Raw genomic sequence first — 97,321 nt, forward strand, 5'->3', positions numbered from 1 at the left:
ATTTCGTACAGGGACGGGGCGGCGGGGCGGGGCGGGGCGGCGGGGCCGGGCGGCGAGGCGGGGCGGGCGGGGGCGGGGTACCGAGCGCGGGCGCGGGGGGCGCGGCGGCTCAGCGCGCGCGGCGGCGGCTGACGAGGAGGTAGCCCGCGATGGCCGCGGCGGTCGCGACCGCGAGGCCGGCGTAGAACAGCACGAGGTGCATCCCGTAGTCGAGCGGGAGGATTGTGGGGTTCGCCGACCCGATCGACTTCTTGAGGATCTCCGGCACGACGATCGCCGTGACTATCGCGCCGATCACGAGCGCGCCCTGCAGGATGGCGACCACGGCCAGCGGGATGCGGCGGCCCGCGCGGCGCATGACGATGCTCACCCCGAACACGACCATCGCCGCGATGCCGTCGTGCAGGATGAGCGCGCCGAGGAACCACACCGCGATGCCGAGGTAGCGCGCGGGGCTCACATCCATGAGGAGCACCACCCCGCCCACGAGCAGCAGAGCGATACCGGCGGCGACCAGCCCGACCTGCCAGCGCTGCACGACCGTGAGCGGCGTGCGCGGAGGGGCGGGGTGCAGCGGGGCGTTGCTCACGAGAGCACCTCCAGAGAGCTGAGCCACTTGGTCTGCAAGACTCCGGGGCGGGCGGGGGCGATGATGCGGGCGGGATACCCGTGGTCGATGTCGAGCGTCTCGCCGTTGAGCTCGAGCGCGACAAGGGTGAGGTCGTCGCGCACGAAGTTGGGCTCCATCGTGGTGACGGCGTAGCTGCTGTTCTGCTCGAGGCTCGTGATCCGCACGGCCGCAGAGCCCGGTGCCTTGACGGTGTCGACGAGCTCGCTCAGCCGCGGGCCCCTCCAGGTCGCGTACTGGCTCCAGCCCTCGACGCACGCGATCGGCAGCTCGACCTCGTGCTGCGGCATCGCGCGCAGCTGGTCGTAGGTGAACGTGCTCGTCGCGGAGCCGTTGACGACCGTGAGCCGCCAGTCGGGCGACGTGGCGGACTCGACAACCTTCGCCTTCTCGGCCGTGCGGTTGACGGGCAGCCCCTGCGGGCCGGTGTCGTTCTTGCGCGGGGCGAAGAGGTTCGTCGCGTCGAGCACGCGGAACGACTGCCCGGCCGTGAACGTCACGAGCGCGGCGGCGGCGATGCCCACGGTGACGAAGAAGCCGCGGCGGCTGGTCTCGGGCGCGCGGTGGTCGGGGGTCTTGTCGATCCACTCGAAGATGCGGCCCGTGACCCCGGCGGCCTGGGGCTTGCCCGTGAGGCGGCGCAGTTCGTCGGGCACCTCGAACGCGGCATCCGGATCGCCCTTGTCGACGTCGTAGTTCGTGGGGCTCTTGCGCCAGTACTTCGTGATGGTCGACAGCTTCACGCCGATGTGGATGGCGAGCGACCCGATGACCACGAACGACAGGGCGTAGTGGGTCTGGCGGAACGGGAAGGGGAACAGCGCGTACCACTGGTACGTGTTGAGGAGGCCGATCGTGATCTGCACGAGGGACGCGGCGACGAACAGGGCGATGGATGCCCGCTCGAGGAAGTGCGGGAAGGAGCGCACGGGCGGCGACTGGAAGAGCTCCGGGAACACCGCGTACAGCTTGGCGAAGATCAGCGGGAAGCACAGGATGCCCGCCGTGATGTGCACGCCCTGCGAGACCTGGTACAGCCAGACCGGCCGGGTGAGGAACTGCATGCCGGGCAGCGGATCCTGGATGAAGTGGCTGTAGAGCCCGGTCGCGAAGCACAGCAGGAACGCCGTCGCGAGTAGCCGGCCGATGACGACGGCGGTGCGCGGGTTGCGCGAGGGCGCCGCGAGCGAGTGGCGCATCTGATGGAGGAGGCGCTGGATCTGCCATTGGAACAGCACTGTGCCGACCTCCCTCGGTCTTTGCGAACTCTATCTGTACGGAGTGTTCGGAACCGCCGCCCGATCCGACAGGATGAGCACATGCGCACAGTGCTCACCGCGATCACCCTGGCGGCCATGGTGGCGCTCACCGCGATCTCGGTCGCCGCCCTGCCCTACTACGACGACAAGTCGGGGCAGCTCCTCCCCCTGCCCATCATCACCATCGGGCTGTGGGCACTCTTCGGCCTCGCGTTCGTGCTCCTGAGGCGCGTGCCGGCCCGAGCGGCTGTCGTGCTCGTGCTCGCCGGCTCGGTGGCGATCGGCGGCGCCGCGATGGCGGGGCCGCCCAACACCAGCACGGACTCCGCCCGCTACGCGTGGGACGGCATCGTGCAGTCGGCGGGCATCTCGCCCTACGACTACGCCCCCGCCGACCCCGAGCTGCGGGAGCTGCGCCCCGAGTGGCTCTTCCCCACCCCCGTGGTCGACGCCGACGGCAAGTGCACCGGCTCGCGCATCATGACCTTCAAGGAGCCCGGCACCGACACCGTGATCTGCTCGGCGATCAACCGCGCGAAGGTCACGACGATCTACCCGCCCGCCAGCGAGATCCTCTTCGCCGGGGTGCGGCTCGTCGTGGGGCCGGGGCCTGCGTACTGGCCGATGCAGCTCGTGGGCCTCCTGCTCTCGCTCGCGACCACGGGCATCCTGCTGCGGGCTCTCATCACCCGCGGTCGCGACCCGCGCTGGGCGGCACTGTGGGGCTGGTGCCCGCTCATCGCCACCGAGGCCGTCACCAACTCGCACGTCGACGTGCTCGGAGCCCTGCTCGTGCTGGTGGCCACCCTGCTCGCGTCATCACGGCGGCCGTGGCTCGCGGGCATCGCGCTCGGCGCCGCCATCTCGGCCAAGCTGATCCCCGCGCTCGGCGCCGTCGCGATCATCAAGCGCCACCCCGTGAAGGTCATCGGCGCGGCGGTCGCCACCTTCGTGCTGCTGTACGTGCCGTACGTGATCGCGAGCGGCATCGGCGTGGTCGGCTACCTGCCCGGGTACCTGAGCGAGGAGGGCTACTCGAGCGGCACGCGCTTCATCCTCGTCTCCGCGGTCGTGCCCGGCATCGCCGCGACGATCATCTCGCTGGTCTTCCTGGCCGTGCTGGCGGTGGTCGTGTGGGCGAAATCGAATCCGGATGACCCGTGGCTGGCGCAGCTCGTGATGATCGGCGGCGCCCTGCTCATCGTCACCCCGCGGTACCCCTGGTACGCCCTGCTGCTCGTGCCGATGATCGCGATGACGGGACGGTGGGAGTGGCTCGCGGTGCCGCTCGCCCTCACGGAGCGGCTGCTGTTCCCGCCCGTGGAGTGGGCGCGGCTGACCGTCGGCATCGCGATCGTCGTCATCGTGGCCGTCTCGCTGCGCCGCGCCGGGCCGGGAGCGGGGTCGCGCGTGGCGCTCGCGCTGAGGCATCCGGTGAGATTTATAACGGAACGGTAACGAACCAATCGCTTGTGGGGATGGGGCCGAACACCCATCACGACCAAGGGCACGACCCAGCAGTCACCATCCAAACAAGGGATAGATAGCCATGCGCACCATTTCGAAGATCACCATCGGGCTCGTTTCGGCGAGCCTCCTGGTCGGCGGCCTCGCTGGCTGCACGACCGCTTCCACGCCGGAGCAGAGCACCGCTCCTTCCGCCGCTGCCGACCCGAAGCCGATCGCCTCGATCCCGGCTCTCGAGGGCATCGACACGCAGGTCACGCTCGACCAGGGCTTCGTTGACGCCCTCACGAGCCTCGGCCTCACCCCCGGAGTCACCGGAACCGCGACGCTCGTTGACGGCGCGCTGCACTTCCCGATCACGGGCGGCAACGTCGACTACTACGACCCGGCCGAGAAGTACCGCCCGTACGTCCAGGGCGAGATCGACCACGACGGCTCCGGCATCACGCTGACCGGTGGCGACACCGTCGTCGGCCTGAGCGACTTCAAGATCGACCCCGGAACCTCGCGCCTGACCGGTACCGTCACGGCCAACGGTGAGCTCGTCGCCAACGACGTCTTCATCTTCAACCTCGACGGCTCCACCCTCAAGCCGCTGCAGACGGACGCCGATGGCAACGCCGTGCTCGAGGGCACCCGCGTTCTCATCAGCTCGGATGCTGCTGCTCTGCTGAACAAGACCTTCAACACCGACGCCGTGACGGACACCCTCCTCGTCGGCATCGCGAAGATCACGGCCCACGCCAAGTAACACCGGCCAACGCCACTAGGGAGGCCCGCCGCGTCACAAGCGCTGCGGGCCTTCCTGCGTCTCGCCCCACCTTCTCTCCAGACAGGAGCGCACCGTGACCACGACCGCTGCACCCCGCCTGTCAGCCCCGGCCCCGTCGTCGCCTCTGCGCCACCGGGCCGTCGCCCCTCTCGCGGTCGGCCTGCTCGGCTTCACCATCTCGGTCATCGGCATCGGCATCCCGTCGATCTGGTATGACGAGGCCGCCACGATCATCTCGACCACGCGCTCGTGGCCGCAGCTCTGGGCGGAGCTCGGCAACGTCGACGCCGTCCACGGCCTGTACTACGCCCTCCTGCACATCGTCTTCGACGTGGTGGGCTACTCGCCCCTTGCGCTCCGGATGCCCAGCGCCATCGCCGTGGGCGCGGCCGCCGCTCTCGTGGTCGTCCTCGGCCGCCAGCTGTCGCGCTCGTGGCTCGGAGTCGTCGCCGGCATTGTGTTCGTGCTCCTCCCCCGCATTACCTGGGCCGGCACCGAGGGCCGCTCCTACGCGATCACCGCCCTGCTCGCCGTCGCGCTGACCGTCGTCTTCGTGAAGGCGCAGTCCGGCCACCGCCGCCGCTGGTGGATCGGGTACGCCGCCCTCGCGGCGCTCTCCGGCGCCGTGTTCATCTACCTCGCCCTCGTCGTGCTCGCCCACGGCGCGACGATCGTCTGGCGGCTCGCCCGCCGCGACCGCATGGGCGTGTACTTCGCCCGGCGCTGGGCCCTGGCCGCGGGCGCGGCCGCCCTGCTCGCCGCACCCCTCGCGCTCGAGATCGTCAGCCAGAGCGGGCAGGTCTCGTGGATCCACGAGATCAGCAGCGGGACGGTGCGCCAGGTGTTCCGGTCGCAGTGGTTCTACAGCAGCTACCCGTTCGCCATCGCCGCGTGGGCGCTCATCGCGCTCGGCGTCGTCGACCGCCTGCGCCGCCGCGACCGGGTCGTGCTCGCCACGATCATCCCGGCGCTGCTCCTGCCCACGGCAGCCCTGATCCTCGTCAGCGTGGTCTACACCCCGCTGTACCAGCCGCGGTACCTCACCATGTGCGCGCCGTTCGTCGCCCTGGCGGTCGGCACGGGCATCGTCGCGCTGCGGCGCTCGTGGGCCGTGGCATCCGTGCTGGGTCTCATCGCGGTTCTCGCCGTACCGCAGATCGTGTCGCAGCGACTGCCGGAGTCGAAGGAGAACGCGTCGTGGTCACAGGTGGCCGATGTGATCGCCGAGGACCGCGCGCAGGAGCCGGCCGGAACGGTGACGGCGTTCATCTACGGCAACGTGCAGCGGCATCCCATAGCCACGTCGCGGGTGATCGCGTACTCCTACCCGGACGCCTTCGCGGACAGCATCGACGTCACCCTCGGGACGCCCGCCTTCGAGACGGCGCAGCTGTGGGAGACGCGCATCCCGCTCGCCGACGCCACCGGCCGGCTGTTCAACGCCGACGTCGCCTACCTGGTGACGAGCAACGCGCGCGACCTTCGCCCGGGGACGATCGCCACCCTCGCGCCCCTCGGCTGGCGGGTTGTCGAGACGTGGGACTTCACGACCGTCCACGTGCTGAAGTTCGAGCGGGAGGGCTGACGTGTTCGGCCCGACTACTCCAGATTTCCGGACCGGTAGAGCCGCGCGCAGGCGGTGAACTCGTCGGCCGTGAGCGCGAGCCGGTCTGCGCGGGTCGTGAGCTCGGTAGCGCGGTCGGGGTTGATGGGCTCTTCGTCGTCGGCGAGGCTGGTGCATCCCGCCGACAGGATTCGACTGAAGGATGCCGCTCTCTCGAGTGCGATCGCGAAGTCGCCGCGGAACAGTCCGCGCAGGATCTGGTCGGCGAGGTCGGTGATCTCGTCGGGCCCGGTCGGCATCGGCGCCCCCGCGACGAGGGCGTCGATGGTGGGCAGCACGTCGAGGCCGCGCTGGAAGAGCAGGCTCGTGCCGGCGGGGTCCTGGCGGATGAGCACCCGGATCAGGTAGATGCGCCACAGCGCGCCCGGCAGGCTGCGCGGGCTGGAGCGGGCCCACAGCTCGGCGAGCGCGTCGATGCCGTTGGCGTCCGTGTAGGCGACCAGGCGCTCAATGACTGCGGGATCCTCGGTCTCCCGTGCCCGGTCGACCAGCGCGTGCGCGGTGTCGTGGGCGACCCGGAGGATCTGCGCTGGGTCCTCACCACCCTCGTACTCGTCGAACTTGTCCCCGGAGTACTGGGTGGGCTTGTGGAAGTCGTCGGCCATCGGGTCAACGCTACTCTCGTCACGCGGGCGCCCTGCCGCCGGTACGCTGGTACCCCGTAGGGCCTGTAGCTCAGTTGGCAGAGCATCGGACTTTTAATCCAAGGTGCGCTTCTTGGCGGCGAATCTAGCCGCAGTGCCACCGCCGGGGCCATCGGTCGTGACGTCGCCGGCTTGCCCCTGCCCGGTGAGTAGCCAGACCCGGTCGACGTGCGTCTCGTTGGCGATCTGCGTGGCCACGTTCACCAGGTCGCGAGGCAGGCGGCCTCGCGTCTCCCACTCGCGCCAGTTGGCCACGGGGAAGCCGCAGAGCGTCGACGCCTCCTTCATGTTCCAGCCCATCTGCCAGCGGATCAACGCGAGGCGCGCGCCGAAGTCGTTGTGGTTCGGGATCCAGTGCTGAGGCGCACCGGTTGCATCGAGGCTCATGTCGCCAATAGTGGCACGATTCACGATATGCGTGCAACTCCCGCTATCTGACGATATCCGCGATTTCGTGGTGAGTCGTGCTTGCGGTGATATCCGCGCTATGTGATGATTCGTGCATGTCCCCGACAGTCACCATATTGACGACTCGCCAGCTGGCCGACCTCGCCGGCGTCGATCCGTCCACCGTCCGCACCTGGGTGCACGACGGAAAGCTGGCTCCCGCCGTGACCACTCCCGGCGGCCACTTCCGATTCAACCGCGCCAGCGACGACGTCGTCGCCATGCTCGGACCCGAGCTGGTAGAGGCGAAGGCATCATGAGCGGCCGCCACGCGACCGGCCCGTGGATCCGCGTGACTACCGCGGCCGCGCTCGAGCAGATCCACGGCAGCCTCCTCGACTGGGTAGATGGCATCCGCGAGTACCTCACCCCCGAACCTCCTGCAGCCGCGCCGGCGACCGCTATCGCCGGCCCTTTTCCCCGGGTTGCAGGACCGACCGACGCGCCTCATCGGCGGGGCGTCGTCGACCGGGCGGCCGCGGGCCTGAACCCCGCGGCCGCACCCATCGACCGCATCCTCCTCGACAAGGCGCTCGCCGACTTCCGAGCCGAGGTCCTGCAGGGCCTCGTCAGCCACGCACCACACACCGCTCGCAGCCACATCAACGCAGGGAGCTAGTCCATGAGCCTCGACACCATCTGCGCGCTCGCCGCGGCCGCTATCGGCCTCGTCACGTCCGCGCTCGCCGCCCGCTACGCGCTCACGACCCGCCGGTGACGACGACCATGGAGCGCCCGGTGATCGTGCCGTTCCGCTGGCCCGCCGGCCGGAAGCTCGACATCCGCACGTGCATCGTCGACGACCAGTTGCTCTTCGCCGCCCTCGACATCTGCAAGGCACTCGACGCCCACGTCGAAGAGCGTCACATGCAGCTGCGTGAGAAGCTCCTCGGCGAGGTCGACCGCGAGTTCCCCGCCCCCACCGTCACCACGCCCCTCGTGAAGGACGCCAGCGGCGAGCTGCTCGACTTCTTCACCGTCGACGTCGTCCGCGGCCTCGCCGACGAGCGCCCTTTCTACGCCGATGACAACGGCTTCCTCGACTGGTTCGAGGACCTCGTCGAGCAGCTCTCCGGCGATCGCCTCCGCCAGTTCGTCGCCGGCGCCGTTCACCCCGAGCCCGGCCTCAAGGCTGAGGAGACGTACTCCGTCGCCCGAGCCGCCCGCATCCTTTCCAACGACCCGCTCCTCAGCTTCGGCCAGCAGTCCCTCTTCGCCGCGCTCGAGCAGCTCGGCTGGATCACCAGGCAGCACGAGCGCTGGGTCGCCGTCGACGAGCGACTCGCCATGGGCCACCTCGCCCGCCTCGAGACGAAGGTCGGCCCCCTGCAGGAACGCTACGTGCAGGTCCGAGTCACACCCGACGGCCTCGAAGTACTCCGCGCCAAGCTCCGCGAGCTCGTGCCCACCCTGGTCGAACTGTGAAGCGCCTCATCCGCGCCGTGCTCGCCGCCGGCGTCCTCGCGCTCACCTGGTACACCCTCGGCCAGATCGAGGCCATGACTGCAGCAGCGCCCCTCCTCGCCGGGATCTCAGCGCTGCTGCTCCTCGTGCTGCTCCGCGCAGCCACCATCGCCGCTCGACGTCACGACCGGAGCATCCGCTGATGCCCATCATCGACGTCACAGTAGAGCCCTCAGACGAGCCCACACGAGTTCTCGCGTGGGTCTGCACGATCTGCGGCGCCAGCTCCGTGCACGTCGACACGACAGGATCCGCGCTCGTCACCCTCGAGGCGTTCGAGGCCCTCGGCTGGCTGGCAATGCCCGCCTCCTGGCGCCGCCTCCCGTCCGGCGACGAGGTCGTCTGCAACCGCTGCAAGGTGCTGCCGGACGTCGCCCACCAGCTGCTCGCGGAAGGCAAGGCCCACCCGCTGTGATCCACGACCGAATCCGCCCGGGCCGTCCACGACGTCGACCAGGGCTCCCTCCCACATGGTGCGCCGCGATCCTCGTCATCCTCATCACCGTGCTCGCAGCCGCTGCATGGTGGCTCAGCACCCTGCCGGCACAGGGGGGGGTCCGGTGACCGACAGCATCCGGATCCACACGGACATCCCGCTCGCGTTCTACGTGATCCTCCACCGCGCCGCGGACAAGCACGACACGACCGTCAACGCACTGGTCGCCGAGATCGTCCGCCGCTCGCTGCAGAAGCACGCCCCCAAGACCCGCAAGGTCCGCGCTCCCGCCCCGAGGAAGGAGATGCCGGCACTGGTGCCCGGATGCGTCCGTAAGACGCCAGGCGGCCACTCACGGCTCCTCCCTGCTGGCGAGGCACTCATCCGCGAGCGGCACGCGCTCAAGCACTCCGACAAAGAACTCGCATCAGCGCTCGGCGTAGGGCAGCCCACCGCCTCGAAGTGGCGCAACGCCCTCGGCCTGCCCACGAACTACACAGCTCCCGTCAAGACGAAGGCCCTCGCAGAATGACCGACAGCACCGAGGACCTGCAGGGCTTCGCGACGATCCCGCGCTGGCTGCAGCGCGATCGCTCCGTCACGTGGCAGATGAAGGCCGTCTACACGACCCTGTCCTCCTACTCCGACATGTACGGCCGCAGCTTCCCCTCGCACGCGACGATCGCGGCCGACATCCCCTGCAGCGTCAGCACCGTGAAGACCGCGCTCGAGGGGCTCAAGGCCCTCGGCGTCGTGACCTGGTCGCGACGCCGAGGCGAGCACGGTGGGCAGACCTCGAACGTATACCAGATCAGCACCAGCATGCCTGTGGATAACCGCCCCGCACCCCCTAGCCAGGTGATGGCTAGGGGTGTTGATAACCCCGCACCCCTAGCCACACGGTGGCTACCCCCTAGCCAGGTGGTGGCTACGAACGAGAGCCAGATTAACGAAGACTCCAAGTCGTCTACTGAAAGCACCTCTAGAGCCGCTGTGGATAAGTCCACGGCGGCGACTGACAGATCAATCTCCGCCCCATCACCCGCACGGATGCCCTCGCACTCACAGGAGGTCGACTGGCTGCGTGTTCTCGAGCAGGTCTCGCCGATCTACTCGACGTTCAGCCGCGACGTGCTCGCAGCTCTCGGCCGCGAGATCCTCGCCCGGGCCGCGACCGTCGTCCTGAGCCCGACGAGCTACGTCACGCACGCCCTCAGCAACCACGACCAGTTCGAGTGGCAAGTGCGCGCCTTCGACCTCGACCTCGACCTGACGCAGCCCGAGAGGAACAGGTTTTGAACGCCCTGATCCCGACTTCGATCTCGCTCGACGAGTACAACGCCACACAGGCCGCGACGATGCTCGAGAAGCCCTTCCAGGCGGCCGTGCTCAGCGCCGCAGCCCGCTGGGGATGGCTGGCCTACCACACGTTCGACTCGCGCCGCAGCGAGCCTGGCTACCCCGACCTGCACCTCGTGCACCCCAAGCGCGGGATCTCGCTCTTCCGCGAGCTCAAGACCATGCGCGGCCGGCTCAGCCCCGACCAGGGCAAGTGGATCGACGCGCTCGCCGCCGCCGGTTGCGACGTCGCCGTATGGCGCCCGCTCGAGTGGTTCGACGGCACGATCGACCGGCAGCTGTTCGTCGACGACGGGAGCCCGTGGTGAGCACACTGCAGTCGGACCTCGTGCTCGAGGACTTCCTCGCCGGTCTCCGCTCCGAGGTCGTGCTCTTCGAGTACCAGCGCGAAGTGCTCGAGCACGAGTTCGGATCCCGCTGGCTCGTAGAGCTGCTCGAGCACGCCGAGCCCGCCGACACCACGGATGCCCCGATCGAGCCCGCCGGCATCACCCTCGACCGCGCCCTCGCGATCGCGGGCCGGACGCTCGCCAGCAAGCTCGCCGCCGGCGATGACGTCACGGGTTGGGAGGGGACGTGACCGACGACGACCGCGCGTGGGGGTCCGACCACGACGACAAGCTCCTCGAGCGCATGGAGCGCATCGCCGCCCAGGACGCGGCCGCGCAGCTCATCGGCGGCATCCGAGGCGACCAGCAGCGCCGGCACGGATGGACCCGCCCCGCCGACGACGTCGTGCTCGCCTTCGAGGAAAAGCGGCCCGGGCACACCGGCGACAAGGAGAACGCCATCCGCCTCGCCTTCGGCCTCCCCGCCGCCCGCTACTACCAGATCGTCAACGCCGCCATCGACAAACCCGAAGCCCTCGAGCACCACCCGATGCTCGTGAACCGCCTCCGCGAAAACCGGGAGGCACGCGTCAAAGCACGTGCATCACGCACGTTCCGACGCACCCGATAACACCGACAGAAAGGCACGACCATGGCCGAAACAGCCACGGCGACCGAGCAGCTCCTCAGGGTCGACCCCGGGACGCTCATCATCGCCGACAACATCCGCAAGGACGTCAAGCTCGATCCCGCGTTCGTCTCCTCGATCAAGCAGCACGGAGTCCTCGAGCCCATCCTCGTCGAGCCCGCCGAGAACGGAGCCTGGTCCGTCATCGACGGCCAGCTGCGAACTCTCGCCGCCATCGACACCGGTCGCGCCGACGTCCCCGTCGTCACCCGCCCCCAGAGGGAGGCAGCGGCACGGCTCATCGAGCAGCTCGTCGTCAACGACCACCGCTCAGGAGTCACCGACGCCGACCGCACCGCGGCGCACCAAGCGCTCTTCGACCTCGGCGTTCCCGCGTCGACCATCGCAAAGAAGACCAACACCCCGATCAAGCGAGTGCAGCAGGCGCTCGTCGTGGCCGGATCCAAGGTCGCCAGCGAGGTCATGGGGGCAGGCAACGTCACCCTCGACCAGGCAGCAGCGCTTGCCGACTTCGAGGACGACCCCGAGGTCGCCGCGACCCTCGTCTCAGCTGCCCTGCAACAGCCGCACCAGTTCGACCACGTCCTCGCCCGAGCCACAGCGACTCGCAACTCGAACCGACAGAGGGCCGGCCTGCTCGAGGAACTCGACAAGGCCGGCTACCTCATCACCGAAGAGATCGACCCGTACGTCTGCAACGCGACGATCAGCTCCATCGCGTACCTGTTCACCGACGAGGAACTCACCACGCACCTCGCAGACGACCACAGCACCTGGCTCACCCCCTTCGACGGCCTCAAGGTCGTCGTTCAGTCCGCGTACGAATGGGACGGCACCAGCCGCGTCGAGGTCTGGAAGCCCTACTTCGTCGTCGACGGCTGGAAGGAGCTCGGCTACCACGTGCAGGCCTGGCGGCTCCGCGAGGAGAAGCCGGCAGGCGGTGGATTGACGGACGCCGAGAAGGAAGAGCGCCGCCTCACACGGACGAACAACAAGCTCTGGGTCCCTGCGACCACGGTGCGTATCGCCTTCATCAAGGAGCTCCTGCAGCGCAAGACACCGCCCGCGGGGTGGGAGCTCTTCGTCGCCGACTTCGTCGGCCGCACCAACTCCTCTGACGAGCACAGCCTCGCCCTCGCCTTCCTCGGCCACGAGGGACGCGGATACGGCGCCGAGTGGGTCAAGAAGAACCCGACGAAGGCCGTCCACTACCTGATCGCCATGGCGCTCGCCGATGCCGAGGGTGACTACGAGTTCGGGAAGACCGGATGGCGCCGTGAGAAGGCGCCCGCGCACTTGGCCCAGCTCGCGAAGTGGGGTTACACGCTGTCCGAGCTCGAGGAGAGCGTCGCGAAGAAGGCAAGCAAGTGATCGTGCTGCGGACGGCGCCTATCCAGTCGCGTGCTGCGCGCCGCATCGAGGCGATCGCCAACGCGGCGAAGATCGCGATCGCGGCATCCGGCACCGACCACTTCACGACAAGCCAGGTCGCGGAGATCTCCGGGTCCTCGGTCGGCGTCGTGTACCGATACTTCCCCGACAAGCTCGCTCTGCTCGAGTACGTCTACCCGGAGCACATCGCCGACGCTGCGCGATTCCTCGAGCTGCCCGACCGCTCGGTCGTGCTCACGGCGTCCGGCCGCGTTGGACAGGTCGTCGACGCTGACCTCTTCGTCGACGGCCAGTGGGAGGACGCCTACCTCACGCTCGAGCAGGACGGCCCGCTGCGCGTGCTGCACCGACCGGGCGTCGAGCGCGCGCCCATCGTCCACCGTCAGCTGCGCCGCGCATGACCAGCTACTGCCCCGCGTGCGGCGGAGAGGGAACGCTCCGTGCGGTCACCCAGCCGGTGGGAGTACTCGTGCGCTGCTCGAGGGCCGATTGCCCCGACCCCGAGTCTGTGATGAAGATCCTCGCCGACCCCGAGGTCGGCCACGTTGCCGTCTTCGCCGACGGCTACCTCACGGTGAAGCACCCGCTCACGGAGCGGATCGACGACGCGATCCTCTCGTGCTCAATCCACGACGACATCGAGCACCTGGGCGACCGCGGTCTTGAGGGCACCTTCCGGGTGCGCCGAGAGGACGACCTCACCCTCGCCCTGGAGCCCGTCGAATGAGCACGCTCGAGCGCATGGCGGAGATCTCCGACCTCATCCTGCAGTCGCGCTTCCAGCACGTCACGGAGCGCGACCTGCAGGCGGGGATCTCCGCCGCGCTCGAGCCGCACGTGCTCGAGCTGTTCCCCGAGCACCGCCTCAGCACCCGCGATCGCGTCGACTTCATGGTCACCTACGGCGACATGCTCTCGACGCCCGATCGCATCGCCATCGAGGTGAAGGTCAAGGGCTCGCTGCGCGACGTCGTGCGACAGCTGACCAGGTACTCCGAGCACGACGACGTCGACGGGATCCTGCTCGTCACCACCCTCTCCAAGCACCACCACATCCCCCACGAGCTCAACGGGATCCCCGTGCGCCTCGTCTCCCTGATCGGAGCCGGCCTGTGACCACCCGCACCTACGGCACCTACCGCTTCGAGCCGCCCGGCATGCTGAGCCTGCCCGGCGAGAAGAACGGCCGCTGGCTGCTCGAGCTCGAGCCGGCCGTCCGCATGCGCTTCCGCCGCACGTTCGGCAAGGTGCAGATCACCCGCTCGCTCGAGGTGTCCGTCACCAACACGGACGAGGTCTGCCACGACCTCACCTGGTTCATGGAGCGCTACCCGCTCGTCGCCGTCGGGAAGAGCTCAGCCGAAGTACTCGCCGCCGGCACCGCGGCGCACATCGAGCTCGAGCGGAAGATCGGCGCCATCATCGCCGGCCGGATCGAGCGCGGCGAGGAGCCCCAGCACACGCCCGAGAAGGACGCGCGCGAGTACCAGCAGCAGACCGTCGCGCTGCTGCGCGCCTCCAACGGGCTGCTCTGCACCGACGAGCTCGGCCTCGGCAAGACGTTCACCGGCCTGCTGAACCTCATCAACGCCGACGCGCTGCCGGCGCTGATCGTCCCGCCCACGCACCTGCCCGAGCGGTGGGAGGAGGAGCTGCAGGCGTTCCCATGGCTCACCCACCACGTAGCCGCGTCGACGAAGCCCACCGCGTCCGTAGCCGCGGGCGAGCTGCCCGACGTGCTCATCGTCCCCTACTCGAAGCTGGACGGCTGGGCCGGCTACCTCAAGGGCCTCGTCGCCTCCGTCGTCTTCGACGAGGCGCAGGAGCTGCGCAACGGCGTCAACACCGACAAGGGCAAGGCGGCCGCGCTCGTCTCCGAGAACGCCACCTACGTTCTCGGCCTCACCGCCACCCCGATTTACAACTACGGCGCCGAGATCTGGAACATCATGGACATCCTCGCGCCCGGCAAGCTCGGCACCCGCGAGGAATTCGGCCGCGAATGGGGCACCGGCCGCGGCGACACCGTCGCGGATCCCGCCGCCCTCGGCTCCTACCTGCGCGAGCAGGGCCTCATGATCGGCCACACCCGCGAGGAAGTCGGCCGCGAGCTGCCCAAGACGATCAAGGTCAGCCACCTCGTCGACTCCGAGTACTCCGAGCTCGCACTCGTCGAGGACGACCTCAAGCGCCTCGCCGAGATCATCGTCTCGAGCAGCTCGAGCAACCAGGAGAAGTTCCAGGCATCCGGCGAGCTCGACTGGAAGGTGCGCCGAGCCACCGGCGTCGACAAGGCCCCATTCGTCGCCGACTTCGTGAAGCTCCTCCTGCAGTCCGAGGACAAGGTCATCCTCTTCGGCTGGCACCGCGACGTCTACGACATCTGGCTCGACAAGCTCAAGGCCTACCAGCCCGTGATGTACACCGGCACCGAGAGCCCGAAGAAGAAAGCCGAAGCCCGCACCCGGTTCCTCAGCCCCCTCAACAACCCCGACGGCGAGCCCTACGAGAACGCCGCCCGCGTGCTCATCATGTCCCTCCGCTCCGGCGCCGGCGTCGACGGCCTGCAGAAGGTCGCCCGCACCGCCGTCTTCGGTGAACTCGACTGGTCACCCCAGGTCCACGAGCAAGGCATCGGCCGCCTACGCCGCGACGACGCCCTCAACAACGAGCCGCCCGTCGCCTACTTCCTCCACTCCGCCGAAGGCTCCGACCCCAAGATGCTCGAGGTCCTCGGCCTCAAGCGCCAGCAGTCCGAACCGATGATCTCCCGCGACGGCCAACTGCTGCAGAACGCCACAGCAGAACCCGCCCGCGCTCGCCGCCTCGCCGAGTCAATCCTCGGCATCACAGAGCCGACCGAATCGATCGACCCCGACGCGGAGATCGTCGGGATGCCCGACCCCGCCGAGGACTGGCACTACCCGCCCACAGAAGAGAGCAACCCCGAATGAGCGACTACCCCGTCTGGATCCAGCCGAGCACCGAGACCTACTGCGTCGCGCCTGGCTGTTCGTTCGCTCGAGCGCCCTACGTGTCGGCCGGCAACGTGGGCGCCGGCAACGCGCCGACTGCTCGCTTCGCCGTTCCGGGCACGGACCTGTGCAACTGGCATCACGCCCAGTTCCCGAAGGTGCTCGCCGACCTCGTCAACATGTATCCCGACCTCGTCGCCGTCACCTACTCGAAGACGTCCTCGCGGGACGAGAACGGCCGCGTGGGCGGAGGCGGCGGCACGCCTGCGGACGTCGGGACGTCTTGGAACCCGCACGGGGCGGTCGTCCTCGCCGAGCTCAAGGACTGGACGGGCTACCTCGTGCGCATGCTCATCCGCGAGTTCCCCTCGCGGGTGGGCATCACCGAGGACGACGACGTGCGCGCGCAGCTGCGGACGATCGCGTCCTGGTACGCGGGATGGTGGTCCCGCTACCCCGGCGTCGGCCCGTTCGTTCTCGCGGACGCGCTGCAGCACCGCACCGTCGGGCTGCGCGCGATGCACACAGAGCCCGTCAAGCGCGTCACCCTCAAGAACGGCGTGTGCCGGCACCTCATCGAGGAGGACGACCTCGGCCCCATCCTGTGCGGCGCCCCGCTCTACGCGATCATCCGCCCCAAGGACGACAAGCCGTCCGAGATCCTCTGCTCGACCAACCCCCGCCACCCCCAGCTGTCGCGGGACGCATGGATCGACGCGATGCCCCGATGAACGAGGACGTCCAGCAGCTGCTCGACAGCGACCCCGCCGGCCTGTGGGTCGACGTCGACGTCGTCATGGAGGCGCTGGGCGTCGCACGTCGACGCGTCTACCAGCTGCGCAAATCCGAGGGCTGGCGCACGAACGGCACACAGATCAACTTCCAAGACGTCGCCCGCACATGGCGCCAACGAAAGGACCAGGCATGACCCTCATCCCCGAACCCCGCGAGGTGCGCAGCCTCCGCACTGCGGGCAGCACCCGCATCGGCGGATCCGTGCTCGAGCGGCGGCAGCGCGAGAGCGCCGAGTACGCCTTCGACCGCGGCGGCCCGTTCGACTGGGAGGCCGAGATCCCCACCGAGCAGCCCGACCGCGCGGCCGCCTGGACGTCCGTCACCAAGATGGCCGAGATCGTGAACCTCCACGTCGCCATCCCGCTCGCGATCTACGCCGACAACCTCCTGCTCGGCATGCTCGCCGGCGATCGTCGCAAAGCGGCCCGCCGGATGCGGAAAGACGCCCGCCGGCGGATCCGCGCGCACCGCCGCACGCAGCTGCTCGCCGCCCAGCCCTCCTACCGAGGCCACCGATGAGCAAGACCGCGCGCCGCTCGAGCGCAGAACGCATCGCAGCCAAAGAAGCCCGCGCCTACGTCGAACAGTCACGCCGTCGCGCCCAGACCGTCGTACAACAGGCCGTCGTCGACCGATTCAACCAAGCCCAAGCCGCCGCGCTCGCCGAGGAGGCCCGCCGCGAGGCCCGCGCCGCCCGCCGCGACCGGCACGCCGGGATCGCCGTCGTCGTCGCGATCGCCCTCGTCTGCTTCGTCACCCCGTCCGTATTCGCGATCGCCGCACTCATCCAGCTCGTCGTCAACCTCAACCCCTGAAAGGCACACCCCCATGCCCCAGCCCGCACCCCGCCCCCTCAAGCCCAGCACCGCGTTCGGCCCGTGGGGAGCCCACATAAACGCGCTCGAGCACGGCTACGAGATCGTCCTCGTCCGCACCAACACCGACCGCCCGAACAACCGCGAACGTGTCGTCGATCCGTACCCGTGCTTCACCGAGTGGGGCGCTCTCCGTCGCGCCCGCCGTCTCACCCGATCACGCAACCGTGCCCAGGCCCGCATCAACGCGAAGCAGGAGCGCCTCGATCGCCTGCAGGCCGGAATCCACCTCTCGCAGGGCCTCGCCGAGGTTCTGCTCGACCCATACATCAACGACGCGGTCACCCGCGCCACCAAGCCCGACCACCTCAACCGACAGGACTGACCGTGCCCGACCTGAACATGCCCGACGACGCGCTCATCGAGGAGCTGCAAGCGACCCTCGGCCGCGAGCTCATGGAGAAGCTCGACACCGCCCTCGCCACAGTGAACGCCGGCGCCCGCGAGCAGACCCGCGAGGACGCGCTCGCGGAGCTTCGCTCGCTGCACCTGGTCTACATCAAGGACTGGGTCGTCAACTCGATCGCCATCGCCTACCTGAACCCGAAGGACCCCGCATGAACCGCCGCACCCGCATGACCCCGCGCACCCTCAAGAACACGATCCTGTCCCTGCTGCTCGCCGGCGTCGGCATCGCCGCCTTCCGGCTCAGCTTCGACGCCCAGGTCACCCTCGCCATCGCCGCCGGCGTCGACCCCGCCCTCGCCGGCCTCTACCCCCTCATCGTCGACGCCGCCATCTTCACCGGCGTGCTCATCCGCCTGTGGCACCCCGAGCTCTCCAAGAAGCTCACCGGCTACCTGTGGTCGGCGATCGCCTTCTGGACGATCACCTCCGTGCTCGGCAACGCCTTCCACGTCCTCGCGCTCCCGCCCGGACGTGTGCAGCTGCCGCCGCTCATCGCGATCGGCGTCAACACCCTGCCGGCCCTCACTCTCTTCCTCATCATCCACTTGGCCACCACCACCGCGTTCCGAGCGCCGGCACCCACCCCTGCAGTGATACCCGTGCCGCGGCCGCAGGGACGCCGTACCCGCCGCCCAGCTGACAGCGTCGCCATCACCGACTGGTCCGGCGACGTCGTGCACGAGATCCCCGCATCCGACATCCCGCCCATCACCGACAAGGAACTCCTCGCGCTCGCCGACGAGGACCTCTCCATGTCGCAGATCGCCGAGCGAGTCGGGCGCTCGAAGTCCTGGGTGGGCGCGAACGTCAAGCGCCTTCGTGACGAGCGCGACGCTGACCGGGCAGCCGAGCAGGCCAGCGCATGAGCACCCCAGCCGAGCACTACCTCATCCGCGGAAACGCCCTACACCCCGTCGACCTCGAGCACGAGGCCTCCATCACCCGCAACTACGCAGGCCGCGGCCGCTGGGTCATCTGCACGTGCCGTACCTGCTCGACGTGCGGGCAGCTCATCCAGGTACGCGAGGACGGCACCCTGCAGAACCACGGCTCGGGCGTAGGCCTCCGCGACATCTGCAAGGGCTCCTACACGCCAGCACCAGCCGACGCCCTCGAGCTCATCATCCACGACGTCGAGCATGACATCGGCACCCAAGTTGAGCGGTGGCTGCAGAGCACCGCCGATCTGCTCCACCTCACCCCGGAGCAGCTCGCGGAGAGGTACGAGCTCCTCTGGGAGCCGTACCTGCTCGACGTCACTGAGAACCGCGTCACCGCTCGCGTCCGCCTCGAGCTCAAGGGCCAATCCGCAGCCGACCTCCCAGCCAGCCTCGCGCCCATCTTCCTCGAACCAACCACCCCCAGAAAGGCGAGACTCCGATGACCGAAGGCCAGTACTTCACCGCCACCAACCGCATCGTCGGCCCCGAACAGCAAGCCCTGGCGCTCGCCGAGTCGCTGAACGACCTGCAGCTGCACATAGCGTTCCTGCCCGACGACAAGATCTCGGGCAGCCGCCTCTACACGCGGCGCATGATGGCGTCGATCGACGTCGACTACCCGGTGCTCGTGCTGCCCGAGAGCGCACGCGCGCAGTGGGAGTCCGATCCGAATACGCCCGCGCACATCAAGCCGCACGACGGGCCTCTGCCCGCAACGGAGCGAGTGACGACATTCGGCATCGTCACACCGGGCCAGCGCCCCTGCTGCGCCGGCAACGTCGGCGGCCCTCCCCATGACGCGTCGACACCCGGCCATCCGAACCACTGCAGCTGCGATCGGTGCTTCTAATGGACCCAATCGACGTCGTGTCGATCGTCGTGCTACTACTTGGCGCAGCCGTCGCGATACGCATCCTCGTCACCGTGGAGCTCGAGGAGGCTCGTCGACGCCGACGCCGCCCAGCAGCATTGCCCAGCATCGAAGCCCAATACGCGCAGACACGCGAACGCCTCGCCGCGGATCCCGAGTACATTCGCCTCTCCGTGGCCGCCCAGCACGAGAAGGAGACCACGCCGGATACCTACCTCGCACGCAACCGGTTCTGGTTGTACGTCGAGATCAACACTCCCTGGACCAGCCGATGAGCCCGTACACGCCGCCGAAGTGGTGCACCTCCAGGCACCCGTTCCTCGACAACGTGACCTGTGAGCGCCGCAACAACCACGGGGAGTCGCACCGCGCCGAGATCGGCCCGCCCCTGCCCGTCATCACGAAGGGCCCCGACGGCAACGACATCACGGTCGTCCGAGCACAGGTCGTCAGCTGGTGAGCGTTCTATGCGGTGCTGGCGACTGCACGAAGCCGGCTGTCGTCGCCCTTCGCTTCCACGCCATGCCCGGGCACGTGCACAACTGCGCCGAGGATGAGGCCATCAATCGCGAGTACTCCGACGTCAGCGCGTCGGCCGCGATCGTCGACGGGGCATGCCCATGGCCGTGCACCGCGGCGCCGATCTACACCGCCACCCCGAGGGCGCTCTCATGACCGTACCGATCGGCGGGATCGCCGCCCTCTACTTCGACACGCTCCGAGTACTCGAGGAGAACATGATCGTGCGCAGCGCCGCCACCGGACGCTGTTACCGCATCACGTCCGTGCGCAGGCAGGAGAAGGGCAAGCACGCGGGCCGCTGGCACGTGCAGGGCCTCGTCCTCGGTGTACTCACCGACGAGCAGCTAGAAGGCGAGGACGTCTACACGTTCGGCTGGTACCCACGATGAGCCCGCGCGCCGAGGACCTCGCCCAGCTCGACAAGCTCACGGCGCTCGCCGGAGAGCTGATCGAGCACATGGAGCAGCTCCTCGAGGCAGCCATGACCAGGTACCGCCGATGAGCGAGGGGCCCATCAAGCGCGAACGCCTCGCCACCACCGTGCCCAAGCTCGGCAAGATCCCCAAGCCAGGCGCCCTCGTCATCCCCGACGACTTCCCCGCCGGCTTCCCACGATGGACCGTCCTCCACGTCCCACCAGCCGCCGGCATGTCCGACGTCCTCACCCTCATCACCGTCGACAAAGCCGCACCAGTCCAGAAGATCCGTCGACGCATCTACCAAGTACGCCTAGTGACGTAGGCACCACCCACCACCGCCTCAGCGCCGCCACACAGACCGCACAGGCCACAGACGACGAAGAACGGCGCTCGCCGAGTCCGACACGCCGACACGCCGACACGCTCAAACGGTCAATACACGGAAACGCCCGAGGTTGATTGCACACTTCGTTACTAGAGTTCGGTGTCTTGCACCCGGATCACAATGGGCCTCGCTTCGGCGGGGCCTTTGTCGTTCCACCGGTCGACCTGAACGCGTGTCGCGGTCCTACCTGTCGGGGGATCCCGTTGGCGAGCTCAGCCTGCACGAAGCGAGCATCATGAAACGCCCCGGTCGCCGGTATTCGGGTTACCTGCGACCGGGGCATCCCTCACCCGAAGGGTGCCAGCCATGCGCAGCATCGTGCGTCTGATGAGCCCCACCCACCGCCGCATCGTCGAGCTCAACGTCATGTCGGGCATCGACGGCCGTACAGACGAGCAGCTGCGCAAGGCGTTCAACTGGTGCGACTACCTCGGCCCTGGCATCGCCGACGAGGCCGGCTGGTTCATCCCAGAGAGCGACCCCACTGTGGCCGTCGAGCCGATCCGCTCGAGGGCGATCGAGTGAGCGCCACCAGCACAGGCATTCATAGCGCGAGATACCAGCGCGATCGCGCAGCCAAGCGCATCGAGTGGAAGCGCAAGAAGCGCGTCTGCAACGAGTGCGGGCAGGAGATCGACTACGACCTCCCGAAGACGCACCCCATGCACTTCCAGCTAGACCACCTCAAGTCCCGCAAGACACACCCCGAGCTCGAGTTCGATCCGCTCAACTGGGCCCCTACGCATGCACGCTGCAACAAGGCGAAGCACACAGGGCAGCAGGACGCAGGCATCGGCGAAACGAGCGAGGAGTGGTAACCCAAGGAGGATCCCATGACCGACGACACGAAGCCTGACGAGACGCCCGCCGCCGAGCCCGCAGTTGCCACCGAGCCTGAGCCCAAGCGCGCTCCCGCCAAGAAGGCGCCAGCTGCTCGGAAGGCGAAGGCCCAGACCGCCACCGTTACCAAGCCGAGCGGGCCTCGCGGAAAGTGCGCAGGCTGTGGCGACGACGTCGTGCTCGACGAGACGACTACCGTCGGCTCACGCACCCCGATCGTGCACCACGGCTGCGAGGCCATGACCGCGATCATCCGCAGATTCGCCCTGGACGTGCTCGTCGACCCGAGCACCCCGCTGCCTGCAGCCACGAAGTAGACCGCTCTCGCGCGGCCCGGAGGGGCCGGAGGGTAGGGGTGTCGCAATCTCTACGCCACGCGTGTAGCTCCACTTTCCGGGCAGTGATCTCTCTCTCCCCAAGGGCCTCGCGTGCGCGCGCGAGAGGCCGCGTCACGTTTTAGGCAGGTCCCCACATGCCTCAACCCAAGAAGGCGCCGCTCACATCGGCCGAACGAGCCCGGAAATACAGGGAACGCAAGGCCGAGGAGCGCGAGCAGGAGCGCATCGCGATCGCCGCTGCCGAGCAGCTCGCGCGTGACGCTCGTGACGCCGACCAGAAGCCGAAGTCCAAGCCGATCCCGACGCAGCTCGAGGCGACCGACGCGGCCCTCGGCGCGATGAAGTGGCTCAAGGACTCCGACGGCGCGCTCGTCAACCAGGCCCGCCGCGTCTCGAAGCAGATCGACGACCTCCTCGAGGCGGATCCGACCGCGACTGGCAAGGCCACCTCGCTCGGGCAGCTGCTCACCCGCTGCCTCCACGAGCTCGGCGGCACCCCGACAGTGCGACTGCAGCACGAGCTCCGTTCCCTGCGCGTCGCCGCGGGACTCGACAACGACGGTGGACCCGATGACAGCAGCAGCGAAGGCGGCACCAAGAAAGCCGCGGCCGGCGCAGGCGCGACAGTCACGCCCATCAAGCGGCCCCCGAAGCGGAAGCGCTCAGCGGCAGGTTAGGTACGGCTCCGAAACTCCTCGGATCTACACGAAGCCGCTGCGCCGCCTTACCCGCAGCACCACGCTCGGCTTCGAGGTAATCGAGTTCGCGATCTGGCTGCGCGCGCGCCTGCTGCAGATCGCCGAGCTCACCGAAGCGATCGACCCGAACCTCGCCGAGGCGTACCGCAACCTGGTGCCGGCGCTGCACCCGTGGCAGAAGTGGTTCCTCATCCACGCGCTCGAGCTGCTGCCCGGGCCCGGCAAGATCTTCCGGTTCAGGATCATCCTGCTGCTCGTTGCCCGGCAGAACGGCAAGACGACCATCATGGTCGTCCTCATCCTCTGGCGGCTGTTCCAGGACGGCGCCCCGAAGATCATCGGCGCGTCGACGAAGATCGAGCAGGCCGAGGAGACCTGGGACCACGTGCGGCTCATCGCCGAGCTCATCCCCGAGCTCTCCGACGAGATCTCGCACGTCGGGAAGGTCAACGGCTCCAAGTACATCCAGCTCGATTCCCTCGAGGAGTACTTCCCCCAGGCCACGAACGGCAACGCCGGCCGCGGCTGGGCCGCCGAGTTCGTCCTCGTCGACGAGCTCCGCGCCCACAAGACGTGGGCGACCTGGTCCGCGATCTCGAAGACGACCACCTCGAAGGAGCGCGGCCAGGTCTTCGGTGCATCGAACGCCGGGGACGCGTCCGCGGTCGTCCTGCGCCAGCTCCGCCAGTCGGCGATCGACGCCATCAACGGGAAGCTCGCCGAGGGCCTGGACGAGGACGAGTTCGACGTCGAGCTGCTCGAGCTGCTCGAGTCGTCCGCAGTAGGGCTGTTCGAGTGGTCCGCCCGCGAGGGCCGCGGCATCCGCGACCGCGATGGCTGGTACGAGGCCAACCCCTCGCTCGGCCACAGCATCACCGAGGCCGCGATCGCCGTCTCCCTCAGCGACCCCGAGTGGGAGTTCCGCACAGAGGTTCTCTGCCAGTTTGTCGACACCACCGAAGGCGGCCCGTTCGCCGAGGGCAGCTGGGAAGCCACCCGCGTTGCGAAGGTCGAACGGGACACGTCGCGTCCCGCCGGCTACTGCGTCGACGTCTCCTACGACCGCAAGATGGCCTACATCCTGGTCGGCTTCTACGACACCGACGGACGGCTGCGCGCCGAGGTCGCGGCACGTCGAGCCGGCACCGACTGGATCATCCCGTGGCTGCAGAGCCCCAAGCGGAAGATCCCGCCCAAGCTCGTCACGCTGCAGTCGGTCGGCTCCCCCGTCTCGAGCCTCATCCCCGAGTTCGAGGAGGCCGGCATCGAGCTGATCCCTTGGCAGGGCACGGACGTCCCCCGCGCCTCGGGAATCATGTACGACGAGATCGAGCGCGGCACGACCACCCACGGCAACCAGCCGCACCTCGACGTGGCCGCCGGCACGGCAGTGCCCAAGCCCTCGTCCGACGGCTGGATGATCGACCGCAAGAACTCCCCCCAGGACGCTGCCCCGCTCGTCGCCTTCGCAGGCGTCCTGTGGCTCATGCGCGTCCACGGGAACACCAGCCGCGAATCCGTCTACGAGACGCGCGGCCTGCTGAGCATCTAACCCGGAGGTCCCCGTGCTTCGTCCTGACCGTCTCGTCCGCAACGCCATCCGCACCCGCTACCTCGTCTCGACCACCTCGGACGAGGCATTCCAGGGCGTCCTTGTCGACGCGGACGAGCACACGCTCGTCCTCGCGGACGTCCAGCAGATGGGCATCGGCTCCGAGCCTGTGGCAGTCGCCGGGCAGCTGTGGATCCCGCGCGCGACCGTGAAGTACCTGCAGACGACGAACGCCTAGGAGGCGGCATGCTTCTCTCCGCCACCGGGACGCTCGTCCCCACCATGAGCGGGCTCTCCGACCGAGCCCCGATCCTCGGGAACGGCAGCTACTACTCGACGTCGACCCTCTCCCTCTCGGGCCAGTGGGCGGCGTACAGCGCCATCTACCGCCGGCAGCTGTGGGTCAACACCCTGGTGAGCAAGCTCGCCATGGCGCACTCCCGCACGCCGTTCGGCTTCCGAGTGCCGGATGGCAAGGGCGGGTTCACTCAGGAGACCGGCGATCTCGCCGCGCTCATGCGCAACCCCAACAAGCGGATGTCCGGCAACAAGTTCTGGATCTGGTTCTCGTCGACCTACGACGTGTACGGCGAGGTCGGCGCGCTCAAGCTCCGCGACCTGCGCGGCAAGGTTCGCGAGCTCTGGCCGCTGCACCCCGAGAACATTCGCATCGAGACGGACGAGAACGGCGACCTCTGGTACGTCAAGACCAACGGCGTCGTCGGCCCCAACGGCTTCCCCCGCTTCCACGAGAGCGACGTCATCTGGCAGGCGTCCTACAACCCCGAGACGACCACCCGCGGCGTCTCGAAGCTTGAGCCGCTGCGCATGACCCTGCTCAACGAGGACGCGTCCCGTCGCGCGACCGCGTCCTTCTGGCAGCGCGGAGCGCGACCGAGCCTCATGCTCGCGACCGAGAAGTCCCTCAGCGAGGGCGCGATCAAGCGCATCAAGCAGCAGGTCGACGCGAACAACTCCGGCGCCGACAACGCCGGCAGCTCGCTCATCCTCGAGGAGGGCCTCAAGCCCGAGCTCACGCAGCTCAACCTCGAGGAGATGCAGTACATCGAGTCGCGGAAGCTCAACCGCGAGGAGGCGTGCGCCGCCTATGACGTGCCGCCGCCCGTCGTGCACATCCTCGACCGCGCGACGTTCTCGAACATCACTGAGCAGCTGCGCTCCCTGTACCGCGACACCATGGCCCCCCGCAACGTCATGTTCGAGTCGACCATCGACCAGCAGCTCGTCGTCGACTTCTACCCGATCGACTCCGGTGTGCAGAGCCGGTTCGACATGGACGAGGTCCTTCGCGGCGATTTCGAGAAGCGCGCCGAGTCCGTCGGCACCCTGATCGAAAAGGGCGTCATGAAGCCCAAGGAGGCACGCCCGCTGTTCGGCCTCGACGACGCCGGCGAGGTGGCCAACCAGCTGTTCGCCAACGCGGCGCTCGTCCCGCTGGGATCGAGTGCCCGGACGGCCCAGCCGGTCGCGACCGACGGCACGCTCATCCCGCAGCCCCTCGAGCTCACCGCCGGACCTGCGCCCAAGACGCTGACCGTGCGCACGCTCATGGGGCGCCTCAGTCAGGCGAAGGCCGCCGGCAAGAAGGCCACCCGCGCGCAGCTCGTGCTCGAGCACGAGAAGGCGCTCGGGGAGTTCTTTGCCAAGCAGAAGGCGGACGTGCTCGGCCGCGTGAGCAAGGCCGCCGGCATCTTCACCCCTGCCGACTGGGACGACGAGCTCGCCGGCATCCTGGATGCCCTCTCGACCGCCACGACGGCGGCCATCGGCTCAGCGACCGCCAGCGAGCTCGGCGCGAAGTTCGACCCGAAGCCGATCGCCGAGTGGCTCGCGACGGATGCCCGCACCTCCGCGGAGAACCTCAACGCCTCCACCGCCGACCTCATCAAGAAGCGCCAGGCGCGCGTGATGGAGGACGACGACCTCGAGCTTGACGACGCGATCGCCGACCTCTTCGACGTCGCGATCGCCAGCCGCGCCGAGGAGATCTCCCAGACCCGAGTCGGGATGCTCGCAGGCTTCGCCGCGCTCGTCGCGGCCGGGCAGGCCGGTGCGTCGACGAAGACCTGGCTGGTCACATCCGGCAATCCCAGGGCCTCGCACGCTGCCGTCGACGGCGAGACAGTCGCGCTCAACGAGACGTTCAGCAACGGCATGAACGGGCCCGGCGACTTCACCGGCGGCGCCGACGAAGTCGCGGGGTGCACCTGCGAACTGCAGTTCGAATTCAAGGAGTAGACCATGACCGTCATCCGCAAGGACGCCGCGCTTCTCAACACGGGCGCCGACGACGACTTCCCGGGAACGTTCCGGGTGATCCTCTCCGCGCCCACCCTCGACCGCGACGGCGACACGCTCCTGGCCGACGAGTGGAAGCTGCCCCTCCCGGAGCACATCACCTTCGACGTCGACCACGAGATGTCGGTGCGCGGCACCGTCGGATCCGGCCGGCCGTATCTCAACGACGACGGCCAGGTGCCCGAAGCACCGGTAGGCGCCCTGATCGTCGACGGCGAGTACTCGTCGCTGCCGCTCGCGCAGGACACGCGCACTCTCGTCGCGGAGAAGCACATCCGCACGACCTCTGTCGCGTTCATGACTACGCCGGTGCCCGCGAAGAGCAGGGGCGCGAAGATGGTGCGCGAGCTGCTCAACGGAGCGTTCGTCGCGGTCCCATCGAACCGCGAGGCTCTCGTCCTCGAGTCCAAGGCTGCAGCTGCCCGCGCGAAGGCGGGCGCACGCAACAGCTCGAGCGACGCGCAGCGGATCCAGACGATTCACGATCTCGCGCTCGAGCTCGGTGCCAGCGCGGAGACGAAGGATGACGCCGGCGACGAGACGAAGGCCGCGAAGTACGCGGACCTCAAGGCGATCGCCGGGAGCTACGAGGAGCTGCAGGAGCGACTCCGCGAGGCTCTGCGCGAGAAGTACACGGGCTGGCTGTGGCTGCGCGCCACCTTCCCCGCCGCCGGCGACACTCCCGGCGCGGTCATCTTCGACATCGAGGATCCCGACACCTACGACTCCACCACCTGGCGTGAGTCGTACACAGACGACGGCAGCACGATCACCCTCGGTGGCGATCGCGAGGCCGTGGAAGTGGAGGTCACCGAGACGGTGACTGCCACGCAGGACGACGCGACCAAGGCCGCAGACGCCGGCGCCGCCGAACCGCCCACCGCCGGAGCTCCCGCTCCCGCGGCCGGCAAGACGGCCGCTCCCGCCGAAGAGGACGAAGCGGAGATCCACATCAGGGCAGCCAAGTACCGGCTGCTCATCACCGCAAATTCAACCACCCCGGAAGGGAGCACCACATGAGCACCAAGCTCAAAGAGGCCCAGGATCAGGTAGTTACCCTGTCCGTCAAGGCCCTCGCCGTCGCCGAGAACCACGGCGGCGTCTACAAGTCCGCGGCCGAGCAGAAGGCCGCACTCGAGCCGCTCGAGGCGGACATCAAGAAGTGGACCGACGAGGTCGAGAACCTCGAGTACGTCGAGAACGCCCGTAAGGCGTTCGCCCAGAACGGGCAGCCGATCGACTCCGCCGGTGACAGCCCGAAGGGCGACATCCGAGGCAAGTCCCTCGGTGAGCAGTTCGTCCAGTCCGAGCAGTACCAGGAGCTCGGCAAGCGCGGATTCAAGGGCCAGTGGTCCTCGGGCGACGTCGAGCTCAAGGCTACCTTCGCCGAGGGCACCGAGGTCGCGCCGGGCGGCGGCTTCGCACCCGCGAACTTCGCGCCCACGCTCGTCCCCGGCGTCGTCGACCAGCGGTTCCGCCCGCTGACGATCGCGGACCTGTTCCCCTCGGGCACGACCGAGTCCCCGCTCATCCGCTACCTCGTCGAGACCCTCGCGGTCAACGGCGCGGCCGCGATCGGCGAGGGCGAGCTCAAGCCCGAGTCGCAGCTCGAGCTCACCCCCGAGGACGAGACGCTCCACAAGATCGTCACCTTCCTCGCCACGACCGACGAGATGCTCGAGGACTGGGCCCAGACCCAGAGCTACATCAACGCCCGCCTCGCACTGTTCGTCAAGCTCGAGGAGGAGGTGCAGCTGCTGCGCGGCGACGGCACCGGCTCGAACCTGGTCGGCATCCTCAACCGCGAGGGCCTGGCCGACGAGATCATCCGTGGCACCGGCCCCTCCGCGGCGGACGACACCGCCATGGACGCGATCTACCGCCAGATCACCCGGATCCGCATCGAGCAGTTCATCGAGCCCGACGCGACCGTGATCGACCCGCTCGGCTGGGAGGGCATCATGCTCTCGAAGAACGAGATGGGCCAGTACTACGCAGGCGGCCCGTTCGTCTCCGAGGCCGACCGCACCCTGTGGGGCAAGCGCGTCTCCGTCTCGTCGGCGATGGACGACTTCGAGGCCCTCGTCGGCGCGTTCGCACAGGGCGGGCAGATCTTCCGCAAGGGAGGCCTGACCGTCACGGCCAGCAACTCGCACGCGGACTTCTTCCAGCGGAACAAGACCGCCATCCGCGCGGAGGAGCGACTCGCCCTCGCCCTCTACCGTCCCGGGGCCTTCGGTCTCGTCAGCAACCTGGACTAGGAGGTAGCCAGCATGCAGAACTACGGCAACGAGGTCGAGATCCTCAAGGACGGCACGGTGCTCACCACAAGCGCCAACGGCTCGAAGATCCTCGACACGGTCAACAAGAGCACGCTCCGCGCGCTGCTCGTCGCCACGGCGGCATCCGGCACCACCCCGTCGCTCACCGTGACGGTCCAGACGAGCGCCGACAAGGGTGTCACCGACACCTGGCGCGACGTCGCGGCGTTCACCGCGGTCACCGCCGCCGGCTCGCAGCGCAAGTCGTTCGTCGGCCTCGACCGTTGGACGCGCATCAAGTGGGCCATCACCGGCACCACGCCGAGCGTCACGCTCGGCATCTCGGGCGAGCTCGTCTAGCTCACACCCACCCAGCGAGGGGCCCGCGGCAACGCGGGCCCCTCGTCTCGTCGTCATCCCCAGTGAAGGAGCCAGACCCCATGAGCGACAGTCTCCCCATCGGTCAGCGCCGCGGCCGCACCCGCCTCGCAGGCCGGAACAAGCGCAGCACCAACCGCAAGCCCTACAACAAGTTCGCCAACCCCGCCGTCGACGGCGAGGTCGACCCCATCGTCGCCGAGCACGAGGCGGCCGCGGCCGCGATGCTCGAGCAGCTCGCGCAGCTGCCCATCCACGCCGGCGACGTCGTCAAGCTGACCGCCGAGGCGCTGGACTCCCCCGACAACGCCGACATCACCGACGACGAGCGCGCCGCGCTCGCCTCGTGGCGCGGCACCGTCAGCGGAGTGCGCGTTGACGACGACATGCTCGTCGCCGACTTCGAGGGCGAAGACCCGACCGGCCCTCTCGACCTGTTCGTCGTGGTCGACCAGGTCGAGCTCGACGCGGCGAAGGACCAGGCAGAGGCCACCGCCAAGGCCGAGAAGGAGCAGGCGGCCGCAGCAGCGAAGGCGAAGAAGGCCACCGCGCCGAAGACCGCGAAGGCAACGCCGGCGGCCGCGGAGACCAAGGTCGTCGCCGCTCCCAAGAAGGCGCCCCAGGAGCCGAAGACCACGGCCGAGACGAAGTAGGTAGCGACGATGCCCGACCCGATCCTTGCCCCAGTGAAAGACCTCGGCGTCCTCGTCGGCGAGACGATCGCCGACGACGACGCCAAGGCGCTGCTGCTGCTGAGGACGGCGTCGGGCATCGTCCGCGCCCACTGCCGCCAGAAGCTGCACATGGTCGTCAACGACGTCATCCGCAGGACGCCCATCGCCGGACACACCGTCTTCCTTCCCGAGTTCCCCATCGTCTCGGTGACCTCGCTGCAGCGCAGGACGCTCCCGACCTGGACGACTATCCCGGTCGCGCGCTACGGCGACGTCGACGAGGAGACTGGCCGCCTGCAGCTCGCGCACGGCGGCTACGACCGCGGGCCCTGGCAGATCACCTACACCCACGGCTTCGACCACACGCCCGCCGAAGACGGCAGCCTGCCCCACATCCCGGACGACATCCAGGGCGCCGTCCTCGGCCTCGCGTCCCGCGCGTGGGAGACGCCCATCGGCGTCGACAACGAGCGGATCGGCCAGCGGTCGATCAAGTACCTCATGCTCGACAGCGGATTCGACCCGCTCGAGGAAGCAGCGCTGGCCCAGTACCGCCACGTCTCGGTGGCATGATGCGCCGCCTCGGCAGGGACACCGTCCAGCTGGTCATGCCCGGCGACAAGACGGTGCACGGCAGCACGAAGGACGACTGGACGACGGCCGCCGAGCCGGTCGTCGTCGACGGCTGCTACGTGGAGCTCAGCGTCACAGCGGAGGACCTCGTCCACCGAGACGCCACCAAGGCCGCGGGCACGGTGTTCGCTCCCGCCGGCACCGCCGTGCACCACCGCATGAAGGTCGTGTACCAGGGCAACGACTACGCCATCGACGGCCTCGCCCTCGAGATGCACTCGTACACCGGCCGGCTCGACTACGTGCCGATCCCGATCAACGTCTGGGAGGGATGATGGCCAGCATCCGCGTCAAGATCAACAGCAAGGCCGCGGCCGCCCTGCTCAAGTCCCCGGAGATCCAAGCCGAGCTCCTGCGCCGCGCGCAGCTCATCGCCGACGCCGCAGGCGGCGCACCCGACTTCGAGGCCACCAGCACGGTCGGCAAGAACCGCGCCCGTGCCTCTGTCATCACCAGCTCGATCGACGGCCAGCTCGCGGAGGCCCGCGATCGCACGCTCACCCGAGCACTGGACGCCGGCCGTGGCTGAGCTCATCGTCTTCGACGACGTCGAGCAGCTGCTCGTCGACTTCCTCCCCACGACGATCAATGCACTCGAGGACTGGGACGGCGTCGACGCCGGCACCGCCCGCCCCAACCCCGACACCGGCAAGTTCATCCGGGTGCTCGTCGTCGGCGGTACCGACGATGGCCTGATCCGCGACGAGCCCACCGTCGTGCTCGAGTACTTCGACCCCGACGAGGACGTCGCCGCCCGCCTGGCCGCGGCCGGGGGCGCCGTGCTGCAGCGCGCCGCCCGCCTCGGGTGGCTCGGCGACACCCCGTTCACGCGCCTGCAGACGATCTCCCGGCCGCAGAACCTGCCGGACCCGCTCACCAGCGACGTCCGCTACACGGCCACCTACGGCCTGAAACTTCGCGGACGTACCGCGTAGATCCCCACCTCGACGCCGACCCGCCCGGGCCGGCGTTTTCGCTATGCCCGGAAAGGGGCCCCCTGCAATGACGAACACCGCTGCCAAGGTAATCAACGGCAAGCCCGTCGCCACGGGCGGTGTGCTGCGAGCTCCTCTCGGCACCGCCCTCCCCATCACGGCTGTCGCCACTCCCAACGTCGCGTTCATCGCCCTCGGCTACGTCGGCGAGGACGGCGTCGCCAAGTCCGAGAGCCGCGACACGACCGACATCAAGGAGTGGGGCGGCCTCACGGTCAAGAAGTCCCAGACGGGCTTCGAGGCCACGTTCAAGTTCGCCTTCCTCGAGTACCTCAACGCCGACGCAGCCAAGACCGTGTACGGCGAGGACGCGGTCGTGGTCACCGACGCGACCGTCTCCCACGGCGAGCAGATGGCCGTCACCGTCAAGGGCCAGGAGGCGCCGCACGGCGCCTGGCTCTTCGACATGGCCGACGGCCTGGCGCACGTGCGCATCGCGATCGGCGACGGCCAGATCACCGAGGTAGCCGACACCACCTACAACACGAGCGAGGGCGCCGTGCGCGACGTCACCCTCACCGTCTACCCCGACGAGGACGGCGTCCTCTACTACGAGTACACCGACGACGGCCTCGTCGCCGCCGAGTAGCTCTCCCAGACGACGAGTCGGGCGGTGGGGATCCCGCCCGGCTCGTCCCCGCTATTTCCGATCCCCACACCCAGAAGGAGATCCCCATGTTCGAAGTACCCCCGGCCAAGAGATCCATAAAGCAGAACCTCTTCGAGTTCAAGCTGCCCGGCGATCCGACGACCTACACGCTGCCCAAGCTGCAGTTCATCAAGCCCGCGCTCGTCGAGCGCCTCGATGGCGGCAAGAAGACCGACATCGTCCGCGCACTCCTGGACGAGTACCTCCCCGGCAAGCCCGCGGTGGAAGGCCAGCCGGCGATTGAGGCCGTGCCCGCGTCCGCCGGCGTCAAGGCCGTACGCGCTCGAGCGGAGGTCCCCGCCCAGCCCGCCGTGCCCAGCGTGTACGACCGCATCGAGGACGCCGAGCAGCTCGTCGCCCTGTACGAGGCGTGGGCCGCGGCGTCGGGAATGAAGCTGGGGGAATCCTCGGCCTCCACCGGCTCCTAGCGGAGCACGGAGAGGCCATCCGACGCGACCTGTTCGTCGTCGGACGATCGCTCGACGACCTCGGCACCAAGCGCCTCACCTGGCTCGACCTGCGTGCGTTCACCTCGCACGCAGGTCGAGACACCGCTCTGCATCGCGCCATCAACGGCGAACTGGCCGACTGGCCGCTCGAGGTGCAGCTGCAGGCCCGGATGGTCGACCTGCTCGCCGCCGGCAACTGGCAGCGCGGCCGCGGCAAGGGGCCCAAGCCCAAGCCCGTACCGCGCCCGCTGCAGAAGAAGCGCATCGGCACCACGGTCATGAGCCTCGACGACATGGACAAGTTCCTCGGCTACTCGCCGCGCAAGACAACCAAGTGAGACAGGCGGTGGCGCATGGATTCAGTCGAGCTCGCCGTCGCCTATCTCCACCTCGTCCCGTCGCTGCAGGGCTCCGAGCAGGAGATCGCCACGCAGCTCGGCGGAGTTGGAGACGCGGCCGGCAAGAAAGCCGGCATCGGATTCGGCGCCGCCTTCACCGCGGCCCTCGGCGCGGCCGCGATCGCCGGCGCGGTCGTCGCAGGATTCGCCGGCCTCTACGCCGCCGGCAGCGTCTTCGACGACGTCTCCGACACCATCAGGATCCGCAGCGGCGAGACAGGCGAGAACCTCAAGGCCCTCGAGGCCGTCGCCAAGGACGTCGCCACCTCCGTGCCGACATCCTTCTCGGCCGCCGGCGACACCGTCGCAGCCCTCAACCAGCGCCTCGACCTCAGCGCCGAGACGCTCACCACCGTCGCCTCGCAGTACATCGAGGCCGGCAGGCTCCTCGGCCAGGACGTCGACATCAACTCGTCGACGGCCGCGTTCTCCGCCTTCCACATCGAAGGCGACGCCGTCATCGGCGCCATGGACACCCTCTTCCGGGTATCCCAGGCCAGCGGTGTCGGCATCAACGAGCTCACCGCGGCCGCGCAGCAGAACGCGCCCGCCATGCAGAACCTCGGGTTCAGCTACGACGAGACCGTCTCGCTCATCGGCACGCTCGACAAAGCCGGCATCAACTCCACCCAGACCCTCGCCGCCATGGGCAAGGGCCTCGTCAGCCTCGCCAAGGACGGCGAGGAGCCACAGGCAGCATTCCGCCGCGTCACTGACGAGATCAAAGCCCTCATCGACTCCGGCGACACCGCCGGCGCGATCGACCTCGCCTCCGGCGTCTTCGGCACCAAGGCCGCCAACCAGTTCGTCGGCGCCGTGCAGTCCGGCACCCTCGCCCTCGACGACCTCGTCGGCGGCCTCAACGTCAGCTCCGACACCATCCTCGGCGTCGCAGCTGAGACCGCCGACTTCGGCGAGTCCTGGACGATCGTCAAGAACAACGCGCTCGCCGCGATCGAGCCGCTCGCCACCGGCGTGTTCAACCTGCTCGGCGGGGCCATGAGCCACGTCGCAGAGCTCTCGCAGGAGCTCGGGCCGAAGATCGCCGACGGCTTCTCCGCCGCCGGCTCCGTGCTCGGACCCATCTTCGAGCGCCTCGGACCCATCTTCGAGCAGCTCGTGCCGCAGCTGCTCGACCTCTGGCAGGCGTTCTCGCCTCTGTCTCTGATCCTGCAGGTCCTCACGCCGATCCTGCCGATGCTCGCGGACGTATTCGGGCAGCTCGCCGCCACCCTCGGCGGCGCGCTCGGAACCGCCCTGCAGTCGGTCATGGGGGCGCTCGCGCCTGTCGTTCAGGCGCTCACCGGATCGCTCTCGCAAATCCTCATCACGCTCCTGCCGATCATCGCCAACATCGCGGTGATGCTCGCCGGCGTTCTCGGGGACGCGCTCGTCCAGCTGGCGCCCGTCGTTGGCCAGCTCGCGGCCTCGCTCGGCGGAGTACTCGGCAACGTCCTCACCGCACTGTCGCCCCTGCTCGTGCTCATCGCGGGCCTCATCGGCTCCGTGCTGCAGGCGGTCCTCCCGCTCATCGCCCCGGTCCTCGACCTGGTCATGGCGTTCATCCCCCTGCTCGCCCCGATCATCGAGCTCGTCGGCAAACTGCTGACCCCGCTCATCGAGCTGCTCACAGCGATCCTCACGCCGATCCTGGCGCTGATCTCCCCCCTGATCGACCTGCTCGCCGGCGCACTCGGGTTCGTGATCGAGATCCTCGCGAAGCTCATCGGCTGGGTCGTCGAGGGCATCACCTGGTTCGTCAACCTGGTCACCGGTTCCGAGGACGCCAGCGACCAGCTCAACGCCGTGTGGGGCGCCCTGGGTGACTTCTTCGGCGACGTGTGGAACAACATCGTCGGGTTCTTCTCCGACGGCATCGACAACGTCATGGACTTCGTCGGCGACCTGCAGGGCAACATCCTCAAGGCCCTCAAGGGCGCAGGTAGCTGGCTGCTCGACGTCGGCAAGAACATCGTGCAGGGCCTCATCGACGGCGTCAGCGGGATGGCCAAGCGAGCGGTCGAGACGATCACCAACCTCGGCACCTCGATGCTCGACGGAATCAAGAGCCTCCTCGGCATCCACTCTCCCTCGAGGGTGTACGCCGACGAAGTCGGCGAGCCCATCGGCGACGGCATCGACGTCGGCCTCGCGAGGACGCAGGGCGCCATCCAGGCGCGACTCAACGCCCTCGTGGAGATCCCCGACATGAGCCGCCTCGCGCCCGTTGTCACCGGTGGCGCGATGCTCCGCCCGCCGGCCGACCTCAACCTCGAGGCCGACGGCGACGTCGACGAGCGGCCGCTCCGCGGTCGGTCCACCCAGCCGATGGAGCTGTCCGAGGAGACGATCGAGCGCCTCGCGCTTGCGATCGCCCGAGCGCTGCGTCGACTGACGCAGCAAGGAGGTGTGGTGACGAATGGCTGACGCCACATCCGGCACCTACGGCATCCTCCGGCTCACTGCGACGATCGTCGGAACCAACGCCGCCGCGCGCTGGACCGACGTCGCATGGACGCTTCGACTCGTCGAGAACAACAGCACCAACGAGCAGTTCAACGGTGACGGAGTCAGCTTCTCGGTCGTCTTCTACCCGGTGGAGACGATCGCCTCCGGCACGTTCACCTTCGACTGGCGTCCCGGGGGCAACCAGTCCACGCTCATCGCGTCGGGCACCTACCGAGTCGCGCACGGCTCTGCAGGCTCACCGCCTCCCGGCGCCAAGATCGTCGCCACCATCGGCGATACCGGATCTAACGGCGCCGGGCGCGGTGCCACCGTGCAGCAGGCCGTCACGCTGCAGACGCTGACCGTCGCACCGTCGGCGCCGACCTCCGTCGTCGGCACCCGCGTCAGCGACACCTCGGTGAGCCTCGCCTGGGCCCAGCCGTCGACGCCGACCAACGGACAGCCGACCACGGACACGATCCGTCGCTCGATCAACGGGGGCGCCTTCGCCGACGTCGTCACGATCGCGGCGGCCACCGCCGCGGCGATCGCCGGAGCCCCGAACCAGAAGACCGTCTACCAGATCACGGCCACCAACACCGCCGGATCCGCGACCTCCGCGACCTCGAGCGCGGTCTACACGACGCCGGCGGCGCCGACAGACGTCGCGGCGACGAAGGTCGGCGCGGACATCTCCATCGCGTGGACTCCCAACGTCGCGTTCACCGAGCACGAGCACGTCATCGAGCACGGGGTCGACGTCGCCGGCGTCGTCACGTGGGACGGCTCGCCGCTCGCGACCGTGGCATCCGGCACCTCGAGCTACACGGACAGCGCGCCGAACCCCGCGCAGCGGCACGTCTACCGCGTGCGCGCCCGCAACACGGACGTCGGCGCGCTCTCGAGCGCGACCGTGCAGTCCAACGTCGTGCAGCTGCTCACCGCGCCAGCGAAGCCGACCGTGCCCGCTCCCCCTGCGTTCGCGGACAAAGCCGCGGCGTTCCACTTCGCGTGGGTGCACAACTCGATCGACTCGAGCGCGCAGACGAAGCGCCAGGCGAGGTACTCGACCGACGGCGGCACCACGTGGACCACGGGCGCCAAGACAGCGTCGACCGACCAGTTCCTCGACTACGCCGCGAGCACCTGGGCGGCCAACACTGCGGTCACCTTCCAGGTGCGCACGAAGGGCGCCTACGACTCGGGATCCGACGGCGACGCGTCGTACTCGCCATGGTCGGACTCCGTCACAGTCACGTTCAAGACGAAGCCCGTTGCCACGATCACCTCGCCGGCGAACTCGAGCACGGTCACCACCGCGGCGCTCAACGTGGTGCTGGGGTTCTCGCAGGCCGAGGCCGCAAGCTTCGTCAGCGCAACGATCGGGCTCTACCAGGGCGCGACGCTGCTCGAGGAGCTCACGTCGACGACGCTCGCCGGCACCGCGTTCGCCACGCGCCTCGCGGACGGCAGCTCCTACACGGTGAAGGCCACCGTGAAAGACTCCAACGGCCTCACCTCTAGCCAGGTCTCGTCGACCTTCACTGTCGACTACACCGAGCCCGTGGCCGCCGTCGTCGCCGTCCAGTACCTGCGGGACTCCGGCATCGCGCAGCTGACGCTCACGATCCCCGGCGCCGGCGGCGGACTCGTCGCAGCCACCACGGTGTCGGTCGACCGCGTCATCGACGGCGTCACCGAGAGCATCGTGAGCGGCTACCCGAAGGCTCCCAGCCTGACGATCCTCGACACCACGCCGACGATCCACGGCACGAACCTCTACCGGGTGACCACCCGCTCGGCGGACGGGGCGACCACCGTCGTGGAGGCCACGCTCGTCACTAGCGAGGCGTTCTGGGCGTTCCTCTCGAGCGGCAACGGCTTCGACGAGATCGTCAAGTTCGGCGGCAACCTCGCGCTCGAGTCCACTCCGAGCTCCGACAAGGCGCAGCTGAAAGCCGCGGGGAGAACCCTCCCCATCGGCCTCTACGGCACCGGCACCGGGCTGCAGGTATCGGGCAAGGCCAGCATCGTCACCGGAGAGGGATCCACCGCCGAGGAGGTGGAGGCCTTCCTCATCACCGCGAAGAAGACCTGCTACCGGGATCCCACCGGCCGGCGCGTGTTCGGCCAGGTAGCCGGCTCCCTGTCACGGAGCAACGCCGCGCTCGCCACCGTGAGCTACACCATCACCGAAACATCCTGAGGAGCGGCGGGACATGTCGATCACCATTCCGGCCGGCATCGTCCCGCTGCGCTCACTCACCACCAACGAGATCCTCTACGGCGATCGCGTCACGTCGTACCGCTGGGAGGTGCTCACCCACTCGGCCGGCCTCGACACCCTCGCGGGATACCTCGACGGAGTCATCGAGCCATCCGCGGCGCTCGACTGGTCGCTCTACAGTGCTGTGAAGGGATCCGGCTCCCTCAAGGTGGCCGACCTCGAGGAGGCACAGCCCGGCTTCCTCCGGATCGGGCAGGTAGCGCTCGCCGGGGCGCGGCTGAGGCCCGTGCTCGTCGTCGACGGACTGACGGAGATCCCGCTCGGCGTCTACCTCTTCACCGCAGCCCCCGAGAAGTGGTCCAGCTCGGGGCGCGTCTACGGGCTCGAGCTGCTCGACAAGTGCACTGTTCTCGACCAGGACGAGATCGACACCACCTACACCGTCGCCGCCGGCACAGTGATCCTCCAAGCGGTCGCCACGGTGATCGCCTCGGCGGGCGAGACGCTCACCGTCGACGCTACGCAGACCGGCACCCTTGGCGCGTCGATGGTCTGGCCGACAGGCACAACGAAGCTGCAGATCGTCAACGACCTCCTGTCCGCGCTGAACTACAACGCGCTGCGCGTCGACGGCATCGGCAACTTCCGCACAACCCCCTACGTGGTCCCCGCGGCGCGCAGCATCAAGTACGAGATGCTCGCCGGCATCGATCGCGAGCTCGTCGACGGCGATCTCTCGATCTACGCCGACGAGTGGGACCGCGATCGCGACCTGTTCGCCGTGCCCAACAAGGTCATAGCGCTGCAGTCCGGCAACGGAGACGTCGCCCCGCTCACCGGAGTCGCCACCAACACGGACCCGACCTCGCCCTTCTCCTACTCGAGCAGAGGCAACCGCTGGATCACCCGGACGATCACAGTCGAGGTGCCCGCCGGCACCACGGGCGAGATCACCGCGTTCCTCACTGCCAAGGCCAGAGCGTCCCTCATCGCCTCCTCGAGCGTGCAAGCAGCTGTCGAGCTCAAGCACCTCCCGCTGCCCCTCCAGGTCGGCGACGTGCTCCGCTTCGCCAACGCGCCCGCCGGCATCGACAAGAAGCACGTCCTCACCCACATCGCGTTAGACGCCCACCCCCTCGGGCTCATGAAGTCCACGCTGCAGGAGGTGATCGACCTGTGAGCGACAGCACCGCCACCTGGGCCACCGTCACGCAGGTCAGCCCGCTGCGCGTACAACTCGACGGCGACACCGCGCCGCTTCTCGTCACGCCGGCATCCCTGGTCGACACCGCGGCGCTCGCGGTCTCAGACCGGGTGCGCGTCGAGCTCTCCGACAACCGCCTCATCGTGCACGGCCGCTACGGCGGCGGCCCGCTGCTCGCGAGCAGCGCCGTCACGATCACGGGTACGTCGACGACGACGGTTGTGACGCCGGCCGGGCTGAAGGCGGCGCTCAACGACGCGTCGAACGGGTATCGGCTGCGCCAGCTGCTCATCTTCACGGCGGGCGGCACCTTCTCCAAAGCCACCTACCCCTGGCTGCGCGCAGCTCGAGTGCGCGCCCAGGGCGCCGGCGGAGGCGGTGGCGGAGCAGCTGCGACGTCGACGAACTACAGCGTCGGATCCGGCGGAGGTGCGGGCGGCTACGCCGAGGCGCTCATCACGGACATTGCGGGCCTGGCCTCCAGCGTGACGGTCACGGTCGGCGCCGGCGGCTCGTCGACCTCGGGCGGATCCGGCGGAACGGGCGGGGCCTCGTCGTTCGGGGCGCTCGTCGCGGCAAACGGCGGAGGCGGCGGTCAGGCCAAGCCCGCGAACGTGTTCGCGCCCTACGTCTCCGCCGGCGTCGGCGGCACGGCCACGGCCGGCGACCTGCTCATCACCGGGCAGGGCGGCACGATCGGGGCCGGCTACAGCGACCTCGGCTCCGGTGGCGCCGGCGGCGCCGCACAGCTGGGCGGCGGCGCGCGCGGTGTCGGCGCCGGCTCGGGCGGGCTCGCCGGTGAGGCTGGCGGCGTCTACGGCGGCGGCGGCGGCGGCGCGTACAACTCGACGAGCCAGAGCGCTCGAGCCGGTGGAGCTGGAGGAGCGGGCATCGTGATCATGGAGCTCTTCGCGTGAGGTACGCAGTCGTCGAGAACGGCCAGGTGGTCAACGTCGTCCTGTGGGACGGAGAAGCCGAGTACTCCGAGCCCGGGGACCTGGTCTCGTGCCCTGACGAGGTCTCGGTCGGCTGGACGCTCGTCGACGACGAGTGGGTCATGCCGCCCGAGCCCGAGCCGGTCGAGTTCCCGTCGCAGGACTCTCTGCGCCTCGCCGCCATGCAGAGCCTGATGGAAGGCCGGCCCCTCACCGCCGAACAAGCTGCAGCCGTCGTCGGCTTCTAGCAACGCCCTATCGACAGGAGTCCCACAATATGAGTTTCGATCTGAGAACTCGCACCACCAAGCAGGGCTACGGCGTCCCGAACAGCCGATACGCGAAGGGATACCACCGAGGCCTCGACAAGGGTGCCGACGGCGGCGAAGTCGCGCAGTGGCTCTCGTCCGGCGTCGTCACGCAGATCACCCGCAACGACTCGATCGGCACCTGGGTGGAGACGACGAACGAACTCGGCGTCGGCGGGAAGTACATCGGCTACGGCCACACCCGGGCGCCGATCGGCCTCAAGGTCGGCGATCGCGTACTGGCCGGGGCGGACGGCCCCACAGTCAACGGCTGGGGCGACGACCACGGGAGCGACTGGGACGGCCCCCACGTCCACGTCTGGACAGGCAACGTCTCCGGCGACATGGGGCAGGCGTGGGGGAACGACCTCGACCCCGCCCCTATCTTCTCCGCAACACCAACCAGAAAGGCTAGTGAACCGATGTTCATGTTCAGCATCCCCAACCCCGACGCCGCGGCGAAAAAGACCTACCCCGTCGTCTACGTCCTCATCACCGATGAGGGACGCGAAACGAAGTTCACGACGAGCGATGCCTCGTTCGCGACGGACATCGCCGTGCAGGTCGCCGGTGGCCGGATCCGCTCCACCGATCGCGCGTTCGTCGACGCGATCAAGAACGGCCTGATCGCCAGCGCCCCGAAGCAGCAGCTCGGGGAGGTCACGGTCAAGCCGGACACCGACCTCCTCGCCGCGGTGAAGGCTCTTCTCGCTCCTCTGACCTCGCTCGCCACCAAGATCGACGCACTCCCCGCGGAGATCGACCGATACTCCGACGGCAAGAAGCAGAGCTAGCGCGCCCGCCCCCTTCTCGATCCCCAGGAGGGGGCAACATGACCGACTGGCTCGCGATCGCGGCGATCGCGATCTCCGCCCTGACCGCTCTCGTCGGCGCCCTCGGCTACGTGCAGTCGAAGCGGACCCAAGACCGCAAGGGCGCCGACGTCACCCGGGGCCAGCTGTTCCTCCTCGAGGACTACGTCGTCGTGCTGCGCAAGCAGCTCATCGACGCCAACGTGCAGCCCGAGCCGTTCCCCGACGGCATCTTCCCGAAGGAGTAAGCCATGACCGACCCCACGCCCGCGCAGCTGCTCGAGCACCCCAAGCGATCCATCCGGTCGACGCTGTTCCTGGCGCTCGCCGTCGTCTCAGTCCTCGTCGGTTTCGCGGTCGCAGCGATCGCGATCGCCTCGCAGGGCCAGGCGCTCGCCGGCGCGATCGCCGTGCAGTCGCAGCAGGCCACGACGATCGACAACCTCGCGGCCGCGCTCGACGAGAGCCGCGACCAGCTGCAGGACAACGGGCTGGATCCCGTCGTGCCGCCCTCGAGCGTGTTCGTCGAGGGACCGGCCGGCCCGCAGGGCCCGGGCCCGACGTCCGACCAGGTCGAAGCGGCCGTGGCGGCCTACTGCGCCGCCCACAGCGACTGTGTGGGTGAGATGGGCCCGGTGTCCACCGTGCCCGGCCCGAGCGGTCCTGCGGGCGCTGACGGCTCCGACGGTGCAAACGGCGCGGACGGCGCAGCGGGCGCCAACGGGCAGCCGCCGACGTCGTGGACGTTCACCTGGCTCGCCACCACCTACACGTGCACCCGCACGGACCCGTTCGACGCATCCGCGCCGACGTACAGCTGTACCACCCAGTAAGGAGCATCCGCCATGTCCAACCCCGACCTTCCCACCACCACCCCCAACGTCGTCGTCGCGAACCCGGTCGTTCGCCGCGTCGCCAACGTCGTGATCGGCACGCTCGCGATCATCGTGCCCGCCGCGGTGGTCGTCGACGTCGCCTCGCCCGCCTTCGACATCTCGGCCATCACCACGCCGGCCCTTGCGGGCCTGCTCTTCGTCGCCGGCGTGTTCGGGCTGTCGGTGACGACGCCCAACATCCCGCGGTGATCGGCCCAGACGACGAGGTCGTCGACGGCTACCCGGTGCCGGTCGACCCGATGGACGACCTGCAGTGTGACAGCTGTCAGTAGCACCACAGCGTGAAGGGCCCCGCGGCCGCGCACACAGCGCGGCCGCGGGGCCCTTTTCTGCGTTCCCGGCTACTTCGCCGCGGCGTCGTACTCGTCGCCCAGGGCGGCGGAGTACTTCGACACGTCGCGGCCGGCGGCGGTCGCCTTCTTGATCGCCTCGCTGAGCGCGATGACCGTGGTGCCGCCGACCTTCTGCGCGGTCAGCAGCTCGTGCCGGTCGATCATCGCGCCGACCGTCGGCCGCGAGATCCCCATGAGCTCGGCGAACTCGCCGCTGCTGATGAGCTCGGGGATCGGCACGAAGCCCTCGCGGGCGTCGAACTCGGCTTCGGTGAGCACCTCGAGGTTGAGGGCCCGGGCGCCGGCGGCCGCCTCTACGACGGGCAGGACGACGTCGACGGCCTGCTCGAGGCTCTCGGCCGGGAAGGCGATCGTGACGCTGAGCCACCCGCGCGGGGACGTGCTGACCGACGGGTGGAACGCGGCGAGCCGTTCGGCGACGTCGACGGCGAGCTGCTCGGGGAAGTCGCGCAGCTCGAGGTCGGCGGTGGCGTGATACATCGTGGTCATCGTGTGCTCCTGTTCAGCGCTTGTCGCGCAGCTGCTCGAGGGCGAAGATCAGCTCGGTGATCGCCCGGTCTCGGTCGTGGGATCCGATGACGTCGACGCGGAGCCATCGGGGCTGCTCGGCGAACGCGGTGTTCTCGATCTTTATGCTGCGCCCGCCGTCGACGTCGGGCTCGACGGTGATGCGATCGCCGTTGGTGATGCTGATGATGTCGTCCAATGGAGTTCCTTTCGCGGCGTTGGGCGGATGCTGGCGGGCGTCGCCCTGGGTGTGGGATTATGGATGCGACCCGGGGAGCCGGAGGCACTACCTTTGCCTCCGGCTCCCCTTCGTCTAGCCGCCCTTCGGAGGGGGCCAGATGAACCCGAACCGCTGACGCATCTGCACGATCATGTGTCGCACAGCGATGTCATCGTTCTGGTCCCAGAGCACCGCTGCCAGCACGCCGTCGTAGACGAGCACGTAGCCCTTGCTGTGGATCTTCACCTTGAAGCCCTGCTCGAGCAATGCGATGCGGACTCTGTCGAAGTCGCTTCCCATATTCTTACCTCCTTCCTTGTGATTGTAAAGTAAGTCTATCAGTAGACCTTACAATTGTAAAGACGAGGAGCGCAGAAAACTAGCCAAAATCGATCTTCGGCGGCAGCGCCGGCAGCTGCTCCACTGCGGAGGCCCACACCCACGCCCTGTGCTGCTGTCCCTTCGGCGTCGTCCACCGAACCGCGCACGCCTTCGGGGTCCAGGCGACCATCTCGCCCTCGATCTTCACGGGACCGTCCGGGTAGCGCACCCACGCGCGCACGCGCAACGGGACCGGCGTTCTGGTCAGTGGCTCCCGCTTGAGCTCGAGCTCCTCATTGCTGAGGCTGAACGGCGCGGCGCCCGCATCCTGGATGCGCTCGCCGATGTGCAAGTCCATGCGCGCGTCGATCTGCGCCGCATATCGCTTGTTGCTGCCCACCGCCGACCTGCTCCTCTCGAGAGAAGCATCCGGCCATGCTGTAAGTTGGGCCGCCCCGAACGCTCAGGTTCGTGAGCTCGTCGGGGTCGGCTTGAGATGGATTCTAGGCGACGAAGGTGAGGCGCTCTACATCCGGGCGAGGATCTCGCCCTTCTTGGCGTCGTACTCCTCCTGGGTGAGCACGCCGTCATCCAGGAGGCCTTTGAGCTTCTGCAGCTGGTCGACGTGGTCGACGGGCGCCGCCGCGGGCTCTGCCGGCGCTGCAGCAGCGGCGGGAGCGCCCGAGCCGCCGTCCCAGACCATCAGGCGCTGGATGAGGTCCTTGGCCGTCTCGGCCTCCTTGTGGTTCGCGCGGAAGGCGATGCGGCCGCCGGCGGTGTTGACGAACATCTCGGTGTTGAACCCGATGCCCTTCTTCGCCGTCACCGAGGTGATCTGCTTGATCGGGATCATCTCCGTGTTCTTCCCACGCAGGCCCGTGCCGATCACCGAGAGGCCCATCGTCATGACGCCGAGAGCGACCTTTCCACCCGAGACGGCCTTGCGCTCCCACTCGAGGCGATCGGGCCAGATTTCTACTCGAGCGTTCTTCCCGTCGATGTGCGAGACGAAGGCGTACAGGGGCTTGTCGGCGTCAGTCATGGCCCGATGGTAGCGCTCGCCGGGGCGCAACGCGAGGAGTTCTCGACGTGGGCCCGCCGGGGCTCGAACCCGGGACCCGCTGATTAAAAGTCAGATGCTCTGCCAACTGAGCTACAGGCCCTACGCGGCAATTCTGCCAGACTCCTCGAGCTCGCGCCGCTCCCTCTGTTTGCGGCCCGATTGCTTCGGCACCGCGATCGCCGGCAGCACGTCGTTGGCCGAGCGCATCTCCTCGAGCGTGACGTCGGCGTACAGCTGCGTAGTTGCCAGCGAGGCATGCCCGAGGAACTCCTGGACCGCCCGGATCGGAGCGCCGCGGCGCAGCATCTCCGTGGCTGCGAAGTGGCGCAGGGAGTGGGCCGTGATCCGCCTGTCGGTGATGCCGGCCGCCCGGATCGCCTTCGAGATCCGGTCGGACGCCGACGCCATCAGGATGTGCCCGCCGCCCTCCGGGAACTGCTTGTTGGGATACGGAGACGGGAACCACCAGCCCGTGCGCGGGTAGCGCGCCGTGATCTCTAGCAGCTCCTCGTGAATGGTGCCCATCCAGTCCAGGTTGCCCTTGCGCATCGACCGGATCGTCATGCCGACCAGGTCGACGTCCTCACCGCGGATCTTCACGACCTCGCCCACGCGCAGCCCTGTGAACGCCGCGATCACGATGATGTCCCTGGTGCGACGGTAGATCCCCGTCTCGAGCACGTCCTCGATCTGATCCACGCGCAGCGGCCGCGCTTTGCGTCGGGGCACCTTCACCTTCGGCAGCTTCTTCGCCGGATTATCCTTGCGCCGCTTCGTCGATTTCATCCACTTGAAAAAACCCTGCATATATGAGCGCTCGGACTGCAACGTCCCGGCTGCGAGGGGTTCGCCAGTGCGTGGGTGTCGCCTAGCTAGAGTGCGCTCGAGGTCGTCCAGCGTCACTTCGTCGGGTCCGCGTCGGGAAACTCGAGCAACGGTGAGCAAGCACTCAGAACGATTTTCGATCGTCTTTTCGGAGAGCCGAGCGGCGCGTTGGTGAGTCGCGTAGTCCGAGAGCACTTGCTCCCAGTCCATGCCTGATAGTAAGTAGACAGGCACGTCTGCCGCTCCCCCGCGTAAGTGGACTTTTGCTCGCCAGCGCTAGCCGGATAGCGTCTCGGTAGGCTTGCCTGCGCGAGGTCAGGCGCTCAGCGGCTGCCGCGTGAAGAGGTCGACAACGCTCGAAACGTCGGACCCATAATCCGCGGGTCGTGGGTTCGAGCCCCACCGGGCCCACCACCTTTTTAGCTGGTCAGATCAGCTTTTCTTGTTCATCGAGATCACCGTTTCCGACTTGATTTCGCTCCGTGCCCACATTTTGCCCACAACTTCTGGAGCGCCCACGGCGCTGAGGGCCTCTCCGACGGCATCCAGGTCATCATCGAAGAGGTCGGCGTAGACGTCGAGCGTCATGGCTGCCGAGGCGTGGCCAAGCATCTTCTGGACGGCCTTCACGTTGGCGCCCGCCGAGATCGCCAGGCTCGCCGCAGTGTGACGAAGGTCGTGCGGCACGAGCCGAACGAGGTCGGGGTGCAGCTCGAGCATCTTCGCCATCGCCGGCTCGAACCGTCGGGCTCGGAAGTTCTTGTTCCGGATCGGGCCGCCCTCGGGCGCGGTGAAGACGAAATCGCTCTTCGCCTTGCCCTCGCACCGAGCGGCGAGCAGCTCACTCAGGAAGCTCGGGAACGGGACGCTCCGGCGGCTGTGATTCTTTGGTGTTCCGTAAACGAGCTCACTGCCGACCTCAGTGACCGCTTGGTCGACATTCACCCTCCGACGGAGCATGTCGAGATCCATCACGCGCAGAGCAGCCATCTCGCCCCAGCGGAGGCCCGTGTAGGAGAGGAACAGGATGACGTCGCCGTCAGGACCGCAGAGCTCGGCGAACTGATGCACCTGCGGGTGCGTGAGGTAGCCATGCTTTCGCTGCACGACTCGGGGCAACTTCACGCCGTCTGCGGGGTTGCGGGTCATGCGGCCGTCGCGCACCGCGTACTTCAGCATGATGCTCAGCACGCGGTGGTAGCTGCGCGTCGTCGACGGCGCGGCTCGCGTGGAGACCTCGGCCAGCCACTTCTGGATGCCCGCGTGGCTTAGGCCGGCGAGTGGGGTGGTGCCCCACTTCGGCACGATGGCCGAGCGCACTATCGACTCGTAGCCGTTGCGCGTGGATGGCTTGAGCTGCACCTGAGTAGCGAGCCACTGCTCGGCCCACTCCCCCACTGTGATTCGCGACTGGCTGGCAGAAACGAACTCACCGCGCGACTTCGCAACGTCGACGTTGGCGAGGAAGAGCTCGGCCTCCCGCTTGGTCTTGAACCCCCGCTTGTCGGTCTGCGAGTTGTCCGGCAGGCGATAGCGGACCCGGTACCGGCGACCGGTTGATGTGTCGTATGGGGTCACGCTACCCAAGGAACTACCTGACCTCGCTCATGAGCCCATTCAACCCCACTCGCCGGACTTTCATGAAAGAGCCACACATCCGTGGCGAGGCGCCCTCACCTTCTAAACTCAGGTGTCCGGATACCTGGCCGCAGCTCAACGAAGGAGGCTCCGCGTGCGCTTCCTGGTTGATGCCAATGTCTTCATCGCCATCGAGCCGTTGGACGGTCGCCGCGAGCAGGGCCACGCAATCGCCGCGAGGTTTTACGAGCTCGTTCATTTTCAAGGCCATCAACTATTCGTTCATCCCGCCGTCCAAGACGATCTCGCCGAAACAGGCGACGAGGCCCGAAGGGCGCACAACGAAGCAGCACTCAAGAAATATCCGGTTTTAGCCGAGGCGCCGATCGTTAAGGGTCTTGAGAACCTAGCCGGATCGAGCCTCCCAGGCTCAAATGATCACCGCGACTTGAGACTTATGGCGGCGGTCGAGCGTTCTAGCGTCGAGTACCTTGTGACCGAAGATGTCGGGCTAAAACGTCGCGCAACTCGAGCGGGCCTGGGCCAATCGGTGCTGGGTCTCGCCGAAGCCGTCAGCATGTTGGAGGCCCTAGTACAAACGGTCCCCGACCCGTTCCCCTACGTGGACCAACTTCCCTCGTATTCCATCGACGAGAGTCAGGAGATTTTCTCCTCCATTCGCGACGACTACCCTGAATTCGACCAATGGATGGCGGAAAAGGTACGCCCGGATGCCGACGGGCGACTGTGCTGGGTGGTCCTCGACCCGCTCGGCTCCTACAGGGCAGTTGCGCTGGTGAAGAGGCGCGAGGAACCTCCTCCCCTCCACCTCACCGGGAGGGTGGCAAAGCTCGCGACTTACAAGGTCGACACGGCGTCGAGCGGGCTGAAACTCGGCGAATTACTCCTCAAGGCGGTATTCGCTTGGTGCGTGGCAGACGGCGTAGACCATCTCTTCGTCGAGGTTCATGGACATTTGGACGTACTCGCGGGTTTTCTGGCTGATTTTGGCTTCTACCAAGCAGGGACCACCCAACGAGGAGAGATCGTCCTAGTCAAGGACTTCGCACCAGACCCGAAGATCGTCGACAAGATGAGCGACCTAGAGTTTCATACTCTCTACGGCCCTCCCGCTCTCAGGCCGACCCAGGACGTCTTCGTGGTTCCGGTCATTCCTCGGTGGTTCGATGAGCTCTTCCCAGAGAGCATCGGAGCAGAATTCACGATCCAACCCACGCTGATGGGGCTGGAGGCCGAACCACGCCCGGTCGGTAGCGCGATCCGAAAGGCATACTTATCGAACACGAAGTCAAACCTTCTTTCCGAAGGAGACCTCGTCGTGTTCTATCGTTCACGCCCGGAGGTCGGCGGTGCCGGTTATCTTTATGCGGCTGGAATCGTAGAGTCCACCCTCCGATCGACTAGCGCGCAAGAGGTCTCGGCGTACGTGGGTTCGCGCACTGTGTACACCTTGCGCGATATCGAAGAGATGGCGGCGAAAGGTCTATTGGCAGTCATGTTCCGGCAGGACAGGCTGATCGCGCCGGTCATTTCCCTCGAAGAATTGATTGGCCAGCAAGTCTTGAATGGGCCACCTCAATCGATAACTAAGGTTGCGTCAACGGAGGGAAAGCAATGGCTAGTCAACAGACTTCTCGAGTAGCGCTCATGGCGATTCATCCCAACTTCGCGAACGCAATCGTCGACGGAATCAAGAAGGTTGAATTCCGCAAGCGGGCCCTAGCCAAAGACGTCACGACCGTACTCATCTATGCGACGAGCCCCGTGCAAAAGGTCATAGGCGAATTCGGAATCGAGCGAACGGTAGTAGATCACCCAGAGAGTCTCTGGGACTCCTTCGGTGATGTCGGCGAGATCGACGAGACCGATTTCCACCGCTACTACGGTGATCGGGACACCGGTGTCGCGTTTGTAATCTCTTGGGTAAAGAAATACCAAAGCCCTCACGGACTTCGGGAGCTCGATCCATCACCTGCGATCCCCCAAAGTTTTTCTTATCTGACAGTTGCCTAAATCGAACCCGGTGTTAGGTGGGCGCGATGGCCAGTGAGCCCGAGCCGTACAACCTATGGGAGGTCGCCGCCCGCAACGCAGCCGCCATGACCGCATCAGGTCAGGAGCCTCGTCGTCACCATCTCATTCCGCGCTTCTATCTCGAGAGATGGGCCGTAGACGACCGGGTACGCGTGACCGATCTTCTACGCGGTCGCAACTCGTTCGAACTCTCCCCGAGTCGAGCTGCGACGGAGACCGACTTCTATCGCGATGAGGAAGGAGCCTTTGGGGGCTCGCCGGTCTATTGGGAGGCTTGGCATTCTGAAGTTGAAGGCCAAGCGGCGGCGGTACTGAAGCACATCGATGAGCACGGTGTCGCGACTATGGACGAAGTGGCGCAGGAGTGGCTGTGTCTCTTCGTCGCCTCCTTGATGACCCGCAGCCGATTTGCGAGACTCCGCCGCCGGGCAATGTTTGCGGAGGAAATGCATCGCGTTCTCGACACGGTCGGTCCCGCCCGCCTAGCCAAGGAGCTATTCGATGCCGATCGTCCGTTCGCTAGCAAGGACCTCGAAAGGCTGGTGGAAGATGTCGCGACCTTCCGTCGAGATCCTTCACGCTTGCCGCTGTCGCGCGGAGAAGATCTAGAGACCTCGGCCAAGATGGCCACTCACGTGGCTGGGATTCTCACCACAAGAACGATCGCCCTGTACCGCACAACGAGATCCATCATCACCAGCGATGAGCCAGTCGTCGAGCTACACGAAGACATGGGTCGACCGCGGTTGATGGCCGGAGTCTGGGGCACTCCAATTCTCGCCTTCCCCATAGGCCCCTTCGCGGTTTTGGCCTTCTACCGACGTGATCTCGATCCTCCTCTCGAACCTGGGTCGACACTAAACACGGCTGAGACCCTCGACCTGAATTGTTCGATCCTCGCCAATGCTCATAGTTTCGCGATCTCGTCTCCAGGGGATTCGATAGCGGAGAAGTTGTTTCTGCCCGAGGCCCCGCCGTCCGTAAAGTCCGAGGTATTCAGCTCGAACGAACACGGCGAAACGTTGTACCGCTTCTGGACGCCGAGGCGTTGGGAAGGTCAACCGGGCGCTCCGTCCCGCGTAGTGGACCGATGGTGGCACGGCGCCGTGCCCGATGCGCCGACTCCCACGAAAGAGGAGCAAGCGCTGATGGAGGAGTGGAGTCGAGGTTAGGCGGAATGACCTACCGCGAACCGGCGAAGGTCAGTGGCCTACTGAAACCGGCCCTTCGACGACCGGAGCACCGGGCGTGTCCGGGAGCGTCGGCCCGGATTTCTCGGCAATTGCGGAATCGCGCGGGGCCTCAAGCTCCGCTGCGGGGTCCTTCAGCGCATCATCCTGATAGAGAAGCCGTTCGCTCGTGCCGAAGCTGCGGATGATTTCCCGGAATTCATCGAAGCGCGGCACGTTCGGATTTGCCAGATCGGTGAGCTCGAAGTCTCTCGAGATCGATTGAGCCTTGGCGTACAAGTCTCCAGCGAAATCGACACCAGCAATTGCGCTTTCGATCTCGCGGACGAGCTTCGAGGCATCGTGCTTCTTCATCCCGTGCGGGTAGTTTCGGCCGAAGTTCTTTACGGCTCGCTTTAGGCGATCGTCGTTCCTGCTGCGCTCTTCCTCTTCAAACGCGTCTTCCAGTTTGCGAGCGAGCAAACCGAGGAGGGATCCGAAGCGCTCGCGCAAGGCATCGGCGCCCTCAACATCTTCATCGAGCCCTAGGAGCGACACAACCTCACGAGCCAAACCTGCCTTCTCGATGTGCTCGCCTGGAAAGCTCGACGTGTAGCAGCCATCAAGCGCGTTCCAAACCTTCCCGCCGTTATCAGTGACGGCGGCTTCTAGGCTTTCAAGGGTGAAAGCCGACGTGTCAACCTCGGTGAGGTCCGTGAACCGAGCCAAGAAATTCAGTGCCCCGCGTCGGGCTAGAACAAGCGGAATTAGATCTTCGATCTCCTCCACGACAATCCCAGTGTCGAACGTGAGTCCCGATGCCAGCGCCCAGTTGTCAAGACGCACAATGTACTCGTCTTTCAGCACTCGCCGTTTTCGGGCTTCACCCCGTTTGAGAACCTTCTCGGCATCCTTGCCGGCCTTGTCGCCATCCAGCAAGGCGACGCAAGGAGGCTTCACTGAGTCGCGCCCCCTGGCGAGGTAGACCATATAAGGAATTCCGTCCGCGCCTCCAGAGGCGACTACGGTCACGTCATTAAGGTTGAGGACGCCGGCGGTCGTCCTCTCCCTCTTGGCGATGTGAGCTGACACGCCCGCGATCAAGACCTGATCGGCGAGTCCTTCTACAAAAAGATTCTGGCCACCAATGAACGCGGTTTCGGCAACATGGGCACCAAGGGAAGATCTCAGCGGCTCATAGCGATTGTTTGCGGCATCCCTAACGACGCGCGTTCCTTCGTCTTCTGACCCCTTGTCCAAGACTCGAATGCGCTGCGGTGCGTTCTTGTCGATCAGAAAGGGTGAGTGCGTGACATACACCACCTGACTCATAGGGCCGCCGTCCTCCGGAAGCGCGTAGTCGTGCAACACTCGCAGGAGATCCTGCTGGCCGACGCTCGAGAGAAAGGCATCAGGCTCGTCAAGCAGCAAAATGTCCGGCTTCTCATTCTTGAGGCGATGTGCCGTGAGTTGCACAAAATAGCTCAGGAAGAAACGGAGCCCCTGGCTGCGCTCACCAAATGAATATTTGGATGCCGTGCGATCCCGGATGGTGAACGCCAACTCGTGCTCTCGCGCCTCGACAAGGAGGTCGAAGTCGCGGTCTTGAGTCCACCACCGCTGAATGTTGAGGTTCTCCTTGATCGCGGAATTGATGCCTCCGACGATCGCTTCCACCTGACCCTCTCGACCAGATCGAATGGCCTCTCTAAGCTCCGTGAAGGTTTGCTCATCAATCCCGGCCGCATCAACCAGCAGCTGTCGAGCGAGCTCGAACTCCGCTTTGCGTTTGACCTCAGCTTGCACGGTCGCGGGGTCTTTGCCTGCTGTAAGGGACGGATTCACGGCCTTTCCTACGACATCGTCGGTGGCATTCTTTAGACCAAACAGAGTCTCGAATAGGCCGATTCTGTGGCTCCGATCTTGGAGGAGGACTCTTGGCTCTCCGGCCAACTCGGCGATGGAGACGCTGTCTGGAATTGCCAGATTTGTCTTTAGTTCATAGAACGTGGGTAGTGCAGACTCCAGTTTTACAAGCTCTGCTTCGGACAGCGGGATCGCTGCGTCGTCGACCACGAGGAACGGTTCTCCTAGTCCTGGACGGTAGAGCGTGAATTCCCTCACGCCGTCGAGCTGCGGCACTCCGGGAGGGCTAGCTTCTTCCTTCTCGAGCGTGAATGTTCCCCCGAATTCCGGAAGTCGAATCTCCCCTGCCTTCACGGAGTAGCGCTCGCTGTATCTGCAGAAATCCGCTCGCTCAATCGGGCTGCCGGTTAGCGATGCTTTGATCGCTAACAGAAGCTGACTCTTGCCAGCCTCGTTTGCTCCGACGATCGCTGTGATTTCCGGATCGAGGGGAACACGAACAAACGGAAACCATGGATCCGACTCTTCCCAAGCAGCCGGCTCGCTTGCATCTCGTGCCTTGAGTTCGTAGTCGAAGTTGAATGAGCGGAAGAAGCGGACATCGATTCGGGTAAGTCGCATTCCAAGTCCTTCGGGCGAGTTCCTGAGCGCATCTCAGGCACCCAGTTTGGCACCCCCGGCTGACACCCGCGCATGAACTGTGGGCCAGGTCACGCAGAAGAAGGGATACTCAAGGTGACGGACGACAGCCAGCTGCCCCGCTGGTCAAAACTCTCGACCGCTCGCACTCGCCCGCGTTGCTCCCTGAAAATCAGGTGGTCAGCATCTCTGGAAATCGCATTCACCATCCCGGGTCCACAGAAGTACGCAATCCACAGGCGTTCGTCTTTTTCTAGCCGACGAGAGTGGTCAGCATGAATCGACCGGTATCGTCCACGTGCCTTTAGGGACAGTTCGACCTCTACCAATTCCGTCGTATCCCCCCAGGATGCGACTCCATCGGTAGTGTGTCCTCCGCTCAGCGCGTGGTCGCGAGCCCATCCGAATCCTGCCGCGATATACCGACTAGAGACGGTGGCAACGGCCAACTCGTGCCGCATCGTCTGGCGGAAGAGGCGCGGCGCCGCACGCCCGGAAGATTGGTAGGTCGGCCACACGATCTGCCGATCGCGATACACAGGCCGCACCCGCCCCAGATACCCGAGCTCCGCCATCCGCGCGATCCAGTGGTTCGCGCGGCGCACGCTCACCGGGTCGTCGTGGTCGTCCTGGTACGCCGACAGCGCCCACCGGATCGCGTCGACGTCGGCCAGTCTGACCACGTTCATCCAGTCGAGCATTGCTTCATCCCGACTCGTCAGCTGCAGCATCCGTCGCCTCTTTCGCTCTTGATCTCTTGTTCTTCTCTTTTCTGTTCTTCCCTGTCCCACCGCCACTCCTTCACTTCCCAACCTCCCGTGGACAACTTGTTGGGTGCGGGAGGTTGGGAAGCCGGCCCTGCCGGGGACTGGCGGTGGGACAGGGAAGAACAGGGCATTGCCCGTCCCGCGGTACATCCCGATGCGGGACGTACTGCGGGATGCCCCGAGTGAGCCCCTGTGAGGAGCGCACGACTCATGATCGTGAGGCCGAGCATCCCGTCGACCAGACGAATCTTTGTGACTCCGGGACTTCCGAAGTCCGTCGATTCGCGACTCCGGGTTCCCGGCACTCTCGAAGTCCGAACCTCCGCCTTCGCGCGCCTCGCGCGTACTGCTTCTGTTCTGTTCATTCCTGTTCTCTCCTGTTAAAGGGGCAAGCCTGCGACCCCTTGAAAGGCAACAAAGTGGCCCCCTGAGATGGTCGGTGGGCGACCTTCTGCGGGGTCACCAGCCGTCCCCCTGGGCCATCCGATTCGGGAAGGGAATCGGCTCCCGGATGACCGAACTCGACGTACCCGGACGACTCGATTCGAGCAGGAGCTCGTACTCTGCAGGGACTCCGTTGCGTCCGATTCGGACTCGACGGATGAGGCCGGCGTCGACCAGCTCGCGCACGCAACGCTTCACCGCGGTGCGCGCGGCGTCCGAGTCATTGCGCGGTGCGAGGTAGCCGAGAGCGATCGCGGAGGACGCTCGGCCGGCGTAGTAGCGGCGGGGCTCAGCGTCGCCGCGCTTCTCGTCCCAGCACTCGGCCGCCATGTGGAACAGCAGCCGCGCGGCCGGGTTGCCGACGTCGTGGCGGGCCGCCTCGAGCACGGCGCTCTTGACGGCATAGATGCCCACGAAGTCAGGCAGTCGCTCGCGCGGATGCCTCGATCCAGGCGATCACTTCTGACCGCTTGTAGAGCACTGTGCGCGGGGTGGGCTTGTAAAACCTCGGGCCGATGCCGCGGTACCGCATCTGTGAGAGTGCAGCCACCGAGAGTCCGGTGATCTCTTTGACCTCTTCGGCGTGAATGAAATCCTGATCCATAGTTCGCTCCGTCCGTTTCGACAACCCCTGTTGAAACTGGTTGTTGAAATGACGGTAGACATTCTCCGTCGAATTCACAACACGAATCGCGGTAGCCTGTCGTAATGACGGTTCAGAGCGCTGAAGTATCGATTGGAGCACGCATCCGGGCGACCCGGAGAGCCCGCGGGATTCGAACCACCCGCGAGCTCGCGGAGCTCATTACGGGCGCCTCCGTAACCGAGTCGATCATCGAGAACATCGAATCGGGCCGGAAGATCAACCTCGATGTCAGCCAGTTGCTCAACATCGCCATGGCGCTCGAGGTACCCCCGAGCTATCTACTCGCGCCCATCGGTGATCCGAACAGCAGGCTAGATCTCCCGGGCCTGAGTGACGCATTCAGGGGCCTCACCGCAATCCAGTTCGATGCATGGCTTGCCGGGCTGAACACGCCTACATACCCGCGGGGTTCAGCCGCGGCGCGAGCAACTCGGTTGGAGCTGGAGGCGCTCCGCGAACTGACAGAGCTCACGCTCGAGGTCCAGAGACTCGCGGTGTCAATCAAGCTCGAGCGCGACAATCCGAGTGACGTACCGTTTCGGTCGCGGGAGACGTTCGAGGAGCGACTTGCGCTAGCTGAGACTCAACTCGGGCGACTCCACGACTACCTAGTGTCAGCAGGGTGGGATCTGGAGGAGTCGCCAAAGACTGTCATCGGCCTCAAAGATCTCTTCTCACGACCGAGCGTGTTCGACGACAAGGCGGAGAGCAGTTAGCGGTAGCGGATGCTGGGTGTCATTCGAACCCACGCTCGCCCGGACCTGCTGATGGTGAGCTGAGCAGTTCGAGCAGTGCGGGGAGCGTGCGAAGAACATAGGGCGATTCGGAGAAGCGAGAATCAGCGTTCCCTTCCAGGATCCAGGCTTCGAATGATCGCTCGAAGGTGTCCAGGATCACGCGAGTGGCCAGAGCGGCGCTGTGGTTGAACGCTCGACCTAGAGCCTCGATGAGGCTCTCGACGATCGGCAGTAGCGCCTGCAGGAAGCGGCGCTCTGAAGTGAGCAACAGCGGTCCGCTGACCTTTGCAGCGAGCGCCCGCGCCCTCCTATCAGCTCGGAGGGTGACACCCCCTCGATCGATTGGCCATGCCTCTGCGAGGGCTCTCGCGGCACCGACAGATGTGAGCGACTCGCTCTGCGCCCGGAAACGGTCGACTCCCGCCTGAAGACGCGAGGCACATTCCTCAACCAGAGCCGCGTGCACCGCTTCGAAGAGGTCGTCATTGGTAGGGAAGATCTGTCGGACCGCGTACGGATGGATACCGGCGGCTTCCGAGATGTCGTTGACTATCCGGTCATCCAGCTCACCGCCACCCGAGAGGGCGATTCGAGCTGCGGCAACTATCCGCCGTTCTACAGCTCCTCGGTGAAGCGTCGGTCTACCCTGGTGCGAGCCAGTTGTGGCCCCGTCGTGAGCCGCCGACATCACGACCCGCGGCGGAACTGCTCTGCTTCTCGCAGCACGGCGCGCAGTTGCCGCGGCTCGTGCACGAACCGGCCGAGAAACACCCCGTCGGTATCATCACCCAAGTTAGTCAGGGTTCCCGGTCCGGCAGCTCCTCCGTAGATGACGCCGCTTGTGTCAGCCACACCCAGAGTCGCGAGCTGGTCGCGGAGACCACGCTGCACTTCGCGCACATGGTCGAATGGTGCGGCAGCAGGAGCACCGATTGCCCAGACGGGCTCATACGCCACGATGACACGCTTACCTTCCGACGAAGCGCCGAGAGTGCCAACCAGTTGCGCTGCGACCTCGATCGCCGCAGACGCTGCGTTGGTGCGCTCAGCTTCTCCAACGCACACGACCGGGGTGAGTCCGTGCCTGAACGCCGCATTCGCCTTCTGCGCGACGCTGATGTCCGTCTCGTTGTGATTCGCGCGGCGTTCGGCGTGACCGAGGATCACGAAGCGCACGCCCACCTCGTGCAATTCCGCGCCGCTGCTTTCCCCGGTGTATGGACCCGCGGCGTGGGAGGACATGTCTTGAGCTGCGAGGGCCACGCGACTACCGGCGAGTTCGCGCCCGGTGTCGGAGATCGCGACGATCGATGGGGCGACGAAAACTTCGGTCAGCCCGGAGGCGACTGTCTCGAACTCGGAGAGGATGTGACCGATCTCCCCCGCCCAAGCGAGGGTTCTCGCATGGCCGAAGTACGTCTTGAGGTTGATGCCGACGATCATGGCAAAGCGCTCAACACGATGCTGTCTGCTCGTACCGCACGATGGACGCAACCTTCTCCGCGCTGGCGCTTGCAGGGTCGAAACGATAGCCCAGCCACTCGCGCACCAGCCGACGCGCGAGCTCGATGCCGATGACCCGCTGTCCCAAGCACAGCACTTGGGCATCATTGCTGAGAACGGAGCGCTCAACCGAGAAGCTGTCATGGGCGGTGACTGCTCTGATACCCGAGACCTTGTTCGCTGAGATCGCGACACCCAAGCCAGTTCCGCACACGAGGAGGGCTCGATCCGCGTCACCACGAGCGACCATCTGCGCCGCGGCCACGGCGACGGCCGGGTACATCGTGGTGCCGTCCTGCTCGACACCGACGTCGACGACCGAGTCCACCAATGGGTGCAACGAGAGCTCCCCCTTGAGAATCTCCTTGTAATCGAACCCGGCCTCATCGGAGCCGACGACTATTCTCCATCCGGTCATGACGACGTCTCCCTCGCTCGCAGCTCCTTGCGCAGGATCTTCCCGGCTGTGGATTTCGGTATCGCGTCGACGAACTCGACTGCGCGGATCTTCTTGTAGGGAGCCACCCGCTCCGTGACATAGGACATCACGCCGTCCTCATCTAGCTGCGCGTCGGCCAACCTGACGACGAAGGCTTTCGGTATCTCCTCGCCATCGCTATCTGCGACTCCTATCACGGCTGCGTCCGCGATCGCGGGGTTGGCGAGAAGGACCGCCTCGAGCTCGGCCGGCGCGATCTGGTAGCCCTTGTACTTGATGAGTTCCTTCACGCGATCGATGACTGTGAACCATCCGTCCCGATGCATCACGGCAACGTCGCCGGTGTGCAGGAATCCGTCGGCATCGATCGTCTCCGCAGTCGCGTCAGGACGACCCAGATAGCCCAGCATCACGTTGGGGCCCCTGACCCATAACTCGCCGGGAGGTGTCAGACCGTCGGGGCCGAACTCGCCGACTGGGCGGCCCGTCTCCACGTCGACCAGCATGCATTCGATGTTCGGAAGGGGAACGCCAATGGACGCCGCCGGGATGTCGTGGCGTTCCGCGGGCACGGCGTGCGAGATCGGACTAAGTTCGCTCATTCCGTAGCCCTGCAGGATCCGAGAGTTCAGTCGTCGAGCCGCCAGCGACGCGGTCGCACCATCCAGGGGTGCAGCCCCGGAGAAGATGGTGCGCACGCTCGAGACGTCGACGTCGTCAACCATCGGATGCTTCGCAAGCGCGACGACGATCGGCGGCGCAACGAACAGGAATGTGCACCCGTGGCGCTCGATCAGGCTCAGGAAGTCGGCGAGGTCCAAACGCGGCATTGTGACGATCGATGACCGCACCGACAAAGCGAGGTTCAGGAGAACCGTCATCCCATAAATGTGGAAGAACGGCAGTACCGCGAGCACGCGATCGTCGGCCGCGAGATCGATGACGCGCCGGGCCTGCTCCACGTTGGCAACGAGGTTGTGGTGCGAGAGCATCACTCCCTTCGGCAGGCCTGTCGTTCCGGAGGAGTACGGAAGCACCGCGACATCGTGGCGGGGGCTCACTGTTACGCGAGGCGCGGGCCGCCTCTCGGCGAGGAGGTCGTTCATCGTGGTCAATCCCGCCTCCTGCTCGCCAAGGACGATGATGCGACTGCCGTCGATCGCGAGTGTCGTGGTCGCGGCGTCGGCGACGGAGAGGAGCGTCGCGGCGGATATGACCCAGGATGCACCTGCGTCGGTCAGCTGCTTCTCGAGGTCGGCGGAGGTGGCGAGCACGGGCACCGTGGTCACCGTTGCACCAGCGAGAAGGACAGCATGGAACGCGACGACGAAGTCCGCTGAGTTGGGGCTGTGCAGAGCGACCACGGTTCCGCGACCGACGTCTCGCGCAGCCAGCGCTCCCGCCACAGAGTCGATCCGCGATCGCAGCTCGCGGTAGGTCAGCGTGACGTCGGCCGTCGGATCGATGAGTGCGACCCGGTCAAGGTCGGAGTCTTCTAAGCGCGAGAACAGATAGTCGTAGACCGACTCATTAGGAATGTCGATTCGGTCGTAGGGGCTGGTGAACACGGTGGCGTCCTTTCTCACGTCAGGGTTCCGGCGAAAGCGGCGGCCGCGTAGGCGAACGACGTTGCGCCCGGGTCGGCGGACCCGACACCGCGATCGCCATGCACTCGCGCGCGCCCGGTCAGCGCGGAGAGAGCGGCAGTTGCCTGGGCGGCGGAGGTCGCGGCCTGTGCTGCAGCGTCCACGGCGGCGTCCAACACCCCAGAGCTGTGCGCCACGAGTGTCTCGGCGAAGGGGACAAGAGAATCGACCATCGTCTTGTCGCCGGGGTTGGCGCCGCCCACTTCACGCACCGCGTCGGAGGCTCGTGTGAACGCCGAAGCCAGAGCTTCGGTCGTGACCCTCCCATCGGGAAGGGAATCCGCCAAAGTCATTAGGATGACTCCCCACAAAGCGCCCGATGTGCCGCCAGCGGCATCCGCCCAAGCACGACCGGCGAGATCGAGCGCTTCCTTCGCGGAACGCCCCTCGGTCGCGGCATCAGCCGCGGCTTTCGATCCGCGACGCATGCCGATGCCGTGGTCCCCGTCTCCGGCGATTGAATCGAGGTCCCCGAGTTCATCCCCGTGCAGATCCATGGTGTGCGCGACCTCGGTGAGGGCCACCCGTACAGCAGCGAGTGTTGTGAGCCCGCCGGGCGTCGTCGCTGGAGCGAATCGGTTGCGGTTCGTCCGCCGAGCTGATCGGGATGGGTGCGCTTGTTCGACCGGGAGACGCGCAACCTCGACTCCGCGCGAGAAGCCCACCGATGACGCGGGCGCGCTCCACAGACCCTCGAGCTCGTCGTCCAACCACGCGAGTGATAGCGAGACCCCGGCCATCTCGAAGCTGGTCATGAACTCCCCGACCGCTGGGGACACCAGATGAGCACCCGCGAGCTCAAGTGTCTCGGCGACGTCGTTGAAGAAGACCAACAACTCCTCCTGCTTCACGGAACCGAGACCGTTCACGATGACCGCCAACCGCGCACCGGCTAGCGTCGCAGTGTCCGCGACGAGGTGTTCGATGAGTTGCTGTGCGAGTTCTCGCGCGGGAGGCGCCGGCATCTCCGAGAGTCCAGGTTCGCCGTGGATTCCCATACCGATGGCGATGCGCCCGGTCGGGATCGTGAACAGCGGGTCAGCCGCGCCAGGCAAGGTCGCACCCGAGTACGCAACTCCGACGCTCACTACTCGCTCGTTCGCGCGGGCCGCAAGGCGTTCCACAGCATCCACACCATCACCTCGTGCTGCTGCCGCCGCGGCAATTTTGATGACGAACAGCCCGCCGGCGATCCCGCGTCGGCGGTGGGCTTCGGTAAGTGGCGCGCTAGCCACGTCGTCCGTGACGACGACCGTGCGGCAGTCCACGCCATCCGCCCGGAGTCGCTGTTGCGCGATTCCGAAATTGAGAGCGTCCCCTGCGTAATTGCCATAGACAAGGAGGGTTCCGCGCTCGGCTCCGACCTCATCGACGACAGCCTCCACCTGCGCAGCGGAGGGGGAGGCGAACACATCGCCCATCACCGCGGCATCGGCGAGGCCGGGACCGACCAAGCCCGCGAAAGCGGGAAAGTGGCCGGACCCTCCACCGATCACGATGGCTACCTTCGTGGGATCGAGGTGCAGTGTGGCGACACCGCCCTCCACCGCGCGAAGTCGATCTTCGTAGGCTCTGACCAGTCCCGCCGCGGCCTGCTCGCGGAAGCGATCCCTCCCGTTGAGGAGGTAGCTCATCCGAGCGAGCCCTCGAAGCCAGGCAGCAGCACGGTCGACGTCTCCAACCCCGGCCTGATCTGTAGCTTGCGACCCGAACCCGCACGGAACATCTCTAGCGCGCTTTCGTAGTCGTTCAGGGAGAACGCGTGGCTGATCATGGGAACGGGATTGATCACCCCAGCCTCGAACATCTCCACGGCTCGCCCGAAGGTATTGAGCACCGCCATCGTGCCCACGATCGAGATCTCGTCGCGGTACACGCGGAAGGGAGAGTATCCGGCGCGAGCCTCGACGGGCGCGACACCGAAATGCTGAAAGTACCCGCCAGCCTTCACCCGGTTCAGGCCGTCCTCGATGGCCCGGACGTTACCGGTCGCGTCAATGACGACATCCCACTTGTCGCGCGAGGCTTCGTCAGCGGAGCCGAGTGCGTTCTCGATCCCGAGGTCGCGCGCGGCCTGGAGACGGCTCGGGTTCGTGTCGACAATCGTCACACTTGCCGCACCCGCGCGCGGAGCGAGCTGTGCCATGAGGAGGCCCATCGTTCCGGATCCGTAGATGAGGTAGTGCTCTCCCATGCGTCGGGGGAGAAGGTCATACCCGCGGATCGCGCACGCCAGGGGTTCGATGAGGGCCGCCTGAAAGAGGTCGGTCGATTCGCGCAGTTTGTAGACGTTGGCAACTGGCGCTGTGAGAAAAGTCGCAGACGCACCGTCGCTGGCGACAACGCCAAGGCCGTTCCAATTTCGGCAGAGGTTGGAGCGGCCGTTTCGGCAGTACTCGCATTCGCCGCACGTGGTGCTGGGGTTCACCGCGACCGGGTCGCCCACGGAGAGATCTCGCACCTCCGAGCCGAAGGCGACGACGCGTCCGCTTGCCTCGTGCCCCGGTACCAAGGGGTACACGGTTCCTTCGAACTCACCGTCGAAGACGTGTGTGTCGGTGCCGCAGATTCCAACGGCAGCGACTTCGACGACTACTTCTTTGGGGCCGGGAGTGGGGTCGGGTCGCTCGACAAGGTGGAGCGAGTGAGGTGCGTCGAAGAGGACAGCGCGCATGGGGATTCTCCTTAGAACCGATTAGGCGTGGTTGCGGGTGGTGGCGGCGATACTGGAGCGGATCAGACGAGAGAGTTCGAGCGCTCTCACATCGGCACCGCCTGGCGAACTCATGGGGGCCGGGATGTAGCCGAACGCGAGCTCGAGCTGAGGGTCAGCGAACGCCAGGGCGCCTCCGGCACCGTCATGGCCGAACGCGCGGGGGCCGCTGAACGGCATTCGCCCGGTCGGTTTCATGAATCCCAGCGCGAAGGCCATCTCGTCCATCACCACTGTGTCGTGACCCGCCACTTGGGTGCGGGAAATGCGGTCGACTGTAGAACGGGTGACGAACGGCTCACCGACGTGCCCCAGAGATGCTGCGTACAGTCGGGCGAGCCCTCGAGCCGATCCGACGCCGCCCACCGCCGCAACACCCGCACGGCGAATGTCCGGATGATTCGGGCTGAAGCTCGAGTCCACGAGGCTGACGGGCCGGCCGGCACGTCCGAGAGCGGCATCGAGAAGTCCGTCGGCCGGCAGCGCTGGGAGGGGGTCCGGGATGGGCTGGGGCAAGACAGCGCGGTATCGGGCCTCTACTGCCGCCGACGTCCCGAGGTAGGCGTCGATGTCTCGTGGTCGCCGAATTTCCGCGTCGTAGAGCTCTTGCAGGCTGCAGCCAGCGGCGCGGCGCACGAGCTCCTCCATGAGAATCCCGATAGTCAGGGCGTGGTACCCGAACAGTGCTCCGGGCTCCCAGAAGGGCGCTTGGCGAGCGAGCAGCTCCGCACCGAGCCGCGAGTCGAGGACGTGCTCGGTCTCGATCCCACCGTCGATCGCCGGGAGTCCTGCCTGATGGGAGAGGACCTGCCGAACCGTCGTGCCCACCTTGCCGTTCTGCGCGAACTCCGGCCAGTACCGCGACACCACGGCATCCGGATCGAGCACCTGGCGGTCGACGAGCAGCGCGATGGCCAGCGCCGCGATTCCCTTGGACACGGAGAAGAACCCGGTGACGCTGTCGGCTGCGAGATGGTCTCCGCCCCACAGGTCGATGACAACGTCGCCGCCCACATACGCCGTCACTTGAGCGCTGTACCCGGGATCCTCGGCGAGTTGCTGCGAGAAGCGCTCCGCGACTCGTTCGAATCCGGGCGCCGCCACCCAGCCGTGGTTCGCGTTCATGCCGGAACCCTCATGGTCAGGATGGGGAGCGTGAGCGTGACACTCGCCGCATCAACCGTCATGACAGTCGGTGCGGCTGTCGGTGCGGGGTGCCACGGCTGACCCGTGCCCGCGACCTGCACCCGCGGGCGATGCCCAGCGCGGAAGGCGTGCGCCGCCGTGCTGAGCACCATTGTCACGCGGTGCCATTCGTCGCCTGAACCGGTTCCGGCCGGAATGCGGAAGTAGCCGTCGGCGATATTGCGTGATGCTCCGCGGGGATCGACGTCGGTCAACCGGACGAAGAGGTCTTGATCGTGGTCTGCTGGCCGCACGGCGAGATCGACCCGCGCGCGTCCCGCCACGAGCGAGTCCGCCTGTAGTGGATCGGCGTCGAAGAGGGCAACACCGGGATGCGCTTCGCGAGCCCGTTGCGGTGACGAACCAGCGAAAGAGGGATCCAGCCCACGCCCTCCGGCCGCAGCGGGGGGCGTCGCCGGGTCTACCGGGATGTCACACTCCCCGGCTCTGAGATCTGGGAAGCTCGGAGTCAGGGCCCATTCCCGCTCGAGCGTGGCGGGGGGCCAGGACGGAAACTCCCTCCACTGCTCGTCTCCGGTGAAGAGGACTCTGGTGTTCTGCGCCGAGGCGCCGTCGAGCAGAGCGAGAGTCTCGCGCACGAACAGCGGCGGCAGGTCACGGTGGGCGTGCGACCACGGCCCGAACACTAACCGCGGCTGAACGCCCGCGGCTAGCTGGGCCTCGTAATCGGTGAACTGGGCATTGGAGAAGAGGTCGAAGGCCCCTGCCACCTGCAGTACCCGCGGGGTCGAGGCCAGAAGGGCGGTGAGGTCCCACTGCTCCCACGACGGATCCGACGGCGACCCAGCCTGCGCCCACTCCTGAAACTGAGGTTGCGGTGAACCGAAGACGGTCGCGTCCGCCTGGTCGACAGCACCGGCGATCGCCGATCTCACTCGCGCTCCGCGCCGCAACAGAGTGGAGAGGACTCGCAGCCGTGACCACTCCTGAATGCGGAGGCCGTCGAGCCAGGTGAGAGCCGTCTCAAGCCCGAAAACGCCGTCCGGATGAATCACTCGCTTGAAATCGGCCGTGGTGACCGCGAGGGCCACCGTGTCAATTATGAACGTCTCGCTCGCGAGCAGGGCCAGTGCAGTGAAGCCCGTGTAGCTCGACCCGACCAGGGAGATGCTGCGCTCGCCCCATCCCTGTCGGGCGATCCAGGAGAGGAGGTCTGCTCCGTCGTCGATCTCGTCGACCAACGGCCGGAACTCTCCCCCTGAGCCGAAGGTACCCCGACAGCTCTGCACGATCACCGGGTACCCGTGGGCTGCGAGGATCTCGGCGAAGGGCGCCGACCCGGGCCGACCGTATGGGGTGCGCATGATGACTAGCGAACGGCCGGTGTCCGTGTCGGGCCACCAGATGTCGGTGAGGAGCTCGATGCCGTCCCGGGCGGGCACGGAGACCGTGCGGCGAGCGGGGCGGGTGCCCGCCTGAAGGGGAACGCGCGCACGTCGGGCGAGCATCCGGGCCGCGATGCTCACCATCTCAACCCTTCACGGCGCCGGCAGCGAAGGCGTCGATGAGGCGGCGGCGGAGGATCGCGTATGCCACGAAGACCGGAATCACCGACAGCAGAACCCCGGCTGAGAGACGCGCCAGATCGACGTCCGCACCTTGGAAGGCTCCCTCGCTGCGCAAGAGCGGCAACGCAACTTGCACCGTCGCCGTGGCATTGGTTGTGATCACCTGCGCGAATATGTACTCGTTCCACGCCCCGAGGAAGCAGAGGATCGCCACCGTGGTCAAACCCGGGGTGACTATCGGCAAGAGGACGTTGCGCATGCGCTGGAAGCCGTTGGCCCCGTCGAGTTCCGCTGATTCCTCGATCTCCTTGGGTACCGCCGAGAAGAAGGGGATCAACAGTAGGACGGCCAGGGGAAGGTTCATCGCCGCGTAGAAGAGGATCAGGAACACCAGGGGGAACTGGATGAGTCCGGACTTCACCGCGAGCAGATACGTGGGCACGAGTACGGCGAACTGCGGGATGAGAAAAGCCAGAGCGAAGGACACTTGCGAGAAGCGCGCGAAGCGACCGGGGCGCCGAACGATTCCATGCGCTGCGGGAGCCGCCAGCGCGAGCGTCAGGAGGACGGCGGACAGCGCGACGACCAGGGAGTTGATGCCCGCCGGGATCAGGTTGACGGCGTCACTGGCCTCCACGAACTTGTCGAAAGAGAAGCTCGTCGGCCAACTCAGCGGCTGGAGGCTGATCTCCGAGTTGGTCTTGAACGCGCTGACGACGATGTAGTAAAGCGGCACGATGATGAGCGCCGAATACACCAGAACTGGAACGTAGGCGGCGCCGCGCATCACGCGAGCGCGTGGACCCTGAGATCTCATTGGTTAGTCCTTTGTGCGGAACAGCAGTCGGATGAGGCCCATACCCACGAGACCGACGAATAGACCAGCGACACCGATCGCTTGGCTGTAGCCGATGCGGCCCGAGATGAAGGCCTGATCGTAGAGGTAGAAGGACAGCGTCATGGTGGCCGATCCAGGCCCACCGTTTGTGAGTAGTAGGACGGTGCCAGCCGAGCCTAAGAAGAGCCACAGGAACTGGAGCATGGTCATGAGGCCGATGAAGTCTTTCGACATCGGGTACGCGATGGAGATGATCTCCCTCCATACCGATGCGCCGTCGAGACGGGCAGCCTCGTAGACCTCTTCGGGGATGCGTCCCAGTGCGGAGGCAAAGATCACGCCAGTCGCGCCAATGCCCGCCCAGGCCTCCGTCGCGATGACGGCGCCGAGGGCGGTTGCCGGATCTGCAAGCCACAGCCGTTCGAAGTCACCCAGACCGATTGATGAAAGCACCGTGTTGATCGCGCCGTTGGGCTGATAGAGGCCGGTGAACATCATCGCTCGAGCCGACGCGGAGACGATCCACGGCGTGAACAGGATGATCGAGAGAATTCCATGGCCACGCGGCCGGCGGCTGAGGAAGAAACCGAGGAGGAAGCCGAGCGGGATGATCAGGAGTAGGCCCACGACCACGTAGATGACCGTGTTGATGGTGGCAGTGCGCAGGATCTGGTCCTGGAACAGGTAGGCGAAGTTTGCCAAGCCCGCGAACTGCGGTTTAGAGATGAGACCGTTCCACTGGAACAGGCTCAGCACCAGCATGGCGACGAGGGGGCCGACCATGAAAATCGCGTACCACGCCAGCGCGGGTACCACTTCGAGATACTGCCCCACCGCATGGCGGCGTACCGGAGTACGCCGCCATGACGGGGCAGTTGTTACTGCGCTTGCCACGCCTGAACGAGCGTTTCAGTGAGCTGCTCGGCCGAGGTGCCCGTGACGAATGCCTCGGCACCAGCACGGAAGAACGCAGAGGTGACTGCGGGGCTGAGAGCGTTGTACGTCGGTGTGAGAACCGTGGTGTCGACCGGGAGTACCTCCTGCGATTGGATGTTCAGAGCAGGCAGGGCGGCAGCGTCGAGCTCGACGTAGCCGGGCTTCGCGGGCGAGACGTAGCCGATGTTCACGAAGCCAGCCAGGTTCTTGGGCTCGTACATGAACTGGATGAACTTCTGCACAGCGTCAATCTTCTCGGCACCATTGGGGCTGATCCACACACCCGTCGACTGGCCGGCAAATGAGATCGGCTTGTCGACTGGGCTTCCCTTCGACAGCGGGAATCCGCCGAGTTGCACGTCAAGGTCAGGGAAGGCCGTCGCTGCGTTGCCGTAGGCCCACGAACCATCGAAGAGCATCGCCGCCTGGCCAGCGCCGAACGCCGCGACCTGGTCGGGATACTTCAGCGCTGCGGAGTCGTCAGCGAAGACTCCCGCATCGCGAAGTTCGATGAATCCGCTGATGACCTTCTGGCCATCGGAGCCTTCCCAGTCGCCGTCAGCGAAGAGCTTGGAGAGCGCCTCATCGCCTACGACGGAGAGGCCGACCAGAGTGAGGATCGCCGGCGACGGGTAATCCGCTGCCGCGACGACGAAAGGCTGCACGCCGTTGGCGCGGAGCGCATCGGACAGCTTGACCAGCTCATCCCACGTCGTGGGGGGAGAGTCGAATCCGGCAGCCTTGAGGAGGTCCATGTTGTACCACATCGGCCAGTTGTAGCCCTCAAGCGGGAAGGCTTGAACCTGCCCGTCGCTGTTGGTCCATTCGCCTAGGGCGTTCTCGCTGAACACGTCGCCGAGGTCCCAGTCCTTGACGTAGTTGGTCACGTCCACAGTGGCACCGTTTTCGAGCCACGTAGTCGGCTCTCCTACCAGGTTCGTCATCACGATGTCTTGCTCGGTGTCGGCGATGACGGCCTTCCCATAAGTGTTGGGAAGCTCGGTCTGCGCCACGAACTCGTTCTTGACGGTGATGCCCGACTCTTTCTCGAATGCCTCTGACATCGAGTTGAGCCACTGTCCGGCGGGGCTGTCTGCCGAGTAGAGGCTGAGCGTGGTGATCGTCTTGGCGTCGCCCGAAGTGCTTGTCGAACATCCGGTCATCGTGACTGCCAAGGCCGTCACCCCGATAACAGTCGCAAGCTGGAAGCCAATGCTGTTGCGTTTCATTGTGTGGTGTTCCTTTCTCATCGTTGAGGAAATGCGGTGCAGGTGGTGCTTCGCCTGTAGCGATTAGGGCGCGGACGTCTCATTTTGCTTGAGGACGCGCGCGCCGAAAGCGGGCAGGTCGACCGACGTCGCGTGACTGCCACTGAGGCTGACGCGACGAGGTTGGTCCGTCGTATTGAGTACGACGAGGTATTCGTTGCCGTCCGCGGAAACGAGGCGATCGACCATGGTGGTCGGGTCGTCGGTCGTGACCTGAGGAGGGCAGCCAGCGACAAGTGCGAGCGCACTCATCAAGGCGACTAAAGGAGCGTGGTCGACGAACGGGGTGCGTGCGACGAAGAGCTCGAGTGGATAGGTGCACAGGACTAGCCGCCCCTGGCCGACCTCGCGAACGAGAATCGCGGGCCGCCCCTGTGCGTCTCGAGCGACCACGGTCGCACCGTCCTCACGAACCGGCAGCATCGACCGGGCGATCGCAGACCCGCCGACCGGGAAGCGCAAGGTGGAGCCCGAAGCAATATCACCGAAGTCGGCTTCGAAGGTGAGCTCGACAGTGTCCTCGTTGACTGGCTCCACGAGTCCGTAGCGGGATTCGATCGCGATTCCGAACATGGTGTTGGCATTCGGCCACCACCAGCCACGCTGGTTGAGCGTCTCGCCCGCCCCGTAGGAGATCCACACCGTCGAACCCTCCCGAGCTGCCGTCTCCAGCGCCCGGCACCCTGGGGAGGTGATCGCCTTCGCAGAGGGGACCAGCAGGAGCGGTGCGGCGGGGATCTCCGCGTTGTCACGCACGAAGGCCGGCGCCAGATCCGCGAGGCGCGATCCGATGTAGGAGGTAAGAAGTGAATCTCGGATGGCTGGGCTGTCGTCCTCGCTCCAGAAGGGCCGCAGCACGTTGAAGTAGTCACTGATCACAATGGCCGTGGAGCTGTCAGCTCGACTGCAGGAAGGGAGGTCGAGATCCTGCACGACCTCCGCGAACTCACCGAGCACCTCCAAGGCCTGTTTCGGGGTGCCATCGACAGTGGTGAGCCCGAAGGTCAGCTCGAAGGGACGGTGGTCGTAGGGTTCCATCGACTCGAGGTCGAAGTCCGTGTTGTTCCATCCGATCCAGCCGACGACGCCGGCAACGAGGCTGGAGTAGAGCACCTGACGGTAATAGTGGGCGGCGTTCTCGTCCGAGGCGAAGGAACTTGTAACGCCGAACTCTTCAAGAATGACTGGGCGGTCGAAGAGGGCACAGAGCTCAGAGTTGAATGCAGGAATGAGGTTCTGCCGAACCTGGTCGTCGTTCATGTGGTACGAATGCGGCCCGATCCAGTCAACGAGTGGTGCCGTCCAAGACAGGCGGAAGCCGTTGTCCGCTCCCATGACTTCAGCACCCCACGCTCCGTCGCCCAGGGACACCGGCTGGGTGCCTCCGCCTGCTGCCACAGCCGCCACCATGAGCTCCGCCCAAGTGCGAACAACTTCGGCATCAACGCTCTCTGCTGGACCCATGAGACCGCCGCCGCCACCGTACAGAGGCATTTCGTTGGAGATCAACCAGCCTGAGACCGCGGGGTGGTCGGCAAACCGCTTGACCATCTCTGTGATGAACCAGGCTTGACGGCCGACCATCCACACGTCGGAGTAGAGGTCTCTGCCTGCACGCCAGGACGGGTCCCAGTTCTGCCCCGACATGTGGCCGACGATGAATGTCGGGATGGTTGTCAGGCCGTGCTCGAGGTGCTGGTCGAGGAAGCGACGATACGCAGCGCACTTCTCTTCGTCGATTGTGTAGGGCTCGGGCTGGAAATCCGGCCAGAAGAAGAAGCTTCGCGTCACGTTCAGGGAATGACGGGCAAGGACGGCAAGTTCCTCGCCGACAACCACGTCATCGTAGGAGCGCCACATGAAGGGGCCTCCTACGCGCGACCAGAAATTCACGCCGACCCAGGTGGGGTTGAAGGGCGCCATGGGGCGGGAGATCGGCGTCGTTGCCATCGGAACCTCTCGGGATCGGGAGTTGGTCCCACGATAATAACCCAAATTGGCTCACGTGCAACATTTTCGCTAAATCTAATGTTCTACACTCGCCCTATGACTTCTGGGCAAGCGCGTGGACCGTATGCCAAGTCGGCCCTGCAACGGCAAAATATCCTCGCTGCGGCTAGGCGGGTCTTCGCACGTCTCGGTTATAACGGGTCGTCCATGCGTGGCATAGCCGAGGAGGCCGGGATCACATTCACGGGGCTCCGTCACTACTTCGGCACGAAAGACGAACTCCTGATTGCCGTGCTCGAGGAGCGCGACCGCGAGCACCAGATACGGCAAGCGGACATCCACGGCATCGACTTGCTCGACGGCCTCGCGGACCTGCTCGAATCTGTGCTTGCAGAACCTGGCATCACAGAGGTGTTCACCACCTTGTCTGGCGAAGCCGTCGGCCAAGATCATCCTGCGCACCAGTTCTTTACGGAGCGGTACCGTCGGGTGCGCAGTGACTTCGCCACTGAACTGAATAGCGCTCGAACCACGGGAACGCCCTTGCCCATTGCGGCCGAGAGCGCCGCGATGATCTTGGTCGCCGCGATGGACGGCCTGCAGCTGCAGTCTCTGCTCGACCATGAGATCGATGTGCGAGCTGCCTTCGATGACCTTTTGGGCTTGCTCCGCGGGCGCGACGCTAGCCCGTCACCGGTCGCAGTAGCGTCCGAGGGGTCGCACACCTAAGGCCGTCAACGTCATTTCCGGATCGCGCTCTCCAAAAACGGATTGCGACGACGGCGAACACAACGACCCAAGACCGGCTGCCGCTGGATCCGTGAAAGCGACAGCCGGTCGTCATGCCCGCACCCTCAATCACACAGCTGCCGCTTCGCCGGGGTGGCGGCCGAGGTCTGGGGCGTGGGAATTGTCCTTGAGCGGATGTTTCCATCACTCGACATTCGGGTCAATCCCCTGTCCTGGTCGATCGACGATGCCTCGATGCATCACAATCAATCGGCACCCTTGTGATAGCCCTCCGTGCCCACATTTTGCCCACAAACGCCCGAAATTCCGTGTTATTTCGTGTTGCCGAAATCGGTCAAGATCCTTGATTTTCCGGGGTTTCTGGGACCATACAAGTGCCAGTGTGATGCCGTCAATCAAACTTTTAACCCGCGGGTCGTGGGTTCGAGCCCCACCGTGCCCACCACGCAGGACCTCGGCGCTACCGCGCAACCGCAGGCCGCCTACATCGTCACCGCAGAATGCCCAACTCCCGGGCCTTCGCCACGGCCCCCGTTCTCGACGTGACATCCAGCTTCGAGAAGACGTGCACGAGGTGGGACTTCACAGTCGTCTCGGAGACGAAGAGTGCGTCCGCTATCTCCTTGTTCGAGTGGCCGCTGGCGACGCGCTCCAGCACGTCGATCTCGCGACGACTGAGCGCGACGTTCGGTGTGCGAAGTCGGTTGAGCAGCCGTCCCGCGATCGCGGGGGCGAGGGCGCTCTCACCGGCGGCCGCCGCCCTCACGGCTGCGATCAACTCGTGGGGCGGGGCATCCTTCAACAGGTAGCCGCTTGCTCCCGCCTCGATGGCGCCGATGATGTCGCCGTCCGTGTCGTAGTTAGTGAGCACGAGCACATAGGGCGGGGCATCGAGGGCCCGGATGCGGCGCGTGGCGTCCGCGCCTGACTCCGTCGAGCCGAACTGCAGGTCCATGAGCACGATGTCGGGGTTGTGCTGGCGCACGGCGCTGACGGCCTCATCCGGAGTCGCGGCGTCGGCGATCACGGTGATTCCGGGTTCCGGTTCGAACAGCGCGCGCAGCCCGGCGCGCACGACCGGGTGGTCATCGGCGATCACGACGCGGATCATCCCGGCTCCTCCACGCTCAGAACTATCGAGAGCCGGGTGCCGCTCCCCGGCACGGTCTGGATGGAGAGGGTGCCGCCCAGCTGGTCGACTCGCTCGCGGATCGCGGTGAGGCCGAACGAGTCGGAGACGCCGGCCTCGCGGTCGGCAAGCACACTGGCCGCATCGAAGCCCGATCCGTCATCCTCGATCACGAGCTCGACGGTCTGTGCATCCCGCGCGATGGTGATCGTGGCCGTGTGGGCCCGCGCGTGCTGGAGGACGTTGGCCATGGCGCCTTGAGCTATCCGGAGGAGCGCGGCCTGCACCTGCATGGGTACCTCGAGCGAGTCGGAGACCCGCACCTGCACGTCGAGGTGGTCGCTTCGCCACTGGGTGTCGGCGAGTCGGCGGAGCGCCGCGGCGAGGCCTCGGTCGGTCAGGGGCGCCGGTGACAGCTCGCGGATGAACCGCCGGGTGTCAGCGAGGTTGCCGGCGGCGGTCTCGCGAGCGAGACGGATGTGCTCGACCCCCGCCTGCGCGGGGTCAGCTCGCTCCGCCGCGTGGAGCAGCATCTGGATGCTCGACAACCCCTGCGCGACCGTGTCGTGGATCTCTCGGGCGAGCCGGGCGCGCTCCGCCAGCACGCCGGAGGCGTGCTCGGTGACGGCAAGCCTGTCGCGCGTGGCGATGAGCTCTGCCATGAGCAGCTCCCGCTCGGCAGCTTCGCGGGCGAGCGACTGATAACCGAGACCGATCAGGACGGCCACCCCGGCTCCGACGAGCGGGCCGACCACGCCTCCGATACTCCAGCCGCCGTGCAGGCCCAGAGCCACGATCGCGGCCGCCACGGACAGCACCACGGCGAGGGTTCCCCACGGCCGGGGCAGCAGATGGAGGTAGAGGAAGAAGAGGGGAAAGACCAGGTATGCCGCCTCCGGAATCAACCACACCAGGACCAGCCACTGCACGGAGAGCACGAGAAGCCAGATCAGCGCGCCCGCCCCCGGCAGCCTGGGACGGCCGGCCCCGGAGGCGGGGCGACTCGCGAGGTAGCCACCGAGGCCGTAGCTGAGGAGCAGGAGAACAGCGAGGGCGATCACGGCCGGGCTCGACGTCGTGGCGACGATGATCGCTCGGCCGATGACGAGGGCGACAAGTCCGACGAACAGGATGTGCAGGCCCGCACGAAGCCCCCGGAATACCGAGGTGAGCGGGGTGTGGGCCATGTTCCGGCCAGCCTATGTCGCCCGCGCGGATGGGGCATCCATCGAAAGTGCGAGCGTGCCTTCCTCCTTTCCTTGCCGCAAGAGCGTCCCTGCGGGCGATGACCGCAGGAGCCCGGCCCGGGAGGGTGGGAGATGCCGCCGGACGCATCCGGGGCAGGAAAGGACCATCATGTTCGTCGCCTGGCGCGACCTGCGCTTCGCGAAGGGCCGATTCGTTCTCATCGGATCGGTCGTCGCACTCATCACCCTTCTCGTGGGGTTCCTCAGCGGTCTGACGGGCGGACTCGCCGCCCAGAACATCTCCGCCGTGCTGTCGCTGCCCGCCGACCAGCTGGTCTTCGCCACCGGGTCGGACTCCGATGAAGCCAGCTTCTCCGACTCCCAGCTCACCAGCGCCCAGGCCGAGGCGTGGTCGAAGGCTCCCGGCGTCTCCAGCGCGAGCCCGATCGGGATCACGCAGACCAGGGCCGAGACGGGCAGCACCCGCGCCGCCGTCGCGCTCTTCGGAGTGGAGCCGGGATACGACGCCGGAGCCCCCTCGAAGAACGGGGTTCTGGGCCTGTCCGTCGCCGCGGCCGACAGCCTCTCGGCTGAGGCGGGCGACACCGTCACGATCGCCGGCACCGACTACCGCGTCGAGGTGGTCACGGGAGACTGGTGGTACAGCCACACCCCCGTCGTGCAGATGACCATCGACGACTGGCGCGCCTACTCGGCCGCCACCGGCTCCCCCGACGCCTTCGCGACCGTCCTCGCCGTGAAGGGCACGCCCGACTGGGCGGCAGCCAATGAGGCGGCGGACACGGTGTCCCACCCGCCCGTCATGGCACTCACGGCGATCGGCGCGTTCCGCTCCGAGATCGGATCGCTCCTGCTGATGGTCGCGATGCTGTTCGGAATCTCCGCCCTCGTGATCGGAGCGTTCTTCACCGTCTGGACCATGCAGCGCCGGGGCGACATCGCCATCCTCAAGGCCCTCGGCGCGTCGACCCCGTCGCTGATCCGGGACGCTCTGGGCCAGGCGCTCGTCGTACTGGTCGTGGGGGTGGGCATCGGAATCGGTCTGGTGGCGCTTCTCGGGATGCTCGCCGGCACAGCCCTGCCGTTCATCCTCAGCCCGCTGACCACCCTGCTGCCCGCCGCGATCATGATCGCCCTCGGATTGGCCGGGGCAGCCTTCGCCCTCCGTTCCGTCACCACCGCCGACCCCCTCACCGCCCTCGGGAGCAACCGATGATCAACCTCGACAACATCACCCTCACCTTCGCCGACGGCGACGGCCGCATCACGGCTGTCGACCACGTGACCATCGCGGCGCACCCCGGCACGGTCACGGGCATCACCGGCCCCAGCGGGTCGGGCAAGTCCAGCCTGCTCGCCGTGGCAGCCACCCTCATCCGCCCCGACTCCGGCCAGGTGCTGATCGACGGGACTGATGCGGCGCAGCTCAGCGCCCCCGAAGCGAGCGACCTGCGCCGCGAGAAGGTCGGCATCGTCTTCCAGCAGTCGAACCTGCTCCCCTCGCTCACCGCGCACGAGCAGCTCACCGTGATGAACGAGCTGGGCCTGCGAGGCTCGCGGTCGCGACGGGCGACGACGGATGCCCGTGCCCTGGAGCTGCTCGATGCAGTGGGTCTAGCCGACCACCGGGACAAGAGGCCCCACCAGCTCTCGGGCGGTCAGCGCCAGCGCGTCAACATCGCGCGCGCCCTCATGAACGATCCCAGCGTCCTGCTCGTCGACGAGCCCACCAGCGCCCTCGACCAGGAACGCGGGGCCAGCATCATCGAGCTCCTGCTCGGCCTCACCCGCGAGCTGAGCACCTCGACGCTCCTGGTCACGCACGACCTGGTGCACCTCCCCCGCATGCACGCCCTCGTCCACATGACCGACGGCCGCCTCACCGAGTCGAGCCTCGACGCGGCCTAGGTCACGACGCCGGTGAGGCTGCCTCTCGCTCGATGTGGCTGCGGGCATGCGCGACAGCGGCATCCAGATCGGTGAACAGGTGGTTCTGGTGGCGCAGTGAGGAGAGGACGCCCACGTGCCGCGCCAGCTCCAGGTGCGCAGGCTGAATCCCCTTGAGGAGCACGGTGATGCCGCGCCGCTCCAGGCCGGTGATGATCTCGCTGATCACACGCGCGCCGGTGGCATCCATCACCTGCAACTGGGAGAGCCGAAGTACCACCACCGACACCGAGGTCACGCCGGTGACCCGCTCCAGGATCCGGTCTGCCGCACCGAAGAAGAGGGCGCCGTCCAGGCGGAAGAGCGCGATGCGCTCGTCTCCGGGATGCACCGGCAGCGGCAGCTCCTCCCGGTGCACGCCCCCCGAGCGCGCCAGAGTGCGCAAGGCGAAGAACGCGGCCACGGCGATCCCGATGCCGACCGCGACGATCAGGTCGACGGACACGGTGACGACCGCGGTCAGGGCGAACACGATCGTGTCGGCCCGGGTGGAGCCGACGACCATGCGCACGGTGGAGAGGGAGACCATGCGCGCCGCGGTGACCATGAGGACTCCGGAGAGCGCCGCGAGCGGCACCTGCGAGATCACTCCGGTGGCGAAGTAGACCACGCCGAGCAGAACCAGTCCGTGGGTGATGGCTGCGACGCGCGTACGCCCGCCCGATCGCAGGTTGACGGCGGTGCGGGCGATCGCCCCGGTGGCGGGCATCCCGCCGAAGAGCCCCGAGGCCACCGACGCAAGGCCCTGGCCCACCAGCTCCCGATCGGCGTCGTACGGGCCGGTGTCGGAGATGGACGAGGCGACCCGGGCGGACAGCAGGGATTCGATCGCCGCCAGGGCCGCGACAGTCAGCGCGGGCCCGACCAGCTGCGCCAGCACGGCCGGGTCGAGATCGGGCAGCCGGGGGGCGGGAAGAGCGGAGGGCAGCGCTCCGATGCGCGCAAGGGGCAGCGCGAGGAGGGTGGCGACAACGGAGACCAGCACGATCGCGATGATGGAGCCCGGCAGCTGCTTGTGGATGCGCGGGGCGAGGATCATGATCGCCGCGACGACCGCGACGACGAGAAGCGGCCAGAGCACCGTCGACCAGTCCACCGCCGCGAACGACTGGACGGCCGCGACCACCGCGTTGCTGCTCGGCCCGGGATGGGAGCCCACGGCAGCCGGAACCTGCTGCAGGAAGATGATGATGGCGATGCCCAGAGTGAAGCCCTCGATCACCGGCCAGGGGATGTAGGACACCACTCGGCCGAGCTTCGCGGCGCCGGCGACGAGCACGACCAGGCCGGCCATCACGCTGACGATGGCTACCGCCCCGACGCCGTGCGCCGCGACGATCGGCCCGAGGACCACGACCATGGCACCCGTGGGCCCCGACACCTGGATGTTCGAGCCTCCGAAGACTGCCGCGACGATGCCTGCCACGATGGCGGTGACCAAGCCGGCCTCCGCCCCCGCGCCCGAGCTCACGCCGAACGCGAGCGCCAGCGGGAGCGCGACAATGCCCACGGTGATTCCGGCGAGGAGATCGCCCCGCCAGGTGCGCTTGACCGAGCTGTAGTCGGCCCAGCGGGGCAGCAGTGATCGCACGTAGCGGGAGGCTCTCATGACGTCACGGTGGAGGCCAACTGCTGCTGGGTGGTCTCGAGGATGTCGATCAGGAGGGAGCGCGAGACGGCCAGCAGGTCCGCCACCTGCGGATACGCCAGGCGGTAGAAGACCTGGCTGCCCCGCCGCTCCGCAATGACGAGGTTGTGCCGCCGCAGCACGGACAGGTGCTGGGAGAGGTGCGACGCCTCCGTCCCGGTGTCGGCGAGCAGATCGGCGACCGAGATCTCGGGATGCGCGGAGAGGACCTCGAGCACCCTCACGCGGATCGGGTGCGCCAGGCCCTTGAACAGATTGGCCTTGACTTCGTAGAGGGGTCGCTGGGAATCGGTGAACTGGGCCAGGGCGCCACCATTACGCGAATTCATAAATTCATCATATCGTTCAATGCGGGCGCCCAATCCTGAGAGCCTTCACATCTCCCATGCAGCAACCATGGGCTTAACTCGAAGCTTGCGGGTCGACAGTGAGTCCGCACGCACTCGAGAGTCGAGCCCGCGGAAGGGGAACCAGATGACCGTCCTCGCGGCGCCATCGGTTCCCAGCACCTCGGCTCGCGTCGTGAGCCGCCGGCCCGCCGTCATCCTCGGGGCAATTGCAAGCCTGGTGGGATTCCTCGGCTCCTGGATTCCGTCGTACTGGGGCGACGAGGCCGCCAGCGTGATGTCCGCGACCCGCTCGTTGCCGAGCCTGCTCTCCGAGCTGTCGACAGTGGACGGCGTTCACGGGGTGTACTACGCCTTCCTCCACGTCTGGACCTCTTTCTTCGGCACCTCCGAGCTGGCGACGCGCCTGCCCAGCGCGCTGGCGACCGGGGCGATGGTCGCAGGCACGGTCGTGCTGGCCCGCCACTTCGACGGCACCCGGCTGGCGGTGATCGCCGGTGTCGTCGCGATGGTCCTGCCGCGCACGACGTGGATGGCGACCGAAGCCAGGTCGTACGCGATGGGCGCCGCCGCGGCGGTCTGGCTGACCGTGGCGCTCGTCACGCTCCTCCGCCGGCGGCCGACGACCGGGTGGTGGGTCGCCTACGGTGTCGCCGCCGCCGCGAGCGTCTACCTCTTCCTCTACCTGGGGCTGCTCGTCGCGGTCCACGGGGCCTACGTGCTCCTCACGCAGCGCGACACGATGCGCAGGTGGCTCGCGGGCGCCGGAGTGGCAGCCCTGCTCGCCGCCCCGATCGTCCTGATCGGCTACCAGCAGCGGGAGCAGATCGACTTCCTCTCCCGCCGCAACTACACGACAGCCCCCAACATCCTCATCGGCCAGTGGTTCGGCTCGCTCCCGGTCGCGCTGCTCTGCTGGTCGTTGATCCTGGTGGCGATCGGGCTGATGCTCCGGCGCCGGCGCGACCGGCGGCTCGGCGTGCTCGCGCTGGTGTGGCTGGTGCTGCCGACGGCCGCCCTGCTGGTGGGCAGCGCGACCGTGATGCCCACCTACAACGTGCGGTACCTGACGCTCAGCACCCCGGCGGCCGCGATACTGGTCGCCCTCGGCATCAACGGGCTCGCACGCCTGCCCCGGACCAGCTGGCGGCGCATCGTCACGGCCTCGGCCATCACCGCCGCACTCGTCGCCCTGTGCATCCCGGTGTATCTCGGCCAGCGGACGCCCTGGGCCAAGGACGGCGGCAGCGACCTGCGCCAGATGGCGGAGTTCATCCAGTCGAACGCCCGGCCGGGCGACGCCGTCGTCTTCGACCAGGCCACGAAGCCCTCACGAGACCCGCGGTTGGCGCTGCGGCTCTACCCGAACAGCTTCGAGGGGCTTCGGGATGTCGCGCTCGTGACGCCGTTCGACGAGACCGACGGGCTCTGGGACAGGGTCAGGCCCCTGAACGAGTCGGGCGTCGAGCTGGCGGACTCCCGCGAGGTGTGGGCAGTCGAGCTCGCTAGCGGTTCCGAACCTCCCACTGACGTCTCCTACCTCCAGGCGCACGGCTACCGGCTGGACTCCACAACTCTTATCCACCGCACCACGATCTACCACCTCATCAGGGAGTGACCATGTCCGACCGCACCCTCGTCGTGCTTCCGACCTACAACGAGAAGGACAACCTCATCGACACGGTCAGCCGCATCGGAGCCAGTGCGCCGCACGTCGACATCCTGGTGGTCGACGACAACTCCCCGGACGGCACCGGGCGGCTGGCCGACGACCTCGCGCTGGTCAACAACCACGTGCACGTGCTCCATCGCGCCGGGAAAGAGGGGCTCGGAGCCGCCTACCTCGACGCCTTCCGGTGGGCGATCGCGGCCGGCTACGAGGTGGTCGTCGAGTGCGATGCCGATGGCTCGCACCATCCCGAAGAGCTCCACCGACTGCTCGACGCCCTCGACACCCACGACCTCGCGATCGGCTCGCGCTGGGTGCACGGCGGCAGCGTCGTCGACTGGCCGCGCTCCCGCGAGCTGCTCTCGCGCGGCGGCAGCGCGTACGCGCGCACGCTGCTCCGCCTCCGCCAGCGGGACGTCACCGGCGGCTACCGCGCGTTCCGCGTCGGCGCTCTCGAGGCGATCGGGCTGGATGCGGTGACCAGCCAGGGCTACTGCTTCCAGATCGAGATGCTGTGGCGCGCCAATCGCGCCGGGCTGCGCATCGCGGAGGTCCCGATCACGTTCACCGAGCGCACCCTCGGCGTCTCCAAGATGCGCGGGATGATCGTGCTCGAGGCCATGGCGCGCGTCACCCTCTGGGGCGTGCAGTCCGTCTTCGGTCGTCGCTCCTCGGCGCAGACCGCGCCGGAGCCCAGCCGTGTTTAGACGCCGGGCCAGGGATCTCGCGCGCGATCTCGTGCGGTTCGGCACGGTCGGCGGCCTCGGGTTCCTCGTCGACATCGGGCTGTTCAACCTGCTGCGCCTGTCGGTGCTCACGGGAAGCCACCACGGCGCACCGCTCGTGGCGAAGACCATCTCGGTGCTCGCCGCCATCGCCGCGAACTGGGCGGGCAGCCGCTGGTGGGCGTTCCGTGATCGGCGGAGCGGGCATCCCGGTCGCGAAGCGCTCGCGTTCTTGGCCATCAGCCTCGCCGGCAGCGCGATCTCGCTCGCGTGCCTCGGCCTCACGCACTACGTCTTCGGCTTCACCAGCACGCTCGCCGACAACATCTCGGCGAACGTCGTCGGCCTCGCGCTGGGCTCCGCGTTTCGGTTCGTCGCGGTGCGCTACTGGATATTCGGCCGCGCTCCGCGAGCGACTACGGACACCGCACAAGTGCCCGTCGTCGCCGCGTAGTCCGAAGCCCAGCTACCCGATTCGCGCCTCCCACGCGGCGCGCGCACCGGACTCGCCGATGATCACGACGGTGACGACGGAGCCGACCACGACGACGGCAATCGCGACGATGAGTGCGACGGTAATGGCGATGCGCACCGGCCGCGAGGTCACGGTGCGGGCGAAGCGGCCCTCGCCGGTGAAGAAGCGGTACCAGGCCCAGTGCGCGAGCGCCACGATGAAGACCGCGATCACCCAGGGCAGCAGGTCCTTGCCGAGGTGGGCGTGCACCTCACTGAGAGCCGACTCCTGCACCTGCTCTTCCAGCGCCTCACCGGCCTCGGTGGTGATCGGCACGCTGATGAGCGCGGAGAGCGCGAGGATGGGCGTCACAACCCCCAGCCGCCTTCGCGCCGCGGGCCAGGCCGCTGCCAGCGCGAGGCAGATCGCGGTCAACGGCACGATGATCACCACGAAGTGCGTGAGAAGCACGTGCAGGGGCAGTCCGTTGAAGAGCCAGTCCATGAGAGTCCGTTCCTGGTCGATGTTGGGAAGCGTCTCAACACTGGCGGCTCTCGCCTGTGCTGGGCTGCTGACGCACGGCCGCAATGGTGAGGGTTCTCACACGTTCGGCCTCTGGCCCCACTGTGCGCGCGTGCCCTCGGCCCGCCCAGTGCCATACGTCCCGTGGCGCGCGCCGCACCTAGACCGCCGGGACCGTCTTCCGCATCACCGTCTTGCTCTTCCCGATGTGCCGCTCGAACGTGAACCCGGCCTTCTCGAACATCGCCCGAGTGCCGTTGTGAAGGAACGACGACGACGTCCTCTTCCCCTCAACGAGCTCGTTCGGGAACGAGACGACCTCTCCCCCTCCAGCCTTGCCGATGAGCTCGAGCGCGCCGGCGATCGCGTCGTCACCGTCGAAGACGAGCGCGGCGTGGGCGACGCCCTCATCCACCAGCCGCTGCTTGAAGGTCGGCCCGTCGTAGTCGTGCTTGACGGTCTGCTCGGTGTCTCCGTGGAAGTAGGAGCAGTAGCATCCGCCCCACACACCGTTGTGCTTTTGCGCGAGCGCCAGCCACGCCGGGTACGTCTCGGCGGTGAGGGGCTTGATCTCGTGAGGAGCCACGGGGCCAGTCTGCCCACTGTCCCGGCCCGCCACAATGCCCGGGCGCTGGTCGGCATCGGTGCCGTGTGCGAGACTGCCGCACGTGACCGATCACCGCATGCTGCTCGACACCGCCGCCCTCTACTTCCGCGCGTTCTACGGGGTGCCCGACACGGTCCGGGCCCCCGACGGCCAACCGGTCAACGCCGTGCGCGGGCTGCTCGACATCATCGCGAAGCTCGTCACCGAGTTCGAGCCGGCCGAGCTCGTCGCCTGCTGGGACGACGACTGGCGGCCCCAGTGGCGCGTCGCGCTCATCCCGTCGTACAAGGCGCACCGCGTCGCACAGGAGACCCCGGCGGGCTCCGTCGAGGAGGTTCCCGACCTGCTCTCGCCGCAGGTCCCCGTCATTCGGGAGGTGCTCGGCCTGCTCGGCGTCCCCGTCGTGGGCGCGCCTGACCACGAGGCCGACGACGTCATCGGCACGCTGGCCAGCACATCCGGGATTCCCGTGGACGTGGTCACCGGAGACCGCGACCTGTTCCAGCTCGTCGACGATGCCCGGGCCGTGCGCGTCATCTACACCGGCCGCGGCATGTCGAATCTGGAGGTCCTGACCGACGACACTCTCCGCGCCAAGTACGGCATCGCACCGGCCCAGTACGCCGACTTCGCGGCCATGCGCGGTGACGCCTCCGACGGCCTGCCGGGCGTCGCGGGCGTCGGCGAGAAGACCGCCGTCACGCTGCTGACCACCTACGGCAGCCTCGACGGCATCATCGCCGCCGCGGCGGACCCCGACTCGGGCATGGCGCCGCCGGCGCGCGCCAAGATCCTCGCCGCGGCCGACTACCTGGCCGTCGCCCCGAAGGTCGTCGAGGTGGTTCGGGATCTGGCCCTGCCCGAGTTCGACGCGCGCATCCGGCCCGTAACCGCCGCCCACGAGGCCAAGCTCGAGGCGCTCTCAGCGACGTGGGGCCTCGGGGCGTCGCTCGAGCGCGCTCGGACTGCCCTGGCGAGCCGCTAGCCCGGCGCTCACGAGCGCAACGTCGGCGCCGCGCCTTGTCAGCGCGCGGCGAGCCGCTGCACCTGCCCGGCGTGCAGGTCGCGGACCCACTCCCAGCCGGGCCGGTCGAGCCGCGGGTCGTCGGGCTCGCGGGCGTCCCGGAGCGCCTCGACGTACGCGCGGTCCAGCGCGATGCGGGCACGGAGGTCGCTGCCGACGGAGCCGTGGCCCGGGATGACGACGTCCGCGCCGGCCGCGGCATCCTCGAGCACTCGCAGCCCCGCCAGGTAGTCGCCGATCGGGTCCGGGGACATGGCGTTGAGGATGGGGACCAGGATGTCGGAGAGCATGTCTCCCGCGATCAGCACGCCGCTCGCCTCGACGAGCAGGGCGGCGTGGCCCGGCGCGTGGGCTGAGTGCTGGAGCATCCGGACCACGGGCCCCTGCCACGGGACCTCCACCGCGTCGAGGCCGGTGATGCGGCCGAACAGGTCGTCGAGCGGCACCAGGCCGACGAGCTCCTCGGGCAGCATGCCGCCGACGAAGTCCCGCCAGTTCTCGTCGGCGAGCCTGCCCCCGATGACGGTCGCGCCGAGGGCGGTGCCGTAGCGGGGCGCGGTGCCGAGGTCGGCGTGCCAGAGCAGGTGGTCCCAGTGGGGATGCGTGGAGAACCCGGCCACGACGGGGAGGCCGCGCCCGCGCAGGTCGGCGGCGAGCCCCGCGAGCTCGTCGGTGCGGACCCCGGCGTCGACGAGCAGCACGCCCCCATCGCCCACCACGGCCACCGCGTTGCTCTGGAGGAAGTCGCTCTCGTGCACGAGGACGCCCTCCGCGACCTCGCGCAGCATCACCGCGCCCATCGGTGCCTCCCGTCGTGATTGCGTTTGGCAACCAGTATTCCCCGCGCACCATCTCGATTCCTAGCGGGATCCGGCGGTAAGTGCGAGAATCGCTCACATGGATGCCCCGGGCAACTTCGGCGCGGTCGACGGCAGTCGACCGCCCTCCCTGGAGCGGGTGAGTGACCGGACGTACCACCGCGGACTCGTCGCGAGCCTGTTCGTCGGCGACGTGCTCGCCGGTGCCTTCGTGCTCGTCCTCACTGTCGTCTCGGGCTTCAGCCTGTTCGAGGCCGCGGGACCGTCCACCACGGTGCCCCACGACTTCGTGCTCTACTGGATCGTCGTCGCCGTGCTCGCGCTCCTCTCGTTCGGCATCATCTGGAACGTGCGCGCCGAGACTCGAGCGGGGCGGCCCTTCCCGCTCGGCACGTTCGTCTTCGTGCTGTCGCTGTTCCCGCTCGGGTTCGGCATCGCCATGCTGACCTGGACGAAGGGCTGAGGCGACCCTGGGCGGAACGCGCAGCTTGACGCGGCCCCACGGTGGGGAAACACTAGCGAGATGGACTGGGCGGGGGATCTGCCGGGCGCAGCCGCCCGGGGCGAGCTCGTCGCCTACTTCCAGCCGCAGATCGACGTCGCCACAGGCCGGATCTCGTCGGCCGAGGCACTCTGCCGGTGGAACCATCCGACGCTCGGCCCGATATCCCCGGTCGACTTCATCGCCGCCGCGGAGGAGTCGGGCGCGATCCACGAGATCGGCGCGTTCATGCTCGAGCAGGGGTGCGCCTTCGCGAGTGACGAGAGGCTGGCGGGCATCCAGGTCGCCATCAACGTCTCCGCCCTTCAGCTGGCCGAGCCCGACTTCAGCGCGCGGGTCATCGACGCGTACGAGCGGTTCGGCCTCGAACCCGCGCAGGTCACCGTGGAGCTCACCGAGTCACGGCCGGTGTCGGACATCCCGGACGCCGTCGCCCAGCTCGCGCGCCTTCGCGACCTGGGATGCGGCATCTCCATCGATGACTACGGAATCGGCCACTCGTCGGCGAAGCAGTTGAACGCGCTGCCCTTCACGGAGTTGAAGATCGACCAATCGCTCATCCGGGAGGACACCGAGGAGACCTGGACGCGCGTCGCCACCCTCGTGGCCGTCGTCCGCCAGAAGGGCATGCGCATCGTCGCCGAGGGCGTGGAGACCCGCGAGCAGTACGAGCGCATCCGCGACTCGGGCTGCGACCGCGCCCAGGGCTACTACTTCGGGATGCCCCTGCCGCGGCACGAGTTCGAGGCGTACTACGCCGCCAACCAGCGCACCGCGCTCCCGCGCCTCGCGCGTCCCGCCAGCCGCGCGCTCGCCGCCGTCGGCCTCCGCAACCTCGAGGATCTCGCCGGCCACCCGCGCTCCGAGATCGTCGCTCTTCCCGGTATCGGCGCCAAGACGATCGCCGCACTCGGCGCCGCACTCGCGGCGGTCGGGCTCACCTTCGCGGAATAGTGCCGACGAAGCCCACGAGCGTCGGCAGGTAGTCGGGAACGAGCACCTCGGTCTCCGGGCCCTGCAGCCGGTGGTCGCCGCCGTCGAGCACCCGGAGGGTGAGCAGCTCGGGCTTGACCGCCCGGCGGAAGCCCTCGGCGGAGGCCTCGACCGGCACGACGTTGTCCGCGGCGCCGAGCACCGCGAGCAGCGGGACGCGCAGCGCGGACAGGGCTGACGCCGGGTCGTAGTCGATGATCAGCCCGGCGAAGTCCCAGAGCTCCGGGCCGTCCGGCACGAAGGCACCGACGCTCTGCAGCGCGGCGAAGTGCGGCGCGCGCTCGGGCGCGGCCATCCACTCTGCGACCGAGTCGTAGGCCTCCCCCGCCCGGTCGAACAGCTCGCCGTACGACGCCATGATCGCGTCCTTCTCGGCCTCGTCGAGGCTCAGCCGGCCGAGGCTGTCGCGCGTCGAGTACTCCTCCTGCACGCGCGGCGTCACGGAGGGGCCGGAGCTCGTGATCACGAAGTCGGCACCGGCATCGGCCGCCGCCTCGAGCACCACCCAGCCGCCCTGGCTGTGGCCGAACAGACCGACCGGCACCCCCGGCACGGCGGCGCATACGACGGCCAGCGAGGCGACGAGGTCGTCAGCCTGGTCCCGGATGCCCGCCGCCAGCCAGTCCCCACCCGAGCCGCCCACGCCCCGCTTGTCGAACGAGGCCACCGCCGCGCCGGCACCGAGCAGCGCCTCGCGGATCGGCGGGAAGAACACGTCGTTGTCCCGGTCAGACGGACCGGAGCCCGGGACCATGAGCACCAGCGCGGCGGGCTCCCGGGAATCCGGAAGCCAGATGCTCCCCGCCAGCTCGATCGTGCCGTTCGTCGCTGTCACATCGGTCTTGGTCGCGGTCACTCACCCATTCTGCTGGCCGCCCTAGCTCGCGCGCTCGATGTCGGCCTCCACGTGGCGGTACCCGACAGTCTCGTAGCCGACGGAGATCACGAACGGAGCGAGTGTCACCATGAGCAGGCACCAGCCCAGCGGAACGCCGACCCCGGCCAGCACGACCGCGAGCGCGAGGATCAGGACGAGCCCGGACGCCAGCATGAGGTGGAACGCGTCGACAGCCCGGAACAGCGCAGAGTACAGGGCGAAGAAGCCCACGCTGAAGATGAGGACAGGTATCGCGACGGAGAGCACCACACCCACGGTGCCGATCACGGCCTCGCCCTCTGCCGCGTAGGCCGCGACGTGCAGCCCCGCCCCCACCGCGGCCAGCGCCCCGAAGAGCACGAGATGCCCGTAGCCCCACGCCCACTTCCGCTCGCGGTGGTGGGCGAGCACGGACGCCGAGGGCAGGATGAAATACCCCCACCACAGCCCGAACGTCAGCCCGGTGCCCGCGATCACTACGAGGATGGCCTCGACGCTCCAGTCGACGTGGGCGACGAGCGCGGCCACGGCGGTGATCGTGCCGAGGATGACCTCGCCGAGGGTGATCATGATGAGGAGCCCGTACCGCTCGGTAATGTGCTCGGCGTTCCACGGGGTCCCGCTCCAGCGCCCGCGCCCCTCGAAGGTCGAGAAGGCGAACCCTCCGAGCTCGACGATCCACAGGATGGTCACGAGAGTCGCGACGAGCGGAAGGCTGTCCAGCCTGAGGAACGCGAGCGTCGCCCAGCCGATCTGGATCACGCCGTTGAATCCCGCGTACCGCAGCGCGACTCGGCGGTGGTCGGGGTCCTGCTTGGCCACGCGCAGCCACATCGCAACCATGGCGAGCCGCATGATGATGTAGCCGGATGCAACGAGCGTGTAGTTGAACGGCTCGCCCTTGTCGATCGACTCGAACACCTGCGGGATTCCGAGCGCCAGGATGATCACGCCGATCATCTGCACCATGGTCAGCGCGCGCTGGAACCAGTCGTTCGTGTCGAAGGCCGAGGCGAACCAGGTGAAGTTGATCCACGCCCAGCACACCGACAGCACCACGAACACGAAGCCCCAGATGGCCGAGGCGAGGTGGCCCTCGGCGAGGTAGTGGGCGAGCTGGTCTCCGGCCTGGGAGAACGCGACCACGAACGTGAGGTCGAACAGCAGCTCGAGCGGCGTGGCCGACCGATGGCGCTCCAGCGGATCCCTGCCCACCATCCGGCGCAGGCCGTGGGGGAAGGCGTGCTCGCTCGCGGTCACGCGATCAGGATAGAGCGCGGAGTCGGCCCAGGGCGAGTGGCCGAGTCACCAAGCGCGGACGGTCACTCCCAGCCACTCCGCCAGGTCCGCGATCTCGGCGCGCACCATCTCGTCCTCCTCCGCCTCGAATGGGAGGAACTCGTGCACCGCGTTGACGGTGAGGGTCTCCTCCTCGCGGTTGACCTCGGCGTCGAGCATCCCGACGAACCGGTCGCCCAGGAGGATGGGATGCGCGAAGAAGCCGTAGACCCGCTGCGGCTTGGGCTTGAACTGCTCGAGCACGTACGTGAACTCGAACACCTCCTCCAGCCGCGGGCGGTCGAAGAGCATGCCGTCGTAGGGGCTGAGGAAGGCGACGCGGCCGCCGTCGTCCTCCTCGAGCGCGGCGAGCGCTTCGGGGTCGACACGGAACTTCCACTTGCTGCCCTCGACCGCGGCGGGCTCGCCGGCCTCGCCCACCGGAGTCCAGGGGGACTTCTGCTTGGCGATGCCGGCTGCCTGGAGGCGGCGCTCGTCGAGCAGGCGCTCCGCCTCCTCGGGGGTGTACTCGGGCAGGTTCTGCGAGTAGACGCGCTCGGCGAGGTCCCACCGGCGTGACCGGCCTTCGCGGCCGACCACGGCGACCTCGCCCTGGCGCTGCAGGAACTCGAGCATGATCGGCACCTGGTTCGCGCCGTACCAGCCATCGGGCGGGCGCGTCACCTCGGCGGTGTCGGGGATCTGGGCGGCGAGCAGCGGCCCCTCCGCCCGCAGGCGCGCGAGTACGTCCGCGCGGAAGGCGCGGTTCGCGTCGAGCCACTCCCGCGTCTTCGGGCGCCGCGGCCACTGCCGCATCGCGGGGAGCATGAGCGGCAGGAGGCTGACCGGCCGGAACGCGCCGTCGAACTCGAACAGCAGCCGGTCGATCTCGACGGCCTTGGAGAGCTGCGCCGACTCGAAGCCCGACCCGATGCGCGACCACAGGATCGTCTGCTCGGCGGGGGCGATGGTCGCCGTCGGGTCGATCTTGATCGCGCCGAGCTGCTCAGCTACGCCGATCACGTCGCCGGGCCGGTCGGCGTCGAGCAGCTGGGCGCGCACGGCGATGCGCCGGGCCTGGTCGCGGGTGAGCTGGTGCGTCACGGGCTCGACGCTACTACGCCGACGCGCGCCCGCCGCCGTCGGCCTTGGCGCGGTACATCGAGAGGTCCGCGAGCTTGAGCAGGTCCGCCGCGGTGTGGCCGGCCTCAGCGACGGCGACGCCGATCGACGCGGAGATCGTGAGGGTGCGGCCGCCGATCTCCACGGGCTGCCGCAAAGCGGCGAGGATGCGCTCGCCCACCCCCTGTGCCTGCTCGAGCGTCGCGTCCGCGCAGACGACGACGAACTCGTCCCCACCAAGCCGAGCCACGGTGTCGCGCTCCCGAGCGACGGAGGCGAGTCGTCGTGCGACCTGCACGAGGAGCGCGTCGCCGACGTCGTGGCCCATCGAGTCGTTGACATCCTTGAAGCGGTCGAGGTCGATGAACAGCAGCGCGGTCGAATCCTGCTCGTCGAGATCGCTCGCCAGCCGCTCGTGCAGGTACCGCCGGTTCGGCAGGCCCGTGAGCGCGTCGTTGTGCGCGGCGACGACGAGGTGCGACTCCGCCCTGCGCACCAGGGCGCTCTCGAGTTCTCGCGCGAGCTCGCGCGCCTCGTGCACCGCAGCACCCCACTCAGGCGAGGTGCCCTTCACGCTCTGGGTCCAGGCGCTGAAGGACAGCCGCGGGGAGAGCGGATCAGCACGGTTGTCGCTGCTGAGGTCGCCCAGCCAGTCCACGGTGCGGATCACCTCCTCGCGGAACAGCGCGAGATACCCACCGGACCCGAGGGGCACGTGCAGGAAGCCGGCGATGTGCCCCCACGACTCAGCGAGCTCCGGATGCTCGATGCCGAGCGTCTCCGTCGGTGAGAGGATCGCGGCATCCGGGTCATAGTCGGCCGGGGTCACCCCGACCGCGCGGACCTCGCCGCCGATACAGCAGATCGCCCCGTCGGCCGGGATCACGTCGAACAGGCTGACCGCGCCGTCCAGGAGCCCCTCGAAGGGATCGGGGCTCTCGGCGAACTGCCGCACCAGCACGGTGCGCAGCTCGCGCGCCTTCGAGGCCGCGGTGAGGCGCTGGATCTCCTCGCTCGACCGCAGCTGCCCCGCAATCTGGTTGGCGAGCATCTCCAGGCTCGAGCGCAGCAGGAACGGCAGGCGGCGCTCGGTGCGGTGCGCGCACGTGATCATGCCGATGAGCACGCCGTCGCGGACGAGCGAGAACGAGAGGGTGGACCGCTGGCCCATGTTGCGCATGAACTGCAGGTGGTACGGAGACACGCTGCGCAGCTCGGCGGTGCTCAGGTCGAGGGGAGCCTCTCGCTCCGCGAGCAGTGCGGCGGGCCGCGCCTCCGTGCTCACTATCGAGCGCGAGAGCTTCGTGAGGTAGAGGTCGCGCGCCTGCGCCGGGATGTCGGAGGCCGGGAAGTGCAGGCCGAGGTAGGGCTCCATATCGTCGGCGCACGCCTCGGCGACGACCTCGCCGTGGCCGTCCGGGTGGAAGTGGTACAGCATCACGCGGTCGTAGCCGGAGAGGTTCCGCACCTCGAGGGCCGTCTCGCGCCGTAGATCGTCGATGCTCGTCAGCACCGAGAGCCGCCGGATCGCATCGAAGACGGCCGGCGCGGCGGGCGAGTGCGCCGTGCCGTGCAGGGGCTCGAACTCGACGATCACCGTGCCCCCGACGGCGTGCACGATCACGTCCCACGGGCTGTCGCGCAGTGAGACCCCGATCGGGTTCGAGGTGTTCGGGATGCCCGTGGCGAGGTCTCTGATCGACGCAGCCACTGACTCACCGACGAGCGACTCGAGCTGGGCGCCGAGCACCTCGGCCGGCTCGATCGCGAAAGCGCGGGCGCTGTTCTCGCTCGCGAGGACGACGGTGCGGGCATCAGCGCCGAGGCCGATGAGCACGCCGTGCGGCTGGATCGTGCCGGGAGTGCGGATCGGCTCGCGCACGCACTCCTCGAGGCGGAGCCGCTCCGATTCAGCGATCGCCCGAGTCAGCTTCACCTTCAGCCCTTCTTCCCTCCGTGGTCTGGGGAGGGAGGTGCTGCCATCACGTCAGCCCCCTCAAGATTTTAGACGAGAGCAGTGCCGCTCGCCCCGGCGCAACAAGTTGACACGACTACAACCGAGGCGTAGACCGGAGGGAGATCAAGGAAAGGGAGACTTATGACCTCCGTCACAGACATCGTCTACACGCAGAACACCAAGGGCACCCAGGACCGCCCGGAGGACTTCGTCGCCGAGGAGAGCACGGTCGCCGAACTTCGACGCATCGACTTCACCGGAACCATCTGGTTCGCCGCCGCGATCATTGCGGTGGGCATCCCCCTCGCAGGCCTTCTCAGCCAGGGCTGGCGGCCCTCCGACCTCTCGATGCCCGCCGAGGTGGCCTGGTGGATCGGCTCGGCGTTCACCCTCATCGGCATCGCCGGCTTCGGGTGGTCGGGCTGCCCCGTGCTCGCCTGGCCCGTGCCGGTCGCCGAGCGGCAGAAGTCGATCACGATCCGCGGCGGCATCGCGGTCTACCTGGTGGGCACCGTCGTCTCGCTCATCGCGATCCTGTCCACGCCCGCGGTGATCCACTGACCGCCGTCTGACCCCCCCTAGTGGAGCGCGGGGCGTCGGCGCGTCGTTGCCGGCGCCTCGCTACGCTACGAGTATGAAGGCTGCCCGCGCCCGCTTCACGCGACGGGCTCTCACCGTGCTCATCGGCACGGTCGCGGCAGCCGCGGGCATCGCCTCCGTCGTCGTGTTCCTCCTGCTCAGAACTCCCGCGCGCGACACCGGCTTCGTGCCGCTCGTCGCCGTGATCGCGGTCGTCGCCCTGTTGCTGGGCCTCGGCGGCTCATCGATCTGGAACTCGATCGGCCTCATCCGCATCTCCCGCCTCAAGCCCGACGCCCTTGTCTTCCTCGCGCGCCGCGAGCCGACCCTCGCCCCCGACCTGCCGATGTACCTGCACCGGAAGGACATCGCCGCCGACGTCAGCGACCGCTGGCTCGGGGCCGTGGTCGACGAGCGGGGCATCGCGGCGTGGTCAGGCGGGTTCCGCCCGCGCGAGCTCGTGCTCATGGAGTGGGACGAGATCGGCGACGTGATCGCCACCGAGTTCCGCGCGTTCGACGGCAGCGAGCAATTCGGGATCACCGTGGACGTGCGCCCGTTCCCGACCCCTCTTGTCGTGCGGGTCGGCTACGCGATGCCCGGGCTGCAGGCTGCGTTCGACCGAGCCGGCACGATCGCGGTGAACGAGGCCGCGAACGCCAGGCGGCCCGTCCGCGAGCCCAGCGCCTAGACCTTCGCGGGCTCCTCCGCCGGCTCATGGTCGGCGCGGTAGATGGTGAGCTCCGGCTCCGGGTGACGGCGAGCCTGCACCACGAGGAGCACGACGCCCAGCGCGATCGCGACGAACGACGCCCAGATATTGGCCGGGATGCCCAGCAGCACGTCGCTCGTCGGGTCGATCCTGATCGCCTCGAGCCAGCTGCGGCCGAGGCCGTACCAGATGAGGTACACGGCGAACGCCTTCCCCCAGCGGAGTGTGAAGCGCTTCTCCACGAGGAGGATGATCGCCACCCCGATCAGGTTCCAGATCATCTCGTAGAGGAACAGCGGGTGGAACAGGGTGCCGACGGGCAGGTCTCTCGGGAACATCGGGTCCGTCGGCAGGATCTCCAGGCCCCAGGGCAGGGTCGTCGGCAGGCCGAAGAGCTCGTGGTTGAACCAGTTGCCGAGGCGGCCGATGGCCTGCGCCACCAGCATGGCGGGAGCCAGGGCATCCGCGAACGACCACAGCTTGATGCCCTGCCGGCGGCAGCCGATGTACGCGCCGACCGCGCCGCCGATCAGCGAGCCGTAGAGGGCGTTGCCGCCGTCCCAGATGGCGAAGACGTTCCCGAGGTTGGCGCCGGGGTAGAAGTAGTCGCCGGTGTGCGTGAGCACGTGGTAGAGCCGCGCGCCGACGATGCCGAGCGGCACGGCCCAGATGATGACGTCGAGCACGACCCCCTTCTTGCCCCCGCGCGCAGACAACCTGCGTTGCGTGATGACGACGGCGGCGAGGATGCCCGCGAGGATGCACAGGGCGTAGGTGTGGATCGTGAGCGGTCCGACCTGGAACTGCGCGAGCGCGGGGTCGGGGCTGGGGATGCTGAAGGGAAGCATGGGTCTATCCCACCACAGTTGGTTGAGTAGGCCGCCCGTGGCCGTATCGAAACCATGCGGGCTGAGTAGGCCGCCCGCGGCCGTATCGAAACCACGCGGGTTGAGTAGGCCGCCCGCGGCCGTATCGAAACCATGCACCCGCACACCCGGTTTCGATACAGGCGCCAGAGCGCCTTACTCAACCCACCGGGTTTCGATACAGGCGCCAGAGCGCCTTACTCAACCCACCCGGTTTCGATACAGGCGCCAGAGCGCCTTACTCAACCCGCAGGTTTCGCCCCGCGCGCTCCTCGAGCAGCTTCGCGGCCAGCAGCTCCCCCGGCACCGCGCCGAACCGCTCGAGCGCCTCGCGGTGCAGCCGCGCGACGACCGACGAGAGCTCGAACGGCACGCCCTCCTGCTGCGCGAGCGACGCGAGGGTGTCGAGCTCCTCCACAACGCGGTCGAGGCCGAACGACTCCGCGTAGTCGCCGCCGAGCAGGCGGTCGAGGTACTCGTCGATGTACGCGCTGCCGCCGGCACCCGCCCCGAGGGTGCGGCGCAGAGTCGCGGCCGGCACGCCGAGGGCCGTCCCGAGCAGCATCGCCTCGCTCACGGCAACCACCTGCCCGAACCACAGCAGGTTCGAGAGCAGTTTCGCCGTGTACCCGTCGCCCACGTCCTCGCCGACCACGTCGACCGTGCCCAGCACCTCGAGCAGCGGCCGCGCGCGCTCCACCGCCGCGGGCGCCCCGCCGACCTGAAAACGCAGGAGATTCGCCTCCGCTGCCGCCGGTCCGCCCGCCATCGGGGCGCCGACGACGTCGATCTCCTGCGTTGTGGAGAGCTGCCGGATGACGCGGGGGTCGCTGCTCGTGAGGTCGAGCCAGAGGCTGCCGGGGCGCAGCGCGGCGAGCACCGGCGGCAGCGTCGCGAGCTCGGCGCTGCCCGGCAGCACCGTCACGAGCACGTCGACGGAGGCGGCGACGGCCACGGGGTCGCCGGGTGCAACGACGGGGTCGTAGGCCGTGACATCCCACCGCTCGGCTAGCGCCGCCGCGATCGGGGCGCCCATGCGGCCGAGGCCGAAGACCGCGACCCTAGAAGGCACTGAGGTTGCCGCGGAGCCCGCCGTCTCCGTACTCGGTGCGCAGGATGCCGCGGCGGCGCAGGATCGGCACGAGCTCGTCGAGCATCCGGTGCACCGTCACGGGGTGGAGGTCGCCCCACAGCAGTACGCCGTCATTGTCGGCGGCCTCGCCCAGGTTCTCGATGACGTCGGCGAGCTCCTCGGCGGTACCCACGAACCCGCCCTGCCCGAGGCGCCCGAGCCTGGCCTGCGCGGCGAGCAGCTGGCGCAGCGGGGTCGACGGGTCGTGCTTGCCGACGAGGCGGGCGATGCTGCCCTGCGAGACGTGGTCCCCGAAGACGGAGAGGTCGAGCGGCCTGTCGAAGTCGAGAGCGGTGAGGTCGGTCTCGAGGTCGCTCGACTGGCGCTCGGCGATGTAGCGCACGGCAGCGTCATCCGGGTTCGCGGATGCCGCCACCAGGCGGTCGGCCTCTTCGGCGCTGTTCACGATCACCGGCTGGATCGCGAACAGGATCTTGATATCGCTGGGCTTGCGGCCCCGCTCGACGGCAGCGGCGTGGATCTTCGCCCGGTACGCGCGGATGCTCTCGGGGTCGAGCGGCGCGAGCGCGAGCTGCACCTCCGAGTTGGCCCCCGCGAAGCCGAGGCCGCGGCCGGAGCCGCCCGGCGAGACGATGACCGGCTCCCCGTCGGTGAAGGGGATCGCGTTGAGCGGCCCGTCGAACTCGAAGTACTCGCCGCGGTGCTGCACAGTCTCCAAGAGAGAGCCGTCCGCGTAGCGATCGCCGGAGGCGATGAGGGCGCCGGGATTCCAACTGCGCCACAGGTCGCGGATGCCGTCGAGCCACTCCTCGGCGCGGTCGTACGCGGCGTCGTGGCCGAGGGACGGCGCGCTGCCGAAGTGGCGCGCGCTCCCGGTGTCGGTGACGACGTTGAGGCCGAGGCGGTGGCCGCTCAGGTGCTGCAGCGTCGCGAACTGGCGGGCGGCGGTGTACGGCAGGTACGCCGCAGGGTTCACCGTCGGCACGATCCCGAGGTGCTGGGTGGCCGCGAACAGGTACGGCGCGAGCAGGAGCGGGTCGTGCTTCGGCCCGCCGAAGGCCTGGCGGATGCGCAGGTCGATCGTCGACGCGTTGCCCATGGAGGGGGCATCCTCGATGATCAGCAGGTCGAAGCCCGCCTGCTCCAGCTCGCGCACTGCCTGCTGGTAGAGCGCCGGCTCGGTCCAGCGCCAGTTCCAGTCGAGGTAGGGATGCCCCCACCCGTGCGGTCCGAAACCGCGGGCGAGGAACCAGCCGAGGTGCTGCTGCTTGGGGCTCATGGCGTCAAGGCTCGCACGGCGGCGAGGCCGCGGTCGAGGTCGGCGGTCAGGTCGGCGAGGTCTTCGATCCCGATCGAGAGCCGGATGCTCCCGCCCGAGATGCCCGCGCGATCGAGCTCCTCGTCCGTGCGCTGGTTGTGGCTGGTCGTCGCCAGGTGCAGAGCGAGAGTGCGGACATCCCCCAGGTGCGTCATGTGGGTGACCACCTCGAGGGCGTTGATGAAGGCCCGGGCCGCCTCCTGCCCGGCGGCGAGGGTGAAGGAGAACACCGAGCCCTGGCCGTGGGGCAAGTAGCGCTGTGCGAGTGCGTGGTACGGGTTGCCGGGAAGGCCGGAGTAGTCGACCGACGCGACCTCGGGCTGCTGCTCGAGCCAGGTCGCGACACCGAGGGCGTTCGCGGACTGCCGCTCGACCCGCAGCGAGAGCGTCTCGATGCCCTGCCCGATGAGGAACGCGTTGAACGGCGAGAGCGTGGGGCCGAGACGAAGCGCCATGACCTCGCGGAGGTAGGTGATGCGCGCGAGGCCGCCCGCCCGCTCCGCGAAGCTAGGGCCGCCCGTGCGCCCCGGTCGCGTGAGGTGCGGGTAGAGCGCGCTGCCCACGTCGAACTGCCCGTTGTCGACGACGACCCCGCCGAGGACGGCGCCGTGCCCGGCGAAGAACTTGCTCGCGGAGTGGATCACGATGTCGGCGCCGTGCTCGAGCGGGCGCACCAGATAGGGCGTCGCGAGCGTGGAGTCGATGATGAGCGGGATGCCGTGCGCACGGGCAACAGCGGCAATGGCCTCGATGTCGAGGATCTCGTTGCGGGGGTTCGGGATCGACTCCGCGAACAGCGCGCGCGTCGCCGGGCGGATCAGCGCCTCCCACGCCGCCGGGTTGTTCGCGTCATCCACGAAGTCCGTCTCGATGCCGTAGCGCACGAGGTTGTCGAGGAACAGCCCGCGGGTGCCCTCGTAGATCTGCGAGGCGGAGACCAGGTGCGTGCCGGCTTCGAGCAGCCCGAGGATCGTGATCGCCACGGCCGCCTGGCCGCTGCCGACGAGCAGCGCCTCCGCGCCGCCCTCGAGCTCGGCGATCTTCTCCTCGACGGCCTCGGTGGTCGGGTTGGCAACGCGGGTGTACGAGTAGCCGTCCCCGGTGGAGAAGTGGTCGACGGCGTGGTCGAAGTCGTCCATGACGAAGCCCGCGGTCAGATAGATGGGGGTGACGCGCGGCGTGATGCCCGGATCCGGGCGCGCGCCCGCGTGCAGCTGGCGAGTGGCGAATCCGGTCATGCAGCAAATCTCCCACGCCCGCTTCTGAAGCGCTTGACCGAACTTCATACTTCGTCACGGACCGGCACTTCCTTCGGCGGAAGTGGCAGCCTGACTGCATGAGCACCGCATCCCGCCCCCTTCGCGTCGTCGCCGTCTCCGGCAGCCTTACCGCGCCCTCGCGCACGACCGCGCTCGTCGAGGCGATCTCCGAGGCCTTCGGGCGGGTCCTCCCCATCGAGCCGCACCTGATCGCGCTCAACGAGCTCGGTCCGCACCTCGCGGGGGCGCTCACCCGCAAGCAGCTGCCACCCGAGGCCGAGGCCGAGCTGCAGCGCATCGAGAACGCCGACCTGCTCATTGTCGCGACGCCCGTGTACCGGGCATCCTTCACCGGCCTCTTCAAGTACCTCTTCGACTTCGTCGACCAGTACGCGCTCGTCGACACCCCCGTGCTGCTCGCCGCGACCGGCGGCAGCGAGCGCCACGCGCTCATCATCGAGCACCAGCTGCGCCCGCTGTTCGGGTTCTTCCAGTCGCTCGCGCTGCCCGTCGGGGTCTACGCGCACGACTCGGACTTCACCGACTATGCGATCTCCAACGAGCAGCTCGCGGAGCGGATCGAGAAGGCCATCGAGCGGGCGCTGCCGCTCGTGCGCTCGAGCCTCGCCGAGAAGGAGACCGTCGAGCGGACGCTCGCCGGCGAGGACGTCAGCGCGGAATAAGCTCGCGCGCGGCCTTGGCCCCCGCCGCCCGCAGCCAGAGTGCGGTGTCGGCCATTGCCGCGTCGACAGAACCGGCGAGGTCGGTGAGGGATGCCGCCCACCCGCCCGTCTCGGCGGTGACCTGCCCCGCGATCACCCCGGTTGTGACGCCGTTGCCCAGGGCGAGCACGCGCCCCACGACCTTCCCGGTCAGGGACTGGTCGTCGAACCGCCCCTCGCCCGACAGCAGCACGTCCGCGCGGGCGGCAGCCTCGTGCAGCCCGGTGAGCCCGGCCAGGTGGTCAGCCCCGGGGACGATCGTCGCACCCCACACCGCGGAGAGGCCGTAGCCCGCACCGCCGGCCGCGCCCGATCCCGGCGCGGTCGGGTCGCCGCCCAGGAGCTCGGCGAAGTGCGCGAGTGCCGCGTCGAGCCGCTCGACCTGCTCCGGGGTCGCGCCCTTCTGCGGGCCGAACACGGCAGCCGCACCGGTCGGCCCGAGGAGCGGAGCGGTGACGTCGGTGAGCAGGATCGCGCCGCCGGCCGGCAGGGGCACCAGCCCGTCGCGGCGGGCGTCGACGATGTCGAGGAGGCCGCGGCCGCCGTCCGGCACGAGCTCGCCCTGCTCGTCGAGCAGCACGAGGCCGAGCGCCGCGAGCGCTCCGGCGGCGCCGTCCGTCGAGGCGGAGCCGCCGAGTCCGATGACGAGACGCTCGGCCCCCGCGTTCAGGGCGGCCCGGATGACCTCGCCCAGGCCGCGCGTCGTGGCGCCCAGTGCATCCAGCCGCCCCATGAGCGGAAGCCCGCTCGACTGCGCCAGCTCGACCACCGCGGTGCCGTCGGGCAGCTGGAGCCATTCACCAGGTGTAGGACGCCCGTCCGGCCCGGTCACCTCGCCGGCGCTGCGGCGGACCGACCCGGGCACCGAGGCCTCGACCGCGTCGAGCGTGCCCTCCCCGCCGTCGGCCTGGGGCACGAGCACGAGCTCGTCATCGGGGCGGACCGAGCGCCAGCCCTCCGCGATCGCCTCGGCGACCTCGCGGGCCGAGAGCGACCCCTTGAACGAATCGGGGGCGATGACGACGATGGACACGGTCCACAAGCGTAGGGGAAAGCTACCGGAGGGGAGCCGGAACCGCCGCCGAGTTGGTCCAGTCGATCGAGGCCCCGGTGCCGACCTTCCGCACCTCCGCGTCGAGCTGCTTGATGATCTCGTCGATGTCCCGCTGGGCGGAGGCGACGACGTGCAGCCTGACGCTCGAGGAATCCCAGTCGACCAGGAACGAGCCGATCGGCGGAACCAGCACGACCCGCTCGGTGTCGGACACGCGCACCGAGTGGTACGCGCACAGCCGCCGCGCGAGCTCGCCGAGGGCACGCACGCTGTCGAAGCGCAGGGTCCCGGTCATGGCGAGCATGCACACGAGTGTGCCCTCCCGAGACGAACCCGGAGTTAACGTCAGGGGGCCATCAACCGCTGATCCGGTCTCCCCTTTCGGCACCCCTCCCGCGCCCCCGGCCGCGCTTCCCGGTAGTGCTGCCCGGCAGTGCTTCCCGGCAGCGCTTCCCGGCAGCGCTTCCCGGCAGTGCTTCCCGGCAGTGCGAAATGCAGGAGACCCGAGACCCACGGCCTGCAAATGCAGTGGTTGCTCGGGCGTGAGAGCGCTCACCTCCTGCATTTCGCACCGCGCGAGCGGGACGGGGCGGGCGGGCGGGCGGGCGGTGGAGGTTCGCTTCGGAAGGGACGGGGAGGGGACGCGAGCGGGACGGGAGCGGGGACGGGACGGGGACGGGACGGGCCGTCCTTGCGGAGGATGCCGCGCCGCGTTGTGGTGCGGTAACTCTCTCAGCGCGGCGCGGCGTCCTCCGCAACGGTGAGCTGCGGGACTCGGGATCAGGCGACGAGGGAGTCGAGCAGCGCGAGGAGGGCCTTCGCGTAGGCGTCGGCCGCGGCATCCGCCGAGAAAGTGCCGGTCACGCCGTCAATGGTCGCCGTCACAGTGTAACCTCCGTTGACGGTTAGCGACACGAATGCCCGCCCGAGCGCTTCGCGCAACTGATGCTCGTGGGGATGCCACAGCGCCTCGTCGATGCCGACCGAGTCGAGCGCCCACTCGGTGGTCCCGTTGAAGCCGATCACCGTTCCCGTGCTGAACTCGTGGGCCTCCACGGTCATGTCGCTCAGGACGAACAGCTCCTCGTCGGCCTCGATCACGTCGATGCGGAAGGCGTCGCCGGCGGAGGGCCGCCACACCAGTCCGGAGTCGCGGAGGGCCCGGGCGAGTTCGGTGGAGATCATCCCTTCAGTATGCGCCGCCGGTCGGGCCGTTCATTCGGGAGTTGTGGTCGAATCGGCCTCGGCGAGCGGCCACAACTCCCGAAT

At 67.6% G+C, this 97,321-nt stretch carries 120 protein-coding genes and 1 tRNA gene; 75 read left to right on the forward strand and 46 right to left on the reverse strand.

Annotated elements, in window-relative coordinates; translation table 11 throughout:
* Positions 1 to 109 precede the first annotated feature (109 nt).
* Entirely contained in the window at positions 110 to 589 is a 480-nt protein-coding gene (locus tag AC1RTC_RS15785) for a hypothetical protein (RefSeq protein WP_493157333.1), read from the reverse strand.
* Positions 586 to 1,866: a molybdopterin-dependent oxidoreductase gene (locus AC1RTC_RS15790; protein WP_493157335.1), complete on the reverse strand. Its 1,281-nt coding sequence runs from the start codon at positions 1,864 to 1,866 to the stop codon at positions 586 to 588. The genes AC1RTC_RS15785 and AC1RTC_RS15790 overlap by 4 nt, the downstream gene beginning before the upstream one ends.
* 81 nt (positions 1,867 to 1,947) lie before the next feature.
* Here AC1RTC_RS15790 and AC1RTC_RS15795 point away from each other — a divergent pair, with 81 nt between their 5' ends.
* The 3 genes from AC1RTC_RS15795 to AC1RTC_RS15805 all read left to right on the forward strand — a co-directional run bounded on the left by AC1RTC_RS15795 (position 1,948) and on the right by AC1RTC_RS15805 (position 5,711).
* Positions 1,948 to 3,345 carry a glycosyltransferase 87 family protein gene (locus AC1RTC_RS15795; protein WP_493157337.1) on the forward strand — a complete coding sequence of 466 codons (1,398 nt, stop codon included), beginning with the start codon at positions 1,948 to 1,950 and terminating at the stop codon, positions 3,343 to 3,345.
* A 91-nt stretch (positions 3,346 to 3,436) separates the two neighbouring features.
* Positions 3,437 to 4,105 carry a hypothetical protein gene (locus AC1RTC_RS15800; protein ID WP_493157339.1) on the forward strand — a complete coding sequence of 223 codons (669 nt, stop codon included), beginning with the start codon at positions 3,437 to 3,439 and terminating at the stop codon, positions 4,103 to 4,105.
* 94 nt (positions 4,106 to 4,199) lie between these two features.
* On the forward strand, positions 4,200 to 5,711 hold the full coding sequence (locus tag AC1RTC_RS15805) for a glycosyltransferase family 39 protein (RefSeq protein ID WP_493157341.1): 1,512 nt from the start codon (positions 4,200 to 4,202) through the stop codon (positions 5,709 to 5,711).
* Positions 5,712 to 5,725: 14 nt separating this feature from the next.
* Here the strand turns inward: AC1RTC_RS15805 and AC1RTC_RS15810 are convergent, their stop codons facing one another.
* A complete protein-coding gene (locus AC1RTC_RS15810) occupies positions 5,726 to 6,355 on the reverse strand; it encodes a DNA-directed RNA polymerase subunit beta (protein WP_493157342.1) in 630 nt (209 codons plus the stop codon).
* Positions 6,356 to 6,448: 93 nt separating this feature from the next.
* Positions 6,449 to 6,781, reverse strand: a complete 333-nt coding sequence (locus AC1RTC_RS15815; RefSeq protein ID WP_493157344.1) for a hypothetical protein — start codon at positions 6,779 to 6,781, stop codon at positions 6,449 to 6,451.
* A gap of 116 nt (positions 6,782 to 6,897) precedes the next feature.
* On the opposite strand from AC1RTC_RS15815, the gene AC1RTC_RS15820 reads away from it, so the two are divergent.
* The 56 genes from AC1RTC_RS15820 to AC1RTC_RS16095 all read left to right on the forward strand — a co-directional run bounded on the left by AC1RTC_RS15820 (position 6,898) and on the right by AC1RTC_RS16095 (position 41,864).
* The gene (locus AC1RTC_RS15820) at positions 6,898 to 7,101 is read left to right on the forward strand and encodes a MerR family transcriptional regulator (protein WP_493157346.1); all 204 of its coding nucleotides are present in this window, start codon (positions 6,898 to 6,900) and stop codon (positions 7,099 to 7,101) included.
* Positions 7,098 to 7,460 (forward strand): hypothetical protein, encoded by a 363-nt coding sequence (locus tag AC1RTC_RS15825; RefSeq protein ID WP_493157347.1) that lies wholly within the window; start codon positions 7,098 to 7,100, stop codon positions 7,458 to 7,460. The genes AC1RTC_RS15820 and AC1RTC_RS15825 overlap by 4 nt, the downstream gene beginning before the upstream one ends.
* A 95-nt stretch (positions 7,461 to 7,555) precedes the next feature.
* The gene (locus AC1RTC_RS15830; RefSeq protein WP_493157349.1) at positions 7,556 to 8,266 is read left to right on the forward strand and encodes a phage antirepressor KilAC domain-containing protein; all 711 of its coding nucleotides are present in this window, start codon (positions 7,556 to 7,558) and stop codon (positions 8,264 to 8,266) included.
* Complete coding sequence (locus AC1RTC_RS15835) at positions 8,263 to 8,448, forward strand: hypothetical protein (RefSeq protein WP_493157351.1); 186 nt, start codon at positions 8,263 to 8,265, stop codon at positions 8,446 to 8,448. Before AC1RTC_RS15830 ends, AC1RTC_RS15835 begins: the two co-directional genes overlap by 4 nt.
* On the forward strand, positions 8,448 to 8,720 hold the full coding sequence (locus AC1RTC_RS15840; RefSeq protein ID WP_493157353.1) for a hypothetical protein: 273 nt from the start codon (positions 8,448 to 8,450) through the stop codon (positions 8,718 to 8,720). Before AC1RTC_RS15835 ends, AC1RTC_RS15840 begins: the two co-directional genes overlap by 1 nt.
* Before the next feature lie 145 nt (positions 8,721 to 8,865).
* Positions 8,866 to 9,273 carry a hypothetical protein gene (locus AC1RTC_RS15845; RefSeq protein ID WP_493157355.1) on the forward strand — a complete coding sequence of 136 codons (408 nt, stop codon included), beginning with the start codon at positions 8,866 to 8,868 and terminating at the stop codon, positions 9,271 to 9,273.
* Positions 9,270 to 10,040 (forward strand): helix-turn-helix domain-containing protein, encoded by a 771-nt coding sequence (locus AC1RTC_RS15850; protein WP_493157357.1) that lies wholly within the window; start codon positions 9,270 to 9,272, stop codon positions 10,038 to 10,040. The genes AC1RTC_RS15845 and AC1RTC_RS15850 overlap by 4 nt, the downstream gene beginning before the upstream one ends.
* Entirely contained in the window at positions 10,037 to 10,408 is a 372-nt protein-coding gene (locus AC1RTC_RS15855) for a VRR-NUC domain-containing protein (protein ID WP_493157359.1), read from the forward strand. Before AC1RTC_RS15850 ends, AC1RTC_RS15855 begins: the two co-directional genes overlap by 4 nt.
* Positions 10,405 to 10,680, forward strand: a complete 276-nt coding sequence (locus tag AC1RTC_RS15860) for a hypothetical protein (protein WP_493157361.1) — start codon at positions 10,405 to 10,407, stop codon at positions 10,678 to 10,680. The genes AC1RTC_RS15855 and AC1RTC_RS15860 overlap by 4 nt, the downstream gene beginning before the upstream one ends.
* Positions 10,677 to 11,060: a DUF3263 domain-containing protein gene (locus AC1RTC_RS15865; protein ID WP_493157363.1), complete on the forward strand. Its 384-nt coding sequence runs from the start codon at positions 10,677 to 10,679 to the stop codon at positions 11,058 to 11,060. The genes AC1RTC_RS15860 and AC1RTC_RS15865 overlap by 4 nt, the downstream gene beginning before the upstream one ends.
* 21 nt (positions 11,061 to 11,081) lie before the next feature.
* The gene (locus AC1RTC_RS15870) at positions 11,082 to 12,449 is read left to right on the forward strand and encodes a ParB/RepB/Spo0J family partition protein (RefSeq protein ID WP_493157365.1); all 1,368 of its coding nucleotides are present in this window, start codon (positions 11,082 to 11,084) and stop codon (positions 12,447 to 12,449) included.
* The gene (locus AC1RTC_RS15875) at positions 12,446 to 12,871 is read left to right on the forward strand and encodes a TetR/AcrR family transcriptional regulator (RefSeq protein WP_493157367.1); all 426 of its coding nucleotides are present in this window, start codon (positions 12,446 to 12,448) and stop codon (positions 12,869 to 12,871) included. Before AC1RTC_RS15870 ends, AC1RTC_RS15875 begins: the two co-directional genes overlap by 4 nt.
* Positions 12,868 to 13,197 (forward strand): DUF6085 family protein, encoded by a 330-nt coding sequence (locus AC1RTC_RS15880; RefSeq protein ID WP_493157369.1) that lies wholly within the window; start codon positions 12,868 to 12,870, stop codon positions 13,195 to 13,197. The genes AC1RTC_RS15875 and AC1RTC_RS15880 overlap by 4 nt, the downstream gene beginning before the upstream one ends.
* On the forward strand, positions 13,194 to 13,586 hold the full coding sequence (locus AC1RTC_RS15885; protein WP_493157371.1) for a hypothetical protein: 393 nt from the start codon (positions 13,194 to 13,196) through the stop codon (positions 13,584 to 13,586). The genes AC1RTC_RS15880 and AC1RTC_RS15885 overlap by 4 nt, the downstream gene beginning before the upstream one ends.
* On the forward strand, positions 13,583 to 15,424 hold the full coding sequence (locus AC1RTC_RS15890) for an SNF2-related protein (protein WP_493157373.1): 1,842 nt from the start codon (positions 13,583 to 13,585) through the stop codon (positions 15,422 to 15,424). Before AC1RTC_RS15885 ends, AC1RTC_RS15890 begins: the two co-directional genes overlap by 4 nt.
* Positions 15,421 to 16,176, forward strand: a complete 756-nt coding sequence (locus tag AC1RTC_RS15895) for a hypothetical protein (protein ID WP_493157375.1) — start codon at positions 15,421 to 15,423, stop codon at positions 16,174 to 16,176. Before AC1RTC_RS15890 ends, AC1RTC_RS15895 begins: the two co-directional genes overlap by 4 nt.
* Positions 16,173 to 16,373, forward strand: a complete 201-nt coding sequence (locus AC1RTC_RS15900; RefSeq protein ID WP_493157377.1) for a hypothetical protein — start codon at positions 16,173 to 16,175, stop codon at positions 16,371 to 16,373. Before AC1RTC_RS15895 ends, AC1RTC_RS15900 begins: the two co-directional genes overlap by 4 nt.
* Positions 16,370 to 16,759, forward strand: coding sequence for a hypothetical protein (locus AC1RTC_RS15905; protein ID WP_493157379.1), 390 nt, complete (start codon positions 16,370 to 16,372; stop codon positions 16,757 to 16,759). Before AC1RTC_RS15900 ends, AC1RTC_RS15905 begins: the two co-directional genes overlap by 4 nt.
* Positions 16,756 to 17,055 (forward strand): hypothetical protein, encoded by a 300-nt coding sequence (locus AC1RTC_RS15910; protein WP_493157381.1) that lies wholly within the window; start codon positions 16,756 to 16,758, stop codon positions 17,053 to 17,055. Before AC1RTC_RS15905 ends, AC1RTC_RS15910 begins: the two co-directional genes overlap by 4 nt.
* A 13-nt stretch (positions 17,056 to 17,068) precedes the next feature.
* Positions 17,069 to 17,440, forward strand: coding sequence for a hypothetical protein (locus AC1RTC_RS15915; protein ID WP_493157383.1), 372 nt, complete (start codon positions 17,069 to 17,071; stop codon positions 17,438 to 17,440).
* Between the two features lie 2 nt (positions 17,441 to 17,442).
* Positions 17,443 to 17,676: a hypothetical protein gene (locus AC1RTC_RS15920; protein ID WP_493157385.1), complete on the forward strand. Its 234-nt coding sequence runs from the start codon at positions 17,443 to 17,445 to the stop codon at positions 17,674 to 17,676.
* On the forward strand, positions 17,673 to 18,389 hold the full coding sequence (locus AC1RTC_RS15925) for a DUF2637 domain-containing protein (protein WP_493157387.1): 717 nt from the start codon (positions 17,673 to 17,675) through the stop codon (positions 18,387 to 18,389). Before AC1RTC_RS15920 ends, AC1RTC_RS15925 begins: the two co-directional genes overlap by 4 nt.
* On the forward strand, positions 18,386 to 18,907 hold the full coding sequence (locus AC1RTC_RS15930; protein ID WP_493157388.1) for a hypothetical protein: 522 nt from the start codon (positions 18,386 to 18,388) through the stop codon (positions 18,905 to 18,907). Before AC1RTC_RS15925 ends, AC1RTC_RS15930 begins: the two co-directional genes overlap by 4 nt.
* Positions 18,904 to 19,314, forward strand: a complete 411-nt coding sequence (locus AC1RTC_RS15935; RefSeq protein WP_493157390.1) for a hypothetical protein — start codon at positions 18,904 to 18,906, stop codon at positions 19,312 to 19,314. The genes AC1RTC_RS15930 and AC1RTC_RS15935 overlap by 4 nt, the downstream gene beginning before the upstream one ends.
* Complete coding sequence (locus tag AC1RTC_RS15940; protein WP_493157392.1) at positions 19,314 to 19,610, forward strand: hypothetical protein; 297 nt, start codon at positions 19,314 to 19,316, stop codon at positions 19,608 to 19,610. Before AC1RTC_RS15935 ends, AC1RTC_RS15940 begins: the two co-directional genes overlap by 1 nt.
* Positions 19,607 to 19,795, forward strand: coding sequence for a hypothetical protein (locus AC1RTC_RS15945; RefSeq protein WP_493157393.1), 189 nt, complete (start codon positions 19,607 to 19,609; stop codon positions 19,793 to 19,795). The genes AC1RTC_RS15940 and AC1RTC_RS15945 overlap by 4 nt, the downstream gene beginning before the upstream one ends.
* Positions 19,792 to 20,010 carry a hypothetical protein gene (locus AC1RTC_RS15950; RefSeq protein WP_493157395.1) on the forward strand — a complete coding sequence of 73 codons (219 nt, stop codon included), beginning with the start codon at positions 19,792 to 19,794 and terminating at the stop codon, positions 20,008 to 20,010. Before AC1RTC_RS15945 ends, AC1RTC_RS15950 begins: the two co-directional genes overlap by 4 nt.
* Positions 20,007 to 20,246, forward strand: a complete 240-nt coding sequence (locus tag AC1RTC_RS15955) for a hypothetical protein (RefSeq protein WP_493157397.1) — start codon at positions 20,007 to 20,009, stop codon at positions 20,244 to 20,246. Before AC1RTC_RS15950 ends, AC1RTC_RS15955 begins: the two co-directional genes overlap by 4 nt.
* A gap of 109 nt (positions 20,247 to 20,355) precedes the next feature.
* Positions 20,356 to 20,598, forward strand: a complete 243-nt coding sequence (locus AC1RTC_RS15960; RefSeq protein WP_493157399.1) for a hypothetical protein — start codon at positions 20,356 to 20,358, stop codon at positions 20,596 to 20,598.
* Between the two features lie 369 nt (positions 20,599 to 20,967).
* Positions 20,968 to 21,186, forward strand: a complete 219-nt coding sequence (locus AC1RTC_RS15965) for a hypothetical protein (protein ID WP_493157401.1) — start codon at positions 20,968 to 20,970, stop codon at positions 21,184 to 21,186.
* Positions 21,183 to 21,479, forward strand: a complete 297-nt coding sequence (locus AC1RTC_RS15970; protein WP_493157402.1) for an HNH endonuclease — start codon at positions 21,183 to 21,185, stop codon at positions 21,477 to 21,479. The genes AC1RTC_RS15965 and AC1RTC_RS15970 overlap by 4 nt, the downstream gene beginning before the upstream one ends.
* Positions 21,480 to 21,494: 15 nt before the next feature.
* Positions 21,495 to 21,818, forward strand: a complete 324-nt coding sequence (locus AC1RTC_RS15975; protein ID WP_493157405.1) for a hypothetical protein — start codon at positions 21,495 to 21,497, stop codon at positions 21,816 to 21,818.
* A 155-nt stretch (positions 21,819 to 21,973) separates the two neighbouring features.
* Positions 21,974 to 22,516, forward strand: a complete 543-nt coding sequence (locus AC1RTC_RS15980) for a terminase small subunit (RefSeq protein WP_493157407.1) — start codon at positions 21,974 to 21,976, stop codon at positions 22,514 to 22,516.
* A complete protein-coding gene (locus tag AC1RTC_RS15985; RefSeq protein ID WP_493157409.1) occupies positions 22,410 to 24,089 on the forward strand; it encodes a terminase large subunit domain-containing protein in 1,680 nt (559 codons plus the stop codon). The genes AC1RTC_RS15980 and AC1RTC_RS15985 overlap by 107 nt, the downstream gene beginning before the upstream one ends.
* 13 nt (positions 24,090 to 24,102) lie before the next feature.
* On the forward strand, positions 24,103 to 24,327 hold the full coding sequence (locus AC1RTC_RS15990; protein WP_493157411.1) for an LSm family protein: 225 nt from the start codon (positions 24,103 to 24,105) through the stop codon (positions 24,325 to 24,327).
* A gap of 8 nt (positions 24,328 to 24,335) precedes the next feature.
* The gene (locus AC1RTC_RS15995) at positions 24,336 to 26,348 is read left to right on the forward strand and encodes a phage portal protein (protein WP_493157412.1); all 2,013 of its coding nucleotides are present in this window, start codon (positions 24,336 to 24,338) and stop codon (positions 26,346 to 26,348) included.
* A gap of 3 nt (positions 26,349 to 26,351) precedes the next feature.
* A complete protein-coding gene (locus AC1RTC_RS16000) occupies positions 26,352 to 27,428 on the forward strand; it encodes a hypothetical protein (protein WP_493157414.1) in 1,077 nt (358 codons plus the stop codon).
* Positions 27,425 to 28,669, forward strand: coding sequence for a phage major capsid protein (locus AC1RTC_RS16005; RefSeq protein WP_493157416.1), 1,245 nt, complete (start codon positions 27,425 to 27,427; stop codon positions 28,667 to 28,669). The genes AC1RTC_RS16000 and AC1RTC_RS16005 overlap by 4 nt, the downstream gene beginning before the upstream one ends.
* Positions 28,670 to 28,681: 12 nt before the next feature.
* Complete coding sequence (locus AC1RTC_RS16010; protein ID WP_493157418.1) at positions 28,682 to 29,029, forward strand: hypothetical protein; 348 nt, start codon at positions 28,682 to 28,684, stop codon at positions 29,027 to 29,029.
* A gap of 80 nt (positions 29,030 to 29,109) precedes the next feature.
* On the forward strand, positions 29,110 to 29,700 hold the full coding sequence (locus AC1RTC_RS16015) for a hypothetical protein (protein ID WP_493157420.1): 591 nt from the start codon (positions 29,110 to 29,112) through the stop codon (positions 29,698 to 29,700).
* Positions 29,701 to 29,709: 9 nt separating this feature from the next.
* On the forward strand, positions 29,710 to 30,294 hold the full coding sequence (locus tag AC1RTC_RS16020; protein ID WP_493157422.1) for a hypothetical protein: 585 nt from the start codon (positions 29,710 to 29,712) through the stop codon (positions 30,292 to 30,294).
* Complete coding sequence (locus AC1RTC_RS16025) at positions 30,291 to 30,629, forward strand: hypothetical protein (protein WP_493157423.1); 339 nt, start codon at positions 30,291 to 30,293, stop codon at positions 30,627 to 30,629. The genes AC1RTC_RS16020 and AC1RTC_RS16025 overlap by 4 nt, the downstream gene beginning before the upstream one ends.
* Complete coding sequence (locus AC1RTC_RS16030) at positions 30,629 to 30,883, forward strand: hypothetical protein (RefSeq protein WP_493157425.1); 255 nt, start codon at positions 30,629 to 30,631, stop codon at positions 30,881 to 30,883. Before AC1RTC_RS16025 ends, AC1RTC_RS16030 begins: the two co-directional genes overlap by 1 nt.
* A complete protein-coding gene (locus AC1RTC_RS16035) occupies positions 30,876 to 31,289 on the forward strand; it encodes a hypothetical protein (protein ID WP_493157426.1) in 414 nt (137 codons plus the stop codon). The genes AC1RTC_RS16030 and AC1RTC_RS16035 overlap by 8 nt, the downstream gene beginning before the upstream one ends.
* 67 nt (positions 31,290 to 31,356) lie before the next feature.
* Positions 31,357 to 31,938, forward strand: coding sequence for a phage tail tube protein (locus AC1RTC_RS16040; RefSeq protein ID WP_493157428.1), 582 nt, complete (start codon positions 31,357 to 31,359; stop codon positions 31,936 to 31,938).
* Positions 31,939 to 32,024: 86 nt separating this feature from the next.
* The gene (locus tag AC1RTC_RS16045) at positions 32,025 to 32,426 is read left to right on the forward strand and encodes a hypothetical protein (RefSeq protein ID WP_493157430.1); all 402 of its coding nucleotides are present in this window, start codon (positions 32,025 to 32,027) and stop codon (positions 32,424 to 32,426) included.
* Entirely contained in the window at positions 32,369 to 32,785 is a 417-nt protein-coding gene (locus tag AC1RTC_RS16050; RefSeq protein ID WP_493157432.1) for a hypothetical protein, read from the forward strand. Before AC1RTC_RS16045 ends, AC1RTC_RS16050 begins: the two co-directional genes overlap by 58 nt.
* Positions 32,786 to 32,800: 15 nt before the next feature.
* Entirely contained in the window at positions 32,801 to 35,272 is a 2,472-nt protein-coding gene (locus AC1RTC_RS16055) for a phage tail protein (RefSeq protein WP_493157434.1), read from the forward strand.
* Positions 35,265 to 37,499 (forward strand): fibronectin type III domain-containing protein, encoded by a 2,235-nt coding sequence (locus AC1RTC_RS16060; RefSeq protein ID WP_493157436.1) that lies wholly within the window; start codon positions 35,265 to 35,267, stop codon positions 37,497 to 37,499. Before AC1RTC_RS16055 ends, AC1RTC_RS16060 begins: the two co-directional genes overlap by 8 nt.
* Before the next feature lie 13 nt (positions 37,500 to 37,512).
* Positions 37,513 to 38,700: a hypothetical protein gene (locus AC1RTC_RS16065; protein WP_493157439.1), complete on the forward strand. Its 1,188-nt coding sequence runs from the start codon at positions 37,513 to 37,515 to the stop codon at positions 38,698 to 38,700.
* Positions 38,697 to 39,641, forward strand: coding sequence for a glycine-rich domain-containing protein (locus tag AC1RTC_RS16070; RefSeq protein WP_493157440.1), 945 nt, complete (start codon positions 38,697 to 38,699; stop codon positions 39,639 to 39,641). Before AC1RTC_RS16065 ends, AC1RTC_RS16070 begins: the two co-directional genes overlap by 4 nt.
* Positions 39,638 to 39,907, forward strand: a complete 270-nt coding sequence (locus AC1RTC_RS16075) for a hypothetical protein (protein ID WP_493157441.1) — start codon at positions 39,638 to 39,640, stop codon at positions 39,905 to 39,907. The genes AC1RTC_RS16070 and AC1RTC_RS16075 overlap by 4 nt, the downstream gene beginning before the upstream one ends.
* Positions 39,908 to 39,936: 29 nt before the next feature.
* Positions 39,937 to 40,761 carry a hypothetical protein gene (locus AC1RTC_RS16080; RefSeq protein ID WP_493157442.1) on the forward strand — a complete coding sequence of 275 codons (825 nt, stop codon included), beginning with the start codon at positions 39,937 to 39,939 and terminating at the stop codon, positions 40,759 to 40,761.
* Between the two features lie 38 nt (positions 40,762 to 40,799).
* The gene (locus tag AC1RTC_RS16085; protein ID WP_493157443.1) at positions 40,800 to 41,027 is read left to right on the forward strand and encodes a hypothetical protein; all 228 of its coding nucleotides are present in this window, start codon (positions 40,800 to 40,802) and stop codon (positions 41,025 to 41,027) included.
* Between the two features lie 3 nt (positions 41,028 to 41,030).
* The gene (locus AC1RTC_RS16090; RefSeq protein ID WP_493157444.1) at positions 41,031 to 41,612 is read left to right on the forward strand and encodes a hypothetical protein; all 582 of its coding nucleotides are present in this window, start codon (positions 41,031 to 41,033) and stop codon (positions 41,610 to 41,612) included.
* A 12-nt stretch (positions 41,613 to 41,624) separates the two neighbouring features.
* Positions 41,625 to 41,864 (forward strand): hypothetical protein, encoded by a 240-nt coding sequence (locus AC1RTC_RS16095; protein ID WP_493157445.1) that lies wholly within the window; start codon positions 41,625 to 41,627, stop codon positions 41,862 to 41,864.
* A gap of 152 nt (positions 41,865 to 42,016) precedes the next feature.
* Here the strand turns inward: AC1RTC_RS16095 and AC1RTC_RS16100 are convergent, their stop codons facing one another.
* The 8 genes from AC1RTC_RS16100 to AC1RTC_RS16135 form a co-directional block, all read right to left on the reverse strand.
* A complete protein-coding gene (locus AC1RTC_RS16100) occupies positions 42,017 to 42,517 on the reverse strand; it encodes a hypothetical protein (RefSeq protein ID WP_493157446.1) in 501 nt (166 codons plus the stop codon).
* Positions 42,518 to 42,530: 13 nt separating this feature from the next.
* A complete protein-coding gene (locus AC1RTC_RS16105; protein WP_493157447.1) occupies positions 42,531 to 42,734 on the reverse strand; it encodes a hypothetical protein in 204 nt (67 codons plus the stop codon).
* A gap of 114 nt (positions 42,735 to 42,848) precedes the next feature.
* Positions 42,849 to 43,055, reverse strand: coding sequence for a hypothetical protein (locus AC1RTC_RS16110; protein ID WP_493157449.1), 207 nt, complete (start codon positions 43,053 to 43,055; stop codon positions 42,849 to 42,851).
* Between the two features lie 79 nt (positions 43,056 to 43,134).
* On the reverse strand, positions 43,135 to 43,476 hold the full coding sequence (locus AC1RTC_RS16115; protein WP_493157451.1) for a hypothetical protein: 342 nt from the start codon (positions 43,474 to 43,476) through the stop codon (positions 43,135 to 43,137).
* Positions 43,477 to 43,602: 126 nt separating this feature from the next.
* Positions 43,603 to 44,118, reverse strand: a complete 516-nt coding sequence (locus tag AC1RTC_RS16120) for an SHOCT domain-containing protein (RefSeq protein WP_493157453.1) — start codon at positions 44,116 to 44,118, stop codon at positions 43,603 to 43,605.
* Positions 44,119 to 44,166: 48 nt separating this feature from the next.
* Positions 44,167 to 44,239, reverse strand: a tRNA-Lys gene (locus tag AC1RTC_RS16125).
* Positions 44,239 to 44,925 (reverse strand): tyrosine-type recombinase/integrase, encoded by a 687-nt coding sequence (locus AC1RTC_RS16130; RefSeq protein ID WP_493157454.1) that lies wholly within the window; start codon positions 44,923 to 44,925, stop codon positions 44,239 to 44,241. Before AC1RTC_RS16130 ends, AC1RTC_RS16125 begins: the two co-directional genes overlap by 1 nt.
* 471 nt (positions 44,926 to 45,396) lie before the next feature.
* Positions 45,397 to 46,542: a site-specific integrase gene (locus AC1RTC_RS16135; RefSeq protein WP_493157455.1), complete on the reverse strand. Its 1,146-nt coding sequence runs from the start codon at positions 46,540 to 46,542 to the stop codon at positions 45,397 to 45,399.
* A 154-nt stretch (positions 46,543 to 46,696) separates the two neighbouring features.
* On the opposite strand from AC1RTC_RS16135, the gene AC1RTC_RS16140 reads away from it, so the two are divergent.
* The 3 genes from AC1RTC_RS16140 to AC1RTC_RS16150 are packed head-to-tail and all read left to right on the forward strand — an operon-like array spanning position 46,697 to position 49,769.
* Complete coding sequence (locus AC1RTC_RS16140; RefSeq protein ID WP_493157458.1) at positions 46,697 to 48,205, forward strand: PIN domain-containing protein; 1,509 nt, start codon at positions 46,697 to 46,699, stop codon at positions 48,203 to 48,205.
* A gap of 5 nt (positions 48,206 to 48,210) precedes the next feature.
* Positions 48,211 to 48,576 carry an ASCH domain-containing protein gene (locus AC1RTC_RS16145; RefSeq protein WP_493157460.1) on the forward strand — a complete coding sequence of 122 codons (366 nt, stop codon included), beginning with the start codon at positions 48,211 to 48,213 and terminating at the stop codon, positions 48,574 to 48,576.
* A 26-nt stretch (positions 48,577 to 48,602) separates the two neighbouring features.
* Complete coding sequence (locus tag AC1RTC_RS16150; RefSeq protein ID WP_493157462.1) at positions 48,603 to 49,769, forward strand: DUF4238 domain-containing protein; 1,167 nt, start codon at positions 48,603 to 48,605, stop codon at positions 49,767 to 49,769.
* Between the two features lie 30 nt (positions 49,770 to 49,799).
* On the opposite strand, the gene AC1RTC_RS16155 is transcribed toward AC1RTC_RS16150, so the two are convergent.
* The 4 genes from AC1RTC_RS16155 to AC1RTC_RS16170 form a co-directional block, all read right to left on the reverse strand.
* The gene (locus AC1RTC_RS16155) at positions 49,800 to 52,253 is read right to left on the reverse strand and encodes an AAA family ATPase (protein ID WP_493157464.1); all 2,454 of its coding nucleotides are present in this window, start codon (positions 52,251 to 52,253) and stop codon (positions 49,800 to 49,802) included.
* An 89-nt stretch (positions 52,254 to 52,342) separates the two neighbouring features.
* Entirely contained in the window at positions 52,343 to 53,002 is a 660-nt protein-coding gene (locus AC1RTC_RS16160) for a hypothetical protein (RefSeq protein ID WP_493157466.1), read from the reverse strand.
* 495 nt (positions 53,003 to 53,497) lie between these two features.
* Positions 53,498 to 53,896 carry a hypothetical protein gene (locus AC1RTC_RS16165; RefSeq protein WP_493157467.1) on the reverse strand — a complete coding sequence of 133 codons (399 nt, stop codon included), beginning with the start codon at positions 53,894 to 53,896 and terminating at the stop codon, positions 53,498 to 53,500.
* A gap of 4 nt (positions 53,897 to 53,900) precedes the next feature.
* On the reverse strand, positions 53,901 to 54,086 hold the full coding sequence (locus tag AC1RTC_RS16170) for a helix-turn-helix transcriptional regulator (RefSeq protein WP_493157469.1): 186 nt from the start codon (positions 54,084 to 54,086) through the stop codon (positions 53,901 to 53,903).
* Positions 54,087 to 54,190: 104 nt separating this feature from the next.
* Between AC1RTC_RS16170 and AC1RTC_RS16175 the strand changes: the two genes are divergently transcribed.
* The gene (locus tag AC1RTC_RS16175) at positions 54,191 to 54,844 is read left to right on the forward strand and encodes a hypothetical protein (protein WP_493157471.1); all 654 of its coding nucleotides are present in this window, start codon (positions 54,191 to 54,193) and stop codon (positions 54,842 to 54,844) included.
* A gap of 19 nt (positions 54,845 to 54,863) precedes the next feature.
* Here the strand turns inward: AC1RTC_RS16175 and AC1RTC_RS16180 are convergent, their stop codons facing one another.
* The 12 genes from AC1RTC_RS16180 to AC1RTC_RS16235 all read right to left on the reverse strand — a co-directional run bounded on the left by AC1RTC_RS16180 (position 54,864) and on the right by AC1RTC_RS16235 (position 68,872).
* On the reverse strand, positions 54,864 to 55,133 hold the full coding sequence (locus AC1RTC_RS16180; RefSeq protein WP_493157473.1) for a hypothetical protein: 270 nt from the start codon (positions 55,131 to 55,133) through the stop codon (positions 54,864 to 54,866).
* 419 nt (positions 55,134 to 55,552) lie between these two features.
* On the reverse strand, positions 55,553 to 56,308 hold the full coding sequence (locus tag AC1RTC_RS16185) for a triose-phosphate isomerase family protein (RefSeq protein WP_493157475.1): 756 nt from the start codon (positions 56,306 to 56,308) through the stop codon (positions 55,553 to 55,555).
* Positions 56,309 to 56,318: 10 nt separating this feature from the next.
* Positions 56,319 to 56,786 carry a ribose-5-phosphate isomerase gene (locus AC1RTC_RS16190; protein WP_493157476.1) on the reverse strand — a complete coding sequence of 156 codons (468 nt, stop codon included), beginning with the start codon at positions 56,784 to 56,786 and terminating at the stop codon, positions 56,319 to 56,321.
* Positions 56,783 to 58,375 carry an AMP-binding protein gene (locus AC1RTC_RS16195; protein ID WP_493157478.1) on the reverse strand — a complete coding sequence of 531 codons (1,593 nt, stop codon included), beginning with the start codon at positions 58,373 to 58,375 and terminating at the stop codon, positions 56,783 to 56,785. Before AC1RTC_RS16195 ends, AC1RTC_RS16190 begins: the two co-directional genes overlap by 4 nt.
* A 14-nt stretch (positions 58,376 to 58,389) precedes the next feature.
* On the reverse strand, positions 58,390 to 60,087 hold the full coding sequence (locus AC1RTC_RS16200; protein WP_493157479.1) for a dihydroxyacetone kinase family protein: 1,698 nt from the start codon (positions 60,085 to 60,087) through the stop codon (positions 58,390 to 58,392).
* Positions 60,084 to 61,127: a zinc-dependent alcohol dehydrogenase family protein gene (locus AC1RTC_RS16205; RefSeq protein WP_493157481.1), complete on the reverse strand. Its 1,044-nt coding sequence runs from the start codon at positions 61,125 to 61,127 to the stop codon at positions 60,084 to 60,086. The genes AC1RTC_RS16200 and AC1RTC_RS16205 overlap by 4 nt, the downstream gene beginning before the upstream one ends.
* Before the next feature lie 21 nt (positions 61,128 to 61,148).
* The gene (locus AC1RTC_RS16210) at positions 61,149 to 62,291 is read right to left on the reverse strand and encodes a serine hydrolase domain-containing protein (RefSeq protein ID WP_493157483.1); all 1,143 of its coding nucleotides are present in this window, start codon (positions 62,289 to 62,291) and stop codon (positions 61,149 to 61,151) included.
* Entirely contained in the window at positions 62,288 to 63,838 is a 1,551-nt protein-coding gene (locus tag AC1RTC_RS16215; protein WP_493157485.1) for a CocE/NonD family hydrolase, read from the reverse strand. Before AC1RTC_RS16215 ends, AC1RTC_RS16210 begins: the two co-directional genes overlap by 4 nt.
* A 4-nt stretch (positions 63,839 to 63,842) precedes the next feature.
* Entirely contained in the window at positions 63,843 to 64,697 is an 855-nt protein-coding gene (locus AC1RTC_RS16220) for a carbohydrate ABC transporter permease (RefSeq protein ID WP_493157487.1), read from the reverse strand.
* A gap of 3 nt (positions 64,698 to 64,700) precedes the next feature.
* Positions 64,701 to 65,501 (reverse strand): carbohydrate ABC transporter permease, encoded by an 801-nt coding sequence (locus tag AC1RTC_RS16225; RefSeq protein WP_493157488.1) that lies wholly within the window; start codon positions 65,499 to 65,501, stop codon positions 64,701 to 64,703.
* 95 nt (positions 65,502 to 65,596) lie between these two features.
* A complete protein-coding gene (locus tag AC1RTC_RS16230; RefSeq protein ID WP_493157490.1) occupies positions 65,597 to 66,883 on the reverse strand; it encodes an ABC transporter substrate-binding protein in 1,287 nt (428 codons plus the stop codon).
* A gap of 63 nt (positions 66,884 to 66,946) precedes the next feature.
* On the reverse strand, positions 66,947 to 68,872 hold the full coding sequence (locus tag AC1RTC_RS16235; protein ID WP_493157492.1) for a glycoside hydrolase 5 family protein: 1,926 nt from the start codon (positions 68,870 to 68,872) through the stop codon (positions 66,947 to 66,949).
* A gap of 96 nt (positions 68,873 to 68,968) precedes the next feature.
* On the opposite strand from AC1RTC_RS16235, the gene AC1RTC_RS16240 reads away from it, so the two are divergent.
* Complete coding sequence (locus AC1RTC_RS16240) at positions 68,969 to 69,601, forward strand: TetR/AcrR family transcriptional regulator (RefSeq protein ID WP_493157493.1); 633 nt, start codon at positions 68,969 to 68,971, stop codon at positions 69,599 to 69,601.
* Positions 69,602 to 70,112: 511 nt separating this feature from the next.
* Here the strand turns inward: AC1RTC_RS16240 and AC1RTC_RS16245 are convergent.
* Together AC1RTC_RS16245 and AC1RTC_RS16250 are read right to left on the reverse strand one after the other, a co-directional pair.
* The gene (locus tag AC1RTC_RS16245; protein WP_493157495.1) at positions 70,113 to 70,733 is read right to left on the reverse strand and encodes a response regulator transcription factor; all 621 of its coding nucleotides are present in this window, start codon (positions 70,731 to 70,733) and stop codon (positions 70,113 to 70,115) included.
* Positions 70,730 to 71,938: a sensor histidine kinase gene (locus AC1RTC_RS16250; protein WP_493157497.1), complete on the reverse strand. Its 1,209-nt coding sequence runs from the start codon at positions 71,936 to 71,938 to the stop codon at positions 70,730 to 70,732. Before AC1RTC_RS16250 ends, AC1RTC_RS16245 begins: the two co-directional genes overlap by 4 nt.
* 169 nt (positions 71,939 to 72,107) lie before the next feature.
* Between AC1RTC_RS16250 and AC1RTC_RS16255 the strand changes: the two genes are divergently transcribed.
* Positions 72,108 to 73,175: an FtsX-like permease family protein gene (locus tag AC1RTC_RS16255; protein WP_493157499.1), complete on the forward strand. Its 1,068-nt coding sequence runs from the start codon at positions 72,108 to 72,110 to the stop codon at positions 73,173 to 73,175.
* A complete protein-coding gene (locus tag AC1RTC_RS16260) occupies positions 73,172 to 73,867 on the forward strand; it encodes an ABC transporter ATP-binding protein (protein ID WP_493157501.1) in 696 nt (231 codons plus the stop codon). Before AC1RTC_RS16255 ends, AC1RTC_RS16260 begins: the two co-directional genes overlap by 4 nt.
* A gap of 1 nt (position 73,868) precedes the next feature.
* Here the strand turns inward: AC1RTC_RS16260 and AC1RTC_RS16265 are convergent, their stop codons facing one another.
* Together AC1RTC_RS16265 and AC1RTC_RS16270 are read right to left on the reverse strand one after the other, a co-directional pair.
* Positions 73,869 to 75,515, reverse strand: a complete 1,647-nt coding sequence (locus AC1RTC_RS16265) for a SulP family inorganic anion transporter (RefSeq protein ID WP_493157503.1) — start codon at positions 75,513 to 75,515, stop codon at positions 73,869 to 73,871.
* Positions 75,512 to 75,883 carry an ArsR/SmtB family transcription factor gene (locus AC1RTC_RS16270; protein WP_493157505.1) on the reverse strand — a complete coding sequence of 124 codons (372 nt, stop codon included), beginning with the start codon at positions 75,881 to 75,883 and terminating at the stop codon, positions 75,512 to 75,514. Before AC1RTC_RS16270 ends, AC1RTC_RS16265 begins: the two co-directional genes overlap by 4 nt.
* A 145-nt stretch (positions 75,884 to 76,028) precedes the next feature.
* Between AC1RTC_RS16270 and AC1RTC_RS16275 the strand changes: the two genes are divergently transcribed.
* From AC1RTC_RS16275 to AC1RTC_RS16285, 3 genes are read left to right on the forward strand one after another with little or no spacing between them, the layout of a single operon-like run.
* Positions 76,029 to 77,519 (forward strand): glycosyltransferase family 39 protein, encoded by a 1,491-nt coding sequence (locus tag AC1RTC_RS16275; RefSeq protein WP_493157507.1) that lies wholly within the window; start codon positions 76,029 to 76,031, stop codon positions 77,517 to 77,519.
* Between the two features lie 2 nt (positions 77,520 to 77,521).
* The gene (locus AC1RTC_RS16280) at positions 77,522 to 78,277 is read left to right on the forward strand and encodes a polyprenol monophosphomannose synthase (protein ID WP_493157509.1); all 756 of its coding nucleotides are present in this window, start codon (positions 77,522 to 77,524) and stop codon (positions 78,275 to 78,277) included.
* Entirely contained in the window at positions 78,270 to 78,749 is a 480-nt protein-coding gene (locus AC1RTC_RS16285; protein ID WP_493157511.1) for a GtrA family protein, read from the forward strand. Before AC1RTC_RS16280 ends, AC1RTC_RS16285 begins: the two co-directional genes overlap by 8 nt.
* 12 nt (positions 78,750 to 78,761) lie before the next feature.
* Here the strand turns inward: AC1RTC_RS16285 and AC1RTC_RS16290 are convergent, their stop codons facing one another.
* Both AC1RTC_RS16290 and AC1RTC_RS16295 read right to left on the reverse strand, forming a co-directional pair.
* Positions 78,762 to 79,253, reverse strand: a complete 492-nt coding sequence (locus AC1RTC_RS16290; protein WP_493157512.1) for a hypothetical protein — start codon at positions 79,251 to 79,253, stop codon at positions 78,762 to 78,764.
* A gap of 178 nt (positions 79,254 to 79,431) precedes the next feature.
* The gene (locus tag AC1RTC_RS16295; RefSeq protein ID WP_493157513.1) at positions 79,432 to 79,857 is read right to left on the reverse strand and encodes a GNAT family N-acetyltransferase; all 426 of its coding nucleotides are present in this window, start codon (positions 79,855 to 79,857) and stop codon (positions 79,432 to 79,434) included.
* 82 nt (positions 79,858 to 79,939) lie between these two features.
* Between AC1RTC_RS16295 and AC1RTC_RS16300 the strand changes: the two genes are divergently transcribed.
* Positions 79,940 to 80,863 carry a 5'-3' exonuclease gene (locus AC1RTC_RS16300; protein WP_493157515.1) on the forward strand — a complete coding sequence of 308 codons (924 nt, stop codon included), beginning with the start codon at positions 79,940 to 79,942 and terminating at the stop codon, positions 80,861 to 80,863.
* 38 nt (positions 80,864 to 80,901) lie between these two features.
* Here AC1RTC_RS16300 and AC1RTC_RS16305 read toward each other — a convergent pair whose 3' ends face one another.
* Positions 80,902 to 81,702 (reverse strand): MBL fold metallo-hydrolase, encoded by an 801-nt coding sequence (locus AC1RTC_RS16305; protein ID WP_493157516.1) that lies wholly within the window; start codon positions 81,700 to 81,702, stop codon positions 80,902 to 80,904.
* Positions 81,703 to 81,799: 97 nt separating this feature from the next.
* Between AC1RTC_RS16305 and AC1RTC_RS16310 the strand changes: the two genes are divergently transcribed.
* The gene (locus AC1RTC_RS16310) at positions 81,800 to 82,183 is read left to right on the forward strand and encodes a hypothetical protein (protein WP_493157517.1); all 384 of its coding nucleotides are present in this window, start codon (positions 81,800 to 81,802) and stop codon (positions 82,181 to 82,183) included.
* Between the two features lie 60 nt (positions 82,184 to 82,243).
* Positions 82,244 to 83,176, forward strand: a complete 933-nt coding sequence (locus AC1RTC_RS16315) for an EAL domain-containing protein (RefSeq protein ID WP_493157519.1) — start codon at positions 82,244 to 82,246, stop codon at positions 83,174 to 83,176.
* Here the strand turns inward: AC1RTC_RS16315 and AC1RTC_RS16320 are convergent.
* From AC1RTC_RS16320 to AC1RTC_RS16335, 4 genes are read right to left on the reverse strand one after another with little or no spacing between them, the layout of a single operon-like run.
* The gene (locus AC1RTC_RS16320; RefSeq protein ID WP_493157521.1) at positions 83,160 to 84,071 is read right to left on the reverse strand and encodes an alpha/beta hydrolase; all 912 of its coding nucleotides are present in this window, start codon (positions 84,069 to 84,071) and stop codon (positions 83,160 to 83,162) included. The genes AC1RTC_RS16315 and AC1RTC_RS16320 overlap by 17 nt on opposite strands.
* A 21-nt stretch (positions 84,072 to 84,092) precedes the next feature.
* Complete coding sequence (locus tag AC1RTC_RS16325) at positions 84,093 to 85,352, reverse strand: low temperature requirement protein A (protein ID WP_493157523.1); 1,260 nt, start codon at positions 85,350 to 85,352, stop codon at positions 84,093 to 84,095.
* 45 nt (positions 85,353 to 85,397) lie between these two features.
* Positions 85,398 to 86,474 carry a DNA glycosylase AlkZ-like family protein gene (locus AC1RTC_RS16330; protein ID WP_493157524.1) on the reverse strand — a complete coding sequence of 359 codons (1,077 nt, stop codon included), beginning with the start codon at positions 86,472 to 86,474 and terminating at the stop codon, positions 85,398 to 85,400.
* Between the two features lie 13 nt (positions 86,475 to 86,487).
* Positions 86,488 to 88,428, reverse strand: a complete 1,941-nt coding sequence (locus AC1RTC_RS16335) for a bifunctional diguanylate cyclase/phosphodiesterase (protein ID WP_493157527.1) — start codon at positions 88,426 to 88,428, stop codon at positions 86,488 to 86,490.
* A 162-nt stretch (positions 88,429 to 88,590) separates the two neighbouring features.
* On the opposite strand from AC1RTC_RS16335, the gene AC1RTC_RS16340 reads away from it, so the two are divergent.
* Together AC1RTC_RS16340 and AC1RTC_RS16345 are read left to right on the forward strand one after the other, a co-directional pair.
* Complete coding sequence (locus tag AC1RTC_RS16340; RefSeq protein WP_493157529.1) at positions 88,591 to 89,010, forward strand: hypothetical protein; 420 nt, start codon at positions 88,591 to 88,593, stop codon at positions 89,008 to 89,010.
* A gap of 73 nt (positions 89,011 to 89,083) precedes the next feature.
* Positions 89,084 to 89,719, forward strand: a complete 636-nt coding sequence (locus AC1RTC_RS16345) for a hypothetical protein (protein ID WP_493157531.1) — start codon at positions 89,084 to 89,086, stop codon at positions 89,717 to 89,719.
* Here AC1RTC_RS16345 and lgt read toward each other — a convergent pair.
* From lgt to AC1RTC_RS16365, 4 genes are all read right to left on the reverse strand, one after another.
* Positions 89,716 to 90,588 (reverse strand): prolipoprotein diacylglyceryl transferase, encoded by an 873-nt coding sequence (lgt, locus tag AC1RTC_RS16350; protein WP_493157532.1) that lies wholly within the window; start codon positions 90,586 to 90,588, stop codon positions 89,716 to 89,718. The two genes, AC1RTC_RS16345 and lgt, sit on opposite strands and share 4 nt — an antisense overlap.
* Before the next feature lie 256 nt (positions 90,589 to 90,844).
* The gene (locus AC1RTC_RS16355; RefSeq protein WP_493157533.1) at positions 90,845 to 91,678 is read right to left on the reverse strand and encodes an NAD(P)-dependent oxidoreductase; all 834 of its coding nucleotides are present in this window, start codon (positions 91,676 to 91,678) and stop codon (positions 90,845 to 90,847) included.
* The gene (locus tag AC1RTC_RS16360) at positions 91,668 to 92,978 is read right to left on the reverse strand and encodes an LLM class flavin-dependent oxidoreductase (protein WP_493157535.1); all 1,311 of its coding nucleotides are present in this window, start codon (positions 92,976 to 92,978) and stop codon (positions 91,668 to 91,670) included. The genes AC1RTC_RS16355 and AC1RTC_RS16360 overlap by 11 nt, the downstream gene beginning before the upstream one ends.
* Positions 92,975 to 94,255, reverse strand: a complete 1,281-nt coding sequence (locus AC1RTC_RS16365) for an O-acetylhomoserine aminocarboxypropyltransferase/cysteine synthase family protein (RefSeq protein ID WP_493157537.1) — start codon at positions 94,253 to 94,255, stop codon at positions 92,975 to 92,977. Before AC1RTC_RS16365 ends, AC1RTC_RS16360 begins: the two co-directional genes overlap by 4 nt.
* Before the next feature lie 98 nt (positions 94,256 to 94,353).
* On the opposite strand from AC1RTC_RS16365, the gene msuE reads away from it, so the two are divergent.
* Positions 94,354 to 94,959 carry an FMN reductase gene (msuE, locus tag AC1RTC_RS16370; protein ID WP_493157539.1) on the forward strand — a complete coding sequence of 202 codons (606 nt, stop codon included), beginning with the start codon at positions 94,354 to 94,356 and terminating at the stop codon, positions 94,957 to 94,959.
* Here msuE and AC1RTC_RS16375 read toward each other — a convergent pair.
* From AC1RTC_RS16375 to AC1RTC_RS16385, 3 genes are all read right to left on the reverse strand, one after another.
* Positions 94,946 to 96,031: a glycerate kinase gene (locus AC1RTC_RS16375; protein WP_493157541.1), complete on the reverse strand. Its 1,086-nt coding sequence runs from the start codon at positions 96,029 to 96,031 to the stop codon at positions 94,946 to 94,948. The genes msuE and AC1RTC_RS16375 overlap by 14 nt on opposite strands.
* A 22-nt stretch (positions 96,032 to 96,053) precedes the next feature.
* Positions 96,054 to 96,356 (reverse strand): hypothetical protein, encoded by a 303-nt coding sequence (locus tag AC1RTC_RS16380; RefSeq protein WP_493157542.1) that lies wholly within the window; start codon positions 96,354 to 96,356, stop codon positions 96,054 to 96,056.
* Between the two features lie 476 nt (positions 96,357 to 96,832).
* Positions 96,833 to 97,237: a pilus assembly protein CpaE gene (locus AC1RTC_RS16385; RefSeq protein ID WP_493157543.1), complete on the reverse strand. Its 405-nt coding sequence runs from the start codon at positions 97,235 to 97,237 to the stop codon at positions 96,833 to 96,835.
* Positions 97,238 to 97,321: the final 84 nt, after the last annotated feature.

It is taken from the genome of Rhodoglobus sp. GW821-FHT12B09, assembly GCF_058809925.1.

Bases quoted from the DNA above. Each gene is read 5' to 3' on its own strand.
- AC1RTC_RS15795 (WP_493157337.1), top strand. From the start codon at position 1,948: ATGCGCACAGTGCTCACCGCGATCACCCTGGCGGCCATGGTGGCGCTC.
- AC1RTC_RS16305 (WP_493157516.1), bottom strand. From the start codon at position 81,702: ATGGGCGCGGTGATGCTGCGCGAGGTCGCGGAGGGCGTCCTCGTGCAC.
- AC1RTC_RS15825 (WP_493157347.1), top strand. From the start codon at position 7,098: ATGAGCGGCCGCCACGCGACCGGCCCGTGGATCCGCGTGACTACCGCG.
- AC1RTC_RS16245 (WP_493157495.1), bottom strand. From the start codon at position 70,733: ATGATCCGCGTCGTGATCGCCGATGACCACCCGGTCGTGCGCGCCGGG.
- AC1RTC_RS16340 (WP_493157529.1), top strand. From the start codon at position 88,591: ATGACCTCCGTCACAGACATCGTCTACACGCAGAACACCAAGGGCACC.
- AC1RTC_RS16290 (WP_493157512.1), bottom strand. From the start codon at position 79,253: ATGGACTGGCTCTTCAACGGACTGCCCCTGCACGTGCTTCTCACGCAC.
- AC1RTC_RS16060 (WP_493157436.1), top strand. From the start codon at position 35,265: ATGGCTGACGCCACATCCGGCACCTACGGCATCCTCCGGCTCACTGCG.
- AC1RTC_RS15820 (WP_493157346.1), top strand. From the start codon at position 6,898: ATGTCCCCGACAGTCACCATATTGACGACTCGCCAGCTGGCCGACCTC.
- AC1RTC_RS15880 (WP_493157369.1), top strand. From the start codon at position 12,868: ATGACCAGCTACTGCCCCGCGTGCGGCGGAGAGGGAACGCTCCGTGCG.
- AC1RTC_RS15840 (WP_493157353.1), top strand. From the start codon at position 8,448: ATGCCCATCATCGACGTCACAGTAGAGCCCTCAGACGAGCCCACACGA.
- AC1RTC_RS15930 (WP_493157388.1), top strand. From the start codon at position 18,386: ATGAGCACCCCAGCCGAGCACTACCTCATCCGCGGAAACGCCCTACAC.
- AC1RTC_RS16065 (WP_493157439.1), top strand. From the start codon at position 37,513: ATGTCGATCACCATTCCGGCCGGCATCGTCCCGCTGCGCTCACTCACC.
- msuE (WP_493157539.1), top strand. From the start codon at position 94,354: ATGAGCACCGCATCCCGCCCCCTTCGCGTCGTCGCCGTCTCCGGCAGC.
- AC1RTC_RS15850 (WP_493157357.1), top strand. From the start codon at position 9,270: ATGACCGACAGCACCGAGGACCTGCAGGGCTTCGCGACGATCCCGCGC.
- AC1RTC_RS16080 (WP_493157442.1), top strand. From the start codon at position 39,937: ATGAGTTTCGATCTGAGAACTCGCACCACCAAGCAGGGCTACGGCGTC.
- AC1RTC_RS15995 (WP_493157412.1), top strand. From the start codon at position 24,336: ATGCTTCTCTCCGCCACCGGGACGCTCGTCCCCACCATGAGCGGGCTC.
- AC1RTC_RS16260 (WP_493157501.1), top strand. From the start codon at position 73,172: ATGATCAACCTCGACAACATCACCCTCACCTTCGCCGACGGCGACGGC.
- AC1RTC_RS16025 (WP_493157423.1), top strand. From the start codon at position 30,291: ATGATGCGCCGCCTCGGCAGGGACACCGTCCAGCTGGTCATGCCCGGC.
- AC1RTC_RS16090 (WP_493157444.1), top strand. From the start codon at position 41,031: ATGACCGACCCCACGCCCGCGCAGCTGCTCGAGCACCCCAAGCGATCC.
- AC1RTC_RS15985 (WP_493157409.1), top strand. From the start codon at position 22,410: ATGACAGCAGCAGCGAAGGCGGCACCAAGAAAGCCGCGGCCGGCGCAG.
- AC1RTC_RS15960 (WP_493157399.1), top strand. From the start codon at position 20,356: ATGAGCGAGGGGCCCATCAAGCGCGAACGCCTCGCCACCACCGTGCCC.
- AC1RTC_RS16205 (WP_493157481.1), bottom strand. From the start codon at position 61,127: ATGCGCGCTGTCCTCTTCGACGCACCTCACTCGCTCCACCTTGTCGAG.
- AC1RTC_RS16380 (WP_493157542.1), bottom strand. From the start codon at position 96,356: ATGCTCGCCATGACCGGGACCCTGCGCTTCGACAGCGTGCGTGCCCTC.
- AC1RTC_RS15810 (WP_493157342.1), bottom strand. From the start codon at position 6,355: ATGGCCGACGACTTCCACAAGCCCACCCAGTACTCCGGGGACAAGTTC.
- AC1RTC_RS16270 (WP_493157505.1), bottom strand. From the start codon at position 75,883: ATGAATTCGCGTAATGGTGGCGCCCTGGCCCAGTTCACCGATTCCCAG.
- AC1RTC_RS15800 (WP_493157339.1), top strand. From the start codon at position 3,437: ATGCGCACCATTTCGAAGATCACCATCGGGCTCGTTTCGGCGAGCCTC.
- AC1RTC_RS15815 (WP_493157344.1), bottom strand. From the start codon at position 6,781: ATGAGCCTCGATGCAACCGGTGCGCCTCAGCACTGGATCCCGAACCAC.
- AC1RTC_RS15895 (WP_493157375.1), top strand. From the start codon at position 15,421: ATGAGCGACTACCCCGTCTGGATCCAGCCGAGCACCGAGACCTACTGC.
- lgt (WP_493157532.1), bottom strand. From the start codon at position 90,588: ATGCTTCCCTTCAGCATCCCCAGCCCCGACCCCGCGCTCGCGCAGTTC.
- AC1RTC_RS15910 (WP_493157381.1), top strand. From the start codon at position 16,756: ATGAGCAAGACCGCGCGCCGCTCGAGCGCAGAACGCATCGCAGCCAAA.
- AC1RTC_RS16210 (WP_493157483.1), bottom strand. From the start codon at position 62,291: ATGAACGCGAACCACGGCTGGGTGGCGGCGCCCGGATTCGAACGAGTC.
- AC1RTC_RS16100 (WP_493157446.1), bottom strand. From the start codon at position 42,517: ATGACCACGATGTATCACGCCACCGCCGACCTCGAGCTGCGCGACTTC.
- AC1RTC_RS16225 (WP_493157488.1), bottom strand. From the start codon at position 65,501: ATGGTCGGCCCCCTCGTCGCCATGCTGGTGCTGAGCCTGTTCCAGTGG.
- AC1RTC_RS16095 (WP_493157445.1), top strand. From the start codon at position 41,625: ATGTCCAACCCCGACCTTCCCACCACCACCCCCAACGTCGTCGTCGCG.
- AC1RTC_RS16385 (WP_493157543.1), bottom strand. From the start codon at position 97,237: ATGATCTCCACCGAACTCGCCCGGGCCCTCCGCGACTCCGGACTGGTG.
- AC1RTC_RS16150 (WP_493157462.1), top strand. From the start codon at position 48,603: ATGGCCAGTGAGCCCGAGCCGTACAACCTATGGGAGGTCGCCGCCCGC.
- AC1RTC_RS15980 (WP_493157407.1), top strand. From the start codon at position 21,974: ATGCCTCAACCCAAGAAGGCGCCGCTCACATCGGCCGAACGAGCCCGG.
- AC1RTC_RS16345 (WP_493157531.1), top strand. From the start codon at position 89,084: ATGAAGGCTGCCCGCGCCCGCTTCACGCGACGGGCTCTCACCGTGCTC.
- AC1RTC_RS15945 (WP_493157393.1), top strand. From the start codon at position 19,607: ATGAGCCCGTACACGCCGCCGAAGTGGTGCACCTCCAGGCACCCGTTC.
- AC1RTC_RS16130 (WP_493157454.1), bottom strand. From the start codon at position 44,925: ATGAAATCGACGAAGCGGCGCAAGGATAATCCGGCGAAGAAGCTGCCG.
- AC1RTC_RS16170 (WP_493157469.1), bottom strand. From the start codon at position 54,086: ATGGATCAGGATTTCATTCACGCCGAAGAGGTCAAAGAGATCACCGGA.
- AC1RTC_RS16265 (WP_493157503.1), bottom strand. From the start codon at position 75,515: ATGAGAGCCTCCCGCTACGTGCGATCACTGCTGCCCCGCTGGGCCGAC.
- AC1RTC_RS15940 (WP_493157392.1), top strand. From the start codon at position 19,314: ATGGACCCAATCGACGTCGTGTCGATCGTCGTGCTACTACTTGGCGCA.
- AC1RTC_RS15885 (WP_493157371.1), top strand. From the start codon at position 13,194: ATGAGCACGCTCGAGCGCATGGCGGAGATCTCCGACCTCATCCTGCAG.
- AC1RTC_RS15915 (WP_493157383.1), top strand. From the start codon at position 17,069: ATGCCCCAGCCCGCACCCCGCCCCCTCAAGCCCAGCACCGCGTTCGGC.
- AC1RTC_RS16020 (WP_493157422.1), top strand. From the start codon at position 29,710: ATGCCCGACCCGATCCTTGCCCCAGTGAAAGACCTCGGCGTCCTCGTC.
- AC1RTC_RS16120 (WP_493157453.1), bottom strand. From the start codon at position 44,118: ATGACTGACGCCGACAAGCCCCTGTACGCCTTCGTCTCGCACATCGAC.
- AC1RTC_RS16175 (WP_493157471.1), top strand. From the start codon at position 54,191: ATGACGGTTCAGAGCGCTGAAGTATCGATTGGAGCACGCATCCGGGCG.
- AC1RTC_RS16045 (WP_493157430.1), top strand. From the start codon at position 32,025: ATGTTCGAAGTACCCCCGGCCAAGAGATCCATAAAGCAGAACCTCTTC.
- AC1RTC_RS16230 (WP_493157490.1), bottom strand. From the start codon at position 66,883: ATGAAACGCAACAGCATTGGCTTCCAGCTTGCGACTGTTATCGGGGTG.
- AC1RTC_RS16185 (WP_493157475.1), bottom strand. From the start codon at position 56,308: ATGATCGTCGGCATCAACCTCAAGACGTACTTCGGCCATGCGAGAACC.
- AC1RTC_RS16010 (WP_493157418.1), top strand. From the start codon at position 28,682: ATGCAGAACTACGGCAACGAGGTCGAGATCCTCAAGGACGGCACGGTG.
- AC1RTC_RS15955 (WP_493157397.1), top strand. From the start codon at position 20,007: ATGACCGTACCGATCGGCGGGATCGCCGCCCTCTACTTCGACACGCTC.
- AC1RTC_RS16190 (WP_493157476.1), bottom strand. From the start codon at position 56,786: ATGACCGGATGGAGAATAGTCGTCGGCTCCGATGAGGCCGGGTTCGAT.
- AC1RTC_RS16155 (WP_493157464.1), bottom strand. From the start codon at position 52,253: ATGCGACTTACCCGAATCGATGTCCGCTTCTTCCGCTCATTCAACTTC.
- AC1RTC_RS15935 (WP_493157390.1), top strand. From the start codon at position 18,904: ATGACCGAAGGCCAGTACTTCACCGCCACCAACCGCATCGTCGGCCCC.
- AC1RTC_RS16145 (WP_493157460.1), top strand. From the start codon at position 48,211: ATGGCGATTCATCCCAACTTCGCGAACGCAATCGTCGACGGAATCAAG.
- AC1RTC_RS16015 (WP_493157420.1), top strand. From the start codon at position 29,110: ATGAGCGACAGTCTCCCCATCGGTCAGCGCCGCGGCCGCACCCGCCTC.
- AC1RTC_RS15975 (WP_493157405.1), top strand. From the start codon at position 21,495: ATGACCGACGACACGAAGCCTGACGAGACGCCCGCCGCCGAGCCCGCA.
- AC1RTC_RS15900 (WP_493157377.1), top strand. From the start codon at position 16,173: ATGAACGAGGACGTCCAGCAGCTGCTCGACAGCGACCCCGCCGGCCTG.
- AC1RTC_RS16005 (WP_493157416.1), top strand. From the start codon at position 27,425: ATGAGCACCAAGCTCAAAGAGGCCCAGGATCAGGTAGTTACCCTGTCC.
- AC1RTC_RS16275 (WP_493157507.1), top strand. From the start codon at position 76,029: ATGACCGTCCTCGCGGCGCCATCGGTTCCCAGCACCTCGGCTCGCGTC.
- AC1RTC_RS16280 (WP_493157509.1), top strand. From the start codon at position 77,522: ATGTCCGACCGCACCCTCGTCGTGCTTCCGACCTACAACGAGAAGGAC.
- AC1RTC_RS16000 (WP_493157414.1), top strand. From the start codon at position 26,352: ATGACCGTCATCCGCAAGGACGCCGCGCTTCTCAACACGGGCGCCGAC.
- AC1RTC_RS16235 (WP_493157492.1), bottom strand. From the start codon at position 68,872: ATGGCAACGACGCCGATCTCCCGCCCCATGGCGCCCTTCAACCCCACC.
- AC1RTC_RS16160 (WP_493157466.1), bottom strand. From the start codon at position 53,002: ATGCTGCAGCTGACGAGTCGGGATGAAGCAATGCTCGACTGGATGAAC.
- AC1RTC_RS15905 (WP_493157379.1), top strand. From the start codon at position 16,370: ATGACCCTCATCCCCGAACCCCGCGAGGTGCGCAGCCTCCGCACTGCG.
- AC1RTC_RS16040 (WP_493157428.1), top strand. From the start codon at position 31,357: ATGACGAACACCGCTGCCAAGGTAATCAACGGCAAGCCCGTCGCCACG.
- AC1RTC_RS16240 (WP_493157493.1), top strand. From the start codon at position 68,969: ATGACTTCTGGGCAAGCGCGTGGACCGTATGCCAAGTCGGCCCTGCAA.
- AC1RTC_RS16315 (WP_493157519.1), top strand. From the start codon at position 82,244: ATGGACTGGGCGGGGGATCTGCCGGGCGCAGCCGCCCGGGGCGAGCTC.
- AC1RTC_RS16085 (WP_493157443.1), top strand. From the start codon at position 40,800: ATGACCGACTGGCTCGCGATCGCGGCGATCGCGATCTCCGCCCTGACC.
- AC1RTC_RS16030 (WP_493157425.1), top strand. From the start codon at position 30,629: ATGGCCAGCATCCGCGTCAAGATCAACAGCAAGGCCGCGGCCGCCCTG.
- AC1RTC_RS16200 (WP_493157479.1), bottom strand. From the start codon at position 60,087: ATGAGCTACCTCCTCAACGGGAGGGATCGCTTCCGCGAGCAGGCCGCG.
- AC1RTC_RS15925 (WP_493157387.1), top strand. From the start codon at position 17,673: ATGAACCGCCGCACCCGCATGACCCCGCGCACCCTCAAGAACACGATC.
- AC1RTC_RS16255 (WP_493157499.1), top strand. From the start codon at position 72,108: ATGTTCGTCGCCTGGCGCGACCTGCGCTTCGCGAAGGGCCGATTCGTT.
- AC1RTC_RS16250 (WP_493157497.1), bottom strand. From the start codon at position 71,938: ATGGCCCACACCCCGCTCACCTCGGTATTCCGGGGGCTTCGTGCGGGC.
- AC1RTC_RS15965 (WP_493157401.1), top strand. From the start codon at position 20,968: ATGCGCAGCATCGTGCGTCTGATGAGCCCCACCCACCGCCGCATCGTC.
- AC1RTC_RS16220 (WP_493157487.1), bottom strand. From the start codon at position 64,697: ATGAGATCTCAGGGTCCACGCGCTCGCGTGATGCGCGGCGCCGCCTAC.
- AC1RTC_RS16055 (WP_493157434.1), top strand. From the start codon at position 32,801: ATGGATTCAGTCGAGCTCGCCGTCGCCTATCTCCACCTCGTCCCGTCG.
- AC1RTC_RS16365 (WP_493157537.1), bottom strand. From the start codon at position 94,255: ATGACCGGATTCGCCACTCGCCAGCTGCACGCGGGCGCGCGCCCGGAT.
- AC1RTC_RS16110 (WP_493157449.1), bottom strand. From the start codon at position 43,055: ATGGGAAGCGACTTCGACAGAGTCCGCATCGCATTGCTCGAGCAGGGC.
- AC1RTC_RS15870 (WP_493157365.1), top strand. From the start codon at position 11,082: ATGGCCGAAACAGCCACGGCGACCGAGCAGCTCCTCAGGGTCGACCCC.
- AC1RTC_RS16360 (WP_493157535.1), bottom strand. From the start codon at position 92,978: ATGAGCCCCAAGCAGCAGCACCTCGGCTGGTTCCTCGCCCGCGGTTTC.
- AC1RTC_RS16310 (WP_493157517.1), top strand. From the start codon at position 81,800: ATGGATGCCCCGGGCAACTTCGGCGCGGTCGACGGCAGTCGACCGCCC.